This window comes from uncultured Parasphingorhabdus sp., from assembly GCF_963975555.1.
Taxonomy (GTDB): Bacteria; Pseudomonadota; Alphaproteobacteria; order Sphingomonadales; family Sphingomonadaceae; genus Parasphingorhabdus.
On record NZ_CAXBHH010000007.1, the window covers coordinates 1 to 115,343 of the forward strand.

At 55.1% G+C, this 115,343-nt stretch carries 115 protein-coding genes and 1 pseudogene (1 of these 116 running past the window's edge); 78 read left to right on the forward strand and 38 right to left on the reverse strand.

What is annotated here, in order from left to right:
* The first annotated feature begins 130 nt into the window (after positions 1-130).
* The 3 genes from AAC060_RS13110 to AAC060_RS13120 all read left to right on the forward strand — a co-directional run bounded on the left by AAC060_RS13110 (position 131) and on the right by AAC060_RS13120 (position 2,731).
* Positions 131-427, forward strand: coding sequence for a DUF1214 domain-containing protein (locus AAC060_RS13110; RefSeq protein ID WP_339826936.1), 297 nt, complete (start codon positions 131-133; stop codon positions 425-427).
* A gap of 76 nt (positions 428-503) precedes the next feature.
* The gene (locus AAC060_RS13115) at positions 504-1,685 is read left to right on the forward strand and encodes an acyl-CoA dehydrogenase family protein (protein WP_339826938.1); all 1,182 of its coding nucleotides are present in this window, start codon (positions 504-506) and stop codon (positions 1,683-1,685) included.
* A gap of 674 nt (positions 1,686-2,359) precedes the next feature.
* Entirely contained in the window at positions 2,360-2,731 is a 372-nt protein-coding gene (locus AAC060_RS13120; RefSeq protein ID WP_339826940.1) for a tRNA-binding protein, read from the forward strand.
* A gap of 38 nt (positions 2,732-2,769) precedes the next feature.
* Here the strand turns inward: AAC060_RS13120 and AAC060_RS13125 are convergent, their stop codons facing one another.
* The 4 genes from AAC060_RS13125 to AAC060_RS13140 form a co-directional block, all read right to left on the reverse strand.
* The gene (locus tag AAC060_RS13125) at positions 2,770-4,380 is read right to left on the reverse strand and encodes a BCCT family transporter (RefSeq protein ID WP_339826942.1); all 1,611 of its coding nucleotides are present in this window, start codon (positions 4,378-4,380) and stop codon (positions 2,770-2,772) included.
* Positions 4,377-6,374: a sulfotransferase gene (locus tag AAC060_RS13130; protein ID WP_339826944.1), complete on the reverse strand. Its 1,998-nt coding sequence runs from the start codon at positions 6,372-6,374 to the stop codon at positions 4,377-4,379. Before AAC060_RS13130 ends, AAC060_RS13125 begins: the two co-directional genes overlap by 4 nt.
* A gap of 75 nt (positions 6,375-6,449) precedes the next feature.
* On the reverse strand, positions 6,450-9,077 hold the full coding sequence (locus AAC060_RS13135; protein ID WP_339826946.1) for a TonB-dependent receptor: 2,628 nt from the start codon (positions 9,075-9,077) through the stop codon (positions 6,450-6,452).
* Between the two features lie 407 nt (positions 9,078-9,484).
* Positions 9,485-10,723: an MFS transporter gene (locus tag AAC060_RS13140; RefSeq protein ID WP_339826948.1), complete on the reverse strand. Its 1,239-nt coding sequence runs from the start codon at positions 10,721-10,723 to the stop codon at positions 9,485-9,487.
* A gap of 756 nt (positions 10,724-11,479) precedes the next feature.
* Here AAC060_RS13140 and AAC060_RS13145 point away from each other — a divergent pair.
* Entirely contained in the window at positions 11,480-11,884 is a 405-nt protein-coding gene (locus AAC060_RS13145) for a response regulator (protein ID WP_339826950.1), read from the forward strand.
* Positions 11,885-11,890: 6 nt separating this feature from the next.
* On the opposite strand, the gene AAC060_RS13150 is transcribed toward AAC060_RS13145, so the two are convergent.
* Positions 11,891-12,934 carry a PAS domain-containing protein gene (locus AAC060_RS13150; protein WP_339826952.1) on the reverse strand — a complete coding sequence of 348 codons (1,044 nt, stop codon included), beginning with the start codon at positions 12,932-12,934 and terminating at the stop codon, positions 11,891-11,893.
* A 395-nt stretch (positions 12,935-13,329) separates the two neighbouring features.
* Complete coding sequence (locus AAC060_RS13155) at positions 13,330-14,754, reverse strand: aldehyde dehydrogenase family protein (RefSeq protein WP_339826954.1); 1,425 nt, start codon at positions 14,752-14,754, stop codon at positions 13,330-13,332.
* 256 nt (positions 14,755-15,010) lie between these two features.
* On the opposite strand from AAC060_RS13155, the gene AAC060_RS13160 reads away from it, so the two are divergent.
* From AAC060_RS13160 to AAC060_RS13180, 5 genes are all read left to right on the forward strand, one after another.
* Positions 15,011-17,035: an NADPH-dependent 2,4-dienoyl-CoA reductase gene (locus tag AAC060_RS13160; RefSeq protein ID WP_339826956.1), complete on the forward strand. Its 2,025-nt coding sequence runs from the start codon at positions 15,011-15,013 to the stop codon at positions 17,033-17,035.
* Between the two features lie 188 nt (positions 17,036-17,223).
* Positions 17,224-18,174: an XdhC family protein gene (locus tag AAC060_RS13165; RefSeq protein WP_339826958.1), complete on the forward strand. Its 951-nt coding sequence runs from the start codon at positions 17,224-17,226 to the stop codon at positions 18,172-18,174.
* An 80-nt stretch (positions 18,175-18,254) separates the two neighbouring features.
* A complete protein-coding gene (locus AAC060_RS13170) occupies positions 18,255-21,464 on the forward strand; it encodes an amidohydrolase family protein (protein ID WP_339826960.1) in 3,210 nt (1,069 codons plus the stop codon).
* 253 nt (positions 21,465-21,717) lie between these two features.
* On the forward strand, positions 21,718-22,950 hold the full coding sequence (locus AAC060_RS13175; protein WP_339826962.1) for a hypothetical protein: 1,233 nt from the start codon (positions 21,718-21,720) through the stop codon (positions 22,948-22,950).
* A gap of 680 nt (positions 22,951-23,630) precedes the next feature.
* Entirely contained in the window at positions 23,631-23,897 is a 267-nt protein-coding gene (locus tag AAC060_RS13180) for a hypothetical protein (protein WP_339826964.1), read from the forward strand.
* Between the two features lie 66 nt (positions 23,898-23,963).
* Here the strand turns inward: AAC060_RS13180 and AAC060_RS13185 are convergent, their stop codons facing one another.
* The 3 genes from AAC060_RS13185 to recF form a co-directional block, all read right to left on the reverse strand.
* Positions 23,964-24,554, reverse strand: coding sequence for a molybdenum cofactor guanylyltransferase (locus AAC060_RS13185; RefSeq protein ID WP_339826966.1), 591 nt, complete (start codon positions 24,552-24,554; stop codon positions 23,964-23,966).
* Positions 24,555-24,594: 40 nt separating this feature from the next.
* Positions 24,595-25,275 carry a CHAP domain-containing protein gene (locus AAC060_RS13190; protein ID WP_339826968.1) on the reverse strand — a complete coding sequence of 227 codons (681 nt, stop codon included), beginning with the start codon at positions 25,273-25,275 and terminating at the stop codon, positions 24,595-24,597.
* An 86-nt stretch (positions 25,276-25,361) separates the two neighbouring features.
* On the reverse strand, positions 25,362-26,435 hold the full coding sequence (recF, locus tag AAC060_RS13195) for a DNA replication/repair protein RecF (protein ID WP_339826970.1): 1,074 nt from the start codon (positions 26,433-26,435) through the stop codon (positions 25,362-25,364).
* A gap of 610 nt (positions 26,436-27,045) precedes the next feature.
* On the opposite strand from recF, the gene AAC060_RS13200 reads away from it, so the two are divergent.
* The 5 genes from AAC060_RS13200 to AAC060_RS13220 all read left to right on the forward strand — a co-directional run bounded on the left by AAC060_RS13200 (position 27,046) and on the right by AAC060_RS13220 (position 30,529).
* A complete protein-coding gene (locus AAC060_RS13200; RefSeq protein ID WP_089132939.1) occupies positions 27,046-27,225 on the forward strand; it encodes a PspC domain-containing protein in 180 nt (59 codons plus the stop codon).
* A gap of 123 nt (positions 27,226-27,348) precedes the next feature.
* Entirely contained in the window at positions 27,349-28,308 is a 960-nt protein-coding gene (locus tag AAC060_RS13205; RefSeq protein ID WP_339826972.1) for a cation diffusion facilitator family transporter, read from the forward strand.
* A gap of 202 nt (positions 28,309-28,510) precedes the next feature.
* On the forward strand, positions 28,511-28,837 hold the full coding sequence (locus AAC060_RS13210) for a PilZ domain-containing protein (protein WP_339826974.1): 327 nt from the start codon (positions 28,511-28,513) through the stop codon (positions 28,835-28,837).
* Between the two features lie 256 nt (positions 28,838-29,093).
* A complete protein-coding gene (locus AAC060_RS13215; RefSeq protein ID WP_339826976.1) occupies positions 29,094-29,732 on the forward strand; it encodes a lysophospholipid acyltransferase family protein in 639 nt (212 codons plus the stop codon).
* Positions 29,729-30,529: a DUF1295 domain-containing protein gene (locus tag AAC060_RS13220; RefSeq protein WP_339826978.1), complete on the forward strand. Its 801-nt coding sequence runs from the start codon at positions 29,729-29,731 to the stop codon at positions 30,527-30,529. Before AAC060_RS13215 ends, AAC060_RS13220 begins: the two co-directional genes overlap by 4 nt.
* A 3-nt stretch (positions 30,530-30,532) precedes the next feature.
* Here AAC060_RS13220 and AAC060_RS13225 read toward each other — a convergent pair whose 3' ends face one another.
* The 3 genes from AAC060_RS13225 to AAC060_RS13235 form a co-directional block, all read right to left on the reverse strand.
* Positions 30,533-31,192 (reverse strand): DsbA family oxidoreductase, encoded by a 660-nt coding sequence (locus tag AAC060_RS13225; RefSeq protein WP_339826980.1) that lies wholly within the window; start codon positions 31,190-31,192, stop codon positions 30,533-30,535.
* A gap of 20 nt (positions 31,193-31,212) precedes the next feature.
* On the reverse strand, positions 31,213-31,551 hold the full coding sequence (clpS, locus tag AAC060_RS13230) for an ATP-dependent Clp protease adapter ClpS (protein ID WP_339827152.1): 339 nt from the start codon (positions 31,549-31,551) through the stop codon (positions 31,213-31,215).
* A gap of 220 nt (positions 31,552-31,771) precedes the next feature.
* Positions 31,772-32,608 carry a phasin family protein gene (locus AAC060_RS13235; protein ID WP_339826982.1) on the reverse strand — a complete coding sequence of 279 codons (837 nt, stop codon included), beginning with the start codon at positions 32,606-32,608 and terminating at the stop codon, positions 31,772-31,774.
* Positions 32,609-32,865: 257 nt separating this feature from the next.
* Between AAC060_RS13235 and AAC060_RS13240 the strand changes: the two genes are divergently transcribed.
* The 3 genes from AAC060_RS13240 to AAC060_RS13250 all read left to right on the forward strand — a co-directional run bounded on the left by AAC060_RS13240 (position 32,866) and on the right by AAC060_RS13250 (position 34,894).
* On the forward strand, positions 32,866-33,915 hold the full coding sequence (locus AAC060_RS13240; protein WP_339826984.1) for a type III polyketide synthase: 1,050 nt from the start codon (positions 32,866-32,868) through the stop codon (positions 33,913-33,915).
* Complete coding sequence (locus AAC060_RS13245) at positions 33,912-34,442, forward strand: isoprenylcysteine carboxylmethyltransferase family protein (protein WP_339826986.1); 531 nt, start codon at positions 33,912-33,914, stop codon at positions 34,440-34,442. The genes AAC060_RS13240 and AAC060_RS13245 overlap by 4 nt, the downstream gene beginning before the upstream one ends.
* A gap of 74 nt (positions 34,443-34,516) precedes the next feature.
* On the forward strand, positions 34,517-34,894 hold the full coding sequence (locus tag AAC060_RS13250) for a DUF1304 domain-containing protein (RefSeq protein WP_339826988.1): 378 nt from the start codon (positions 34,517-34,519) through the stop codon (positions 34,892-34,894).
* Here AAC060_RS13250 and AAC060_RS13255 read toward each other — a convergent pair.
* Complete coding sequence (locus tag AAC060_RS13255; RefSeq protein ID WP_339826990.1) at positions 34,891-35,319, reverse strand: MarR family transcriptional regulator; 429 nt, start codon at positions 35,317-35,319, stop codon at positions 34,891-34,893. The two genes, AAC060_RS13250 and AAC060_RS13255, sit on opposite strands and share 4 nt — an antisense overlap.
* 77 nt (positions 35,320-35,396) lie before the next feature.
* On the opposite strand from AAC060_RS13255, the gene AAC060_RS13260 reads away from it, so the two are divergent.
* On the forward strand, positions 35,397-36,209 hold the full coding sequence (locus AAC060_RS13260) for an amidohydrolase family protein (protein ID WP_339826992.1): 813 nt from the start codon (positions 35,397-35,399) through the stop codon (positions 36,207-36,209).
* Positions 36,210-36,292: 83 nt separating this feature from the next.
* Here the strand turns inward: AAC060_RS13260 and AAC060_RS13265 are convergent, their stop codons facing one another.
* Entirely contained in the window at positions 36,293-37,471 is a 1,179-nt protein-coding gene (locus tag AAC060_RS13265; protein ID WP_339826993.1) for a diguanylate cyclase, read from the reverse strand.
* A gap of 213 nt (positions 37,472-37,684) precedes the next feature.
* Between AAC060_RS13265 and AAC060_RS13270 the strand changes: the two genes are divergently transcribed.
* Positions 37,685-38,077 (forward strand): host attachment family protein, encoded by a 393-nt coding sequence (locus AAC060_RS13270; protein WP_339826994.1) that lies wholly within the window; start codon positions 37,685-37,687, stop codon positions 38,075-38,077.
* Positions 38,078-38,158: 81 nt separating this feature from the next.
* Here AAC060_RS13270 and AAC060_RS13275 read toward each other — a convergent pair whose 3' ends face one another.
* Positions 38,159-40,489, reverse strand: a complete 2,331-nt coding sequence (locus AAC060_RS13275) for a TonB-dependent receptor (RefSeq protein ID WP_339826996.1) — start codon at positions 40,487-40,489, stop codon at positions 38,159-38,161.
* Between the two features lie 525 nt (positions 40,490-41,014).
* Between AAC060_RS13275 and AAC060_RS13280 the strand changes: the two genes are divergently transcribed.
* From AAC060_RS13280 to rimK, 35 genes and pseudogenes are all read left to right on the forward strand, one after another.
* Positions 41,015-41,647: a hemolysin III family protein gene (locus tag AAC060_RS13280; RefSeq protein WP_339826998.1), complete on the forward strand. Its 633-nt coding sequence runs from the start codon at positions 41,015-41,017 to the stop codon at positions 41,645-41,647.
* Between the two features lie 141 nt (positions 41,648-41,788).
* Positions 41,789-42,082 (forward strand): type II toxin-antitoxin system RelE/ParE family toxin, encoded by a 294-nt coding sequence (locus AAC060_RS13285; protein ID WP_339827000.1) that lies wholly within the window; start codon positions 41,789-41,791, stop codon positions 42,080-42,082.
* A gap of 50 nt (positions 42,083-42,132) precedes the next feature.
* Positions 42,133-42,414: an addiction module antidote protein gene (locus AAC060_RS13290; RefSeq protein ID WP_339827002.1), complete on the forward strand. Its 282-nt coding sequence runs from the start codon at positions 42,133-42,135 to the stop codon at positions 42,412-42,414.
* Between the two features lie 163 nt (positions 42,415-42,577).
* Complete coding sequence (locus AAC060_RS13295) at positions 42,578-43,489, forward strand: GIY-YIG nuclease family protein (protein ID WP_339827004.1); 912 nt, start codon at positions 42,578-42,580, stop codon at positions 43,487-43,489.
* Positions 43,490-43,686: 197 nt separating this feature from the next.
* On the forward strand, positions 43,687-44,058 hold the full coding sequence (rpsL, locus tag AAC060_RS13300) for a 30S ribosomal protein S12 (protein ID WP_067198316.1): 372 nt from the start codon (positions 43,687-43,689) through the stop codon (positions 44,056-44,058).
* A 23-nt stretch (positions 44,059-44,081) separates the two neighbouring features.
* Complete coding sequence (gene rpsG, locus AAC060_RS13305) at positions 44,082-44,552, forward strand: 30S ribosomal protein S7 (RefSeq protein ID WP_335662699.1); 471 nt, start codon at positions 44,082-44,084, stop codon at positions 44,550-44,552.
* A 198-nt stretch (positions 44,553-44,750) separates the two neighbouring features.
* Positions 44,751-46,844, forward strand: coding sequence for an elongation factor G (gene fusA / locus AAC060_RS13310; RefSeq protein ID WP_339827006.1), 2,094 nt, complete (start codon positions 44,751-44,753; stop codon positions 46,842-46,844).
* Positions 46,845-46,996: 152 nt separating this feature from the next.
* A complete protein-coding gene (tuf, locus tag AAC060_RS13315; protein ID WP_339827008.1) occupies positions 46,997-48,187 on the forward strand; it encodes an elongation factor Tu in 1,191 nt (396 codons plus the stop codon).
* 123 nt (positions 48,188-48,310) lie between these two features.
* Positions 48,311-48,622, forward strand: coding sequence for a 30S ribosomal protein S10 (rpsJ, locus tag AAC060_RS13320; RefSeq protein ID WP_066744965.1), 312 nt, complete (start codon positions 48,311-48,313; stop codon positions 48,620-48,622).
* 195 nt (positions 48,623-48,817) lie between these two features.
* Positions 48,818-49,666: a 50S ribosomal protein L3 gene (rplC, locus tag AAC060_RS13325; protein WP_339827010.1), complete on the forward strand. Its 849-nt coding sequence runs from the start codon at positions 48,818-48,820 to the stop codon at positions 49,664-49,666.
* Positions 49,667-49,669: 3 nt separating this feature from the next.
* The gene (rplD, locus tag AAC060_RS13330) at positions 49,670-50,296 is read left to right on the forward strand and encodes a 50S ribosomal protein L4 (protein WP_339827012.1); all 627 of its coding nucleotides are present in this window, start codon (positions 49,670-49,672) and stop codon (positions 50,294-50,296) included.
* Positions 50,289-50,597, forward strand: coding sequence for a 50S ribosomal protein L23 (locus tag AAC060_RS13335; RefSeq protein WP_339691904.1), 309 nt, complete (start codon positions 50,289-50,291; stop codon positions 50,595-50,597). The genes rplD and AAC060_RS13335 overlap by 8 nt, the downstream gene beginning before the upstream one ends.
* Positions 50,598-50,603: 6 nt before the next feature.
* Entirely contained in the window at positions 50,604-51,440 is an 837-nt protein-coding gene (gene rplB / locus AAC060_RS13340; protein ID WP_339827014.1) for a 50S ribosomal protein L2, read from the forward strand.
* A 2-nt stretch (positions 51,441-51,442) separates the two neighbouring features.
* Entirely contained in the window at positions 51,443-51,718 is a 276-nt protein-coding gene (gene rpsS, locus AAC060_RS13345) for a 30S ribosomal protein S19 (protein ID WP_339691907.1), read from the forward strand.
* A complete protein-coding gene (gene rplV / locus AAC060_RS13350) occupies positions 51,718-52,101 on the forward strand; it encodes a 50S ribosomal protein L22 (RefSeq protein ID WP_176280099.1) in 384 nt (127 codons plus the stop codon). The genes rpsS and rplV overlap by 1 nt, the downstream gene beginning before the upstream one ends.
* A gap of 2 nt (positions 52,102-52,103) precedes the next feature.
* Positions 52,104-52,805 carry a 30S ribosomal protein S3 gene (rpsC, locus tag AAC060_RS13355; protein WP_339691911.1) on the forward strand — a complete coding sequence of 234 codons (702 nt, stop codon included), beginning with the start codon at positions 52,104-52,106 and terminating at the stop codon, positions 52,803-52,805.
* Between the two features lie 24 nt (positions 52,806-52,829).
* The gene (gene rplP / locus AAC060_RS13360; protein WP_067198333.1) at positions 52,830-53,261 is read left to right on the forward strand and encodes a 50S ribosomal protein L16; all 432 of its coding nucleotides are present in this window, start codon (positions 52,830-52,832) and stop codon (positions 53,259-53,261) included.
* Positions 53,262-53,266: 5 nt separating this feature from the next.
* Positions 53,267-53,485: a 50S ribosomal protein L29 gene (rpmC, locus tag AAC060_RS13365; RefSeq protein ID WP_339691913.1), complete on the forward strand. Its 219-nt coding sequence runs from the start codon at positions 53,267-53,269 to the stop codon at positions 53,483-53,485.
* Between the two features lie 9 nt (positions 53,486-53,494).
* Positions 53,495-53,725: pseudogene (gene rpsQ / locus AAC060_RS13370) on the forward strand (30S ribosomal protein S17); the annotation flags it as partial.
* A 196-nt stretch (positions 53,726-53,921) separates the two neighbouring features.
* Positions 53,922-54,290: a 50S ribosomal protein L14 gene (gene rplN, locus AAC060_RS13375; RefSeq protein WP_339827016.1), complete on the forward strand. Its 369-nt coding sequence runs from the start codon at positions 53,922-53,924 to the stop codon at positions 54,288-54,290.
* A gap of 2 nt (positions 54,291-54,292) precedes the next feature.
* Positions 54,293-54,616: a 50S ribosomal protein L24 gene (gene rplX, locus AAC060_RS13380; RefSeq protein ID WP_339691917.1), complete on the forward strand. Its 324-nt coding sequence runs from the start codon at positions 54,293-54,295 to the stop codon at positions 54,614-54,616.
* Positions 54,609-55,196 carry a 50S ribosomal protein L5 gene (rplE, locus tag AAC060_RS13385; protein WP_339827018.1) on the forward strand — a complete coding sequence of 196 codons (588 nt, stop codon included), beginning with the start codon at positions 54,609-54,611 and terminating at the stop codon, positions 55,194-55,196. Before rplX ends, rplE begins: the two co-directional genes overlap by 8 nt.
* A 35-nt stretch (positions 55,197-55,231) precedes the next feature.
* The gene (gene rpsN, locus AAC060_RS13390; protein WP_176280104.1) at positions 55,232-55,537 is read left to right on the forward strand and encodes a 30S ribosomal protein S14; all 306 of its coding nucleotides are present in this window, start codon (positions 55,232-55,234) and stop codon (positions 55,535-55,537) included.
* 12 nt (positions 55,538-55,549) lie between these two features.
* Entirely contained in the window at positions 55,550-55,945 is a 396-nt protein-coding gene (gene rpsH, locus AAC060_RS13395) for a 30S ribosomal protein S8 (protein WP_339691924.1), read from the forward strand.
* Positions 55,946-55,947: 2 nt separating this feature from the next.
* Positions 55,948-56,481 carry a 50S ribosomal protein L6 gene (gene rplF, locus AAC060_RS13400; RefSeq protein ID WP_339691927.1) on the forward strand — a complete coding sequence of 178 codons (534 nt, stop codon included), beginning with the start codon at positions 55,948-55,950 and terminating at the stop codon, positions 56,479-56,481.
* A gap of 3 nt (positions 56,482-56,484) precedes the next feature.
* A complete protein-coding gene (gene rplR, locus AAC060_RS13405; protein WP_339691930.1) occupies positions 56,485-56,838 on the forward strand; it encodes a 50S ribosomal protein L18 in 354 nt (117 codons plus the stop codon).
* Between the two features lies 1 nt (position 56,839).
* Positions 56,840-57,613, forward strand: a complete 774-nt coding sequence (gene rpsE, locus AAC060_RS13410) for a 30S ribosomal protein S5 (RefSeq protein ID WP_339827020.1) — start codon at positions 56,840-56,842, stop codon at positions 57,611-57,613.
* A 6-nt stretch (positions 57,614-57,619) separates the two neighbouring features.
* Positions 57,620-57,799: a 50S ribosomal protein L30 gene (gene rpmD / locus AAC060_RS13415; RefSeq protein ID WP_067198352.1), complete on the forward strand. Its 180-nt coding sequence runs from the start codon at positions 57,620-57,622 to the stop codon at positions 57,797-57,799.
* A gap of 45 nt (positions 57,800-57,844) precedes the next feature.
* On the forward strand, positions 57,845-58,399 hold the full coding sequence (gene rplO / locus AAC060_RS13420; protein WP_339691936.1) for a 50S ribosomal protein L15: 555 nt from the start codon (positions 57,845-57,847) through the stop codon (positions 58,397-58,399).
* A gap of 200 nt (positions 58,400-58,599) precedes the next feature.
* Complete coding sequence (secY, locus tag AAC060_RS13425) at positions 58,600-59,973, forward strand: preprotein translocase subunit SecY (protein WP_339827022.1); 1,374 nt, start codon at positions 58,600-58,602, stop codon at positions 59,971-59,973.
* Between the two features lie 44 nt (positions 59,974-60,017).
* Entirely contained in the window at positions 60,018-60,665 is a 648-nt protein-coding gene (locus AAC060_RS13430) for an adenylate kinase (RefSeq protein WP_339827024.1), read from the forward strand.
* Positions 60,666-60,688: 23 nt separating this feature from the next.
* Positions 60,689-61,333: an SRPBCC family protein gene (locus AAC060_RS13435; protein WP_339827026.1), complete on the forward strand. Its 645-nt coding sequence runs from the start codon at positions 60,689-60,691 to the stop codon at positions 61,331-61,333.
* Between the two features lie 132 nt (positions 61,334-61,465).
* Positions 61,466-62,821, forward strand: coding sequence for an NADP-specific glutamate dehydrogenase (gene gdhA / locus AAC060_RS13440; protein WP_339827028.1), 1,356 nt, complete (start codon positions 61,466-61,468; stop codon positions 62,819-62,821).
* A 48-nt stretch (positions 62,822-62,869) separates the two neighbouring features.
* Positions 62,870-63,349: a RimK/LysX family protein gene (locus tag AAC060_RS13445; protein ID WP_339827030.1), complete on the forward strand. Its 480-nt coding sequence runs from the start codon at positions 62,870-62,872 to the stop codon at positions 63,347-63,349.
* A 3-nt stretch (positions 63,350-63,352) separates the two neighbouring features.
* A complete protein-coding gene (rimK, locus tag AAC060_RS13450) occupies positions 63,353-64,258 on the forward strand; it encodes a 30S ribosomal protein S6--L-glutamate ligase (protein WP_339827032.1) in 906 nt (301 codons plus the stop codon).
* Positions 64,259-64,273: 15 nt separating this feature from the next.
* On the opposite strand, the gene AAC060_RS13455 is transcribed toward rimK, so the two are convergent.
* Positions 64,274-65,326: a succinylglutamate desuccinylase/aspartoacylase family protein gene (locus AAC060_RS13455; protein ID WP_339827034.1), complete on the reverse strand. Its 1,053-nt coding sequence runs from the start codon at positions 65,324-65,326 to the stop codon at positions 64,274-64,276.
* Positions 65,327-65,722: 396 nt separating this feature from the next.
* Here AAC060_RS13455 and rpsM point away from each other — a divergent pair, with 396 nt between their 5' ends.
* The 7 genes from rpsM to AAC060_RS13490 all read left to right on the forward strand — a co-directional run bounded on the left by rpsM (position 65,723) and on the right by AAC060_RS13490 (position 71,876).
* Entirely contained in the window at positions 65,723-66,091 is a 369-nt protein-coding gene (rpsM, locus tag AAC060_RS13460; RefSeq protein WP_339827036.1) for a 30S ribosomal protein S13, read from the forward strand.
* Between the two features lie 50 nt (positions 66,092-66,141).
* Complete coding sequence (gene rpsK / locus AAC060_RS13465; protein WP_067198370.1) at positions 66,142-66,531, forward strand: 30S ribosomal protein S11; 390 nt, start codon at positions 66,142-66,144, stop codon at positions 66,529-66,531.
* 103 nt (positions 66,532-66,634) lie between these two features.
* Positions 66,635-67,693 carry a DNA-directed RNA polymerase subunit alpha gene (locus AAC060_RS13470; RefSeq protein WP_339691958.1) on the forward strand — a complete coding sequence of 353 codons (1,059 nt, stop codon included), beginning with the start codon at positions 66,635-66,637 and terminating at the stop codon, positions 67,691-67,693.
* Positions 67,694-67,810: 117 nt separating this feature from the next.
* Positions 67,811-68,233 carry a 50S ribosomal protein L17 gene (gene rplQ / locus AAC060_RS13475; protein WP_339827038.1) on the forward strand — a complete coding sequence of 141 codons (423 nt, stop codon included), beginning with the start codon at positions 67,811-67,813 and terminating at the stop codon, positions 68,231-68,233.
* An 86-nt stretch (positions 68,234-68,319) separates the two neighbouring features.
* Positions 68,320-70,464 carry a prolyl oligopeptidase family serine peptidase gene (locus AAC060_RS13480; RefSeq protein WP_339827040.1) on the forward strand — a complete coding sequence of 715 codons (2,145 nt, stop codon included), beginning with the start codon at positions 68,320-68,322 and terminating at the stop codon, positions 70,462-70,464.
* 131 nt (positions 70,465-70,595) lie between these two features.
* Positions 70,596-71,123 (forward strand): hypothetical protein, encoded by a 528-nt coding sequence (locus tag AAC060_RS13485; RefSeq protein WP_339827042.1) that lies wholly within the window; start codon positions 70,596-70,598, stop codon positions 71,121-71,123.
* 120 nt (positions 71,124-71,243) lie between these two features.
* Positions 71,244-71,876 (forward strand): hypothetical protein, encoded by a 633-nt coding sequence (locus tag AAC060_RS13490; RefSeq protein WP_339827044.1) that lies wholly within the window; start codon positions 71,244-71,246, stop codon positions 71,874-71,876.
* Positions 71,877-71,889: 13 nt separating this feature from the next.
* Here the strand turns inward: AAC060_RS13490 and AAC060_RS13495 are convergent, their stop codons facing one another.
* The 6 genes from AAC060_RS13495 to AAC060_RS13520 form a co-directional block, all read right to left on the reverse strand.
* The gene (locus AAC060_RS13495; protein ID WP_339691966.1) at positions 71,890-72,681 is read right to left on the reverse strand and encodes an SDR family oxidoreductase; all 792 of its coding nucleotides are present in this window, start codon (positions 72,679-72,681) and stop codon (positions 71,890-71,892) included.
* 1 nt (position 72,682) lies between these two features.
* Positions 72,683-73,744 carry a phosphotransferase family protein gene (locus tag AAC060_RS13500; RefSeq protein WP_339827047.1) on the reverse strand — a complete coding sequence of 354 codons (1,062 nt, stop codon included), beginning with the start codon at positions 73,742-73,744 and terminating at the stop codon, positions 72,683-72,685.
* 16 nt (positions 73,745-73,760) lie between these two features.
* Positions 73,761-74,846, reverse strand: a complete 1,086-nt coding sequence (locus AAC060_RS13505; RefSeq protein WP_339827050.1) for a Zn-dependent alcohol dehydrogenase — start codon at positions 74,844-74,846, stop codon at positions 73,761-73,763.
* A gap of 9 nt (positions 74,847-74,855) precedes the next feature.
* Positions 74,856-76,157 carry an acyl-CoA dehydrogenase family protein gene (locus tag AAC060_RS13510; protein WP_339827052.1) on the reverse strand — a complete coding sequence of 434 codons (1,302 nt, stop codon included), beginning with the start codon at positions 76,155-76,157 and terminating at the stop codon, positions 74,856-74,858.
* Between the two features lie 104 nt (positions 76,158-76,261).
* Positions 76,262-77,692, reverse strand: a complete 1,431-nt coding sequence (locus AAC060_RS13515; protein ID WP_339827054.1) for an MFS transporter — start codon at positions 77,690-77,692, stop codon at positions 76,262-76,264.
* Positions 77,689-78,525, reverse strand: a complete 837-nt coding sequence (locus AAC060_RS13520; RefSeq protein WP_339827056.1) for a glucose 1-dehydrogenase — start codon at positions 78,523-78,525, stop codon at positions 77,689-77,691. The genes AAC060_RS13515 and AAC060_RS13520 overlap by 4 nt, the downstream gene beginning before the upstream one ends.
* A 232-nt stretch (positions 78,526-78,757) precedes the next feature.
* Between AAC060_RS13520 and AAC060_RS13525 the strand changes: the two genes are divergently transcribed.
* The 5 genes from AAC060_RS13525 (at position 78,758) to AAC060_RS13545 (ending at position 83,365) form a co-directional block, all read left to right on the forward strand.
* Positions 78,758-79,951: an acyl-CoA dehydrogenase family protein gene (locus tag AAC060_RS13525; RefSeq protein WP_339827058.1), complete on the forward strand. Its 1,194-nt coding sequence runs from the start codon at positions 78,758-78,760 to the stop codon at positions 79,949-79,951.
* Between the two features lie 71 nt (positions 79,952-80,022).
* Positions 80,023-81,159 carry an acyl-CoA dehydrogenase family protein gene (locus AAC060_RS13530; RefSeq protein WP_339827060.1) on the forward strand — a complete coding sequence of 379 codons (1,137 nt, stop codon included), beginning with the start codon at positions 80,023-80,025 and terminating at the stop codon, positions 81,157-81,159.
* A gap of 12 nt (positions 81,160-81,171) precedes the next feature.
* Positions 81,172-81,963, forward strand: coding sequence for an SDR family oxidoreductase (locus AAC060_RS13535; RefSeq protein ID WP_339827062.1), 792 nt, complete (start codon positions 81,172-81,174; stop codon positions 81,961-81,963).
* Positions 81,964-82,034: 71 nt separating this feature from the next.
* Entirely contained in the window at positions 82,035-82,562 is a 528-nt protein-coding gene (locus AAC060_RS13540) for a hypothetical protein (RefSeq protein ID WP_339827064.1), read from the forward strand.
* Between the two features lie 113 nt (positions 82,563-82,675).
* Complete coding sequence (locus AAC060_RS13545; protein ID WP_339827066.1) at positions 82,676-83,365, forward strand: DUF4197 domain-containing protein; 690 nt, start codon at positions 82,676-82,678, stop codon at positions 83,363-83,365.
* Positions 83,366-84,718: 1,353 nt separating this feature from the next.
* On the opposite strand, the gene AAC060_RS13550 is transcribed toward AAC060_RS13545, so the two are convergent.
* The gene (locus tag AAC060_RS13550) at positions 84,719-85,546 is read right to left on the reverse strand and encodes a MaoC family dehydratase N-terminal domain-containing protein (RefSeq protein ID WP_339827068.1); all 828 of its coding nucleotides are present in this window, start codon (positions 85,544-85,546) and stop codon (positions 84,719-84,721) included.
* Positions 85,546-86,697 (reverse strand): acyl-CoA dehydrogenase family protein, encoded by a 1,152-nt coding sequence (locus tag AAC060_RS13555; RefSeq protein ID WP_339827070.1) that lies wholly within the window; start codon positions 86,695-86,697, stop codon positions 85,546-85,548. Before AAC060_RS13555 ends, AAC060_RS13550 begins: the two co-directional genes overlap by 1 nt.
* A gap of 192 nt (positions 86,698-86,889) precedes the next feature.
* Here AAC060_RS13555 and AAC060_RS13560 point away from each other — a divergent pair, with 192 nt between their 5' ends.
* From AAC060_RS13560 to AAC060_RS13585, 6 genes are all read left to right on the forward strand, one after another.
* Positions 86,890-87,999, forward strand: a complete 1,110-nt coding sequence (locus tag AAC060_RS13560) for an S-(hydroxymethyl)glutathione dehydrogenase/class III alcohol dehydrogenase (RefSeq protein WP_339827073.1) — start codon at positions 86,890-86,892, stop codon at positions 87,997-87,999.
* The gene (gene fghA, locus AAC060_RS13565) at positions 87,999-88,835 is read left to right on the forward strand and encodes an S-formylglutathione hydrolase (protein WP_339827075.1); all 837 of its coding nucleotides are present in this window, start codon (positions 87,999-88,001) and stop codon (positions 88,833-88,835) included. Before AAC060_RS13560 ends, fghA begins: the two co-directional genes overlap by 1 nt.
* A gap of 46 nt (positions 88,836-88,881) precedes the next feature.
* The gene (locus AAC060_RS13570) at positions 88,882-90,033 is read left to right on the forward strand and encodes a serine hydrolase domain-containing protein (protein WP_339827077.1); all 1,152 of its coding nucleotides are present in this window, start codon (positions 88,882-88,884) and stop codon (positions 90,031-90,033) included.
* A gap of 74 nt (positions 90,034-90,107) precedes the next feature.
* The gene (locus AAC060_RS13575; protein WP_339827079.1) at positions 90,108-91,268 is read left to right on the forward strand and encodes a Xaa-Pro peptidase family protein; all 1,161 of its coding nucleotides are present in this window, start codon (positions 90,108-90,110) and stop codon (positions 91,266-91,268) included.
* A 75-nt stretch (positions 91,269-91,343) separates the two neighbouring features.
* A complete protein-coding gene (locus AAC060_RS13580; protein WP_339827081.1) occupies positions 91,344-92,189 on the forward strand; it encodes an SDR family oxidoreductase in 846 nt (281 codons plus the stop codon).
* 90 nt (positions 92,190-92,279) lie between these two features.
* The gene (locus AAC060_RS13585; RefSeq protein ID WP_339827083.1) at positions 92,280-92,726 is read left to right on the forward strand and encodes a hypothetical protein; all 447 of its coding nucleotides are present in this window, start codon (positions 92,280-92,282) and stop codon (positions 92,724-92,726) included.
* Between the two features lie 593 nt (positions 92,727-93,319).
* On the opposite strand, the gene AAC060_RS13590 is transcribed toward AAC060_RS13585, so the two are convergent.
* Both AAC060_RS13590 and AAC060_RS13595 read right to left on the reverse strand, forming a co-directional pair.
* Positions 93,320-93,715, reverse strand: coding sequence for a helix-turn-helix transcriptional regulator (locus AAC060_RS13590; RefSeq protein WP_339827085.1), 396 nt, complete (start codon positions 93,713-93,715; stop codon positions 93,320-93,322).
* A 522-nt stretch (positions 93,716-94,237) separates the two neighbouring features.
* The gene (locus tag AAC060_RS13595) at positions 94,238-94,834 is read right to left on the reverse strand and encodes a hypothetical protein (RefSeq protein WP_339827087.1); all 597 of its coding nucleotides are present in this window, start codon (positions 94,832-94,834) and stop codon (positions 94,238-94,240) included.
* Between the two features lie 63 nt (positions 94,835-94,897).
* Between AAC060_RS13595 and AAC060_RS13600 the strand changes: the two genes are divergently transcribed.
* Positions 94,898-96,412: a transporter gene (locus AAC060_RS13600; RefSeq protein ID WP_339827088.1), complete on the forward strand. Its 1,515-nt coding sequence runs from the start codon at positions 94,898-94,900 to the stop codon at positions 96,410-96,412.
* A 62-nt stretch (positions 96,413-96,474) separates the two neighbouring features.
* Here AAC060_RS13600 and AAC060_RS13605 read toward each other — a convergent pair whose 3' ends face one another.
* The 7 genes from AAC060_RS13605 to AAC060_RS13635 form a co-directional block, all read right to left on the reverse strand.
* Entirely contained in the window at positions 96,475-97,059 is a 585-nt protein-coding gene (locus AAC060_RS13605) for a hypothetical protein (RefSeq protein WP_339827089.1), read from the reverse strand.
* A gap of 10 nt (positions 97,060-97,069) precedes the next feature.
* Positions 97,070-97,801 carry a C39 family peptidase gene (locus AAC060_RS13610; RefSeq protein WP_339827090.1) on the reverse strand — a complete coding sequence of 244 codons (732 nt, stop codon included), beginning with the start codon at positions 97,799-97,801 and terminating at the stop codon, positions 97,070-97,072.
* A gap of 60 nt (positions 97,802-97,861) precedes the next feature.
* The gene (locus AAC060_RS13615; RefSeq protein ID WP_339827091.1) at positions 97,862-98,257 is read right to left on the reverse strand and encodes a hypothetical protein; all 396 of its coding nucleotides are present in this window, start codon (positions 98,255-98,257) and stop codon (positions 97,862-97,864) included.
* A gap of 74 nt (positions 98,258-98,331) precedes the next feature.
* Positions 98,332-98,832 (reverse strand): hypothetical protein, encoded by a 501-nt coding sequence (locus AAC060_RS13620; protein WP_339827093.1) that lies wholly within the window; start codon positions 98,830-98,832, stop codon positions 98,332-98,334.
* A 446-nt stretch (positions 98,833-99,278) separates the two neighbouring features.
* A complete protein-coding gene (glnA, locus tag AAC060_RS13625) occupies positions 99,279-100,691 on the reverse strand; it encodes a type I glutamate--ammonia ligase (protein ID WP_339827095.1) in 1,413 nt (470 codons plus the stop codon).
* A 47-nt stretch (positions 100,692-100,738) separates the two neighbouring features.
* Positions 100,739-101,077, reverse strand: a complete 339-nt coding sequence (locus tag AAC060_RS13630) for a P-II family nitrogen regulator (RefSeq protein ID WP_067198215.1) — start codon at positions 101,075-101,077, stop codon at positions 100,739-100,741.
* 253 nt (positions 101,078-101,330) lie between these two features.
* The gene (locus tag AAC060_RS13635) at positions 101,331-103,454 is read right to left on the reverse strand and encodes a PQQ-dependent dehydrogenase, methanol/ethanol family (RefSeq protein ID WP_339827099.1); all 2,124 of its coding nucleotides are present in this window, start codon (positions 103,452-103,454) and stop codon (positions 101,331-101,333) included.
* A 368-nt stretch (positions 103,455-103,822) separates the two neighbouring features.
* Here AAC060_RS13635 and AAC060_RS13640 point away from each other — a divergent pair, with 368 nt between their 5' ends.
* A complete protein-coding gene (locus AAC060_RS13640; RefSeq protein WP_339827101.1) occupies positions 103,823-106,066 on the forward strand; it encodes an EAL domain-containing protein in 2,244 nt (747 codons plus the stop codon).
* A gap of 349 nt (positions 106,067-106,415) precedes the next feature.
* A complete protein-coding gene (locus tag AAC060_RS13645; protein WP_339827155.1) occupies positions 106,416-107,309 on the forward strand; it encodes an OmpA family protein in 894 nt (297 codons plus the stop codon).
* A gap of 104 nt (positions 107,310-107,413) precedes the next feature.
* Here the strand turns inward: AAC060_RS13645 and AAC060_RS13650 are convergent, their stop codons facing one another.
* From AAC060_RS13650 to tatA, 4 genes are all read right to left on the reverse strand, one after another.
* Positions 107,414-107,830, reverse strand: a complete 417-nt coding sequence (locus AAC060_RS13650; protein WP_339827103.1) for an RcnB family protein — start codon at positions 107,828-107,830, stop codon at positions 107,414-107,416.
* 704 nt (positions 107,831-108,534) lie between these two features.
* Complete coding sequence (locus tag AAC060_RS13655; protein ID WP_339827105.1) at positions 108,535-108,873, reverse strand: hypothetical protein; 339 nt, start codon at positions 108,871-108,873, stop codon at positions 108,535-108,537.
* A gap of 116 nt (positions 108,874-108,989) precedes the next feature.
* Positions 108,990-109,937, reverse strand: a complete 948-nt coding sequence (locus AAC060_RS13660; RefSeq protein ID WP_339827107.1) for a CorA family divalent cation transporter — start codon at positions 109,935-109,937, stop codon at positions 108,990-108,992.
* Positions 109,938-109,962: 25 nt separating this feature from the next.
* Positions 109,963-110,193, reverse strand: coding sequence for a twin-arginine translocase TatA/TatE family subunit (gene tatA, locus AAC060_RS13665; protein ID WP_339827157.1), 231 nt, complete (start codon positions 110,191-110,193; stop codon positions 109,963-109,965).
* 645 nt (positions 110,194-110,838) lie between these two features.
* Between tatA and AAC060_RS13670 the strand changes: the two genes are divergently transcribed.
* Together AAC060_RS13670 and AAC060_RS13675 are read left to right on the forward strand one after the other, a co-directional pair.
* Complete coding sequence (locus AAC060_RS13670) at positions 110,839-111,354, forward strand: hypothetical protein (protein ID WP_339827109.1); 516 nt, start codon at positions 110,839-110,841, stop codon at positions 111,352-111,354.
* Positions 111,355-111,636: 282 nt separating this feature from the next.
* Positions 111,637-112,908 (forward strand): serine hydrolase, encoded by a 1,272-nt coding sequence (locus AAC060_RS13675; protein ID WP_339827112.1) that lies wholly within the window; start codon positions 111,637-111,639, stop codon positions 112,906-112,908.
* 130 nt (positions 112,909-113,038) lie between these two features.
* On the opposite strand, the gene map is transcribed toward AAC060_RS13675, so the two are convergent.
* Positions 113,039-113,863, reverse strand: a complete 825-nt coding sequence (map, locus tag AAC060_RS13680; RefSeq protein ID WP_339827115.1) for a type I methionyl aminopeptidase — start codon at positions 113,861-113,863, stop codon at positions 113,039-113,041.
* A 136-nt stretch (positions 113,864-113,999) separates the two neighbouring features.
* Between map and AAC060_RS13685 the strand changes: the two genes are divergently transcribed.
* Positions 114,000-115,343, forward strand: the 5' portion of a protein-coding gene (locus tag AAC060_RS13685) for a sulfatase-like hydrolase/transferase (RefSeq protein WP_339827118.1). The gene runs 381 nt beyond the window's last position; 1,344 of the gene's 1,725 nt are visible here — the first part of the coding sequence; it begins with the start codon at positions 114,000-114,002; its stop codon lies off the right edge, out of view.

The window sequence follows — 115,343 nt, forward strand, 5'->3', positions numbered from 1 at the left end:
GTTCGTTTGGCGAAAAGCTGCTTTAGCGTTCACGTTCGACGATCCTGAACCCGCTACTTTCTTGAAAACCCAGCGCGCAGAACCATCAATGTCAGTAGGTGCAAATCTGGTTTAAGACGCTGTTTACGGCGTGCCGCAGCTTGATGAAAATCTGAATCCATTACAGGGTCACAATGTCTACAAGATTCATTCTGAGCCGAATGATCTACCCCCAACATCTGCCTTTTGGTCTGTGACCAACTACGATGAGGAGGGTTATCTTGAAGCCAACGAGCAGAACCGCTATTCTCTGGGGAGCAATTGTGAACTGAATTATAATGCAGAGGGAAGCCTCGACTTCTACCTGTCGAACAGCAAGCCGGAAATTGCGAATGTCAACTGGGTGCCTGCGCCCAAGGGGAATTTCAAGACACTGCTCAGAATTTAATGGCCTGACGAGAAAATACTTAACGGCCAATGGTTCCTCCCGCCTTTGATCTAACTGAAAGATAGCCAATAGCCCGATGAAAAAAAACAGTGACATAACATTCGATGGTCTTCGTCCCCCTTGTCCCTGGATGGACGACAGTCATTCGTTGTGGCGTGATAGTGTCCGCAATTTTGTCGACCGGGAGATTATGCCCTACGTTGACGAATGGGAGCGCGCCGGTCGCATTCCGCGCGACCTTTACCCCAAGGCTGCCGAAGCCGGCTTGCTGGGGATGAATTATCCCGAAGCACTTGGCGGCGCGGGTGACGAAACGGATGCATTCCACGCGATCATTACCAGCGAGGAACTTTCTCGCGTTGGGGCCGGCGGTATCGCTGCGGCTTTGATGATCCACGGTATCGGATTGCCTCCAGTGATGAGACTGGGAAGCAAGACGATGCAGCAGGAAATCGTTCCGCGGGTTCTTTCAGGTGAGAAGCAGATTAGTCTAGGTATCACCGAACCATCTGGCGGCTCCGATGTGGCGAAGCTCAAAACCAAAGCGGTGCGTGATGGCAATGGCTGGCGGATCAACGGGTCCAAGACTTTCATTACTGGCGGGATGACCTCGAAATGGATGACAACGGCAGTGCGAACCGGCGCGGATGGAATGGCCGGCATTTCACTTATGCTCGTCGACCTCGAAAGCGAGGGCGTTAGCCGGACGGAATTGCCAAAAATGGGCTGGTGGAGCAGCGATACTGCAACGATCCACTTTGATGATGTATTTGTACCCGCTGACGCCTTGATCGGTCAAGAGAACCAAGGTTTCTACGGTATCATGGCGAACTTCAATAGTGAGCGGCTCGGCATGGCAGCGCAAGCGACCGCCTATGCCCGGGCCTGTATAGAAGATGCTGCAGCCTGGGCGCAAGAACGCCAGACGTTCGGCAAACGCCTGGCAGATCATCAAGTGATCCGCCACAAAATGGCCAGCATGGCTCAACGGGTGTGGGCTACCACTGCGTTTCTCGACAATTGCGCGTGGCGTGTCATGAGCGGCGAAAGTCCGATTGCGGAACTGGCGATGCTGAAAGTCCAGGCAACCGAAACGATGGAGTTTTGTGCGCGCGAGGCTATGCAAATTCTGGGCGGTGCTGGCTTCATCCGCGGTCACCGTGTTGAAAGGATTTATCGTGAAGTTAGAGTTATGGCGATTGGCGGCGGATCCGAAGAAATTATGCGAGATCTAGCTTCTCGTCAGATGGGTTTCTGATCGGAACTCCGCATAGGGTTCATGCCAGTTTTTGGAGGCTTTGCTGCTTCTAGACGACCATCTGCCATGAGGCCGGAAAGTGGACACAGTCTCAAACTACTGTGATTCTGCGCATATCGGGAATAAGGGGCCATAGCAGCGGCGCTACAATAGTGGTTCGGTATTGCAACTTTCGCAAAGAAGAGCGGCCGGTGTTGGGGCGTAGGCGGACGTTTCTCAAACGCGAGCCCCATGGTCCGCTTTGTCGGCGTTGCAGACTAAATGCAGACAGCCCGCAAACGGCCGAATTGCCGTCGGTCCGAAATGCGCCGAGTTTCGGGCGTAATTGCTGCCAGCCGCTGATCCTATAAGCGGACAATGTGCCTCTGACCGGGAGCATGTCATTATTACACGCTGTTTTTTCCTGCTCTGAACCAGCCGCTTGGTCAGTGGTTCAAGAGCGGGCTTGGGTCTCCCGTCATGAGTAGTAATATTTAAGCTTTTGAGGATGTCCACCGGGAAGGCGCTTGATGTCTGCAACGGGAGCAAAAGGAAATATTACTGGATGGAGGAAATATGTTTCCATCTTACCTTTTGGTCTGATGCAAATATGATAAGCACATCCCGTTTCGCGAAGAATTGCAACAAGCTTAAAAACTGCTGGCGTAGCGTAAGCATGGTGCTAAAAATACGGTATGCATGTAAACCACGACCCTGACGCGCCCGCCTGCGAGCAGATCAACTTCGACCAATTTCTTTATGTGGATATTCGCGTAGGACGGATTATCGAGGCGAAACCATTTCCAGAGGCCAGAAAGCCGGCTTATAAATTGTTGATTGATTTCGGCCCGGTCATTGGAACAAAGCGGTCATCTGCGCAAATCACGGAAAATTATCGGCTCGAGGAACTGCTGGATCGGCAAGTTGCTGCGGTCGTCAATTTTGCTCCTCGGCAGATCGGCAAATTCATGTCCGAGGTTCTCACACTGGGTTTCCCGGATTCGTCCGGTCATGTGGTCCTGTTCAAACCCGATATAGAGGTTCCGGTCGGCACCAGACTTTTCTGATTGCAGCGTTCTCTATGGACGAGTGGAAGTGTTTGTCATCAATCGGCGAGCTTGCCAGCCTGCAACAGCTGATATTCTGACATCAGGCCCTTGAACAGACTGTAACAACAAACGAGCAATACGACTGTGAACGGCAGGCCGCTTGCGATCGTTCCGGCCTGGAGCGTCCCTAGTGCAGCCGCACCGCCACCGACCAATAGTGCCGCTGCTACCAGACCTTGCAATACCGCCCAGAAAATACGTTGAGACACGGGTGCATCGGTTCTTCCACCAGCGGTAATCGCATCAATGACCAGCGAACCGGAATCCGATGAGGTCACAAAAAATACGATCAACAAAATAATCGCTAGGCACGACGCGATAAAGGGAAATGGCATATTCTCGAGCATCTGGAATAGCACAAGCGGTACTTCGTTTATACCGTCAGGCAATTGGCCTACGCCTTCCTTGACCTGCTCTATTGCCGTAACACCGAATGTCGTAAACCATATGATGGCAACGATCAGCGGCACTACAAGTACCACGGTTAAAAATTGACGGATTGTGCGGCCTTTGGAAATGCGCGCGATGAACATGCCGACAAAGGGCGACCAGCTTATCCACCACGCCCAGTAAAATATCGTCCAGCCGTGATACCAGATCTTGTCTGCCCGGTCGTTCCAGTCGCTCAGTGGAATAGCATATTCGACATAGCTTGTGACCGCCGTGCCAAAGCCTCTGAAAATCGCCATCGTCGGTCCTGCGATAAAAACAAATGCCAGAAGCAATGCGGCGAGAACCATATTTATGTTGCTCAGCAATTTTATGCCGCCGTCCATGCCTCGCATCACCGAAATGATAGCAAGGCCGGAAATGACGACGATCAGCAATAGCTGAGATGTCAAACTTGCCTCGACCCCGAATAGAAAGGAGATGCCTGTCGCTGCTTGCTGCGCGCCGAAACCCAATGATGTCGCCAAACCGAACAGAGTCGCAATCACGGCAAGAATGTCGATGAAATGTCCGGGCCATCCCCATATTCTTTCACCCAATATCGGATAGAAAGCGGAACGGATGGTAAGCGGCAGCCCTTTGTTGAAGGAGAAAAAGGCTAGCGCCAGACCGATTACGGCGTAGACTGCCCAGGGGGTCAGGCCCCAATGGAAAACCGTGGCACCAAGCGCCAGACGTTCGGCTTCAGGCGTCAGTGCTTCGACGTTCAACGGTGTTCCGCCCCAATCGGTATAATAGGCCATTGGCTCGGCGGCGCCATAGAACAGCATGCCAATTCCGACACCGGCCGAAAACAACATCGCAATCCAGGAAGCCATACCGAACTCCGGCTTGGCATCCGTCCCTCCCAGCCGAATTTTGCCCAAAGGCGAGATAGCGATGGCAACACAGAAAAACAAAACGAAGTTGGTCGCAATGACAAAGAACCAGTCAAAATATTGCAAAGTCCAGGCTTTGGTTGTCTCGAGCCCCTTTTGAGAGATGTGCGGGTATATCAAAGACAGGAGTACGAACGTGATAATCAGGAAGGCGCTGATAAAGAAGACCGGATTGTGCATCTCCAGCCCGAACGTATTCACATTGTCCTGACCCGCTTCATAATCGGTCTCATAATCATTATCGATTCCGTTCGTCGCTGCTGTCTCGGTTCCGCTCACTGTTGAGGCTCCATTGCTGTGTTTTCCAACGCATCTTTCAGCGGCTGTAAATGCGGTTGATAATGGCGCCATAGATCGACGCTCGCTTTGGTGATTGGTTGGCGTACCTGTTCAGAACTAGCCGTGCGAACGGCCCGTTCCGTCTGGTGAAAATCGATGCAGCCCTGTTCGAACGGAAGGCCCAGATAATCCAGCATCCGGTTGACCTGCCCTTCGAGGTCGTCGAGCACATCTTCATGCTGCACGCGCAGCACTGCGCCGGGTAACACCGTGTCCCAATGCGCCATCAACTGCACATAGTCGCGGTAATAGCGGCCTATTTCGTCCAGGCCGTAGGTGAATTCCTGCCCTTCGGCGAACAGCTGCTTGAAACCGGAAAAGCAGCAAGCCATCGGTTCTCGCCGTGCATCAATGATTTTCGCCTTGGGAAGTATGAGTTTGATCAGCCCTATATGCCGAAAATTATTTGGCATCTTATCGATGAAATACGGTGCGCCCTGCCGGTGGATGCGGGTGCTGTCGATGAAGTCCCGACCCATATCGCGCAATTGGCTGGCATCCAGATCATGCAGAACTTCAGGATATAGCGAGTCATTGCGCGCCTGCTTACCTCTCCGCAGCCGATGCGCCAGTGACAATATGTTTGGCAATTCCAGCGTCCCGTCAATCTGGCTATGCGATGCGAGTATCTGTTCCAGCAACGTCGAGCCGGCACGCGGCAGGCCCAAAATGAAAATCGGATCGGGTGCGTCATGGCCTTTACCCGCTTGCTTTTCAAACAAAGCCGGCGTGCAGACCGTTATCTGCGCCTGCAGTTCCACGGTCATCTGATCTGCATCGTAGCGCGACTGCACGCGCTTCAGTTCGTTGCCGCGATCATAATAGCCAAAGGACGTGTCATATTCCTTGCGGTCTTCATATGCCTTGCCGAGCGCAAAGCAGATATGGATCCGGTTTTGATAGCTGAGACGATTGCCCTGTGCCTGTAATTCCATCAGGGCGAGTTCTTCATCGCTGAAGCGGTAGGTCTTGAGATTTGCGAGGCCGTAATAGGCATCGCCATAGCCAGGATCTGATTGGAACGCTTTCTGGTAGGACCGGACAGCCTCGTCATGACGGCCACAAGTCTTCAGCGCGTGTCCTTTGGAGGTCAATGTGACCGGATCATCGGGAAGCTGTAGCAAGACCTTTTCAAACAGATCCAGTGCGCGATCATAGTCGCCTGTCTGCATGGATTCGATCGCGAATAATGATTGGAAAATCGCATTTTCGGGGTCGCGCTGATATAATATTTCGCTTTGTTTCAGGGCTTCGGAGAATTTCTGACGCTTGCGAAGTATCTGGATATAATCAATCCGGACCTGGATATTGTCCGGCTCGAATTCCAGCGCGCTTTCGAGCAGGAAATCGGCGTCTTCCAATATGCCCAGACGCGAGCCGATATCCGCCAGCAAACGCATCGCTTCGATATTATGGGGATTGTTTTGCAGGAAATGGCGGCAGGCATTCTCCGCTTTGACAAGTTTGCCTTCGTAAAGGAGGTGTGACACCGCGACCAATGGCTTTGGCATGGCAGCTATGCGCTGTGCTTGTCCACGGGCATCCCTTGCCGCATCGCGTTGGCCCCGGCGATCGAATATGTCGGCCTGTGCGTTCCAGCTAGCCTGTAGCGACGGATTGCACTGGCAAGCCCGACGATAGGCAGCCAGCGCGCTTTCATCGTCGCCCTTGGCTTTGAAAATATGGCCTTCTTCTTGATACGCACGGCCAAAATCAGGTGAAAGGCTTTTCAGCAACTCGACGCCCATGAGCGCGTTATCAGTATGCCCGAGATAACGTTCACAAACAGCTTTTATATACAGCCCGTCGATATTCTTTCCATCATGCTGCAAAATCGTCGCTGCACATTGCAACGCAGCGTCAAAACGCCCCTCATACATATGAGCGCGCGCCTGTTTTAGCTGTCCTTCTATATCAAGACCGGTTTCAGTCATGCGCGCGCGTCTTGCTATCCTTCAATGGAAGGGAAAGCCGACCCATTGGCCGGCTTTCCCTGGATTTTATTTTTCTCAATATGAGAACGAAACCCGCGCGCCGACAGTTAGCGGACGGTTGACCGTAATACGCTCGCGATCATAGACAAAATTGCCGCTGATTTCAGCGCGTTCGTCCGTCAAATTGTCACCGAATATCTCCAATGACCACGTGTCATCGCTGAGACCCGCGGACAAGCCGTATGTTGTCCAGCTATCCAATGTTATCCGGTTGATCTCGATAATATCGGTTGCCGAAGATGCCGAATAGGTGACCTGCGGCTGAACATGGGCTGTCCAATTGCCAAAGGCACTCCATTCGTAGCGCGCCCGTATATTGCCTTGAAAACTCGGCGCATAAGCGAGACTGCGTCCGGCAACCACATCATCCGTTGGCGTAAGAACGTCGGTAATCTCGGTATCGAGAATAGAGAATGCCGCGCTCACCGTTAAGCCACTCAGAGAATAAGGGGCGATTGTAAGATCTGCTTCAATGCCCTTTATTTCTGCATTGGCTGCATTGTCCGAGAAAAACAGATTGGTGATGCTCGTGTCAAAAATCGTGGTTTGCAAATTCTGCACATCCACAAAAAAGGCACTACCATTGAACCGCAACTGATTGTCAAAGAGCGAAGTTTTCCAGCCAAACTCGTAATTGGTTACGTCATCGGTTTCCAACGCGAAGGGAACGGTAAATCCACCCGGACTTTGCGCTCCGCCGGGCCGGTTCAACAGGCCCGGACGGAAACCTTCCGAATAGGTTGCATAGAACAGCAAGTCTTCGGTCGGTGTCCAGGTCAGATTGGCCTTGAAGATAAAGCCGTCGGTCTTTGCCTTGTCCGGTGCGCTCAGCGAGTTGAACACTTGCTGCGCTTGTGCCGGGCTCAATCCCGCGGCCTGAATTTCCGCTACCGTCTGGCCCTGAGTGAACGTCTGCCGCAATGCATCGTTGCAACTGCCTATAAAGGTAAAGCTGCCGTCGCCATCATAGAGATCGCTGATGTTCGTGCCGAAGGCATTTTCGTCAACGCCGCTTGAATTACAGAAAGACGAGTTCGCGCTGCCTTCCAGATCGACTTCCACATCATAATATCGAGCACCCAGGGTGATCGCGAATTGATCGGAGATATCATAGGTGGCCTCACCGAATATCCCGAATTGCGTGTCGGTACGACGCACATCATTGCGGAAGATTACGCCTGCCGGATAAGCACCGCTATCGGTGTTAAACACGCCGGGTTGTGAAAAATTGGCCGGAAAAGAACCGCCAAACAGATCAATCGCCGTGCTGCCGGGATAGGTGAAATCGTTACGTTCCGACAATTCCAGATCGCTGTAGAAACCGCCGGCGGTCAGGCGCAACGGATAGTCTTCCGGAGTATTGAAACGCAGTTCATGCGTCATCACTTCGGTTTCTGTGCGAGAATTGACCAGCAGATTTGGTGCCTGACATGTGCCCGATGGAGCACCTCCCGGATAGGAAACCGAGCCGTCACAGATATAATAAGGTAGATATTGTCCGACAAACAGATAGTCCGAATAATCTACCCGCTGGCTGGTTTCACGCTTGGTATAGGCACCGGTATAAACCAGTTCCAGTGCGCCAATCCGCCCTTCAAGAGTCCAGCTGGTGTTGCTGAAATCATCCTTGATCTCATCCTGTTCAAAACGTTCGATCTGCAAATCGCCAAGACTGGGGTCTTCAAAGAAGACACCATCGGAATCCAGTCCCTGGCGGGCATGGGCGACGGTCAGGCTCCAGTCGTTTGAAAACTCGTATTTACCGCTAACCCGGAACCCGAGATATTGCGTATCGTTAAAGTTCTTTTCCGCCAGCGCCGAGTTGTCAGCCAGAAGGAAATTGACACCGCTCAAATCGGCGCCCGATTGCAAACCGTCGCGAGATGCGCTCACAGGGACGCCATTGTCGCGCACGGTTCCGGCAGCGCGAAAACGCGCGCTGTCGACTGTGCTGCGTGTCCCGGCGACATTGTCGATATAGCCGCCCTTATTGTCAAAATAGCCAACGGCGCGAATGGCGAAGCGATCGGTAACCGGGAGGTTGATCATTGCTTCGATGTTGTAGCTCGGATCACCGCTTTTCGTGAAAGCGAGGCCAGACTTAACTTTCGCCTGCAACTGCCCCAGAACCGGCTTGTTTGTGATCAGGCGTACGGTACCCGCTTGCGAGCTGGCGCCGAACAATGTGCCTTGCGGACCGGACAATACTTCCACGCGCTCAAGATCGGCTGCGTAGACGTCCAGATTGCGGCCCGGCTGTGAAACCGGCTGCTCGTCAAGATAAAGTGCGACATTGGGTGCAAGACCGGCAACCCCGGCAGTTGTCAGATTGGGAGTGGTCGATGCAAGGCCGCGAATATAAATCGTGCTTTGTCCAGGCCCGCCGCCGCCAGCGGTTACGCCGGGTAATTGCTGCAGATAATCGTCAAAAACCGTGACGCCCAATTGGTCGAGCGTTTCAGAGCCCAGGGCCTGAACCGCGACCGGAACATCCTGCAAATCCGCAGTGCGTTTGGTAGCCGTAACGACTATTTCCTGCACGCCCCGTTTCGGTGTTGTATTTACTGTTTCCTGAGCTTGTGCCGATGCACAGCCCAGCGCCGCGATAACCGCGAGCGATGCGCCCGTTTTCAAATAGATCAAATAAACCTCTGGTGTTTTTTCGTTACAATTTAAGGGAAAAACACGTCCGACTGGTCAAACCTATCGAACCCATTGCAAAGCCAAAAAAATAAAGCCCCCTGCGATATTGGCCTTCAATATTGAAGCCTCCTATAGCGATTATTCGGGTTTTGTGAACCGTAGCATTAAATATGCACATGATGAAATCACCGGAGGCTGAATTTTGTTCCTCTTAAATGGCTGATTTAATTGATTCTTTGTGACGACGTAGGAAGTAGTATATTTTTTGGTCCCGGCAGGGCGCGGCCATCCATATCGGACGTAAAAGCCAGCTATTGCGGATAAATCGGGTAAAAATATCACACATTTAGAGCATGGGCATTCATCCGGCCCTTACCCTATTGTGGGGACCGTAGTCTTGTCGCAACTCAAACCTGATTCTGCCGATCAGCAAGCACCTCTGTTTCGGGCGTGGTATTTCGCGCCAACGGAACATTCTGAAAACTCGCTTTATCGTCTGCGTCGACTTGTGCCCGCTGCCCCATTCGCCAGAGGGAGAAAAGCGCCATCAACAAATGTGCGCCGAAAATGGTCCCGAACAAGCCCATTGGTCCAAAGAGCATGATAGCGAGGCCGCCAATAAACGGACCAATGATCGAGCCAATCCCGAACAACATCAAAAGCCCGCCACTGGTGCGGATATATTGGCCCGGAGCGGCGTGGTCGTTAGCATGCGCCACCACGATCGGATACATCGCAAAAATCGCAGCGCCGAGTGCAGAACCAATCAGGATATTCATCAATGCCGTATCCGGCTGCATGAAAAGAAAACTGCTATTCGCAGCGAGGGCAACCACAGCCAGAAGAACAAGGACTTTTCGGCGATCAAACCGATCCGACGCCTTGCCCACCGGAATTTGGGCAGCGGCCCCTGCGAGAATAGGCAAGCTGCTAAAAAGAACGATGGTCGTCAGGTCCAGGCCTATTCTGTCTGCGTAAACCGGCGCTAACGCCCCAAATGTACCATTGGAAATGCCGATCATCAGTACGGCAAACACAGCGACGGGCGAATTGCGCCACAGCTGCGGAATGTTGAGTTTGACCTCGAACAGCGGCGCAGGCGCGCGGTTGGAACTGATCGCTGTCGGGATCAGCGCCAGACAATAGAAAATGGCGGCCAGCATGAAGAACCACGGCGTGGAAACATCGGCGCCAATTAAAACCAATTGTCCACCGGTTGAACCCACCAGATTGATCATCGTATAAGTTCCGAAAACCTGACCGCGGATCGATGAATCGACTTCTTCGTTCAACCAGCTTTCAACGATCATTGCCGCCCCTGCAAAACAGAAGCCCGAGACAGCTCTTAACGGGATCCATGCCCATGGATTAGGGAACATCGACGATAATAATATGACAATCGCAGCGGTCGCAGCGAGCGTTCCGAACACTCGGATATGACCGACCCCGGCTACCAATAGCGGCGTGTAGATGCACCCGAGCACATATCCCGCCGCCCAACCGGTTCCAAGCAAGCCCAATGAAAACGCGCTAAAGCCCTCGTTCAACCCGCGTATCGGCAAAATCAGGCCGTTTATCCCGCCTGCAATCAGCAGAAACAGGGAGCCGAGCAAAAGGGCGCTGAGGGGGATAAGTCGGGCGGTCATGAATGAACTCTCACTGCTCGTTATCTTTGGAGCTGTCTAGCGTTGGATAAGTCACGGTGTCGGGGAATTGCGATATTTCACGATTTTCGTTGGAAGACGATATCGATGGATAGTGGATCGCAACTTTCAGAATATGGCAATCGTTCCTCTAATCCGGGCGAGACACCCCACATGTCCATCAACCTGGCCAACATCTAAATGGCAGCTTGTTTTTTCAAGGCGGCGAAACGCAGACAGTCCGCAAACGGCAAATCCGGTCATATATAAACGCCGCATTTGGCGAATTGTATACATAATGGTGAACGTCTCGAGCTATGCCGTCTAAGCTTATCTTGCTGTGATACGGGAAAATTGAAAAAGCTTCTGGTTTCCTGGCATCTCAAAGTTTTTGCGTTAGCAACCTAACACAAAGAACAACTGTTCCGCCTAAACTAGCGAGCTTGCTAACGCACTTTCTAGCACCTTATCCGGAATGTTGGATAAAAGCGTATAAATATAAGTGTTATAACTCTACAGCTATCCGTCTCATAACCTCAAGGTCTTCAGTTCAAATCCTACTTAGGCCACCAACTTGGCCCAAGATTTCCAAAGCATTCAAGCCTCGCTGATAACTGTGGGGCTTACTGGGGTTCAGACTGTATGCGTTACGCTTCACCGTCTTCCAGCTCCGGATATCGAAAATCTCAGCCTATTGGAGGGAACCAGTCGCAGGCTTGCTGCGTTAGGAAAGCAAACGGACTAAAACAGGCTATTTCAATGAACCATCAGATCATGATCGTCGAAGACGAATTTCTCATCGCCATGGAAATGGAACAGATTGTCGGCAATCTGGGATATGATTGTATCGGCGTAGCAGATGACACAGCTTCTGCGATCGAACTGGTCGCGAAAAAGCCTGAAATCGCGCTCGTCGACGTCAATCTGAGCGATGGTCCTACCGGTCCGGTCATCGGGTCGCGTCTGGCCAATGAATTCGGCGTGAAGGTGGTTTTTGTCACTGCCAATCCCAAGCAACTGGGAGACGGCATCGAGGGAACGCTTGGTGCGGTTACCAAGCCGGTCGAGATCGATGTGCTGAAAGATGTTCTGAATTATCTGGTAGATGTCTCGAACAATGGTGACGAAGTCGAGCCGCCACCGAGGATGAAGCGCTTCAATTAAGCCCGGCTAGCTTCCGGTCATGCGAGAGGCCTGAACTGCCATATTAATTTGCAATCCCGCCGACAACCAATGTCTTTCGATCGACCCGCCCAATTGCTGGGTAACCGACATTTCGACGAGTTTTGATCCAAATCCGGAATGGGCAGGCGGAGCCGGAATGGCAGGTCCGCCACTTTCCGACCATTTGAATGTGATCATCTCGCCATCGCGCGCGATCACCAGATCCACATGCCCCTCATCGGAAGAGAGCGCGCCATATTTCATCGAATTGGTAGCCAGCTCGTGAAAAACCAGCGCAACCGGCGTTGCGGCGCGGTCGGTCACCTCGATATCGCCGCCGGAAATCGACAGTCTGTCTTCGGAGAATGCCGGGTAAGATGCAAATATCTCGGACAGCAAATGCCGAATTGTGACTTTGCCGATCTTGACCTGCGTTTTATCATTATGCGGGCGGACATATTCATGGGCCCTGCCTAAGGCGGCAATGCGGCCCTTTAGCGTTTCCGCGGGCTCGCGGAAATTCTCGTCGCCGCGCGCAGTCATGCTGATCAAGCCGGAGATTATCGCGAAAATATTCTTGATTCGATGGCTGAGTTCCTGGCTCAGTATCTCGTTCTGGCTCGCAGCCTGTTTAGCATCTTCAATATCCGTGCAGGTGCCGATCCAGCGCTGAATTTTTTGATCGGGTCCGAGAATCGGGAGAGCGCGCCCCAGCACCCAGCGATATTGGCCGGTGTGATGACGGAGCCGATATTCGACCTCATAGGGTTCGCCGCTTGTCAGGCTGTGATTCCATCTTTTCCAGGCTTCTGACTGGTCCTCTGGATGGAACATGTCAGCCCATCCCTCACCATCGGTTGAACCGGCGGGCGCGCCGGTGAATTCATACCAGCGGGCATTATAATAGTCATGGTCACCGTCGGGCAAAGTCGACCAGACCATCTGCGGCATCGTGTCGGCCAGCGCGTGAAAAGCGTCGCCGCTCAGCTGCAATGCACCTCGCTCCTCCAGCCTGGCGTCGCTTAGCTGGCGATCTCTATATTCATTCAAGATGAAATTTCTGATTTGGCTACGGGTGGGCATAAACAGCTTTCACTGGCTTTTTGGAAATGGCGTTCAACAATCGTCAGATTATACGATATAATAACGCAGGGAACCAATTTAGTTCATTTCCAGCAAATTTAACCAAAGTTTTTCCGACTATCCGGAATCTTTTCGCCGTCTGAGAGCAAAGCCGGGCGAGCAGGATAATCTCCCGCCGGCATAAAACTGAAAGTCAGGTTAGAGGCGCTATGTCGCGGCCGTTGCCGGTTAGCCCGGAGATGGCTGTTTTGTGGAATGCGGCTTCCTACGCGGTTTTCAAACCGCAAGCACGCCCATGATCGATCGGAGACGCAGGCCCATCCGCTGCGATTTCCGACCGATCACTGGATCGCAGTATCGATTCAGCCGGGAATGCCGCTAATCGATTTCATTTCCATAAAGTCTTTAATTCCGTAGGCACCGCCTTCGCGACCATTGCCGGACTGTTTGTAGCCGCCGAAAGGAGCGCCCGGAGAGGGAGCCCAATTGTTGACCGCCACCATTCCGGCGCGCAACCGCGGGGCGACTTTTGCCGCTTCGGCTGGGTCGCCTGAAATAACCGCGGACAGGCCATATTCTGTATCATTCGCGGTTTTGACCGCAGCATCGATATCATCATAAGACATGACGGTGATAACAGGACCGAAAATCTCTTCTTTGGCAATCCGCATGCTAGAGTTCACGGCGCTAAATACGGTTGGTTTTATATAATAGCCGCGGTTTACATTGGTCGGCAGGCCGGTTCCGCCGGTTTCCAGCGTTGCGCCTTCATCGATCGCGGACTGGATCAGGTCCTGGATTTTGTCATATTGTGCCTTGTTCACAACAGGTCCAAGATGTCCGCCTTCCTGCAGCGGATCGCCGACTTCTTGCCCGGCGAATATGTCGCTGATCATTTTGGTCGCAGCGTCAGCCTGGCTGCTGTGGACCAGCACCTTGGTCGGTGCGATGCAGCTCTGTCCCGTGTTGATCAGAACGCCCGCGACCGTCGGTGGCAATACCGTAGCGAGGTCCGCTCCGGGTAAAACAAGATTGGGCGATTTGCCGCCCAGTTCCTGATGCACACGCTTGACGGTATCCGCTGCTGCCTTGGCGACCAATATGCCGGCGCGGGTTGAACCAGTGAAGCTTACCATATCGATATCGGGATGTGCTGCGATGCGCGCGCCGACGGTCGGGCCGTCACCCAGAACAAGATTGAAAACGCCAGCGGGCACGCCTGCTGCATCCATGATCTCGGCGAGAATAGCCGCATTGCCTGGACATTCTTCCGATGGTTTCAGCACCATGGTGCTGCCGCCAGCAAGGGCAGGGGCCACCTTCAATACAATCTGGTTCAGGGGCCAGTTCCATGGCGTGATCATGCCGATGACACCCATAGGTTCGTAGACGATGGTATTGTCGCCCTGTCGTTGGGAAAACTGGAATTCTTCCAGTGCCGCAATCGTTCCCATGAATCCACCGAGGCCAGCAGGCGCTTGTGCCGCTGCGCCGAGGCTAAGCGGAGCGCCCATTTCTTCTGCCAGCGAACGCGCGATATCCGGGATCCGCTTTTTATATTCTTCGACAATCCGGCCAAGCAGCGCGAGACGATCCTCGCGGCTTGTCTGGCTATAGGTTTCAAACGCGGTTCTCGCCGCCGCTACCGCCGCATCGACATCGGCTTCGGTGCCGAGTGTAATCTCTGTACAGGCTTCTTCGGTCGCCGGGTTGATGACCGAATGCAAAGTGCCGCCAATAGAATCAACCCATTGTCCGTTGATATAATGTTGTAGATATTTTTGCATGTCTCACTCTCCCGGGTCCGCACTGTAGCGTGTCGTTAAATTATCTGGTTAGATTGTCGCATTCTTACGGACCGTCACCTAGCATAATCCATAGCAGATATAAGAGAATTCTGGATGCCGGGCCGGGTTTTGGTGGCTGTGATGATCATCGGACTGAATATTGAGGGCTGCGTTATTGGCGACGCGGCAAGGATATCGAGCCTGGCTAGCATTTTTATATATTGGGACTTTTGCTTATTGACCCTAGGAGAGGGGTATGAACTATCCAAAGCTGTTAAAGCCGCTCGATCTGGGCTTCACCACCATTAAGAACCGCGCGATAATGGGTTCGATGCATACCGGTCTCGAGGAAATCGAGGGTGGTTTTGAACGGATGGCCGCTTATTTCGCGGAACGGGCTGCCAACGATATCGGTATGATCATTACCGGCGGGATTGCGCCCAATCGGGAATCGTCACACGGCGGTGCCACGATGTCCAGTGACGAGGAAGCGGGGAAGCACCGGTTGGTGACCGACGCTGTCCACCAAGCCAGTCCGGATGTTAAAATCTGTATGCAGATACTGCACTCCGGCCCGCTCGCGCATAATCCGGATTGCGTGGCACCTTCGGCGGTGAAATCGCGGATTGGCCGATATGTCCCGAATGAACTGGACAAGGCAGGAATCGAAAAGCAGATAGAAGATCATGTGCAATGCGCGGTGATGGCAAAAAAGGCAGGCTATGACGGGGTCGAAATCATCGGCTCAGCCGGCTATCTCATTTCCACCTTTCTGGTCGAGAAAACCAATTTGCGGGAAGATGAATATGGCGGAAGCTATGAAAACCGCATAAGATTTGCCGTCGAAATTGTAGAGCGGACCCGCGCGGCGGTCGGCGAGGATTTCATATTGATCTTCCGCATCGCGGCGATGGACATGCTGGAAGGCGGAATGAGCTGGGACGAGGTCGTCACTCTCGGCAAAGCATTGGAAAAGGCCGGTGTAAACATCGTCTCCACCCACTTCACCTGGCACGAAAGCGCCGTCCCGACGATTGCCACCATGGTTCCGCGCGCCGCATTCACTTCGGTTACCGGGCGGTTGCGCAAGCAACTCAATGTTCCGGTGATTACCTCCAACCGGATCAATATGCCGGATGTCGCAGAAGAAGTATTGGCACGCGGGGATGCCGATCTAGTGTCCATGGCCCGCCCGATGCTCGCCGACAGCGCCTTCATGCGCAAGGCGATTGAAGGGCGCGAGGATGAAATCAACACATGTATTGCCTGCAACCAGGCTTGTCTTGACCATACTTTCTCCGGGAAGCTGACGTCCTGTCTGGTCAATCCCAGAGCCTGTCACGAGACGATGCTCAACTATTTGCCTGCGTCAACACCGAAACGCATCGCTGTTATCGGCGCCGGACCTGCGGGTCTCGCATACGCGACAGTCGCTGCCGAACGCGGTCATAACGTTGTGTTGTTCGAAGCGTCTTCTGAAGTCGGCGGCCAGTTCAATCTGGCGAAAAAGATTCCGGGCAAAGAAGAATTTTATGAAACCCTGCGCTATTTTGCCCGGATGCTCGAGGTGCTGGGAGTCGATTTGCGGCTCAACACCTATGCCAGCCCGGCGCAGCTGCAGGCGGAAGCCTTTGATGATATTATCATCGCAACCGGCATCATACCCAGAACGCCGGAAATCGAGGGTATCGATCACGCCAAGGTGGTAAGCTATATCGATGTTATCACCGGAAAGAAGCCGGTTGGTGACAAGGTAGCCGTAATCGGCGCTGGCGGGATCGGTTTTGATATCTGTGCATTGATCAGCCACTCGGGGCCTTCGGCTGCAGTCGACCGCGATATCTTTGCCAAGGAATGGGGCGTCGATTTTGACAACCATCCCCGTGGCGGGGTGACTGGCGTTGAACCGGTCGTGGCCCGTTCCGCCCGCGAGATTACAATGATCCAGCGCAAGGATAGCAGAGTCGGCTCCGGACTCGGCAAGACGACGGGCTGGACCCATCGCCTGTCGCTGGCACGGCGTGGCATCAACATGATAAACGGCGCGCGCTACGACAGGGTCGATGATGCGGGTCTGCATATCACGGTGGACAACAATCCCATTCTTCTGGATGTGGATACTGTCATTCTCTGCGCCGGCCAGCTTCCGAAACGGGATCTATATGACGGTCTCGCCGCGCTTAATCTGACCGCCGATCTGATCGGTGGCGCGTTTGAAGCCCGCGAACTGGACGCCAAGGCGGCGATCAAACAGGCATCGGAAATGGCTGCTGTGATTTGACGCAGGGGCCGCTCGTCAATTGGTGAGAATATGTATCCGGGAGGCTATGGGAAGCTATGGTCGATCGCGTCGTTGCTTTGGCCAGCTGAAAAATATGCCTCTGTTCCCAAGGCGATTGCCCCGTTTGCCTGTTTAATGCATGGATAGGTCCGTTATCTGCATTGGGGTGACTGGCGGGACCATTATCTTTGAACAATATTCTACCGATCTTCCGTTTCCTGAAATCAGCCGCGGAAACCGGGCTGAAAACGGCTCTAGTTACGCTGACTGCTGTCACCGGCGCGTCGACGCGAAATCCCGGCGCGCATATGGCGGTTGCAGAAGACGGGTCATTCTCGGGCTCTTTCTCCGGAGGTTGCGTCGAGGCGGCGGTGGTTTCCGAAGCGCTCGATGTGATCAACAGCGGGAAGCCCCGGGAAATCAGACTTGGCGCAGGCTCTCCCTATCTCGATATCCGGTTGCCATGCGGCGGTGGTATCGACCTGCTTTTTACTCCGATTTTGAGTGACGCGGTTATCAGCGATATTTTTGACCGGATTGAAAGTCGCGAGCCGTTTACGATCATTCTCGATAGCGAAAGTACAGATATTCGCTGCATGGCGCAGATAGCAAACAAGGTTGCGGTGGAGCGCGCTGGTACGGAATTCCTGGTCCATCATCTTCCTGCCGCGAGGGTCGTCATATTGGGACACGGGCCATCGGTAGAAAGTCTCGTGCGGCTATCGGTCAGCTATGGCATAGATTGCGATGTCTTGTCGCCGGATCCGGGTGTGATCGATAACGTTCGCAATTTTGCCAGCACCGCCGAGCTGCTGAAGACGCCGGATGCGACGCCGCTGCTCGATCCTGATCCCTGGACCGCGTGTATATTCTATTTTCACGATCACGACTGGGAAGCGCGATTAATGAAACAGGCTTTATCCTCTCCCGCTTTTTATATCGGGGCGATGGGCAGCCATAAAACCCATGCGGTGCGACAAAAACATCTCGAGGACATTGGCGTTACAGGACAGGAATTTGCACGGATGGTCGCGCCGATCGGCCTAATCCCCTCATCTCGCGATCCCGCAACGTTGGCATTGTCTACTTTGGCCCAGGTGGTGGAATGCTATCACGGCCATTTTGGTCATCGCGCATAATCTTGTGCGATTGTTTCTTGTTCTTTCCGGCAGAAAATCGGAATAAGCTTTGGATACAATAATATGGTTCGGGGATTGTTATGAAATATCGTCTGGTTTCGGTCATCGCGGCGTTGCTTTTTTCGGGGGCGGCGCAAGCCCAAGAGGGCGCGGGAGAACCGGCAAAGGATAAATGGGACGTCAATGCCCCCAAAGGAGCAACGATCAAACAGGTCCCGATAAATGTAGATGAAGGCAGCTGGATTGATGTCGACGTCAGCCCGGACGGAAAAAGCATAGCTTTTGCTCTGCTCGGTGACATCTACACGATGCCGATTGCTGGCGGCAATCCTGTGCGAGTTGCGGAAGGTCTTGCCTGGGAAGTGCAGCCACGATTTTCGCCTGATGGAAAAAGAATTGCCTTCACCTCCGACCGTGGCGGCGGCGACAATATCTGGATCATGAACCGTGACGGAAGCGATAAAAGCCAGATCACGAAGGAAGAATTCCGCCTGCTCAACCAGCCTAGCTGGAGCCCCGATGGTCGCTATGTGGTAGCGAAAAAACATTTCACTACATCGCGCTCGCTCGGTACCGGCGCAATCTGGATATATCATGTTTCTGGCGGTGGCGGAGTCGAACTTGTCGAGAAACCTGGCGAGAAACATCAGAAGGAACTGGGTGAGCCGATATATGCGGCCGATGGCAAATCGATCTATTATACCAAGAATGTCACACCGGGCGGCACATTCATCTATGCGCAGGACAGCAATAGTGACCTGTTCAATATCGAAAAATATGACCTCGAAACCGGCGAAATAACCACTGCCGTTTCCGGCCTCGGCGGATCGGTTCGCCCGAACCCGTCGCCGGATGGCAAGAAGATTGCCTTTGTCCGCAGGGAGACGACCAAGTCCAAACTCTATGTGAAGGATCTGGAATCGGGGAATGAACGCAAAGTCTATGATGATCTCGATCAGGACGTTCAGGAAACCTGGGCGGTTACGGGGGTCTATCCGAACATGGACTGGACGCCCGACAGCAAGGAAATCGTCTTCTGGGCCCGCGGGAAGATCCGCCGGGTAGCCGCTGACGGCAGTGCGTCGTCCGTCATTCCGTTTCAGGTCAGTGACACCCGTGGCGTTGCCAACGCGCCGCATCCCAAAATTGCTGTTGCGCCGGACAGCTTTGCCGCCAAAATGCCGCGTTTCGCTGCAGTATCGCCCGATGGCCGGCAGGTCGTTTTTGAAAGCCTCGGCAAGCTTTATGTCAAGCCGATGGGTGGCGGTTCTGCCAAGCGGCTTACCAATGCCGGTGCCGAGCTGGAGCTGTTCCCGTCATGGTCGCGCGACGGTCGTTCGATCGTATTTGTTGGCTGGACCGATGCGCAGCTGGGGCAGATCAAGACGGTTGGTGCCGGTGGCGGATCTGCGCGTACGATCACCAATCGTCCCGGTCATTATACCCGGCCGCAATTTTCTCCCGATGGTAAAACCATCGCATTTGAAATGCAGGGCGGCGGTTATCTGACTTCGCCCAAATGGTCGGTAGAAGACGGAGTGTACCAGGTCTCTGCGTCAGGCGGAGCGCCGGTGCGGGTATTGAAGGGCGCAGCCCGCCCGCAATATGGTCAAGCAAGCGACCGTCTGTTCATGGTCGACAGAGACGGGGACAAGCGTGTCCTGATCAGCACCAACCTCAATGGCGAAGCGAAACGCACACACGCGTCTGGCGAGATGACCAACGATTATATCGTATCGCCCGACGGACAATATGTTGCCTTCCGCCAGAGCTATGAAGCCTATGTCATGCCGCTGATGCCTGGAACGCAGGCGGTTGACGTTAGCCCGACGAGCAAGTCGCTTCCGGTGACCCGTGTTAGTAGCAGCGGTGCCGACTATATCCATTGGTCCAACGGTGGCCGGCAGCTTCACTGGAGTGTCGGGCCGACGGTCTATTCGGAGCAAACCGACAGGCTGTTCTCCAACAAGCCAAAATCGAAGGACGCGCCAAAATATCAGGCGCAGACAAGCGGCGTGTCGCTCGAACGGCAAATCGCGGCAGAGAAGCCATCGCAGACCGTTGCCCTTGCCGGTGCACGGCTCGTCACGATGGTGGAGAGCAACGGCGGCATTATCGATGACGGTGTGGTCGTCATACGCGGCAACCGGATCGTTGCTGTCGGCCCGCGCGCAGAGGTAAGCATTCCGGCCGGCGCCATACTGGTCGACGTCACAGGCAAGACGATCATTCCCGGCCTGATTGACGCGCATGCGCACGGCCCGCAAGGCAGCGACGAGATCGTACCGCAGCAAAACTGGTCGTTGTTGCAGAATCTTGCCCTCGGCACGACCACTCTCCATGATCCATCTAGCCGTGCCAGCGAAATATTTGTGGCCAGCGAGATGCAGCGTGCAGGCATGATCCTGGGGCCCCGGATATTCTCGACCGGCGAGATCGTCTATGGCGCGAAGGCCGCCAACGTTTATGCAGAGATCAACAATCTCGATGATGCGCTGGCCCATGTCCGCAGGCTGAAGGCGCAGGGCGGCAGCAGCGTTAAAAACTACAACCAGCCCCGCCGCGAACAACGGCAGCAGGTGGTCGAGGCAGCACGGCAGGAAAATATGCTGGTGGTTGCCGAGGGCGGTTCGCTGTTCGGCATGGACATGACGCTTGTAGCCGACGGCAATTCGACTCTGGAACATAATATCCCGCTGGAGATATTCTACGACGATGTCGTGCAGATGTTTTCGCAGTCGCAGACCAATTATACTCCGACATTGGTGGTCAGCTATGGCGGTCTCGCCGGTGATCCCTATTGGCGGCAAGCGACGAATGTCTGGGAAAACCCGCTGTTGGTCCACACGCCACCGAAAATCCTCGCTGCTGATACGGTTCGCCGCACAAAAGCGCCGGAAAGCAACTTTGTCGATGATGACAATGCCCGCGAAGCGAAGAAGCTTGCGGATGCAGGGGTAAAAGTCTCGATCGGCGCGCATGGCCAACAGACCGGAATTGGCAGCCACTGGGAGCTCTGGTCTTTTGTCCGGGGTGGGATGAACCCGGTTGAGGCGCTTGCTGCGGGGACCATTGAATCCGCAAAGTCCCTCGGCATGGACGCCGATATCGGTTCGCTGGAAGTTGGCAAGCTGGCGGATATGCTGGTGCTCGATGCCGATCCTACGGCCGACATCCGCAACAGCGACAAGATCAACCGCGTGATGCTCAACGGTCGCATGTACGATCCGTTGACGATGAACGAGGTTGAGACAGGATCTAGAAAACGCGCTCCGCATTGGTGGGAGTGAATATGGCAAGGGTGCGGCGATTGCCGCACCCGTCGAGCGGCCTTCACTATCGACCGTGTAATAATCCACTCGTCAACTAAATCGACACTAATTGGATGAACCCCAGTTTAACGAGCGGGCCATTTCGCTGAATGCTATGTGAATAGAGCATTCATAAACTCCGTTCATCTCCGTTTTTACTCATATCGGCCCTGACAGGGGACCCTAAAGGCGCGGGCATTCGTTGATTGCTCGACACATTAGGAGAAATGAGATGACCAATAATATAAATGCACCCGTCGATAGCGGCTTTGCGGTTAAATCCGCTGGCCACCTGTCCATGATAAGCATGTTGGCGATTTCGGTCGGCTTGGCTGCCGCACCTGCCCATGCACAGAGCGTGGCAACACCGGATATGACGGCACCCGCGCCGGCCCCAACTGTCGCCACCCCGCAGCCTGCGCCTGCACCATCAGCAACGATGGCCCCGACCGTGGCACTGCCCCCGGCTGGCGGTTCTCCTGCGGCCAAGGTGGATGCGACTCCACCCGTGAATGCAGACCGGGCCGATGATCTTGCCCAAAAGGGGGGATTCGATGCGAAGACGGTGGCGCCCGAAGCGCTTGCGCAGATCCAGAGCGAGCAGCAGGCTCGCAAGGCTGCAGCAGCAGATGCGACAGCAGCGATTGCCAAGCCCGCGGTCAAGGCGTCGGCCAGCCCAACCAATCGCCCGGCAAATAGCGCTGCCACCAGCACCGCAGCGGCCCCTCCGGAACCAGCTACTGATCCGGTTGCCGGGTTTTCACCCGATCTGGCGATTGGCGCGGGTGCTCCGGTTGCGGCGATCCCGAATGTAGGAACTGCACCGCCGGAAGTCGCTGCATCACCCGACACGACCGCCGGTGCCGGTGAGAGCAATGCCGACTGGGGCTTGCTCGCCGCACTGGCTGCCTTGCTTGGTGTTGGTGGAGCCGGTGCTTATGCCGTTGGCCGCCGCCGTAAGAGCAAGGGGCAGGCAGCTGTCGAAATTAACGAAGTCGAAGTTCATGGCAGGGATCCCTTTCCTGCCGAGATGAACGAGGCGATCATGCCAGAGTTGCGCAGAGACCCGATCATGCCAAAGGTGGATAGTGAGCAGGTCACAGCGCAGACCGTCGAGAGCAACGTTAGTACTAAGGTCGCGTTCGCGAATTTTGTCGCGAACCTGCCGGAACTTGACGTGCCGCTTGGCAGAGACGGTAGCCCCATTGGCGAGCGGAGAGTTGCCGCAGCGCCTAGGCCTTATCTGGGCGAAGCAGACCTGTCCCGGCCGGAAGGATATTTTACGACAAATGTCGACGCTATGCCGACCCCGCAAAACCCGTTTTTAACTCGCGAGAAGCGCCAAAGGCGGGCACGTCTGCTTGATCGGAAGCTGACCGAAATGAAAGCCTCCGTAGGCGAGGCGCGCAGAAAGATGGATCGCGAAATGGAAGCCCCGCGTCCGTTGGAGCCGGCCTTTAGCTGAGCCTGTTGCATATAGTCGATATAAGAGGGTGCTCCGATGTTTCGGGGCATCCTTTTTATAGGCTGGCGAGTGACGGCGATCTTTCTGCCGCGCTGTCGCTCTGGATGTAGCGATTCCGATCGTAAATATGTCCGATCAACCCTTCGAAATGCCCTTTCCTACACCCATCCCAATCGCTTATCTTTGTCACCGGCCCCAAGAAAGTTAGGGGGCAGGCTCTTTGATAATCTGGATAGGCACAATATCATTTTGCTCGCGTGCACATTACTGGCGCGCCAATTTCCCGGGGCATTTGGAAGTTTACACTGTCCGTCGTACTCGCGACCCACAAATGCAGGAAACATGCGGACTTGGGGCAAAGGTTACGGAAAATATAAATGGGCTACCGTGTAAAGTTTCAGGCACCGTGCCGGACTATGATTCATCGGCTTTGAATGATGGCAGGAAGAGTCGGAAAGACGAAAGCCTGTTGATCATGGATCGATGGAATTTTGTCGGGCTAGTAAATTAGCTAAGGGATCGCCGGGTAACGGCCGGAAGACAATGTGTCCTCCTCCCTTTTTTCAGCGCTTTTATGGTCAATTGCAAAAAATGAATTCGCAAGTGCAACATTTCATATTGCAACTTATCTTGGGCGGGGCATAGTTTGATCATCATTCTCAAAAACATTGGAATAAACCATGCGTAAAATTTCTTCCCTGATCCTTGCAGCAACCGCGCTGTCCTTCACCGTTCCTGCTGCATCCGCTGCCGAAGCGGAACGCAACGACCGGCTTTATGACGCCACTGGGTCGAGCGTCGCCAAAGTGAACCGCGTTACCGATGCCGGTGATCTTCTGGTAATCTACAAAGGTAAAGTGCGGCGGATCGAAGCTTCGACGCTTTCGAACAACGAAGGCAAGCTGATGACCAGCCTGACCAAAACGGAAATCCGTCGTCTCGACTAATTGGCAATCGCTAACGGTCACGCTGAACAAGCCTGAGTGCCGAATTAAAGACAGCCGGTGCTTCCCTCAAGCGCCGGCTGTTTTGTCATGTTCCGCCGCCGCCAGATCCTCCGGGCGGTTGATATTCATGAACAGCGTCTCGTCGGACCAGGTCACAGATTGCGCTGCTGATTGCCGGGCCAGCCACTGTAAGGACGGTGCCCGCTCGCCGAGATCATGGGTGGCGCTGATGCGGTTGATGATATCGCAGCGCCAATAGGCAAAGGTCGGATGAATGCGTTGTCCATCCTGAGCCACCGCGCAGACTCCGCTGGCCGAGAGGCGTTCGACCAGATCGGCCGGTGCACGAGGCGCATCCACCGGAACGGTCGCAAACCCGGAAAGGCCGGGCTGTACCTCCGGCAACCTCTCCGCCAGCGAAAAAATGCCGCCGACCGGTCCGCCGGGGAAGTCCGGGTTGTCGCTGACCAGGGGAAGACCGGTGCCGTAATCTTGTGAAGCGGACAGAAAGAGATGATCGGCCTTGCCGGCAAATCTGTCGATTAGAATATCGACCATCCGTCGTCCGCGGAGTGTGATGACCGCCTTGTCGGTGCCCATCCGGGTCGACTGTCCGCCGGCGAGAATCACCAGACAGGTAGAGGGATCTGTGGTCATGCGAGAGGTTCCGGTCGAAGCATCATGCTTCAATCTGGCCTCAGCTTCCGACTCTGTCCAGCAATTCTCCGATCAAGTCGACCTGGCCGACATTATCGGGGCGTTCCGCTTCCGCGGACTGGGAAAGTTCTGCCTTCAGGCGACGGTCAAAAAGTGTTCGATTCGGCGCCTGGCTCCGGGGTGCCGGTTTAGCGGAGGCCCATTGCCGGCCATTTTGCTTGGCCGGATTCTTGGGATAAATGAACCCGTTGACCGGAAAGGCGGTAGTGCCAAGCTTGTCTATGGGGGCATACCAGATCCGGACCAGGCTCCAGTCATTGTTCGCCGACACGTCTCTAGCGGCGACACGACGTTCGATTTGCCCGCGCCGTCCGTCGATCGGGGACCAGTTGGCATGGCTGATCAATATATTGCGGCTATCGACAATTTTGTGAACCACCGCGACATGACCCAGCTGCATTGAGCCATAACCGGGCAGCGATAGCACCGCACCTTCGATCGGTTGTGAGCCCCGTTGATAAACGCCCGCCGCTTGGTCCCACCAACTGTGCGCGTCGCCGTAAATCTGGATACCGCTCAGTTCTCTGGCGAAAGGGACGCACTGCAGATAGTCGTTGGCCTTGACCGGGGTAGGCACTAAAATTGCCTGCAATACCAAAAGGATCGGAATGATCGCATTTCGAAGCAGAGTGGCAGAATTTGTCAGGGGCGTTGCGTTCATCCGGAGCAGCATAACCGCCGGTCGCAAAATCTACGCTAAAGAATATGGTTAATTATCGGTAAACGATGATGTAGCTGGTCAGCCATTTATCGCTCTTTAATGGCTCCGTTTGACACTTCAAAATGCGATGCACTGTCCGGAATGTCTTTGAACAACGCCGGTTCTGTACCGGTAAGCCAGACCTGCCCGCCTCTTTCCGCCAGTTTGTCAAATAGGGCTGCCCGGCGCTGTGGATCGAGATGGGCCGCCACTTCATCAAGCAGCAGGATGGGTCGGCTCTGACGTCGATCGGCAATCAAATCCGCGTGCGCCAGGATGATGGAGAACAGCAACGCTTTCTGTTCGCCGGTTGAGCATTTTTCGGCTGGCTGCTGCTTCGCTGCATGAAATACGGTGAGGTCGGCGCGATGTGGCCCGCGTAACGTCCGGCCCGCCGCCCGATCCGCAGATCGGTTCTGTTGCAGCATTTGATGGAGCTGCTGCTCCGTGTGCAGCTTATCATCTGCAATTTGCAAAATGGGTGTGGCAAATATCTGGCTGTCTGATTGTTCCAGCTTCTCATTGAGTGCCGACACCATTCGGTCGCGCGCTTCTGCGACGGCCGAACCGAATTGCGCGAGTTGCACGTCCAATCCTTCCAGCCAGTCCTTGTCTGCCCGATATCCATCCGCAAGCAGCCGGTTCCGTTCGCGCCGGGCAGCTTCGTAGCGGGCGCAATTCCGTGCGTGGGCGGGCTCTAGCGCCATGACCAGTCGATCAAGAAAATTTCGCCGTCCTGCGGCTCCTTCCGTGAACAGGCGATCCATTGCAGGGGTCAACCACAATATGGAAAGCCATTCTGCCAGATCATTGGTCGGGGCAGCGGCTTCATTAATCCGTGTTTTTCGACGTTCCGGCGCGTCTGAATCCGTGCCAGTCCCGATCTGGATGTCGCCCAATTGCGCAGCAACAGCGAAATTACCCGTTCCCGTCTGACAGGCCATGTCTCGAAGCGCGGCTCGTCTGAGTCCGCGGCCGGGTGCAAGCAAGGACAGGGCTTCCAGGATATTGGTTTTTCCGGCACCATTTTCGCCGCTGAAAACCATGAAGCCCGGTTTTGCCACCAGACGCAATTCCGGATAGTTGCGGAAGTTGTGCAAGGTAAGCTGGGACAGGTTCATGGCAGAGCATTGCACTAGCTTTCGTCGCATTTAAAGAGAAGTAAATTCGGAAGCCCCCAAGCTCCATTCATTTCTCATTCACGAAAACCAAAAAATGGGAAATATCACCAACTATAGGTTTTCTTTGTACCGGTGTCGGGTTGTCGGATTGATCAAATCATTGATATATATGGACATATATAATTTGGCACGGGCTGTGCAAAGTATTGGATATCTTCGCAATCACGCGAAACGCAGTTTCAAATCGAAAGGTATCACAATGTTCTCGAATATCTCCAACAGTCTGACCGCAGCCGTAGCCGCCTTGTTTTCAGCCGCTCTATTTGTTGGCGCAAGTGTTGGCCCGGCCGTCGGTCACGCAGCTTCAATCATTGTTTAACCCAGCTCAAGAAAAGAGAAGATAAATCATGTCCTATAATATTCAAAATTCGTTTCTCGCCGCTTTCGGTGCGATCGCAATGGCAAGCCTGTTCATCGGTGCCAGCGTAATGCCCGCCTTCCAGAACGCATCAGCATTGCTCGTATGATGGCGGGCAACAACAAAAGCAGCGAAACCCGCCCGAGCAATTGGCCGGAACCCATCTCATCAAACAAGGGAAGTAATCGTCCTATGAAAAACAAACTGAAACTCGACAAAGCGAACGGCAAGCTCATGGGCGTCTGTTCAGGTCTCGCAAACTGGAGCGGTATGGATGCAAATCTGTTGCGGATAATATTCGTTCTCGCAACGATCTTTGGCTTTGGTTCTGCAATCATCATCTATCTGGCGATTGGATTGATTGTCGATTGATCCCGGCATCAACTCATCACTAGATGATATAACATACGGAAAATATGGAAGGAAAATATAGACCGCTTGGACTAATCCGTGTAATTGCAGCTTAAAGTTTGCATTGTCATCGTCGGAGCGTGAATGTCCGCAGGTCATCAACATAGCCACGGGCATTCTTCCCATAGCCATCATGATCGTCATGGTCCGCATGGCCATATGCCGAAAAATTTCAGTCGCGCTTTCGCCTTGGGCATCGCGCTCAATGTAATTTACATCATCGTTGAAGTGACTTTTGGCTTGCTGGCTGGATCAATGGCGCTGCTAGCCGATGCGGGTCATAATCTATCGGATGTTCTGGGATTGGCCGTTGCGTGGGCAGGCGCAGAACTTGCGAAACGCCCACCAAGCAAACAATTTACTTACGGTCTGGGAGGATCGTCCATCCTGGCTGCTTTGCTGAATGGACTGTTTCTGCTCGTAGCCTGTGGCGCCATCGCCTGGGAAGCGATCGAGCGTTTCAGTGCTCCTAGTGCGGTCGCTTCGACCACCGTCATCATTGTCGCTTCACTTGGCATCATAATCAATTTCGGGACCGCGATGCTTTTCATTCGCGGGCAGAAGGATGACATCAATATTCGTGGAGCTTTTCTGCATATGATGGCTGATGCCGGCGTTTCTGCGGGCGTCGTGGTTGGTGGCATTGTCATCTATTTTACCGGAATAAACTGGATCGATCCTTTGCTCAGCTTGCTGATCGTCGGTCTGATATTCTGGAGTACATGGGGATTGCTGTCCGAAGCCGTTCGGATGTCGCTAGCGGGTGTGCCTCGAGATATTGATGTCGAAGAAGTGTTCGGATATCTTGCGTCGTTGCAAGGGGTCGAGGCGGTTCATGATCTCCATATATGGCCGATGAGCACGAGCGAGACCGCGATGACCGCCCATTTGGTTTTACCGCATGGCCACCCCGGAAAAGGTTTCCTGGCCGAGGTGCAACGGCAAATGAAAGCGCGATTCTCTATCCATCACATCACGATCCAGATTGAGCTCGAGGACGAAGAAGCAGATTTGTGCCAGGTCGATTGTGGTGACCGGGACTAAGAGAGCTCATATCATTCGGTAAATTTCCGTCATTTGCTAAAAAAACCGCGCTGGTTGTTAACGATTGAATAAACATCTCTTGTTAATCTTTGCTTGCAGGCATTCGGTTGCTGGTCATGGAAGTGACGATACCGGAATATACCATCGGGGGTCTGCATTTTATTCGGAAATTGGGGGGCAATATGAACGGTAAGGCGGTCCAATGAACAATATATCCAATCGGCGCGATCCCCGCGCCTCACTACGAACCGATGTCGAAATATCCGCTTCCGTCCGCGAGCCAGGACTGGGCAGCGTTGATGCGATGATTCTGGATCTGTCCATCACCGGCTTCCGGATGCGCTGTCTGACACGCTTGACCGGTGAAAAGGTGATTTTTCTGAAACTGCCGTCATTCGCTGCGCTGGAGAGCAAGGTGTGTTGGCGCGATGGCGACTATTTCGGTTGTGAATTCGCACAATCACTCCATCCGGCCGTCTATAACCATATCATCGCAAAATATCCTTCTTTACAAATAGCCGCCGAATAGGCCGCTTGGTCTTATTCGCCGGTACATGAGGCGCTAAGGCATGCGCGCAGTCGTAAACCCGTTCACCCCGTTCAAGAAGCTGATGTAAAGTAGGGGCTGCAACGGCTCTTCGCGAGGCAGCAAAACCGCTTTATAGAAGGATTGCGTTATAGCGTCCGGATTAATGCGCTGCGGATATCTGTCGTTGCGCAGTTTGAAAATAGATTTATGGTTGCTCCAATCATTGCGGCGTCTGATCCCGCGAGAGGGAGGATGCGTGCACGACGAGATTGAACCGAGCTGGTTGTCGGAAATTGTCCGCCGCTTTTCCGTATTCATGTTTACGATCAACGGCTGGACTGCGGTTCAGGAAAACCCTCCACCCAGAAAAGCCGTTATCATTGCGGCTCCCCACACCAGTAACTGGGATTTCCTTTATTATTTCGGGTTGCTCAACAAGCTCAAGATTTCCTCCTATTGGATAGGCAAAGATACTTTATTCAAATGGCCCTGGGGCGACATGATGCGGCGCTTGGGCGGCGTTCCGGTAGACCGGTTCAAATCCCACAATATGGTTGATGCGATGGTCCGGGAATTCGAGCGGCGGGATGATTTCCTGTTGACGATTCCGCCCGAAGGCACGCGCGGTGCCGGCAAGCAATGGCGGACCGGTTTCTATTATATTGCGCTGCAGGCGAAAGTCCCGTTGATCATCGGTCTGATGGACTATCAGAAGAAGACAGGAGGTTTGGGCCCATCGTTCATGCCCTCGGGGGATTATAAAGCCGACATGAAGATACTCAGCGATTTTTATCACAGCGTGACCCCGAAATATCCGGAGAAAGCAATGCGTGATATTGTCTCGACCGATCCGGGAAGTGCGAGCGGCAAGCCAAAGGCAGGAGAGCCAAAGTGAATATACTGATAGCCTTGGGCCTGAATTTTGTTCTGCTGGTCGCTATCATGCTGTGCTTGTGGCTGATATCCATTCGCATCCGGGACGTGTCATTCATTGATGCTTTCTGGGCTTATGGCATGGCGATCATGGCGAGTGCATCTTTCCTGCAAACGGAAAATCCGGGGGCGTTAGCCTATATAATCTGGGCGCTGACGGCATTGTGGGGGATCCGGCTGGGAACCCACTTGTTCTTGCGCTGGCGCAAGGAAGGGGTCGACCCGCGGTACAAAAAAATAATGGGCCGGGCGATGGAAAAGCAGGGAATGAGTTTCGCGAAAGCGGCGCTGTTGAAAGCATGGGTGACGCAAATCCCCCTGCTTTTTATCGTCTGTCTGCCCGCCCAACTTGGTATTTTGCTAGCTGGCGCTGATTCAGTTGGTCCTGTCGCCATTATCGGCGTTGTCATCGCGGTGGTTGGTATCGCCTTTGAAACGATCGGCGACATGCAACTCAAAGCGTTCCGATCGAACCCTGCCAGCAAAGGCAAAGTGCTTGATAGCGGGCTTTGGAAATATACCCGTCACCCCAATTATTTCGGCGATTTTTGTGCCTGGTGGGGGATTTGGCTGGTGGCTTCGCAAACCGGCTGGCCAGTCTGGGTCGCCATTGTCGGCCCGCTGTTCCTGAGCTTCACTCTGATGAAGTGGAGCGGAGCACCTTTGCTGGAAAAAAGCCTTAAAAAGAACCGTCCTGACTATGTCGACTATATCGAACAGACGTCCGGCTTCTTTCCGATGCCGCCCAGGAAAAAGTGAGGCTCAGGCAGCTTCTTTGAGCAACTTGTTCTCGATAATATTGGCAAAGACATCTGCTTCCTGAGCACCCGGTACCATGAATTTCTTGTTGAAGATGAAGGCCGGTACGCCGGTAATGAACCTGTCTTGCCACTCGGCTTCCGTCGCCCTCACTTCTTCCGCAAACAGGTTGGTGCTTAGCAGATCACGGGCGCGCTTCTCGTCCAGACCGACTGACGCTGCGACAGAAATCAAGGTTTCATGATCGTTTACATTTTTGCCGTCGGTAAAATGCGCTTTGAACAAAGCCAGTTTCAAGGCCGTTTGCTTTCCGGTTTCGCCAGCCCAGTGGAGCAGACGATGCGCATCAAATGTGTTCACCATCCGCATATTGTCACCATAGCTGAATTCGAAATCCAGTTCGCTCCCTGCATTGCGCAGACGCTCTCTATTGGCTTTGCTTTGTTCGGGCGTGGCACCATATTTTTGGGCCATATGCTCGCTGATGTCCTGGCCTTCCGGCGGCATGGAAGGGTTTAGCTCAAAGGCGTGCCAAGCCAGTTCAAAACGGGCTTTGCCTTCGAATCGCTGCATGGCTTTTTCAAGCTTCTTATATCCGATGATACACCATGGGCAGACTACATCGGAGACGATGTCCACAGTGATGACAGGTATATCGGACATGGGAATTTCCTTGATTATTATCAGGCTTTCTCGAGCGTGCACTGCAGTGGATGCTCGTTTTTACGGGCAAAATCCATCACTTGCGTGACTTTGGTTTCTGCGACTTCATAGCTGAACGTGCCGCATACCCCGACGCCTTTCTGGTGAACATGGAGCATGACGCGCGTTGCTTCGTCGATGTCCATGTTGAAGAACCGCTTCAACACGAGGACAACAAATTCCATTGGCGTATAATCGTCGTTGAGGATCAGGACCTTATAGGGGCTGGGCTTCTTGGTCTTGGCCCGGGTCTTGGTTGCGATGCCGAGATTTGTGTTATCACCATCGTCGCCTGATCCTTTGTCCGGATCGTCGCTCATGACCGGCTGGTCGCTGGCGCGGCTTGGCCGGTCAGGTTTTTGTTCGGGTGAAAGAATCTGCTGGTTCATCATTAGTCTCAAGATATGGTATTTTTACCCCCGAGGGCAAGTGGGGGATTGATAGTTTCCACAGCTTTTGCCGTTGCGGATGTTTACAAAGGGCAAATAAAAAGGACCGCTCCAACGGAACGGTCCTTTTTTAATCTCTAGAAAAAGCGGTTTATGCAGCTGCTTTCAGTTCCTTGCGGATTTCGCTGACGCGATCAGCAATCGGTTGATAAGCTTTGCCAGCGAGCTTGACGACGGCGTCGGCGTTGTTCGAAGTCTGGTCCATCACCCGGTCCAGGCCGCTGCGGACATAGTCAGCTTGCTTTGCAAACATGTCTTTTGGCGTCGCTACGCTAAACAAACCTTGCAGGGCACGGCTGGCTTCAACAAAATTCTCGCGGGTATATTTCACGTTTGTCTTGCCGAGTTCCTGAGCGCCCTTTGCAGCAATCTTGCCACTTTCAAGCAGGGTTTCAACATTTTCGCGGTTGAATTCAACAGCATTTTTCGAAAGCGCAACGGCACGGTCGGCAGCTGCTTTAGCGCGTGTCTGCGCGTCGGCAGTCAGCTTTTCGAAGCGGGAGCCGAGCTTGTCAGCAGTTTTCTTGGCAGTGTTGGCAGCTTTGGTGTTGGCCGCTTTGGTGTTCTTCACAACGCGCTTGGTTGTGGTGGTTTTGGTTGTAGCCATCTTCTTGGTTCCTTTGGTCGTTTTTTTCAATGTGGTTTTGGCAACGGGCTTTGCAGCGGCTTTACGCTTTGGAGCAGCCTTCTTTGTTACCGGCTTGGTTGCTGCGGTTGTTTTGGCAGCAGGCTGTGCCGCTGTTGCCGGTTTAGCAGCTGTAGCCACCGGCTTCGGGGTTTCGGTCTTCTCGGCAATCGCAGCTTCTGAAGCTGGTTTGTCGGACATACTGGTCGCGGAGGCTGCTGCAGCATAAGCCGCGTCAGCAGAGAGCGAGCCGGTTACTTTCGCCGCCGGAGCAGGGGATGTTTCGTTTTTCGTGTCAGCCATCGGTTATCTCACTTCTATGTTGCAGTGCACAAATAAGGGATGGGATCGCCGATGTCAAGAAAAATGGTGCAGTGCACAATAAACGGTAAATCCAGATAGAGGTCACTGTAATACAGCTATTTTTTTGCGTGTAATATTTTCCTGCCTCGGCATTTCACGGGCATCGGACATACATGCTATGGTGCAATGCACCAGATTTCAGTGTTTCGAGGCGGTATCTGCTGTAACAGGGGCAATATGATCACTGAAAGTTCTCTATGTCTGCATTGAAATCCATCGCCACTGCCGTTCCCGATCACCGGATTACCCAGGCCGAGGTGCTGGCCGTGCTGGCCAAGGCGCGAGGAGCGGCGCTACCCGCACGGCTGGAGCAGATTTTGGGCAATAGCGGGATCGAGCAACGCTATCTTGCTTGCGAGGCCGATCATTATCTGGAGCCGCGCAGCTGGACAGGGCGAGCGGCTATTTACGGGCAGGTTGGCACGCGGCTAGCGCACAAGGCGGCCGGGGAAGCGCTGGACAATGCTGCGTTGCGGCCCTCCGATATCGACGCCATCATCATGATTTCCACTACGGGGATGATGACGCCTTCAATACCCAGCCGGATGATCGAGGCGATGGGTTTCGATCCGTCGACCCAGACGATTCCGGTTTTCGGCTATGGCTGCGCCGGCAGCGTGCTCGGGTTGCGGCTGGCCAATGACCTTGCTGCGGCGGGCGGCGGGCAGAATGTCTTGATGATCTCGCTGGAACTGTGCAGCCTGTCTTATGACTATAGTCAGTTCGACAAGAAGAATATGATTGCAACGGCCCTGTTCGCCGACGGCTGTGCTGCTGCGGTGATCAGTGGCAAGGCAGGACCGGCCGGCGCGCCCCGCTTCGGTGCCTTTGACCAGAAGACCTGGCCCGACACCCGCGACATGATGGGCTGGGATATCGGAACCACCGGCTTCGATCTGGTGCTGGCCCGCGATATCCCCAGCTTCGTGACAAAGGATTTTGCGCCTTTCTGCGACGGGTTTCTGGAAACACAGGGGCTCGAAAAATCCGATCTTGCCGAACCCGCCTGCCATCCCGGCGGCGGCAGGGTGGTTGAAGCGCTGGAAGCCTATTTCGCGCCCGAAATTGTAGGCATCCCCGCAACCCGGGAGGTCCTCCGCCAGCATGGCAATATGTCCTCGCCTACTGTCCTGTTCGTGCTCGAAAAGCTACTGGCGGAGAAGCCGGACAAGCCGATATTGCTCACTGCGCTGGGTCCGGGTTTCACCGCGGCGGTCGGCATCCTTGATCCGCAAGGCGTAACATGACCGACCAACTGGGAGCGATTTTTACGACCAGTCCGACACCGGTGACTTGGATGCTGGTCTACATCGTCGTCCAGCGGTTGGGCGAGCTGGTCCACGCCAATCGCAATACCAAGCGTCTGCTCGGCGAAGGCGGACAGGAACATGGCGCGGACCATTATCATTATTTCATCTTTCTCCACAGCGCCTGGATCGCGGTCATCGCGCTGCTCGTCGACCCGCAGCATGTCATCCATCCCGCGATGCTGGTGCTGTTCGTCGTCACACAGGTCCTGCGCGTGTGGACGCTGGCGAGCATTGGCCGCTGGTGGACGACAAGGATCATCTCGGCGCCGCATTTCGATCGCGTGAAGCGCGGGCCGTATAAATATATCAGCCATCCCAATTATCTGGTCGTGGTCCTCGAGATCGCGATTGTCCCGTTAATGCTCGGCCTGCCTTGGGTGGCCCTGGTCTTTTCCATCCTCAATGCCGTACTGCTGCGCCACCGGATCGGTGTCGAGAACCAGGTGCTCGGTGAGCGCGGCTAGCCCAGATTGCGCTTGCCGTTTTACCACCTGGAATTCTACAATCTATACGAGGGCAAGCTTGGGGGAGTCGCAACATGTCGAGACTGGCAAAGATCATGATTGTTCTGGTCGCTCTCTTGCATCTCTATATAGCCTGGTTCGGGATATTTGCGTGGCAAGGGCAGGGGCCAGCGACTTTTCCCGACCTCCCGGCCAGCCTGTTCGAACCGACAACCGCTATGGCCGCCAATCAGGGCGTCTATAATCTCTGTCTCGCGGCTGGCTTGTTCTGGTCGCTATTCATCCGCAACGTCGAATGGCAGCGCAAGGTCGCGACTGCTTTTCTGTTGTTCGTGGCCGCTGCGGGCCTATTGGGGGCGTGGCGGGTATCCTTGGATATCGCGCTGGTGCAGGCTGGCCCCGCGATAATTGGACTGTTGCTGATTTGGTTGCCCCTAGGAAAGAGGCGTTAATTTTCCAGTTTGTCGAGTAGCGTTCGCAACGCCCCGGCCAATCTCTTCATATCTTCACCCTTAAAGCTGTCATCCAGAACCGCATTGATATGGTCAAACGGTTCGCGCATCCGCTCCAAAGCCTCGCGTCCTTCCTCTGTGGCTTCCAGCTCCCAGATGCGAGCATCGTCGGTTGAACGGGTTTTCTTGATGTAACCGGCCTTGAGCAGCCTTGCCGCCATTGCGGTAATGGCGCTTTCCCGTTGAGATAGAGCTTCGGCGATCAAGCGCTGAGGAACTGGGCCCTCGCTCGCAATGATCGCCATCGTTGCGGCCTGAGCAGTTGTCAGGCCACCAGCGTGCGTCATTGCACTGTCGGCTTCGATCTTAAGCCGATGGGCAGTACGTTGTAACAGCGAATAGAGTCGTAGTTCGCGTGCCGACATATTGGCGTCCCCCTTGACAACCAAAGCTTTCCGATATTACTACACTAGTGAAGCATTATCAGAAAGCAGGAGTGGATATGAGTGCAATAGACGTCTGGTCACAAATGACAACGGAACGGATGGCAGCCGCGCCATGGTTAGCCACATTACTCCGCTGGACGGGGCAAACCGATGAGCCTTTGGTGCCTTCGGTCGCGTCGACGCTGGCTGCAATGGATGCTGCCGATGTTGAGATCAGCCTGCTTTCCGCTTGGCATGGGCCGACGGGTTCCCTGATCAGCAATGAAGAGGTGAGCGCACAAATTGATGCCGCGCCGGACCGGTTTCGCGGTCTGGCCACTGTAGACCTGACTAACCCCATGCAGGCGGTTCGCGAGATTCGCCGCTGGGTTGATCGCAAGAAATTTGTTGGCGTTCGCGTGGTACCCTGGTTGTGGGACTTGCCGCCCAATGACCGGCGCTATTACCCGATCTATGCCGCCTGTGTCGATCTCGGTGTACCATTTTGCACCCAGATCGGCCATACCGGGCCGTTGCTGCGTTCAGAAACCGGACGTCCCATTCCGTATCTGGAGGACGTTCTGCTGGACTTCCCCGAGCTTGTTGTTATCGGCGGTCATGTCGGCTTTCCATGGATTGACGAGTTGATATCCCTGACCATCAAGTTCCCCAATTTCTATGTCGATACATCGGCTTATGCGGTTCATCGTTTGCCGGCCGATTTCGTTACCTTCATGAAGGGTATGGGGCAAAGCCGGGTGATGTTTGGTTCAAACTGGCCGATGCTGTCGCCGTCCATGTGCCTGAAGCATCTGGACGCCCTCGCACTATCCGAAAGCCAGAAAGATGCGTTCCTGTCGGGAAATGCGCGGCGCGTGTTCAAGCTGTGAAGTCAGAGACATTTATCGCTAGCCAGTCGGGCGGCAACCGGATGGCTTCTCTTATAAGGCCCTGATCCGATAGTTTCGCGCCTTCAGCCAATATGGCGGATCGGCGGGGCCGCCAATTTGCCCGCGCCTTTACCCGCACGCTTCATTTCATAGAGCGCGCTATCGGCAGCCTTGAGCAGTTGTTCGGCGCCTTTGCCGTCAAGCGACTGGACAGCGATGCCGACGCTGGCCGACGGGGTCAGGACGTGGCCATTGATGTGGGCGGGTCTGGCAAAGCCGGAGAGATAGGCCGTTGCCCTCGCCAGAGCGTGATCATGGCCGGTCACGTCGGGTATGAAGATCAGAAATTCATCTCCGCCCAGACGACCGACAATCTCTTCTGCCATACTGCTCTGGTTCAGTCTGTCGGCAACTTCGACCAGCAGGCGATCACCGACATCATGGCCCAGATTGTCATTCACCTGCTTGAACTGGTTGAGGTCGATCAGAGCGAGTGCAAAGCCGTTACCATCTTTCGCGAAGCTCTGTTCGGCGAGGCGAAGATAGTTCATCATCGCGCGGCGATTGGCTAGCCCGGTCAGGGGATCGCTATGCGCCTGTTTCCAGATCGTATGCCGCATGATCAGGCCGGAGATGATCTGGTTGTAACTATCGATGATGAACCGGATCATCAGCAGCGCGATCGTAATCATGCTAGCCCCCATGATCACATCATCAAAACTGCCAATCAATATCATCGCAACGGCAGAGGGGATGACGCCGACAATCAGAACCGTAACGGCTGCCTTTTTCAAACAGGCCAGACAATGGGCGATACAGGTCGAACCGAATACCAGTGACATCGGAACGAACATCTTGTTGGCGAAGATACCGGTCGCAATTATATATACCGACCAGATGCTGAGAAACGAGACGATACCAACCGCAAGGATGGACAGATTTCTGAGTATTTTGTGCGTTTGCTCTGCTGATTCGGGATTTTTCGGATAGCGTATCCAAATGATCATCCGCCCCAGACCGCCTACCGCTAACAGCCCCATCCAGGCGTAATAGATTGTCTCGACCCCTTCATGGGCAGACAGGATCATCACCGCCACGAGATTGAAAATACCGACAAGATAGATCATCGGCACGTGGGTCAGCGCCCGCTGCAGCTGCATTTCCTCGACAGATGGCCGGATCGCTTCGGGGATCTTTGGCGACCGCCATGGGGTTTGCCAGGATGTCCGCCAGTTTTTTTCGGTTTGTGGCGTTAACACCATGTCTTCAGAGCACCCCATAATGGCTGATCGAATTTACGCCATTTTACTAGGCTTCGCTTGTAAATATAGGGTTAACGAATTGCTCGCAGGATATGTTTAATTGCCCCGCCGCAGCCGCGTCACACGGGTCTTGCTCGCCTTGCCGCTGACCGCGAAAAGCAACCTTTCGCCCCGCCACGCGTTGATTGTCTGAACCTAGAAAAGGACATGAATATGGGCACACTTAATTTTCCGGAAGAAACATTTGTAGTGGTTGCGACGGGCAGGGAGGCAAAGACCTTTTTTGTAAGAAGCGGTTCGCTGGAACATGACGGCGACTGGACACCCGGCGATCTCGCCGATCAGGGCCCCTCCGGCAAGTCGCCGTCCGAGCAATCTCCGCGCGAGAGCATGGAGGCGACATTCTCCAAGATCATCGCGGAAAAATTATACGAGCGTTCGCACAAAGGCGGATATGAACGGCTGATTTTGGTAGCAGACCCCGACACGCTGGGCGAAATCCGCCCGTTGCTGCATCAGGAAGTGAGTGACAAGATTGTGCTGGAACAAGCCAAGACGCTGACCAATTCGCCGGTGGCGGACATCGAGAAGTCCTTGGCCGGATAGGCCCGAAGCCAGACAGCCCATCGCCTCTTTCCGTACCCGAATTTAGAGGAGATGGGCCGTCGGCAACGGACTATTAATATTCTAGAATTTCGCGCTGGCCTGGATGCCATAAAAGCGCGGTTCGGCCGGGATGAACGTGGGGTAACCGAAAGCACCACCGGTGTTTCCGGCATCAAGCAGATAGTTCTTGTCTGTCAGGTTGCGGGCAAATACCGCCAATTCGTACCGATCGTCGGCAAAACTGATACCGCCCTTGACGTTGACCAATGTTACCGGCGCTTGCGCGATATCCGGGTTGTTGGTGGTTTCGAAGAAAATCCGGCTACGGTGGGTGACGCTCGGGGTTACGAACAGTCGCATGCCGTTGCCCATTGGGGCGTTGACGGTGAAGCCTGCTGCTGCCTGCCACTCGGGCTGCAAGCGAAAGCGGTTGCCCGCATAGACGCCGTTTTCCGGCTTGTCGTCGATGCCGCCGTCGATCCAGCCGACATTGCCGAAGATGGTCAGCCAGTTGGTCGGCTTTACCTGAAGCTCGGCTTCGACGCCGAGATTGCTCGCCGAGCCGGCGCTCTCGATGACCGTCGAACCGATCGGTTGGCCGGAAGGGTCATTGGCATCGGAAACGATACGTGACACCTGGAAGTTGTCATATTTCTGGTAATAGACGCCCAGTGAACCCGAGAAGATGCCGGACGAACCTTTGATACCGCCTTCATAATTCCAGACGGTTTCTTCCGGGATCAGGCTGGTCGAGGTCGCTGTCTGGTTGACGGTGGGTGAGCGCCGACCCTTTGAAATGGTGGCGTAGATGTTGACATCATCGGACAGGCGATAAAGCGCATTGAGGCGCGGCAGGACTGCTGCAAAGCTGTCCTCCGACCACAAGGTTCCGTTCGTGGTCGACTGACTGGGGATCATCGGCCCACCGGTGAGCACGCTATTCGGCGCGACAGAATAATAGCCCGACTTGCGCTTCTCGATCAAACCGCGAACACCGGCTGTCAGCTCCAGCCTTGGCGTCACCGTCCAGCGCACGTCGCCGAACACCGAATAGCTGTCGTTTACGCCAAGATTCTGGAACACCGAACTATAGGGCAGCACGGTCGCCAGACCCTGTGTCAGGATCGCCGTTGCGCCTGCGGCAGAAACACTGCCATCCGCCGCGATGCAGCCCATGCCGGGGATCAGATTTGCGGTGCACTGCAGGAAGGTGCCTTCTTCGGTCGAAAAGGGCACGCTCTGGAAATTATCCTCGTGAAAATAGTTCCAGCCGAATGACGCGCGGACATTGTCGTCCTGATAGGCGAAGCGCGATTCATGGCTGACCTGCCAGCCCTGCGAATCTTCCTCAAATTCCAGATACCAGGCGGCGGAGCCATCGGCGTCGAAGACTTCCTGGCTGTCGAACTTGCGATAGCCGTTGACGGTGGTGAAGTTCCAGCCGTCGGCGAAATCATAGCTGACCGTCAGATTGCCGTCATAGACCTCGCGGCGCAGACCCAGTTCGTCATTGCCCAGTACCGTTGCGGAGATCCCGGCGGGCGCACCCGACAGATTAGCGGGCCCGAAAATATTTGCGGGACCGGCTGAAGTCGGGAAATTGCCAGAGATAAACGGCGTGCCGCTGTTGCGTTGCTGGTCATAGGTGCCGATCAGGTCGATGGTCAGCGCGTCACTTGGCGTGAAGCGCAGCGAACCACGCAGGCCGAGCTGATCCTGAGCGTAGAGATCGCCCTGCCGATCCGAGAGATTTTCGATATAGCCGTCGCGCTGCTTCCATTCGCCGGCGATACGGGCAGCGATCACGTCGTTGCCGAGATTGATGTGGCCGCTGACAAGGCGCGAGTCATAATTGCCCAGCCTTGCGGTCAGTGCCCCCGAAAAGCCGGCTTCCGGCTTGGCCGAAATGATGCTGATCGCGCCGACCGCGGAAGCCGTGCCGAACAGGGTTGCCTGCGGGCCTTTCACCACTTCAATCCGCTCTACGTCGTAGATTGCCTGGTAGGACCCGCGGGAACGGGAAATGTCGACACCGTTATAATAAAGCGTGACGCGTGCTGCCTGCTGCGAAGATCCGCTGTCGGAGGTGATGCCGCGGATGACGATGCCGGGGTTATTCGCGCTCTGCTCCTGGATATTCAGGCCGGGCACATAGTTGGACAATTCGTCGAGATCCGACACGCCGAGCCGCTCCATCTGCTCGCTGGAAATGGCCGAGATGGTGATCGGAACATCGGTCGATTTTTGCTCGAATTTCTGGGCCGTGACGATGATGACATCGCCGTCTGACTCTTCGGCGACATCATCGGTGCCGGTCTGGGCCAGGGCGGGGGTGGTGCTGACGGCCAGTAGCGCGGCGGCAAGGGCGATCAGCGAGGGACGGGAGAGAGCGTTGGAAGACAATTTTGTCATGAAGGAATCAGCCTTTTATATGCGACACTGGAATGGATGGTGCAGTGCAGCAAAGCCGTGACAGGCTGACGCTGGTTGAATGACGTTTCGGCGACTGCTGCACGACGGAATTGTGACGGCGGAGCCCGCGCTGGCCTCGACCCGCCCGCGACGCCATCGCAACCATCCCGCAAGATTTTAAATCTGTATCCGGGATACCGGATTGGAAGATTTGGAGGCTCATTTCTGGCTAATTTACCGGCGACTCGGGGATACGACGCGATGATTGTCTTTGTCGTGCGTGGTGTCGAAATAGCGGTCGGGCGAAATTGTGCAAAAATGCAGCGAAAAGCGGGAAAAGCGTAACGCAATTATGCCCGAAATGGCGAAATATATGTTGGGAAGCGGCAATTTCCGCCGGTTTGGAGGGGAAGTCTTCGATCCCGCCACCCGGTTGCGGCTGTTGGTTAATGGGTGACTGTTGGCGATAAATATGCTGTCACCTTTATCCCGTCTCCAATGCCCCCTTCCAAAGATTGTGATCTGATGTACCCCACGCCCGATAGACAGGAACGCCGCGCCGATTTTATTGTCCACGGCATAGGATTGATTTTTATTCTGGCGGCCGGTCTGGCCTTGCTTTTACAGGCTGCTGTCGGCCACGGTCTGGCTGTGGTCGCGGCGGTCGCAACCTATGTGGCCTGCGTGGCATTTTCTCACGTCATGTCCATGTTCTACCATTTGTCGCCTTTTCATGACCGGCGGCTGATGCTGCGCCGGATAGACCATGCGGCGATCTATCTGACGATCGCCGGAACTTTTACCCCGATTTTTGTCCTCGCGGGTACGGAGTTCAGCCTCTTCCTGCTGACGACCGTCTGGGCGCTCGCTATTCCCGCGATGCTGTACAAGATATTCGGCAAGAACCTGGATTCGCGCTGGTCGCTGGCTTCCTATCTCGGTCTGGGATGGATGGGCCTTATCGGCGTGCCCGAGATGATGGAGCAGTTGCCGCCATTATCATTATGGGCGATGTTGGCGGGCGGAGCCTTTTATTCGCTCGGCACGATTTTCTATGTCCGCAAGGGGCGGCCCTTTCGCTATTCCATCTGGCACAGTTTTGTCATGATGGGCGGGGCGAGTTTCTTTGTGGCGATTTGGGTGGCTTTGACGGTTTGAAGCACTGTGACAGTTTCGGCCAACTCGTCATTCCGGACTTGATCCAGAATTCAGAGCGGATTTACCAAAGCGCATGCAGTTCCGAAGGCGCATGTCATCTAAAGTTGACAAATTAGCTATTGTCATCTACAGTTTACGCTCATGAACATTCGGCAGACCGACGCCTTTGCGAAATGGCTCAAGAAGCTGAAGGATCATGAGGCACGGGCGCGGATAATTATGCGCGTCAATCGTTTTAGCTTCGGCAATCTTGGTGATGTGAAAGCGGTGGGTGACGGGGTTCGTGAGGCACGTATTGATTATGGTCCCGGCTATCGACTTTATTTTGTCGAGCGTAGAGGCGAATTGATCATATTGCTTTGCGGGGGATCGAAGAAAACGCAGCAAAGCGATATCGCAATGGCAAAAACATTGAAGAGAGACGTTGACATATAGCCCTTAAGGCTAAGCCCCCATAAGGGGCGTTTATGGAAAGGCATATTTAAATGGCGATCACGACAACAGAATTTGACGCTGCGGAATATCTCGACAGCCCGGAAATGATCGCGACCTATCTGAAAGTCGCCTTTGAAGAAAATGACGCCGCGCTGATCCGCACCGCGCTGAGCGATGTCGCGCGTGCCAAGGGCATGACGGCGGTGGCAGCGGAGAGCAAAATCACGCGGCAGGCGCTCTACAAGGCGCTGGGGCCGAATGGTAATATGACGCTGGAGACTTTGCTGGGGGTGCTGCGGGCTATGGGGGTGCGGTTGTCGGTTAGTGGGTGAGGGTGGAGAATTAAGGTGCACTTTATCCGCAGTTGAAATCCGCTGTTCGCGATAGTCTAAGCCAATACGTAACTCCTGACTTGATCCGAGCGATCGAGGGGCATAGCAGGAGAAAAATATTGAATGCATAGTTTACTACCGTCAGCTGTGGGGAAAAGATTTGATGGAGAAATCCAAAGGTCGGTCGATAGAATTGTTTTTTGTAGATGGGCATCCCCAAGGGATGAAAACTGCGACGATTCCTTTTCAATGGACTGGGCACGTATTGGTTATAAATCGTACCCAGTTACCCAAGGCTATGGTGCGTCCAGAAATTGAGCGGCCGGGCGTTTATCTCCTAGTAGGGGAGAAAGATGATCGCCCGTTTTTATACATTGGCGAGACCGATGATGTAAAAAAGCGACTGAAAAACCATGCTGCTCAAAAAGATTGGTGGTCAGAAGCTATTTGCATTACATCCAATGGAGAGCCTCTAAATAAAGCTCATGCTCGATATCTTGAAAGCAAGCTGATAAGCCACGCGCTCAGGTTACGAAAAATAAAATTGGATAACGAACAGTCGCCACCTGAACGGACCTTAAGCGAAGCCGCTCGTGCACACATGGATGATTTCTTAGAAAATATCTATCTGGTGTTACCTGCTTTGCGATATGACTTTTTTTCGGAGAACAGGAAGTTCCCGGCGCTTGAGTTGCCTAAAGAGACTTTAAGGCCTGAGGTTAGGTTCGTGACAATGGTTCCAGAACTAAGAATCCCCGCTCATGCGGTATTGATGGATGAGCAATTTGTAGTGCAGGCTGGCTCAGGCGCCCGACTGGACTGGATAGGCACTGATGGCGGACATGCTGGATATCAGGCACTGTTTAACGAGCTAGTCGATCAAGGTGTTTTGGTTGAAAATGGTGACCATCGAGTTTTTTCAGATAGCTATGGGTTTAGTAGTACGAGTGCAGCAGGTGCTATCATCAAGGGGCGTGCGACTGCAGGCCCGACTACTTGGAAAGTAGAAAACACTAATCAAACCTATCGGGAATGGGAAGCAGATCAATTGAACGCGCTTCCAGAAGACGAATAACCCAATTTTCTAATCCTCATCCCGCCGAGCCAGTATTGACGAACCGACGAATCCCGTCTAAGGGCCGCGCTTCCGCTTCTTCGGGCTCCGCTCGACGCCGCAGAAAACTTACATAGGCAAAACACTTGCCGCTATTTTGAGCGGTGAGAGTAACCCCTGCATTTTGCAGGACAATTCTACTATAAGGTGAAGACTTTATGCCAACGATTAACCAGCTCGTCCGTAAAGGGCGGGTGCCCCAGAAGACGAAGTCCAAGGTGCCAGCCATGGAAGCCAACCCACAGAAACGTGGCGTTTGCACCCGTGTCTACACAACGACTCCAAAGAAACCAAACTCCGCTCTGCGTAAAGTTGCCAAGGTTCGCCTGACCAACCAGCGCGAGGTCATCAGCTACATTCCAGGTGAAGGTCATAACCTTCAGGAACATAGTGTTGTCCTGATCCGCGGCGGCCGTGTTCGCGATCTTCCCGGTGTGCGTTATCACGTACTGCGCGGCGTTCTCGATACCCAGGGTGTCAAGGACCGTAAGCAGAGCCGTTCGAAATATGGCGCCAAGCGTCCTAAATAGTTTCAGTTTCGGAGTTATAATATATGTCACGTCGTCGTCGTCCCGAAAAACGGGTCATTTTACCCGATCCAAAATTCAAGGATCTTATCCTTTCGAAATTCATGAACAACCTGATGATGGATGGTAAGAAATCCACCGCAGAGCGCATCGTATATGGTGCCTTTGACAGCGTTGAAGCCAAAGCGAAGAAAGATCCTTTGCAATTGTTTCATGATGCTCTGAACAATATCAAGCCGGGCATCGAAGTTCGCAGCCGCCGTGTTGGTGGTGCGACCTATCAGGTTCCCGTCGAAGTGCGTCCCGAACGTGCGCAGGCTCTGGCAATCCGCTGGATGATCTCTGCCGCTCGCGGTCGCAGCGAAACCACAATGGCTGCACGCCTGTCGGGTGAAATCCTCGACGCGTCGAACAACCGTGGCAACGCCGTGAAAAAACGGGAAGATGCGCATAAAATGGCTGAAGCCAACCGCGCATTTGCCCACTACCGCTGGTAGTAAGAAATATAGACCGTTCGTCCCGGACCTGTTGAAGGGCATATCTCGCCAGAGAATTATTCTCGATCGAGGCGCTTCGACAAGCCGGGCACGGACGGACTTTATATCAAGATTTCGATTTAATCGGGGCTGGCATTGTTCAGCCCATTTCACTATAGGGCGGCCTGATTTGGTTCCCCACATACTGGAGTACAGACTATGGCACGCAGCCATCCGCTCGAACGATATCGCAATATCGGCATTATGGCCCATATTGACGCTGGTAAGACAACAACGACCGAACGTATTCTTTTCTATACGGGCAAGTCCTATAAAATCGGCGAAGTGCATGATGGCGCGGCGACGATGGACTGGATGGAGCAAGAGCAAGAGCGTGGTATTACCATTACCTCTGCTGCGACCACCTGTTTCTGGCAGGCTGAAGACCGCAAGGGTCCAGAGCACCGGATCAATATCATTGATACGCCAGGCCACGTTGACTTCACCATTGAAGTTGAACGTTCGCTGCGTGTGCTCGATGGCGCGGTAGCCTGTTTCGACGGCGTTGCCGGCGTTGAGCCACAGTCTGAAACCGTATGGCGTCAGGCTGATAAATATAAAGTGCCACGGATGTGCTTCATCAACAAGCTCGACCGCACCGGCGCCAACTTCAAATTCTGCGTCGATTCGATCGTAGAGCGTCTGGGCGCAACGCCTGCTGTTCTGTATCTTCCTATCGGTATCGAAGCCGATCTGGTCGGTCTCGTCGATCTGGTGAACGAGCGTTCGATCACCTGGAAGAACGAAGATCTCGGTGCTGAATATACTTATGGTGAAATTCCTGCGGATATGGTCGACGAAGCGGCTGAATATCGCGAGAAGCTGATCGAGCTTGCTGTCGACCAGGATGATGACATCATGGAAGCCTATCTCGAAGGCAACCTGCCTGATGCTGCGACGCTCAAGGCGCTGATCCGCAAGGGTACGCTGAACCAGAGCTTCGTGCCTGTGCTTTGCGGCTCCGCGTTCAAGAACAAGGGCGTTCAGCCTTTGCTCGACGCGATTGTCGATTATATGCCAAGCCCGCTCGACGTTCCTGCCATTAAGGGCGTCAAGCTCGACGGCGAAACCGAAGACAGCCGCGCATCATCGGATGAGGCGCCATTCTCCGCGCTTGCCTTCAAGGTCATGAACGATCCGTTCGTGGGTACGCTGACCTTCTGCCGTATCTATTCCGGCAAGCTGGAAAAAGGCACCGTGCTGAACTCGGTCAAGGACAAGAAAGAAAAAGTCGGACGTATCCTCGAAATGCACTCCAATGACCGTAAGGACATTGACGAGGCATTCGCAGGCGACATCGTTGCTCTGGCGGGTATGAAAACAACCACCACCGGCGATACGCTTTGTGATTCCGACAAGCCGATCATCCTGGAACGCATGGAATTCCCCGAGCCGGTTATCGAGCTTTCGGTGGAACCAAAGACCAAGGCTGACCAAGAGAAGATGGGCGTTGCCCTGAATCGCCTGGCTGCTGAAGATCCAAGCTTCCGTGTTTCGACCGATCACGAATCGGGCCAGACGATCATCAAGGGCATGGGCGAGCTTCACCTCGACATTCTCGTCGACCGTATGCGCCGCGAATTTAAAGTGGAAGCCAATGTCGGTGCGCCGCAGGTGGCCTATCGCGAATCCCTCGGCAAGGCTGTCGACATTGACTACACGCATAAAAAGCAGTCCGGCGGTTCCGGTCAGTTTGCGCGTATCAAGTTCGAAGTCACTCCGGGCGAGCGTGGATCGGGCATTACCTTCAGCGATGAAGTCAAGGGCGGTAATATTCCGAAGGAATATATCCCGTCGGTTGAAAAAGGCATGCGCGAAACGGCTGAAACCGGTTCTTTGATCGGCTTCCCGATCATCGATTTCGACATCCGTGTCTATGACGGTGCCTATCATGACGTCGATAGTTCGGCGCTGGCATTTGAAATCGCCGGTCGTGCAGCAATGCGCGAAGCGGCTCAGAAATCCGGCATCAAATTGCTTGAACCGATCATGAAAGTTGAAGTGATCACTCCGGAAGACTATCTTGGTGATGTGATCGGCGATCTTAACTCTCGCCGTGGTCAAATCCAGGGTACGGATACACGCGGTATCGCCCAGGCTGTGGACGCCATGGTGCCGCTTGCCAACATGTTCGGTTATGTGAACGAGCTGCGTTCCTTCAGTCAGGGACGTGCGCAATATTCGATGCAATTCTCTCACTATGAGGAAGTGCCGAGCAACGTGGCAGAAGAGATCAAGGAGAAAATGGCTTAACCGCCACTCCTTTTCGAGGTAACGCGCTTTCCTTTTGTGCAGGCCCGACGGGAAATCCCCCGGACCGGTAAAAGGGTGTTGACAGAATTAGAGAGTCTCGCCAAAGCGCGGCGCAGACTATCAAGATGATAGAAAATCAGAGGTAAAATAAAATGGCTAAAGAGAAGTTTGAGCGGAACAAGCCGCACTGCAACATCGGAACCATCGGTCATGTTGATCATGGTAAAACGACGTTGACCGCGGCGATCACTAAAGTGCTTGCTGAATCAACCGGCGGTGTTGCCGTTGACTTCGCAAATATCGACAAAGCGCCTGAAGAGCGTGAGCGCGGCATCACCATTTCAACGGCTCACGTTGAATATGAAACCGAAGCTCGCCACTATGCGCACGTCGATTGCCCAGGCCACGCTGACTATGTGAAGAACATGATCACCGGTGCTGCCCAGATGGATGGTGCTATTCTCGTGGTTAACGCTGCAGACGGCCCGATGCCACAGACCCGTGAGCACATCCTGCTCGCTCGTCAGGTTGGCGTTCCTGCTCTCGTTGTCTTCATGAACAAAGTCGACCAGGTCGATGATGAAGAGCTTCTTGAGCTGGTCGAAATGGAAATCCGCGAACTGCTTTCCTATTATGACTTTGATGGCGATGCCATTCCTGTGATCTCCGGTTCTGCGCTGGCTGCACTTGAAGGTCGCGACGACGAAATCGGTAAGAACAAGATTCTTGAACTGATGAAAGCTGTCGACGAAGCCATTCCACAGCCAGAGCGTCCAGTTGACCAGGCATTCCTGATGCCAATCGAAGACGTGTTCTCGATTTCGGGTCGCGGTACGGTTGTTACCGGCCGTGTTGAAACCGGTATCGTGAATGTTGGTGACGAATGTGAAATCGTCGGTATCAAGGATACCACGAAGACCACCGTTACCGGCGTTGAAATGTTCCGCAAGCTGCTCGACTCCGGTCAAGCTGGCGACAACATTGGTGCTTTGATCCGTGGCGTTGACCGTGAATCGGTTGAACGTGGCCAAGTTCTTTGCAAGCCAGGCTCGATTACGCCGCACACAGAATTCTCGGCTGAAGTTTACGTGTTGTCGAAAGACGAAGGTGGTCGTCATACGCCATTCTTCGCCAACTATCGTCCACAGTTCTACTTCCGTACGACGGACGTAACCGGCGAAGTGATCCTTCCTGAGGGCACCGAAATGGTTATGCCAGGTGATAACGTTACGATCGGTGTTAAACTGATTGCTCCAATCGCTATGGATCCAGGTCTTCGCTTCGCTATTCGCGAAGGCGGACGTACTGTTGGATCAGGGGTTGTCAGCAGCGTAACAAAGTAATATAGGAACGCCTCGCTGCCCGGATCGGTGATTCGGGCAGCTAGTTTTTTTCGCCGCTCCGGCCTTTTTCGTTAGAAAATCGGGGCGGTTTATTTTTGGCTCTTTGACATTGGTAACAGGTACATGGAAACGCAGAATATCCGCATTCGCTTGAAGGCATTCGACCATCGAGTTCTTGATCAAGCAACCGGCGATATCGCTGATACAGCTCGCCGCACTGGCGCTCTAATCCGTGGGCCGATACCTTTGCCAACGCACATAGAAAAATTTACCGTAAACCGCGGACCGCACGTGGACAAAAAGTCCCGCGAGCAGTTCGAGGTACGGACCTATAAAAGGTTGCTCGATATCGTGCAGCCAACGCCGCAGACGGTTGATGCTTTGATGAAGCTTGACCTTGCTGCCGGTGTAAATGTCGAGATCAAACTGGCCTGAGCCAATTGATTAGCGATGCCCGCCCAGGCGGGGATCCAGACGAACGACAGGATACCGCCGGTTTCAACCGGGCAGCGTCCTCCGTCTCGTTCCGAAATTTTCGGAACAATACAGCCCGGACGGGGTGACGCATGACAATTTGGGCTGGCAAGCCGGACGAAATGGTTCGTTCGGCCTCTGTGAAGGAGATTGATCGTGCGTACAGGCGTGATCGCGAAGAAAATGGGGATGACCCGCTTGTTTCAGGAAGATGGTCGGCATGTGCCGGTTACCGTTCTTTCCCTGGAAGAATGTCAGGTTGTTGGAGCCCGCAATCAAGAACGTGATGGCTATTTTGCTGTCCAGCTTGGTGCAGGTGCCCGTAAAGCGAAAAATGTTAATAAGCCGCAGCGTGAAGCTTTTGCCAAGGCAGAAGTTGAACCAAAAGCGCGTGTTGCCGAATTCCGGGTCGATAGCGAAGATGCTTTGCTCCCCATCGGTGCTACCGTAACTGCAGACCACTTCATTGCCGGTCAGATGGTCGATATCCAGGGTGTTACCCAGGGTAAAGGCTTCGCCGGTGCGATGAAACGCTGGGGTTTCGGCGGTATGCGCGCAACTCACGGTGTTTCTATCTCTCACCGTGCCCACGGTTCTACTGGTCAAAACCAGGATCCGGGCAAGGTGTTCAAGGGCAAGAAGATGGCCGGTCACATGGGTTCGAAAAATCGCACCCAGCAAAATCTGGAAATCGTCCGTACAGACGCCGCTCGCGGTTTGATCTTTGTACGCGGCAGCGTTCCCGGTTCCAAGGGCGGCTGGCTTCTCGTTAAAGATGCAGTGAAAGTTGCTCTTCCTGAAGGTGTTCCATTTCCGGGTGCTATGCGCCGTAACGCGGATGAAACGGCAACAGAAGAAGCGCCGGCAGGCATGATCGAAGCGGACGCAGCGATCGAAACGCCGGTTGGTCCAACCCATGCAGAAGTAGCGGAGGCGGCGGCAAAGCCAGCTGGTGAAGTTGCAGAGAAATCTGATGCTGCAGATGACGCAGGGAAGGAGGGCTAAGCCATGAAATTGAAAGTGATAACCCTCGACGCGAAAGCCAAAGGCGACATCGAATTGAATGATGACGTGTTCGGTATCGAAGCGCGCGCAGATATTCTTCACCGTGTTGTTAACTGGCAGCGTGAAAAAGCTCGCGGAACGGCCCGTCCGACCCGCGAACGTTCAGACGTTGCTCGCACCGGTAAGAAATTCGGCAATCAAAAGGGCGGCGGTACAGCTCGTCATGGCGATCGTCGTGCTCCGATCTTCATCGGTGGTGGTAAAGCCCACGGTGCCCGCAAGCGTGATTTCAATCCATCGCTGAACAAGAAAGTTCGTGCTTTGGGTCTGAAAATGGCGCTGAGCGACAAGGTCAAAAATGAAAACCTGATCGTGCTTGAAAATATTGATCTGAAGGAAGCCAAAACACAGGCGCTTCTGGCCAATATCGCGAAGCTCGGTTTTGGCAAGTCAGCACTGATCATGGACGGTGATGTTGTGAACGAGGCTTTTTCGAAAGCTTCCAACAACATTCCACGTGTCAACGTGATGTCAGCTGCCGGCGCCAATGTTTATGACATTTTGAACCATGAAACCCTGGTGCTGACGCGCGCAGCGGTAGAAAAGCTGGAGGCGCGCTTCAATGGCTAAAAAAGAAGCTGTCGATATCCGTCATTATGACGTGATTGTTGGCCCGCACATCACCGAGAAATCAACCTTGCTCAGCGAACATAACGCTGTGGTTTTCAAAGTTGCCAAGACTGCAACCAAGCCACAGATCAAGGCAGCCATCGAGGCGTTGTTTGATGTCAAAGTCAAAAACGTCAACACGCTGGTGCAAAAGGGCAAGACCAAAAAGTGGAAGGGTCGTCCCTACACTCGCAATGACATCAAGAAGGCTGTTGTCACCTTGGCCGAAGGCCAGACCATTGACATCACCACGGGAGTTTAAGGGCACATGGCATTAAAATCCTATAAACCGACAAGCCCCGCCCGGCGTGGTCTTATCCTGGTCGACAAGAGCGGCCTCTGGAAAGGCAAGCCTGTCAAAAAGCTTGTCGAAGGCAAGAACAAGACCGGTGGCCGGAACAACAAGGGCCATGTCACATCGCGCGGCATCGCCGGTGGTCATAAGCAACGCTATCGTCTGATCGATTTCAAGCGTCGCAAATGGGATATGGCTGCTACGGTCGAGCGGATCGAATATGATCCCAACCGCACCGCCTTTATCGCGCTGCTGAAATATGAAGACGGCGAACTGGCCTATATCATTGCACCACAGCGTCTCGACGTTGGCGACAGCGTGATCGCTGGTCAGAAGACCGACGTGAAGCCTGGCAATGCGATGCTTTTGTCGCAAATGCCGGTCGGCACGATCGTCCACAATGTCGAAATGAAGCCAGGCAAGGGCGGCCAGATCGCTCGTTCCGCCGGTGCTTATGTCCAGATTGTTGGCCGTGATCGCGGTATGGTTATTGTTCGCCTCAAGAGCGGCGAGCAACGCTACCTTCGCTCTGATTGCATGGCGACTGTTGGTGCGGTTTCAAACCCGGACAATTCGAACCAGAACTTCGGCAAGGCAGGCCGTACCCGTTGGAAAGGACGTCGTCCTCTTACCCGCGGTGTTGCGAAAAACCCAGTCGATCACCCGCATGGTGGTGGTGAAGGCCGGACTTCCGGTGGTCGTCATCCGGTTACCCCATGGGGCAAGCCAACCAAGGGTGCTCGTACCCGTAGCAATAAATCGACTGACAAGATGATCATCCGGTCGCGTCACGCGAAGAAGAAGAGGTAAGCATGGCTCGTTCCATCAAAAAAGGTCCATTTGTTGACCTCCACCTGCTGAAAAAAGCGCAAACCGCGCAGGAAAACAGTGTTCGTACACCGATCAAGACTTGGTCGCGCCGTTCTACTGTATTGCCTGACTTTGTGGGCCTGACTTTCAGCGTTTATAACGGCATGAAATTCATCCCGGTTTCGGTGAACGAAGACATGGTCGGCCACAAGCTTGGTGAATTCGCTCCGACCCGTAACTATTACGGTCATGGCGCTGACAAAAAAGGCAAGAAATAATGGGTAAGGCATCATCACCCCGCCGCGTTGGCGATAATGAAGCTTTGGCTGTCGGCAATTCCATTCGTGGTTCTGCCCAGAAGCTGAACTTGGTTGCTCAGTTGATCCGCGGCCACAAGGCTGGCGACGCGCTGAACATATTGTCCTTTTCGAAAAAGGCGATGGCCAAGGACGTTAGCAAGGTTTTGGCTTCTGCCATCGCCAATGCCGAGAATAATCACAATCTGGATGTTGACGCACTGATCGTTCACGAAGCGAGCGTCGGCAAGTCAATCACGATGAAACGCTGGAAAGCGCGTGCTCGTGGTCGTTCAGCCAAGATTATCAAGCCATTTAGCCGCGTTCGCATCGTCGTGCGTGAGCATGAAGAGGAAGAGGCGTAACCATGGGTCAAAAAAGTAATCCTATCGGGCTTCGCCTGCAGATCAACCGGACCTGGGACAGTCGCTGGTATGCGGAAGGTTCCAATTACGGCGATCTCTTGATGGAAGACATCAAGATGCGCAAATATATCTTCAAGGAACTGCCACAGGCAGCGATTTCGAAGGTTGTGATTGAACGTCCGGCCAAGAACTGCCGGATCTCTATCTACGCTGCCCGTCCTGGTGTTATCATCGGCAAAAAAGGCGCGGATATCGAGAAACTACGTCGCAAATTGAGCGACATGTCTTCCAGCGACGTTTCCTTGAACATCGTCGAAATCCGCAAGCCGGAAGTTGACGCGAAACTGGTAGCACAGGGCATTGGCGATCAGCTGATCCGCCGCGTTGCTTTCCGTCGCGCCATGAAGCGCGCTGTGCAATCTGCGCTGCGTCTCGGTGCCGAAGGTATTAAAATTGTTTGTGGTGGCCGTTTGGGCGGCGCGGAAATCGCGCGCGTTGAATGGTACCGTGAAGGCCGCGTGCCGCTTCATACGCTGCGCGCCAATATCGATTATGCTGAATATGAAGCGCTGACCGCTTATGGTATTATTGGTATCAAGGTCTGGATTTTCAAAGGCGAGATATTGGGTCACGACCCGATGGCTCAGGATCGGTTGAATGTGGAAGCGCAAACTTCCGGCGTCCGTCCGCAGCACCAACGTTGATTTTTGAGGAATAGGTAGAGCATCATGCTGCAACCCAAGAAACATAAGTTCCGCAAGGCTTTTAAAGGCCGGATTAAAGGAAAAGCGCCAGGTGGCTCTAGCCTGAATTTCGGTAGCTATGGCCTCAAAGCCATGGAGCCTGACCGGATTACCGCGCGCCAGATCGAAGCGGCTCGCCGTGCGATCACGCGTCACATCAAACGTCAGGGACGTTTGTGGATCCGGATATTCCCGGATGTGCCAGTATCCAAGAAACCTGCCGAAGTTCGTCAGGGTAAGGGTAAGGGCTCGGTAGAATATTGGGCCGCTCGGGTTAAACCAGGCCGCATTTTGTTCGAACTGGACGGTGTTCCTGGACCGATTGCAGCGATCGCTTTCGAGCGGGCAGCTATGAAGCTCCCGATCAAGACAAAGGTTGTGGCCCGCCTCGGCGATACGTCACATCTGGAAGGTTAAGGTAGATGAGCATTAAGACAGAAGATTTGCGGACCAAAACCGACGATCAACTCGGGACGGAACTGGGCGAACTGAAGCGCGAGGCATTTAACCTGCGTTTCCAGGCTGCGACCAACCAGCTCGAAAAACCAAGCCGGACGCGGGAAGTGCGTCGCACGATCGCCCGGATTAAAACTTTGCAGGCCGAGCGTGCGAACGCGGCGACCACAGAAGCTAAGGCGTAAGGAACCGATATGCCAAAACGTATTCTCACCGGCACGGTTGTGTCAGACAAGGGCGACAAAACAGTTGTCGTCAATGTCGAACGCAAGGTGAAGCACCCGCTTTACGGAAAAATTATCCGGCGCTCGAAAAAATATCATGCGCATGATGAAAACAACGAAATCAGCATGGGTGAAACCGTGCGCATCGAAGAAACGCGGCCGATTTCCAAGTTGAAGACCTGGAAAGTTCTGGAGCGGGTCGGTGCAGCAGCCGGTGTCGCAACGCCGACGGTCAGCGAGATTACGGCAAGTGATCCGAAAGACGAAAAGGTCAAGGCGCCGGTCAAGCCAGCAGCTGAACCAGCGGCCGAGTAATTTTAGAATATCCCGGATTTGTTCGGGATGACGAAGTAGGAAACGCCCGGTTCGCCGGGTTTATGAAGAAGGAATTGGATCCATGATCCAGATGCAATCGAACCTGGAGGTCGCTGACAATAGCGGAGCCAAACGCGTGCAGTGCATCAAGGTGCTGGGCGGCTCGAAGCGTCGCTTTGCCGGCGTTGGCGACATCATTGTTGTGTCGATCAAGGAAGCTGCGCCACGTGGCAAGGTCAAGAAGGGCGACGTTCACCGGGCGGTGATCGTTCGTACCAAGAAGGACATCCGTCGCGCGGACGGATCGGTTATCCGGTTCGACAGCAATGCAGCGGTTCTGGTGAACAACAACCAGGAGCCTATTGGCACCCGTATTTTTGGCCCCGTGGTTCGTGAACTGCGTGCGAAAAAGCATATGAAAATCATCAGCCTTGCGCCGGAGGTAATTTAATCATGGCCAACGCAAAAATCAAAAAAGGCGACACCGTTGTTGTTCTGTCCGGCAAGGACAAGGGCAAGTCTGGTGAAGTCAGCAAAGTAATGCCGAAAGATGGCAAGTGCATCGTTTCGGGCATCAACATTGCTATTCGCCACCGCAAACCGACCCAGGCAAACCCTCAGGGTGGCCTGGAACGACGTGAAGCGGCAATGCACATCAGCAAGGTGGCCTTGGCTGACCCGAAAGACGGCAAGCCGACGCGGGTCCGATTTGAAAAGACAGAAGACGGAAAGATGCAGCGTATCGCTGTAAAGTCCGGGGAGAAGGTCGATGGCTGATAAAAAATATATCCCGCGCATGCGCACGAAATATGACGAGGAAATCGTCAAAGCGATGCAGGAGAAGTTTAACTATTCCAACCACATGGAAGTGCCTCGTATCTCGATGGTCACGATCAACATGGGTGTGGGCGAAGGCAGTCAGGACAAGAAAAAAGTCGCGACTGCTGCCAATGAAATGCAGTTGATTGCCGGTCAGAAGGCCGTCATCACCAAGGCGAAAAACTCGATCGCGACGTTCAAGTTGCGTGAAGGCATGCCGATCGGTTGCAAAGTGAATTTGCGCCGGGAACGTATGTACGAGTTTATCGATCGTCTGGTGACTGTCGCAATGCCTCGTATCCGGGATTTCAGAGGTCTGAATCCGAAAAGCTTTGACGGTCGTGGTAACTTTGCCATGGGTCTGAAAGAGCAGATTATTTTCCCTGAAATCGCCTATGACAATATCGACGTTGTCCGCGGCATGGATGTGATTGTAACGACAACCGCAAAAACTGACGACGAGGCGCGTGCGCTTCTGGCATTATTTGGTTTCCCGTTCCCTAAAGAGGAACAATCGGAAGAAAAAGAAGCCGCATGAGCGCTTCATTATACGGAAGGACGAGAACTTAAGTCATGGCGAAACTGAGTTCCATTAACAGAAACGAAAAACGCAAACGGATGGTGAAGAAATACGCCGGCCGTTATGCGAAACTGAAGGCTATGGCAGCAGACCAGTCTCTCGACGAGACCGAACGTCTGATGGCGCGCCTCAAAATGGCGGAAATACCGCGCAATGCGAATCCAACCCGCGTGCGCAACCGCTGTGAAACCACAGGACGGCCCCGCGGTTACTACCGCAAGTTCCGCCTGTGCCGTATCGAGCTGCGAGACATGGCCAATAAAGGTCTGATTCCCGGCGTAACGAAATCAAGCTGGTAAGGGAGAGATAATATGGCTTTTACCGATCCCTTGGGTGACATGCTCACCCGTATCCGTAACGGACAACAGGCACGCAAAGACAGCGTCGTAACACCTGCGTCCAAATTGCGTGGTGCCGTCCTCGAAGTGTTGCAGCGCGAAGGTTATATTCGTGGCTACAGCGAAGAAGAGGTCAACAAGCACCCCGGTTTGCGGATCGAACTGAAATATTTTGAAGGCGAGCCGGCTATCCGCCACGTGGCCCGCGTTTCAAAGCCTGGTCGTCGTGTCTATAGCGGATCTGAAGATCTGCCACGGGTGCGTAATGGTCTGGGCATAACAATCGTATCGACGCCAAAAGGTGTTTTGTCTGACGCGGAAGCGCGCCAGGCGAAAGTCGGCGGCGAAGTACTGGCTGAGGTATTCTAATCATGTCCCGTATCGGCAAAAAATCAGTAACTATTCCGGACGGCGTCACTGCCGTGATGGAAGATGGCCTGGTCAAGGTCAAAGGACCAAAGGGCGAGCTTTCGACCCCTATGTCTGACGACCTGACTTATGAACTGGGCGACGGTGGTTTGCTGGTGAAGCCAGCAAATAAATCGAAGACCGCACGCGCGTTCTGGGGAATGCAGCGTACATTGGTTCAGAATTTGGTCGACGGCGTTACCAGCGGCTTCACCAAGGTGCTGGAAATCAACGGCGTTGGTTATCGTGCGGCAGCTCAGGGGAAAAACCTGAACCTGCAGCTCGGTTACAGTCATGATGTCAACTTCGCGATCCCTGATGGTATCGAGATCAAGACACCGGACCAGACCACGATCGAAATCACCGGCATGGACAAACAGCAAGTTGGCCAGGTCGCTGCTGAAATCCGGCGCTGGCGCAAGCCCGAGCCGTATAAAGGCAAGGGTATTAAATATCGCGGCGAATATATTTTCCGCAAAGAAGGGAAGAAGAAATAAGCCATGGCGAATATTTCTCAGTTCAAACGGCGCCAGCAACGCGTACGCAGCAAATTGCGGAAGCGCGGGCTCTCAAAGCCTCGTTTGTCCGTCCATCGTACGAGCCGGCATATCTATGCTCAGGTTATCGACGATGCCGAGGGCAAAACGCTGGCTTCCGCTTCGACCATCGACAAAGCGTCATCTGTCAAAACCGGTGCGGATAGCAAAGCTGCAGCCGATGTCGGCAAACGCGTTGCCGAAGCAGCCAAGAAGGCAGGCGTTAAAGAAGTAATTTTTGACCGTGGCGGGTTCCTGTTTCACGGACGTGTGAAGGCTCTGGCCGACGCAGCACGTGAAGGCGGATTGGAGTTTTAATATGGCTGATGACAAAACAACACCAGAAGGCGCGGCACAGCCGGGCACCACTGGCGAAGGCAATCAGCCGGTAGCAGCTGTAGCAGCTGAAGCGAAAACCGGTGGCGCTCCCGATCGTCCAGCACGCGGTGGAAACCGTGGCGGCGGCGGTGGCAACCGTGATAACCGTGGCGGCGGTCGCGACAATCGTGGCGGCGGACGCAACAACAATCGTGGTGGTCGTGGCAACAATGACGGCGGCGAAGAGCTGGTCGAGAAATTGGTCCACATCAACCGCGTTTCCAAGACTGTTAAGGGCGGTAAGCGCTTTGGTTTTGCTGCACTGGTTGTGGTTGGCGACGGCAAGGGCCGGGCTGGCTTCGGTAAGGGCAAGGCACGCGAAGTGCCGGAAGCCATTACCAAGGCAACCGCTGCTGCAAAAAAGAATATGGTTCGCGTACCCCTTCGTGAAGGCCGGACCCTGCACCATGATGGCACTGGCCAGTTTGGCGCGGGCAACGTGACCGTCCGTTCGGCACCAGCTGGTACCGGTATTATTGCCGGTGGCCCAATGCGTGCTGTTTTCGAAAGTCTCGGCGTTTCCGACGTTGTGACCAAGTCAAACGGTACGGCCAATCCTTATAACATGATCCGCGCAACTTTTGCCGCACTGGCAGATCAGTCGAGCCCGAAATCCGTGTCCCAGCGACGCGGCAAGAAAGTGACCGACCTGCTTGCACGTGCTGGCGGTTCGGCTGCTGAAGTGGCAGCAGATGCCGCGGCAGTTACGGAGTAATTTTTGATGGCCAAAATTAAAATCAAGCAGATTGGATCTCCGATCCGTCGTCCGGAATCCCAGCGCAAGACGCTGATCGGTCTCGGTCTCAACAAGATGCACCGTGTTTCCGAACTGGAAGATACCGCCGAAGTCCGCGGTATGATCGGCAAAGTACATCATCTGGTGGAAGTTCTCGAAGGGTAACACCCGAGACTTCCGTGCGCATAAAAGCGAAAGCGAGTACAAGACATGAAATTAAACGAACTTAGAGACAATGACGGCGCACGCAAATCACGCATGCGCGTCGGTCGGGGCATCGGCTCGGGCAAAGGCAAAACCGCTGGACGTGGCCAAAAAGGTCAGAAATCCCGTTCCGGTGTAGCAATCAAGGGCTTCGAAGGCGGCCAGATGCCACTTCACATGCGTCTTCCAAAGCGTGGTTTCAACAACCCGTTCGGAACCGACTATGCGGAAGTGAACCTGGGCATGATCCAGAAATTCATCGACAGCAAAAGCCTCGACGGCAAAGGCACGATCGATCACGCAACTTTGAAAGCTGCTGGTCTGGCTCGTGGCGGCAAGGACGGCGTACGTCTGCTCGCCAAAGGCGAATTGAAAGCGAAAATCACGATCACCGTTGCAGGCGCTTCCAAAGCTGCTGTTGCTGCGGTTGAAAAGGCCGGCGGCAAAGTCGAAATTCTTCCAGCGGGTGGCGAACGTCGTCCCAAAGGCGAGAAAAAGGCAGTTGCTTCCAAGCCAGCTCGCGAGAAAAAAGCCGCGAACCGCGCGAAAAAGAAAGATTGATCTTCGAGAGGCGCTGATTTCAGCGCCTCTTTTTCTGGCCCCTTGTTTTTGATGGATTAACATCCGATATGGGGCGGGTTGCATAGTTGCAAAGGCAGCTATTCATCTCCGGAGATTGCACCAATACGCAATAGTTGGAGATGGGCCTCTGCCTAAGCAGAAGCGCGTTGCAAACTAACTTTGGGGCAGGGAAGTCAAGCATGGCATCAAGAGCCGATCAGGTCGCAGCCAATCTAAGTCTATCGAAATTCGGACAAGCTACCGAATTGCGCAAACGCATTTGGTTTACGCTCGGAGCGCTGGTCATTTTCCGGATGCTCAGCTTCGTTCCGCTCCCCGGTGTTGATCCGGTCGTTCTGGCTGATCTCTATGATCAGACCCGTGGCGGCGTTCTCGATATCTTCAATACATTTTCCGGCGGTTCGCTCGAGCGGATGAGCCTGATCGCGTTGGGCGTCATGCCCTATATTACCGCTTCGATTGTCGTCCAGTTGGCGGCAGCTTTGTCACCGACGCTGGCCGCAGTCAAAAAGGACGGCGAAGCAGGGCGCAAGAAACTCAATCAATATACTCGCTACGGTACGGTCGGCCTGACCGCCGTCCAGGGCTATTTCATCGCTGTTGGCCTCGAAAGCTTTGCGTCCCAATCGGGTCTGCAGGCGGTCGTTGAACCGGGCTATATGTTCCGCGTTGGCGCGGTTATCAGCCTCGTCGGCGGTACCTTATTCCTGATGTGGCTGGGTGAACAGATCACCAGCCGCGGTATCGGTAACGGTATTTCGCTGATCATCATGGCCGGTATTGTCGCCCAGATGCCTACGTTCGTCGGCAACCTCATGGAAGGCAGCCGCACCGGCTCGATCAACGCGCTGACGATTGTCGGTCTGATTGTGATGGTTGCGGGCCTGGTATTGTTCATCAGTTTCATGGAGCGCGCGCAGCGACGGGTGCTGATCCAATATCCGAAACGCGCCACGCAACATGGCGTGATGCAGGCCGATCGCAGCCATTTGCCGCTGAAGGTCAATACGGCAGGTGTCATCCCGCCAATTTTCGCTTCTTCGCTATTGCTGATGCCGCTGACGGTTAGCCAGTTTGCCGGTAATGCCACTGCCGGGGAAACAATGTTTGGTGACTTCGTCATCATGCTGAACCAGTATCTGGCGCATGGCCAGCCGCTCTATATGGCGCTCTATGCGTCCGGCATTATCTTCTTCTGTTTCTTCTACACGGCGGTTGTCTTCAACCCCGAGGAAACAGCCGAAAATCTCAAGAAAAACGGTGGCTTTGTTCCAGGCATCCGTCCGGGCAAGAATACCGCAGACTATCTCGATTATGTGCTTACCCGGATTACCGTGGTCGGTGCAGCCTATCTGGCGCTGGTGTGCGTTCTGCCGGAATATGTCATGGCGCAAACCAATCTTCCGATTTTCTTCCTTGGCGGAACAAGCCTGTTAATCGTCGTCAATGTGACGGTCGACACCGTGACCCAAATCCAGAGCCATTTGCTGGCGCTGCAATATGGCGATCTGCTCAAGAAAGCGAAACTCAAAGGCGGTCGGCGTAAACGCTAAGTTGCCCGGCTGATCAGACTCATAATAATTTTCAGGGGATAATCATGGACATTATTTTGTTGGGGCCTCCGGGCGCCGGAAAAGGCACCCAGGCTGGTCGCCTCGAAAACGAACATGGCATGGTCCAGTTGTCCACCGGTGACATGCTCCGGGCAGCGGTTAAGGCCGGTACCGAGGTCGGTTTGAAGGCCAAGGCTCTGATGGATGCCGGCGAACTGGTCCCTGATGAGGTGGTTTCCGGTATTATCGGTGACAAGCTGGATGAACTCGGTCCTGACAAGGGCGTTATCTTTGACGGCTATCCCCGGACAGCAGCGCAAGCGGAATCTCTCGACGAAATTTTGGCGGCGAGAAACCGTAAGCTCTCCCATGTGATTGAGCTTGCCGTCGACGAGGACGCGCTGGTCGAGCGCATCGTTGGCCGCTTCACCTGCGGAAGTTGCGGTGAAGGCTATCATGATACGTTCAAACAGCCCGCCAAAGAAGGCGTCTGTGATGTCTGCGGCAAAGGCGAATTCAAGCGTCGTCCCGATGACAATGAAGAAACCGTGCGCACGCGCATGAAAGAATATCGCGCGAAGACCGCACCGATCCTGCCAATCTATGAAGCGCGCGGTATCGTGCACAAGGTGAACGGCATGGGCAGCATGACGGAAGTCAATGATGCGATAGAGGCTGCTCTGTCGCTCTGAGAAACCCCATTGGAGACATGGTCATGGCAAAGCTGGCATTTCACGCAATTTTCGGAATGGCAGCACTTTGCAGCGTAACGTCCGCTCAGGCGGAAGTGACCAACGCAGCGGACAATGGCTTCACGGTACAGCATCAAGTCGAGATAGCGGGAAATAGCGAGGAGGTCTGGAAAGCCCTGATCGCGCCGTCGCGTTACTGGAATGCCGATCATAGCTGGACCGGAGACGCGGAAAATTTCTATCTTGTTCCGCAGGCTGGCGGCTGTTTTTGCGAGCTGATCCGGACGACATCTGACGACAATATCAAATCATCGGACGGCAGCGTCCAGCACATGCGGGTTATCTATGCGCATAATGGCAAGATGCTCCGCATGTCCGGTGCGCTGGGCCCGTTGCAGAGCGAAGCTGTGATCGGCACGCTGACCATGCAATTGCAGCCGCAAGGGGACGCTACCGTTGTCCGGTTCACCTATAAAGTCGGTGGCTACATGGAATTCCCGGTGGATCAGATCGCTCCTGCTGTGGATGGCGTGATCGGAGAGCAACTGGCGCGTCTGTCGGCGTTGTTCGGTGACCCGGATGCGACCGATACCGGTTTGCAGGATGATGCAGTCGAGCAATTTGACACCGACGCCAGCGCTGTAGGCGAAACCGACGATCCGAGCTGAATCCGGCTCGATCTCAACACTTTACGCCGGTGGTTTAATAGTTCTATGATGGTTTCATACTTGTTGGTGGCTTGAGGAGGCTGGCGGCGAATAACGGGTCGTGCAGACATTCAATATTTGAGGGGTAAGACGATGGCCGTTTCCGATCATGTAGATTTTCCGACATTCATGGAGGGCGTCAAGAAACGCAATCCGGGGCAACCTGAATTTGTTCAGGCGGTGCACGAAGTCGCGATGGATATTTTCGATTTTATCGAGGACAAAGAAGCTTATCATACAGCACAGATCTTGCGCCGGATGGCGGAACCCGACCGGGTGATATCATTCCGGGTTTGCTGGGAAGACGACAATCACAATGTCCGTGTCCAGCGCGGCTACCGCATCCAGAATAACAATGCGATCGGCCCGTATAAGGGCGGTATCCGTTTCCACCCGAGCGTTACCGAAAGCGTGCTGAAATTCCTCGCGTTCGAGCAGACTTTCAAAAACTCGTTGACCGGACTGCCGATGGGCGGCGGCAAGGGCGGCGCGAACTTTAATCCCAAGGGCAAGTCGGACGCCGAAGTCATGCGCTTCTGCCAGTCCTTCATGACCGAATTATACCGCCATATTGGCCCGGACACGGATGTTCCTGCCGGTGATATCGGTGTGGGCGGACGCGAGATCGGCTATATGTTTGGCCAGTACAAGCGCATTACCAACCGCTGGGAAGGCGTGCTGACCGGCAAAGGCATCGAATATGGCGGATCGCAGATGCGCCCCGAAGCGACCGGCTATGGCGCGGTCTATTTCATGGAAAATATGCTCAAGCATCGTAATGACGCGATCGCCGGCAAGACTGCGGTTATCTCCGGGTCCGGCAATGTCGCAACCCATGCGGCCGAGCAGATTACCAAGCAGGGCGGCAAGGTTCTGACGCTATCGGACAGCGGTGGCTTCATCTACGATCCCGAGGGTATTGATCAGGAAAAGATCGACTGGGTCAAACACCATAAAACCCACACGCGTGGCCGGATCAGCGAATATGCCGATCATTTTACCGGTGCTTCCTATCACGAAGGCGCGCGTCCCTGGAGCGTGCAGTGTGATCTGGCATTGCCCTGCGCGACCCAGAATGAGCTGAACGAGGCGGAAGCCAAGGAACTGGTTGCCAATGGCGTGATCGCTGTATCGGAAGGCGCGAACATGCCGACCACGCTGGAAGGGGTCCATGCCTTCCACGATGCCAAGATCATGTACGGTCCCGGCAAGGCGGCCAATGCCGGCGGTGTTGCGGTCTCCGGTCTTGAAATGAGCCAGAATGCAGAGCGGATCAGCTGGAACCACGAACGGCTCGGCGAAATGCTCACCGATCTGATGAAAGGTATTCACGGCAAATGTGTCGAATATGGCGATCAGGGCGATGGCTATGTCGACTATGTGAAGGGCGCCAATATCGCAGGCTTCAAAAAAGTCGCCGACGCCATGCTTGCATATGGTGTCACCTGATACAAAATTTTCTTGCGCAAATAGGCGCCATCGGCCAGATCATGGTCGATGGCGCATACAATAACTCCAAAGGTGAAGCGGCTTCGCACCAAGCTTAAAGAACCTTGTGAAATAGGCTGGTGCGAACTTATTGATTTACCTGGATTTGGCGTAAAAAACCTCCACGCAAAGGTCGATACCGGGGCAGCGACGTCCTCGCTCCACGCCACCCGGATCAAGCCGTTTGACAAAAATGGCCAACAATTTGTGAAATTTACGATACCGATGGGATCGGGCGTTCCGGACTATCATTGTGAAGCGCTGGTCTACGGACAGCGCAGAATAAAGAGTAGCAATGGTGTCATGCAAACCCGTTATGTGGTAGAGACAGTCATGAAGCTCGGGCCACTGGAGTGGGTCGGGCATATGACACTTGCCAACAGGCAATCAATGATATTCCCGGTCCTGATAGGACGGCGAGCGCTGAAACGGGGCTTTCTCGTCAACAGCGCCCGGCGCTGGATGCTGGGCCGGCACGAAGAAAGATAATTTATGAAAATTGCAATGCTTGCGCGCAATCCGAAGCTCTACTCGCACCAACGCCTTGTCGAGGCAGCAGAGCAACGCGGCCACGAATTGAGAATCCTCAACACGTTGCGCTGTACGATGAACATCACGTCTCATCGTCCCAGCATATTATATAACGGGGAAACCCTGACCGGTTTTGACGCCGTGATCCCGCGTATCGGCGCGTCGATCACCCATTATGGTCTGGCCGTGCTGCGCCAGTTCGAAATGATGGGCGTATGGCCGCTGAACGAAAGCGTTGCTGTCGGCCGTTCGCGCGACAAACTGCGCTCGATGCAGATTTTTGCCAAACATGGCTTGGGCCTGCCGGTTACGGCTTTCGCGCATGACCCGAAACAGACCGACGAGGTGCTGAAGATTGTCGGCGGCGCCCCCGCAGTTATCAAACTGCTCGAAGGAACGCAGGGCATTGGCGTGGTATTGGGTGAAACCAACAACAGCGCCAAGTCGGTGATCGAGGCGTTTCGCGGCCTGAACGTCAATATTCTCGTGCAGGAATTCATCAAGGAAGCCGGGTCTAGCGATATCCGGATATTTGTGGTCGGCGGCAAGGTTGTTGCAGCGATGATGCGGACCGGCGCGGAAGGCGATTTCCGGTCCAACCTGCACCGCGGTGGCTCGGCCAAAATGGTCAAAATTACACCGGAAGAGCGCTCGACCGCTATCCGCGCGGCAAAGGTCATGGGCCTGAACGTCGCTGGCGTTGACATATTGCGCGCCAATCACGGTCCGGTGATCATGGAGGTGAACAGCTCACCCGGACTTGAAGGTATCGAAGCGGCGACCGGCAAGGATGTCGCCGGCCAGATCATCGAATTTATCGAGGCAAAGGCGAAAGCCGGCAATACCAAGACCAAGGGCAAGGGGTAGCTCGCCGGAGGCGGGTTAAATAACCTCGTCCTCGTCGAGCAGCTGGTTGCTGGTGATCGCGCCCTCGATCTGCTCCAGCCGTTCGCCCACCGTGTGGAATATTCTGACTTCGGCGATGTGGAGCAGTGCGTCACCCTGATTGACGACTGGAAGATTGCTGTGGCCGATGACTATGCCGTCGACCGGGGAAAGGATCGCTTCTTCGCCATCGCCGAAAATATCGCTGATACAGGCGACGGTATCGCCCTTGTGGACTTTACTGCCGGAGGGTGAGATCAGCCGGCAAATCCCGCCTCTGGTCGAGCGCAACCAGACCGTGCGGGTTGCCTGGGCGGGTGGAACACCGCGCTTTCCGAGCCGCTTGGTGTCGATCATCTCGAGTTTCTTGAGCACCCGCAAGATGCCGTTGACTCCGGTCAGTACGGAGAACTCGTCGAACCGCAGCGCTTCGCCGGCTTCCATCAGCAACATGTCTACGCCGGCTTCCCGTGCCAGCGCGCGCAAGGAACCGGGGCGCAATTCGGCCTCAATGACAACCGGCGGCCCGAATTCGAGCGCCAGTTCCTTGAGTTCGGGATTGCCTGCAGCAATCCGGATCTGCGGCAGATTATAGCGGTGCTGGGCGGCGCTGTGGATATCGATGCCCAGAGAGCAATGATCGATGATCTCGGTCGAGAAAATATTGGCGAGTTGCGATGCCAGCGAGCCTTTTTCGGTTCCGGGGAAAGACCGGTTGAGATCGCGGCGGTCGGGCAGGTAGCGGCTGTGGGTGATGAACCCGAACATATTGACCACGGGAACGAATATCACGGTCCCGGACATGCGGCTCGGGTGGAGCTTTTTCATTACCCTGCGGATGATCTCGGTGCCGATGATTTCATCGCCGTGGATCGCGGCGCTGACAAAGATCTTCGGCCCGGCGCGCTTTCCGTGAAATACGCGGACTTGCATATTGGCCTGCATCCCGGCGGAGAGGTCGCTGATCGGGATCGCAATATCGCCGATTTTTCCGGGAGCGACCGTCTGTCCTGCTATTTCGAACAGATCATATTTATTTCTATTGGTCAAAAAAACGCCCCCCATTGATTTGCAGGAAACGCTACTGCATTTTGGCGTTAAAGCGAAGCGTGAACGAAGCCGCGGTGCTTGGCGGGGAAGGGTGTATTGGTTTTGATCAAGCGGCTCAGGTCATCCAATCCGGGATATGTAGTTGGTTTTTTAATGCTATTGTCTTTCATGCAATCGGGGTAGGGGCTTGAACAGGCACGGAATAGCTGGTTTTCAGGCGATTCCACAGTTGACAGCGACACCGACTCGCCCTACTTCACATCTATTCGAAATCCAACACAACCGGCAGCGCCCTTCGTGCGTCCGCTGGTTTTGTGCGTTTCGGGTGTGTTTTTAACGACTTGGCGATGAGATAGGGTCCGGCGAATCGGTCCTTGTGGAGCATGGAGAAATATATTGGCACGTATTGCTGGGGTAAATATCCCCACTAACAAGCGCGTAATCATTGCGCTTACCTACATTCACGGTATCGGACGCACGGCTGCGGCTGAAATTGTTGAAAAATTGAAGATCGATCCGGCCCGTCGGGTTCAGGACCTTACCGATCAGGAAATCTTGCACATTCGTGAAACGATTGATGCCGATCATACGGTTGAAGGCGATTTGCGGCGTGAAGTTGCAATGAACATCAAACGTTTGATGGATCTGGCCTGCTATCGCGGCCTGCGTCACCGTAAAGGCCTGCCAGTTCGCGGACAGCGTACGCATACCAATGCGCGCACCCGTAAAGGCAAGCCCAAGGCGATTGCTGGCAAAAAGAAATAAGACTTGTCTCTGGATAAGTATTTTCAAGATATTAGGTAGGAATTGATCACATGGCACGCGAACCGCAGCGCATAAAGAAGAGCGCGCGCAAAAACATTTCGGCAGGCGTAGCGCACGTCAACGCCACTTTTAACAACACGATGGTCACCATCACCGATGCACAGGGCAATGCGATAAGCTGGTCTTCTGCTGGCATGATGGGCTTTAAGGGCTCTCGTAAATCGACACCTTATGCAGCTCAGGTTGCAGCGGAAGACGCGGGCAAAAAAGCGGCTGACCACGGTGTCCGTACGCTTGAAGTCGAAGTGAAAGGCCCCGGCTCCGGTCGTGAATCGGCTCTTCGTGCGCTTCAGGCTGTTGGCTTTACGATCACATCGATCCGTGACGTCACACCGATACCGCATAATGGCGTTCGTCCATCGAAAAGACGCCGCGTCTAATACCGCTCGAGCTTTTGAGGCAGGCATCTGGCCGGTCTCACATTTTACCATTCAGAGCGGAAACGACGTCCAAATTCGCTCTTCGAACCATTAGGGGAAGTCCATGACTGTCAATATGAAGAACTGGCAAGAACTGAAGAAGCCCAACGTCCTCGACATCAAGCCCGGCGGTGACCCGAAGCGTAAGGCAACTTTTGTTGCTGAACCTCTGGAACGCGGCTTTGGTCTGACCATGGGCAACGCGCTACGCCGCGTGCTTCTGTCCTCGCTTCAGGGCGCAGCGGTAACGTCGATCAAGATCGAAAATGCTCTGCATGAATTTTCCTCGCTTCCCGGCGTGCGCGAAGATGTGACCGACATTGTTCTGAACGTCAAGCAGATCGCTCTGAAGATGGAGAGTGAAGAAGCCAAGCGCTTGCAGCTTTCCGCAACCGGTCCTGGTGAAGTCAAGGCTGGCGACATCGCTGTCTCCGGCGATATAGAAATCATGAACCCTGAAATGATCATCTGCCATCTCGACGAAGGCGCTACGCTGAACATGGAACTGACCGTCAACGTCGGTAAGGGCTATGTTCCTGCAATTGCCAACCGTCCGGCAGATGCACCAATCGGCTTGATCCCGATTGATTCGCTCTATTCGCCGGTCCGTCAGGTTTCGTACAAAGTCGACAATGCCCGCGTTGGTCAGGAATTGGATTTTGACAAGCTGAACCTCACCATCGAAACCGATGGCACGGTTAGCCCTGAAGATGCGATTGCTTATGCAGCCCGCATTTTGCAGGACCAGCTGCAGCTTTTCGTGCATTTCGAAGAAGCTCTGGAACAGGTGTCTTCGCCGATCGGCATGGCCGCTCAGCAGAGCCAGGCAGAAAGCGATGCCAACCAGCTCAACCGCTATCTTCTCAAGAAGGTCGACGAACTGGAACTCAGCGTTCGCTCCGCGAACTGCCTCAAGAACGACAATATCATCTATATTGGCGATCTCGTGCAGAAGACCGAAGCCGAAATGCTGCGTACGCCAAACTTTGGCCGCAAGTCGTTGAACGAAATCAAGGAAGTTCTTTCCAGCATGGGTCTGCGTCTCGGCATGGACATTCCTGGATGGCCGCCTGAAAATATCGAAGAAATGGCCAAGAAGCTTGAACAAGAGCTGCTCGGTTAATTTTACGCTCATTCCGGCGCAGGCCGGAATGACAACAGGGCCTGTTGGTGATGCCCGATTAAAATCACCTGCTGCGGGGTACCTCATACGGCCCCATAACGAACGAAGGATTTAACTATGCGTCATAGAATGAAGGGCCGCCGGATGCAGCGGACCGGTGCTCACCGTCAGGCTCTGCTCAAGAACCTCGCGGCTGCACTGATCAAGCATGAGCAGATCATGACGACTGTACCAAAGGCGAAAGAATTGCGCCCTGTAGTCGAAAAACTGATCACGCTCGGCAAAAGAGGTGGCCTGTCCAACCGTCGTCTCGCGCATGCGCGTTTGATGGATGAAACCCAGGAAAAGAAACTTTTCGAAGTTCTTGCTGACCGTTATGCCGAACGTAGCGGTGGTTATACCCGCATCATTCGCGCCGGTTTCCGTGGTTCCGATGCTGCGCCTATGGCGATCATCGAGCTGGTCGACCGCGATGTAGACGCGAAGGGCAAGGACAGCGGTCCGGACCAGAGCGTTCAGGATGAATACGAAGACGCTTAAGTCCTTCATCCAGGATACAGTTTCAATTGATATGAGAGGCCGTGAGCGATAAGCTTGCGGCCTCTTTTCTTTTGCCCGGGGTAAATATGCGCAGTCTGACCATTTTGACATTGGCCATTGGTTTGGCCGCTACATCTCCCGTGCTTGCCGCGGATCAAGAAAATAAGGAAACCCCGCTGACCTACCCGGAAACAAAGACTGTTGACGTCATTGACGAGCAATTTGGCGAATATATCTCCGATCCCTATCGCTGGCTCGAGAATGACGTTCGCGAGGATCCCGAGGTTGCGGACTGGGTGAAGGCACAAAATGCGGTAACCGATGCCTATCTCGAAACGCTGCCGGGCCGTGAAAGTCTCGCGCAGTCGATGAAAGAATTATTCGATTACGACGATCTCGGCATTCCGGTCGAAGCTGGCGGCAAATATTTCTACGAACGCAAGAGCGGGGGCCAGAATCAGGCGGTGCTCTATGTCCGTGACGGCGTGGATGGCGAAGAACGGGTGCTGATCGATCCTGCAACATGGTCGGACGACGGGGCTACTGCGTTGGCCGGTTGGAAACCGTCCGGTGACGGCAGCCTGCTCGCTTATGCGGTTCAGGATGGCGGTTCGGACTGGCGGACGCTGAAGGTCCTTGATGTGGAATCGGGCGAGGTCAAGGCGGATACGGTCGAGTGGGCCAAGTTTACCGATATCGTATGGATGCCCAAAAATATCGGCTTTCTCTATTCCCGCTATCCGGAACCAAACGAAGGCGAGGCGTTCCAGTCGACTAACCTGAATCATGCCATCTATCTGCACCCGGTCGGTAATGATCAGGCCAAGGATATCAAAGTCTTTGCAACGCCGGATCAGCCGGAACTCAACCATTTCGCAGAACTGACATCGGACAAGGAATGGGTGATGATTGCGTCCGCTTCCGGCACCGATGAGCGCGTCGAGGTTACGATGATCAAGGTGGATGCGCCGGAACTGGAGACGCGCAAGCTGGTCAGCGGCTTCGACTATGACTGGCGGCTGATTGATGGCGTTGGCGACACACTCTATTTCACGACCAACAAGGATGCCCCGCGTCTACGCGTGGTAAAAATCGATCTGGGCGCGGACGAGCCTGAGTTTACCGAAGTGATCGCGGAAAGCGATGCTGTGATCAACGGGACGATGATCGTCGGTGACCGGCTGGTCGTCAGCTATCTCGTCGATGCTAAAAGCCAGCTTTCGACATTCGATCTAGACGGTAAAGCGCTTGGCACCCTCAACCTTCCAGGACCGGGGCAGGTTACTAGTCTCAGCGGTTCGATGAAGAGCGAAGAAGGCTTCTTCAGCTTCCAGAGCTTCAACCGCCCGACCACTGTGTTCCGTTACGAGCCATCGTCGGAACCGACGGTCTGGGCCGCGCCGTCACTGCCATTTGATCCGGATACGGTCGAAGTGACCCAGCGCTTTTACGAGAGCAAAGATGGCACCAAGATCCCGATGTTCCTTGTGCATATGAAGGGACAGGATCTGTCGGCAGGCGCGCCGACCATGCTCTACGGCTATGGCGGGTTTAATATTTCGGTGCTGCCGCAATATAAGCCGGCCTGGATGGCGTGGATCAAGGCCGGCGGCGTGTTCGCCTCGGCCAATCTTCGCGGCGGCGGCGAATATGGCAAGGAGTGGCACGATGCTGGCCGCTTGCAGAACAAGCAGAATGTCTTTGACGATTTCATCGCGGCCGGAGAATATCTGCTCACGACCGGCATTGCCTCGCAAAACGGGCTGGCCATTGAAGGCCGGTCCAATGGCGGATTGCTGATCGGCGCTGTCATGAACCAGCGGCCCGATCTGTTCACCGCCGGCCATGCCGCGGTCGGCGTTATGGACATGCTGCGCTTCGACCGCTTTACAGCCGGACGTTATTGGGTCGATGATTACGGCTATCCGGACAAGGAACAGGATTTCAGAACCCAGCTCGCCTACTCGCCTTATCACAATATCAAAGGCGGGATCGACTATCCGGCTTTGATTGTTTCTACCGCCGATACCGATGACCGGGTCGTTCCCGGTCACAGCTTCAAATATATCGCACGGTTGCAGGCGCTCGATACAGGCGACAAGCCGCATCTCATCCGCATCGAGACCCGCGCGGGTCACGGCAGCGGCAAGCCGACCGACAAGGTGATCGAGGAATATTCGGACATCTACGCCTTTCTGGCGCACGCGACCGGACTTGAACTCGATAAATAGCTGTTCATAAAAATAGCCATTAATATGAACGTTTCCTGTCGAGGCAGTTCAGCCTTTACTCAAGCCGAATCACCTAAAAGGGCTTTGCAAGCTCGGGAAAAGGTTTCGGGCAGTGTGAAAGGAAAGTCGACATGAACAAGTTAAACAAGGCTCTTGTCGGAACCGCTACTGCTGCTGCAATGGCCGTTTCTGCAACCCCCGCAATGGCCAAGGACAGCCGCAATGGCGGACCGAGTGCTGGCGAGGTAATCGCCGGTGTAGCGATCATCGGCGCGATTGCCGCAATCGCGAGCTCGAGCAACAAGAACCGGGGCTATAGCGATGCGAATTATCGCGGTGATCGCTATGATAACGGGCGTTATGCGGAAACCCGCTATGGCAATAATTATCGCCATATCGACCAGCGCGAAGCGGTGAATCGCTGCGTACGCGCTGCCGAAAATGAAGCGACGCGCCGTGGCCGGGCCAATGTTACCGACATCCGCGACGTCGACCGCACCCGTAATGGCTATCGGGTGAAGGGCAAGATTCAGGTCGACCAGAACCGTGGCCGCTATCAGCGGAACAGCTATTCGGACAAGGGCAAGTTTACTTGCTATATCGAAGGCAACCGCGTCAGCAACGTCCAGTTCAGTGGCCTCAAATATGCCGGCCGTTAACGGCTTGATGCATTATTGACCGAGATAAAATGGTTCAGCCTGGCGACAGGCTGAGCCAACTATGTTCATGGCAACGGCAGGTTTTGGACTATGGAATCTGCATTAAACGGGGTATTTCATATGACCAGAATGGCAAAATTTTCTGCTCTTGCAGCTTCCACAGCGTTGGTTTTTACCGGTCTTTCACCGGCCATGGCTGCGCCGATCCACCCAGCAGCCACCATTGCTACGCCGATTGAGGCGGGGGCGCTCGGCTGGAGTGCCGACAATGAAAACGCCCAGGGCTGGCGCGGCTATCGCGGCAATCGGGGTTATCGCGGACATCGTGGCCACCATCGCGGTGGAATAGACGGCGGCGATGTGTTGGCGGGCATATTGGTGATCGGCGGCATAGCCGCTATCGCCAGCGCCGCGTCCAATAATAGCCGTGATCGCCGCTATGAAGATCGCGACTATCGCAGTGAGAACCAGCGTTATGATGACCGGAGCGCCGATAGGCGGGACGACAGCAGATATGACCGGGGAACCGGTGATATGGAATCGGCTATCAATGCCTGTTCCAGCGCTGCCGAACGGCAAGCCGGCCGCGATGCGCGCGTGTCTGGTATCGAATCCGTGGTTCGCGACGGTGACGGCTGGCGCGTAGAAGGCGAATTGTCGAACAGCGAAGAGCGTTCATTCCTCTGCGGCGCGACCGAAGGCCGCGTCGACTTCGTGCAGATCGGGAATGGCAATCTCGCTTTCGCCTATTAAGCCGCTTTACGAATTAAACTGCAGTCCGGCCAAATTCCTGACGGGTGACCGGGTGCGACGCGCTCAGACCACCGTCAACCGCAATCGCTTGTCCATTGACATAGGACGAGCGGTCGGACGCCAGAAACAGCGCAACTTCCGCCATTTCGCTAGGGGAGGCGCCGCGGCGTAGCGGATTGAGATAGCCGAGCCGGTCTTCCTTGCCCTTTTCGCGGGCCTTGTCGTAGATGAACTGGGTCATGCCGGTCTCGGTGATACCGGGACAGATGGCATTGCAACGGACGTTGGATGTTGCAAATTGCTGAGACGCAACCTTCACCAGATTGATGACACCGGCCTTGGAGGCCGAATAAGCGGGGCCACCGGCGCCGGACCGGATGCCGGCCACGCTGGCGGTACAGATGATCGAGCCGCCATGTTTGCTTTCTGCAATCACCTTGCCGGCGTATTTGCAGGCCAGAAACGGTCCGATCAGATTGACCCGCAAAACTTCCTGCCATTCGGCGACACTGCTGTCGAAAATGCCTTCAAAGCCGCCGCCGATACCGGCGTTGGCGAAGAAGACATGCAGGTCGCCAAAGCGTTGTTCCGCAGCTTCGACGAGCATCTCTACATCGCCTTCGGATCCGGCATCGGCCTTGATCGCAATGATATTGCCTTCGGAGCCCTTGGCGGTGTCTTCGACCGCATCGGTAACGTCGCTGGCGATAACCTTGGCGCCATGTTGAGCGAAGAGCAAAGCCGCAGCGCGGCCAATCCCGCTACCGGCACCGGTGATGATCGCGACTTTGTCCTTGAGATCCATTTTATGCTCCTGCGCGTTTTGCGACTTCCCATCCGGCTTGTGCCAAGGGTGTTACCCGGTCCGACATTTCGGCCGCTGCTGCACTATTGGCGGTGCCATCGGCAACCCGCTTCTGAATGCCCTGCAGAATAGCAGCAATCCGGAACAAATTATAGGCGAGATACCAATCCATCGGCGGCAGCTCGGCCATGCCCGATTTTTCGCAATAGCGGGCAATGGCTTCTTCGCGGGAAGGGATGCCGAGAGGTACAAGGTCCACGCCCTTCAGGCCGCTGCGGCCTTCCGGCTCCATTTCATAGGCCATCAGCCAATAAGCGAAATCCGCTATCGGGTCGCCGAGGGTCGAAAGTTCCCAATCGAGAACCGCAATGACCTTGGGTTCGTCATGGGCGAAAATCATATTGTCGAGCCGGTAGTCGCCATGGACAATGCCGAAACTTTTCTGCTCGGGTATGGTTTTCGTGAGCCACTCTATCAGCCGGTCCATCTCCGGGATTTCCTGGAGTTCGGATAGCCGATATTGCTGTGTCCAGCGGGAAATCTGGCGCTCGCAATAATTGCCGGGCTTGCCGTGCTTCTCGAGCCCCAGTTCTACCGGATCATAGCTGTGCAGCAAAGCCAGGGTATCGATCATCTCGAAATAGATGGCTCTGCGCTCTTCGGGATTGCTGTCCGGCAAGGTGCCGTCCCAGAACGTCCGTCCGTCGGCCATTCCCATGACGTAGAACATCGTGCCGAGCACGCTATCATCTTCGCACAGGCCATAAGGCTTGGCGACCGGGAAGCCGGTAGGATCGAGACCGGCTATGACCCGGAATTCCCGATCAACCGCATGCGCGGAAGGCAGCAGTTTGCCGAACGGTTTCTTGCGCAACACATAGGAGGTGGTCGGTGTGTCGATCTTGTATGTCGGGTTGGATTGACCGCCCTTGAATTTGCTAAGGCTCAACGGGCCGACATAACCTTCGACATTGGACTCCATCCAGCGCGCAAGACTTGCTTCGTCGAGCTTGTCCTTTTCCGGTACTTCCATCGTGCCGGACATATCTTCCTGTGGGTTCATGGAGGTTCCTATTCCTTTAGCTAAAAGTGATGACGGAACGGGCCGCATCACCTTTTTTCATTTTCTCAAAGCCTTCGTTGATCTGCTCTAGCGGAATGGTTTCCGCGACAATGCTGTCTAAATCGAGAAGTCCACGCATGTAGAAGTCCACCAGACGGGGGATATCGACGGGGAAGCGGTTCTCTCCCATCAGCACGCCTTGCAGTTTTTTGCCGGAAAGCAAATCCATCGCACTCAGACCGACTTTGTGATCAAGCGGCATCATGCCGAGGATGGTCGCGGTGCCGCCCCGTTTAAGCGAACCGACTGCCAGATCTCCGGATGCTGGCCGTCCGACGGCTTCAATCGCATGATCGACGCCGCCCTTGGTCATTTCGACAATCTGTTGCGCGGCATCATCAGCCATCGCGTCGATAACATCTGTTGCACCCAGCTTGATCGCCAGATCACGTTTTTCCTTGATCGGGTCCGCAGCAATGATCCGCCCGGCGCCCGCAATCTTGGCGGCATTGATTGTTGCCAATCCGACTCCACCGCAGCCGACGACGGCAACAGTTTCACCCGGCGTCAACTTGCAGGCGTTGAAGATCGTACCAGCGCCGGTGGTCACCGCACAGCCGATAACGGCAGCGCGATCGAGCGGCATGTCCGGATCGATCCGCACACAGGCATGTTCGTGGATCAGCATCTGTTCGGCAAAGGCCGAGAGATTGAGCATCTGCCCGACGGGTGACCCATCGGGGCGGGTGATCCGCGGTGCTTCGTCTGCACCGCGCCGCGTGTCTGCGCCGAGGCACAATGACATCCGGCCGGACACACAAAACTCGCAATGCCCGCAATAGGCCGACAGGCAGGAAACCACGGCATCGCCGACGGCAACGGTGCGAACTTCGCTACCGATCGCCTCGACAATACCCGCTGCCTCGTGCCCCGGAATAGCGGGCAGAGGGTGCGGATAGGTGCCATCGATAAAATGGAGATCCGAATGGCACAATCCGCAGGCCGCCGTCCGGATCAACACTTCATGCGGTCCCGGCTTGGAGATTACGACATCCTCGATGACGAGCGGTTTTCCCGCTTCGACTAATACTGCTGCTTTCATTATCTGCTCCTAGCGCGTGACAGCCAGATCACCTGAAGAAAACTCTTCCTTCATCTTGCTGCCGTCGGCGGTTTCGGCATATTTGCCATATTCCATCTTGGCGATCGTGCGATTGTGCACTTCGTCCGGACCATCGGCAAGCCGCAGGGTCCGTTGATGGGCATAAGCGCTGGCAAGGCCGTAATCGTCCGACACGCCGCCGCCGCCATGGGCCTGAATCGCATCATCAATGATTTTCAGCGCCATGGTAGGGGCCTGAACCTTGATCATGGCAATTTCAGCCTTGGCATATTTATTGCCGACCTTGTCCATCATGTCTGCCGCTTTCAGGCAGAGCAAACGGCTCATGTCGATATCGATCCGGGCACGGGCAACGCGTTCGTCCCAAACGCTGAATTCGGAAATGCGCTTGCCGAAAGCGATACGCGATTGCAGACGCTTGACCATTTTTTCGAGCGCTTCTTCGGCGACACCGATGGTGCGCATGCAGTGATGGATGCGGCCAGGTCCGAGGCGACCCTGCGCTATTTCAAAACCGCGCCCTTCGCCAAGCAGGATACTGTCAGCCGGTACCCGAACGTCCTTCATCTCGACTTCCATATGACCATGCGGCGCATCGTCGTAGCCAAAGACGGGAAGATGCCGGAGGATGTTCACGCCCGGTGCGTCGGTTGGCATAAGGATCTGGGACTGCTGCGTGTAGCGGCTGCCCTCGAAGGTCGTCTTGCCCATGACGATCGCGATTTTACAGCGCGGATCGCCGAGGCCGGAGGACCACCATTTGCGTCCGTTGATCACATATTCATCGCCGTCGCGGACGATCGCTGTCTCGATATTGGTCGCGTCAGAAGATGCAACGGCTGGCTCGGTCATCAGGAAGGCAGAGCGGATTTCGCCGTTCATCAATGGCCGCAGATATTGTTCTTTCTGCTCCAGGGTGCCGTAGCGATGGAAAACTTCCATATTGCCAGTGTCGGGAGCGGAGCAGTTGAACACTTCGGAAGAAAAGCCGACGCGGCCCATTTCTTCGGCGCACAGGGCATATTCCATATTGGTCAGGCCCGGGCCTTCGAATTCAAACACATCGTCAATATGCGTAAGATTGGGATTCGCTGGCGGCATGAACAAGTTCCAGATGCCGGCTTCTTTGGCCTTTTTCTTCTCTTCTTCAATCACTTGCAGGACCTTCCAGCGCTCGCCGGTTGATTCTTCCTTGTGAAAGTCCGCCATGCGGGGTCGGAGGTGAGTCTCGATATGATCACGCACCCGGTTGCGCCAATATTCCTGCTTTTCAGTGAGATCAAAATCCATACCCAAGCCCTTTTCTTTTTTTAACTATGCGATTAACTTATCAGACGCCGTCTGGCTTTGCCACCGCGAAAACGTCTCGCCGGATGATTTTCATTCTCGGATTTTCATTTTACCCGCGGCATGGACGCGGCCAGCTTCGATATGCGTTCGCCATGATCCTGTTCACTAAGGGGAAACAGAGTGTAGGCCCATGTTCCGGCAATTCCGATCACGGTCACCAGCGACACAAAAATGAGCGCCAGATTGTCGACAATCGCGGGATCAACCGTCCCGGGAACCGCTTGCGCCGGTAACCGGATGAACGAAATGATGAGGCCAGCCAGCAGAATTCCCATGCCGCCGACCATTTTCTGCATGAACCACATACCCGAAGAGAACAGGCCTTCCGCACGTTTGCCCGCATCATATTCATAGGCATCTGTGACATCGGCCATCATCGAATAGGTCAATATCATGGCAGAGATGCTAGCCGCAATGCTGATGACGACCAGGGTGAAGAGGATTGGTATGAGATAGGGGGAGCCGGGTCCGGGGAAAAGATCCATCATGCGCAGCCAATATGGCACAGTACCAAAGATCACCGCCAGCAACGTAAAATAAGCGGCGCCCTTGGGTTTTCCGGTCTGCTTGGAAACCGGAGTGACGAGCAAAAATGCGAATATGACTCCGATGAACAGAACGGCAGAATAGAGAGTCATTTCCGCAGAGCCGAATTCCCAGACATGCGTAAGTAGATAGGGTGTCATCGAAAATAACAGGCCCTGGTTGGTAAAGGCGAAAACGCCAGCAAGCATCAGCAATAGAAAGGGTGAAAAACGGAATGCCGAGAGCATTTCCGAAAAGCCTTCTGCTGTTTTCGGTGGCTCGCGTTCGGCCTTATATCGCGCGACCGTCCTTTTGTGAGTGCTGAGCGCCGACACCAGGACGGCAAAAGCCATGATGCAGGCACCAATGATGGCAAAAGTTGAATAACCATCCACGTTCAGTAGACCCACGGGATATTTTTCGCTGGGTACCAGCAGAATGCCATAAGCAAGAACCATGATACCGAGACCACTCGCCCAGCCGAACAGGCTGCGATAGCGCAAAATGCTGGTGCGATCATGATAATCGCGGCTGAGTTCCGGTAGCAACGCCAGTGAGGGCACTTCATAAGCGGACAGGGATATCCGCACGAGCATCGCCATCGTCAGCAGATAGAAAAATTGCACCGTGGCGCTGGCCTCGGGCGGATGCCATAATAACAGCCACGCCGCCGCAATCGGAAGCGCCGCCCCGTATAACCATGGGTGGCGCCGTCCGATCGGCGTTCTGGTCCGGTCGGTCATCTGGCCGATCAGCGGGTCGATAAAAGCGTCGACGAACAGGGCAATGGCAATCGCCAGACTGACGACGTCAGCCCGCATCCCGATCACCTGATTATAATAAAACAGCAGAAAGACGGAGAATCCGTTATCCTTGATACCGTAAGCGGCGGAACCGAAGCCATATAGGATTTTGGTTTTGAGCGGGAGCTTTTCCGATGCCTCTGTCAACGCAGATGCTCCGGCAAGATCGCATCGAGCATGCCGGGTATTTCCGGATTCCAGCTACCCTGAGTACCGACCAGCATGCCGCCGTCGACCAGCAAATGTGTGCCGGTGACAAAACCCGCTGCATCGGATGCCAGATAGGCGGCCGCCTCTGCGATATCGCTCGGCACTCCCGGACGGGCGACTGGCTGGGCGTTCGCTGCTGCCTGACCCAGAATCGCATTTATCTCGTTCGTTTCTTCCGTATTGGCGCCGACACTCGCCGCGAAAATATTGGTCTGGATGAAGCCGGGGCATATCGCGTTTACGCGAATCCCGTATCGGGCCAGCTCGGCTGCGGCGACTTTTGTCAGATGCAATGCGCCGGCCTTGGCGGTGGAATAGGCCACCGGGCCATAGCCGGCCTGAAACGCGCAAATGGATGCTGTGTTGACGATCGCTCCGCCGCCGCGTTTTTTCAGATGCGGTGCGGCGTGGCGGATACCCATGGCCACGGATTTCAGCAACAATGCCATGGCAAAGTCCCATTCATCGCCACTGATCTCGTCTATCGGAGCCCGCGGGCCGCCGGCGCCCGCATTGTTGAAAACGATATCAATGCCGCCGGTTTGTTCCGCAGCATAGTCCATCAGTGCCTTGATATCGCTTTCCTGGGTGACATCGCATTTCTTGAACAGAAAGCCATCGCCCATCGCCGACATCATCGCGGTGCCTTCCGCTTCATCGATGTCGCCCATTACTACCTTGGCGCCTTCGCGGAGAAAAAGTTCAACGCTGCTGCGTCCGATACCTGATGACCCGCCTGTTATCACGGCGGTCTTGCCTTTAAATCTCATCCTCTTGCGCTCCCTTTTTTTTCTTCATTAAAGCGCTGATGCCTGTGAGCGTCAATCGCTTGTGCTGACCATGTTCGTTTCCGTTACGGAAATCTGACGGCTGGCCAGTCGTGGTAAAAATTTTGCGGCGGACTCTCCGATTCTTTTTGACTTCGGGCCAAGGGAATCGTTGAATCACTCCACGAAATTATGATAGTCCAACTTTAATTGATCAATTAAAAGGAAATTCGTGATGTCCGATCTGGAAACATTCCGCGCGGAGACCGCTAAATGGCTCGAGGCCAACTGCCCGCCAGAGATGCGCGAGCCGATGACAGGTGAAGAAGATGCCGTATGGGGCGGACGCAATGCGACGTTCAAGCCGGGCCAGAAAGAATGGCTGGATATCATGGCGGCCAAAGGCTGGACGGTACCGGACTGGCCGAAGGAATATGGTGGCGGCGGATTGTCACGCGAAGAGGCGAAAGTTCTGGGTCAGGAAATGGCGCGGCTCAAATGCCGGTCACCGCTGTCGAGCTTCGGCATCTGGATGCTCGGCCCCGCGCTGCTGCATTTCGGAACAGAAGCGCAGAAGAAACATTTTCTGCCGCCAATCGCGCGCGGCGAAATCCGCTGGTGTCAGGGATATTCCGAACCGGGCTCCGGTTCCGACCTCGCGTCGTTGCAAACCAGCGCCATCGACAAGGGCGATCATTTTGTCGTCAATGGCCAGAAAATCTGGACCAGCTATGCCGACAAGGCCGACTGGATCTTCTGCCTGACGCGGACCGACAAGAATGAAAAGCATAAGGGCATTACCTTCATGCTGTTCGATATGGCGAGCGAAGGCGTGACGACCAAGCCGATCGTTCTGATCTCGGGCCAGTCGGCATTTTGCGAAACATTTTTCGACGATGTGAAAGTACCCAAGGAATATGGCGAGGGTGTCTCGTCGGTAGTCTATGAAGTGAACAAGGGCTGGGATGTTGCCAAATATCTGCTCGGTCACGAACGCAGCATGATTTCCGATCAGGGTGGCTCTACGGGCGGTTCGCTGGGCGCGAAATTTGCTGACCAGATTGGCCGCGATGCCATGGGCCGACTCGATGACCCGATGCTCCGTGCTGAACTGGCGGATATGGACATCGAACTGCTGGCCTTCCGCGCGATGGCCGAACGGTTTGGCGATACGTTCAAGGCCGGCCTCTGCCATCCGGCCCAGCCCAATATGATGAAATATGTTGGCACCGAGATCAACAAGAGCAGGCACGAGCTGATCATGGCGGCCGGCGGCAGCGAAGTGCTGGAGTGGGAAAGCGATGCCAGCAATGGCGGCATGACCGCTCGCAACTGGTTGCGTACCAAGGCGAACAGTATCGAAGGCGGCACCAGCGAAGTCATGCTGAACGTCATATCCAAACAGATATTGCGACTGCCCGGCGCCTAGCGGAGCTGATTTCGAACAGTATGGCCTGGCGAGCGAGCTTGCCGCGAACAGAATTAGATAAGGACTAGAACATGCCGCTATATTTGAACGACGATCAACAGATGCTGCACGACAGCGCCGCCGAATTCATGAAAGGCGAGGCGCCGGTTTCGCATCTGCGCGAATTTCGCGACAAGCAGTGCAAGGACGGTTTCTCGCACGCATTGTGGAAGCAGTTCGCCGAAATGGGCTTTACCGGCATATTGATCGGCGAAGAAGAGGGCGGCCTCGGTCTCGGTCATGTCGAAGCGGGCGTTGTGCTGGAAGAAATCGGTCGCAATCTCACGCCTTCGCCATTTCTGACCACGGCGGTTGCCGGTGTCGAAGCGCTCAACGCGGGCGGCAAGGCTCTGCGCGACAGATATTTCCCGGGCATAATCGCCGGAGATACGGTTCTGGCGCTGGCGATTGACGAAGGCGCGAAGCATCGCCCGGACCAGATCAGCATGGCCGCTACCCGCGAAGGCAATGGTTTCAAGCTCGATGGCAAGAAACAATTTGTGGTGCAGGGCGGTTCGGCCGATACATTGATCGTTGCTGCTCGAACCAGCGGATCTGCGGGTGACGACAAGGGGCTCACGCTGTTCGCTGTCGATGCGAATGCTGCTGGCTTGTCTAAAAACAGCGCGCGGCTGGTCGACAGTGCGATGGCGGCGCATCTCCAGTTTGACGGTGTGCTGGTCGACGCCGACGCGGTGATTGGCGAGGTTGACGAAGGCGATGCGGTCCTGCGTCGATTGTTGAACGCCGGACGTTCCGGTGCCGCTGCGGAAACATTGGGTGTCGGCGCGGGCTCCATGGATATCACGGTCGAATATATCAAAGGGCGCAGCCAGTTTGGCGAGTTGATCGGTTCGTTCCAGGCATTGCAGCACCGCATCTCCCATCTCTACAGCGAGATGGAAGTCGCGCGGGCCACCGTGTTGAAAGCGCAACAATTGCTCGATGAAGGCTCTGCTAACGCAGAGCTGATGGTATCGGTTGCCAAGGCCAAGGCTGGCAAGGCGACAGCGCTTTCGGTCAAGGAAGGCGTCCAGATGCACGGCGGCGTCGGCATGACCGACGAATATGATATCGGCCTCTATATGAAGCGCGACCGCGCGTTGCAGGAATTCATGGGTGATGTGAATTACCACACCAATCTCGTTGCCGAAATGCACGGTTATTAAAGGATATTGACGATGGATTTTAACAAACTTTTCTCGCTCGAAGGGCGTGTAGCTCTCGTCACCGGCGGCCAGCGCGGCATTGGCGCGATGATCACCGAAGGATTTCTGGCGCAGGGCGCTAAAGTCTATATCTCCGGTCGCAAGGCCGATCAGGGCGAAGCGGCTGCTGCCGAATTCGGCGACAATTGCATGTATATTCAGGGCGATATTTCGACCTATGAAGGCTGCAAGGCCCTCGCTGCCGAGATCGCATCGCGCGAAGAAAAGCTCGACATATTGGTGAATAACGCCGGCGTCGCATGGGGCGAGGAATATACGTCTTTCTCCGAAGGCGGCTGGGACAAGGTCATGGATACCAATGTCAAAGGCCTGTTCTTCCTGACTCAGGCGCTGCACCCGCAATTGAAAGCGGCGGCCAGTTTCGAGCGTCCGGCAAAGGTCATCAACATCGCGTCGGTTGACGGCTTCAAGGTCAATCCGTGGGAGACCTACAGCTATCAGGCGTCGAAGGCGGCGGTCATTCACTTGACCCGCAAAATGGCTTCGAAGCTGGTCCAGGAAGATATCATCATGACCGGAATCGCGCCCGGTGCCTTTGCTTCGACGATGAACAAGGCCGCTCGTGACCATGAAGCTGCGGTGGAAAAAGGCATTCCGGCGAAACGCATCGGCCGGCCAGAGGACATGGCGTCAGCGGCGGTGTTCCTTGCCAGTTCGGCCGGAGACTATGTTGTCGGTACGACCATCCCTGTCGATGGCGGAATCGTCAATGCTTCCAACCCGGGCGCGTCGATAGAAGGCTGATCCAGGTTTGTGTCTTGACGAATTAGGCTCCAGACTGTATTAATATAGCAATACAGTCTGGAGAAATACGCATGTCCACGAAATATCTGATCTTACTGGCGGCACTGCCGCTGGCCCTGTCGGCTTGCAGCAAGGCTGAAGACGAATCCGGCGACGGCTCTGGTCTGTCGATCGATTTCAGCGATGACAGCAAGTCCGATGACGAGAAAATCAAAATCGGCGGCGACGGTAAAGACAGCAAATTCTCGATCAAGGCGGATGGTTTCTCGATGGAAGTTGATCTGCCTTCGATCACGCTCGACAGCGACGATTTCGACATGAACGATGTCGATCTTTATCCCGGCAGCCATGTCACCAGCTTTGATATCAAGGACGTTGACGGGGAAGGGGGCAAGGTCCGGATCGGTTTCACGGCGCCAGTGGGTGCCGACAAGCTGGCCGACTGGTATGAAACGCAGCTGACCGGCAATGATTTCAAGGTTGTGCGCGACGGCACGAACCTTTCCGGTAAAACCGCTGAAGATGATCCGTTTTCGCTGGTGTTGACGGAATCATCCGGGGATGAAACCAAAGGCGTTCTGGAATTTTCCGAACATTAGTCATCTCCGCAAAATCTCGAATTTGCACAATTTTACCGATATTTTTTGGCAGGTTCAGGCGTTGACCAGTGAAATATGCTATGACCCTCTGACATAGTTCAGGAGAAATGGTCATGCGTCACGGAAAAACCTCTGGTAGAATATTCGCCACGATCGCTCTGGCGACGGCACCGCTGGCGCTCGTGACTCTCGCGGCGACACCCGCGGCAGCGCAAAGTTCGGGTGTGAAAGGTATCTTGGGCGATGCCTCCGATAATGCACTCGACAAGCTTTCGGAACCGGGTGCTTTCTATGCCGACAAGGCGGTGCGGATCTTGCTGCCCGGTCCGCTGCAGAAGGCGACGAGTATATTGCGTTTCACCAGCAAGGCCGGCCTGACCACGGACATTACCAAGACATTGAATGATGCTGCGGGCAAGGCGGCGCTCGAAGCCAAGCCGGTGTTCCGCTCGGCAATCGACGGTCTCACGTTGCAGGACGGTGTCGGTATTGTAACCGGTGGCGAAGCGGCCGGTTCCGACTATCTCCGGCGTACGTCGGGCGAAGAACTGGCGGTTAAAGTCCGCCCGCTGGTAGAAAAGGCGCTTCTGGAACTGGGGGCATATGAGCAGGTCGAAAGACTCGGCTCGCTCTCTTCGATAGCCCGGCTGGGCGGGACCGATCTTTCGCGCGACGGCCTGACCGACAGCGTCACGGATCAGGCGATGGAAGGCATTTTTACCTATATTGGCAAGGAAGAGGCCAATTTCAGAAGCAACCCGCTCGACAAGGGCAAGAAGCTGTTCAAGGGCATTTTCAAGTAAAGCTGAAGCCCGCGCGATATTCTCCGGCTTTTGATCCGGGGGCAGTTGCATAACATGCAACAGGTCGGGCTGCGTTCTCAATTGAAACTTACTTGCGATGCGACCATCTGCGCCGCGTAAGTTACGCAGGAAAAGAGATGTTTGATCGGCGTTTGTAAAAAGGAGAAAATCCATGAGAACGCTTTTCAATATTATCGCAGCAATTTCCGTCAGCAGCATTGTGCTGTTTTCGACGGTCCAGGGCTAAGATAAACAGTTACAATCCCGGTTGCCTCCTTCTCCTCCCGATCGAGGCGCCGGGATTGGTCCAAAGGTCCGGCCCTTCCCCCATCCCCTCCCAAATGAAGGTCCGGACCAGCGGACAATATTTTCAGAAATTCACCCGACAGCACGAAGTGCAGTTTTTATCCACCAGATCGGCAGGGGTTTTCCACCGCTAACTGATCTGCCTGTGGATAACTTGCTATTTTCCCCTAGGCGCGACTCGGCATGAGGAGTCATATATTGGTCATCGGAAGGCAAACGGACGAACCAGCGACCAGTCAGCAATGACCCGCAGGACAGCCCGGGACCCCGAAGATGGTCGAGATGACCAGTTTGTTTTTCGCAAGAAAAGGAAAATGATCTCTCGGTCGGTGATCGGAGAAGGACCGAAAAGGGAAGGCGCAAGCCGGAACGGATCAGCCTGACGAAGATCATCAGGTGACTGGACCAAATGCGGGTTGGAAACCGAAGCGAAGAAGCGCAAGCGGAAACGTGGACAACCACCAACCATTAACGCGTTCGATCTGGAATCCGGACGCCGAACAAGCGGCTGCTGGAATCGCAAGAGGACATCAGCCCCAACAGAGGCGCAGCGGGAGCTTATCTTCGGGTAAGCTCCCGTTTTTTTTGCAGCCGTGCCCGTTGCCGGATTTGTGTCGCTGCAAGAGCGTGGCCGGTACAGCGACAAATGAAATGCAGCCATCACAGCGGCGAACCCGAGTGATTGCAGTCACAACGAGAGGCGCGCAAATCCGCTAGTCCGCTTTGGCGAAGTCGCTACTCGTCACGCAGGCGGCTTCGCACCAATCCCCCCAACAATCCCATATGATCAAGGCACTCGGCACAAGGCGACCGGCGGACATTATTGTCCGCGATCGTCCTTTTTATTTTACCAGTGATCGGGATCACAGCCCCCAGAAAAAGACTCGGTTAACAAGATCTTGCGGCAACGATGTGACGGAGCAGTTTATTTCGTTTTATCCCCGTGCCGCACCAAACCCATTTTGGGTATCCATGGGAAGCTCGGCGGTTTATGCGACCCTACCGCCGAGCTTCTTTGCTGTGTCCAGTGGATTGGTCACCGCAGTTCTAGATCGCCGCTTCGGCGGACATGATTTCTCTGCCGTCATTGCCCAGCACAGCCAGCGTGATGCTCGCGTCCTCGCGTTTTCCGACCAAATATAAGGCCGTATTGGCGAAGGCCGGAGCCTGTCCCCGGAATGAAAAACGCGATAGCTTGTTTGCGCCCAGGTGGCTTGTGGCGAGATCCAGCAATAATGTTGCCATGAGCGGTCCCTGCACGACGAGGCCGGGATAGGCTTCTTCCTGCATCGCATAGGGGCGATCATAATGGATGCGGTGACTGTTGAACGTCAGGGCGGAATAGCGGAATAGCAAGGTTTCGGAAGGGCTGATTTCCTGCTGCCAGTCCCAGGCCTGAATATCTGGTGGATCGCTGCTGACTAAAGCGGCGGGTGCTGCGGTCGTCGCTGGCTCGCGATAGACGATATTCTGCCGCTCCCTGATCGCCACCCGTTCACCGACCCGCGTTTCATGATCGACAGCGACAAAGACCAGATCACCCGACTTGCCCGATTTCTCGTCTATGCTGGCCACGGTCGACACGCGCGTTATCTCGTCACCCAGCTGTAGCGGATGATTAAAAGAAACATCGCTCGACGCCCACATACGGCGGGGCAGGGGGACGGGCGGTAGAAACCCGCCTTTTGCGGGATGGCCATCTTCTGCCAGTTCCGCAGTCGGCGCATCGGGCAGGCACAGGCACCAGTGCAATCCCTGTGGAATGTCGTCGGTGACCGGCCGGTCGATTGTCGCGCAAAAGCGTTGCAGCAGGCCCGGCGTTATCACGTCATGACGTGTCTCGCTCTTGCCGATCCAGTCCGACCAGTCGCCCATCAATAGCTCCGTGGCAGGCCCAGCACATGTTCGGCGACATAGGACAGGATCATATTGGTGCTGATCGGGGCCACCTGATAGAGCCGCGTCTCGCGGAATTTGCGCTCGACATCATATTCCGCGGCAAAGCCGAAGCCGCCGTGGGTCTGGACGCAGGCTTCTCCAGCAGCCCAGCTGGCATCGGCGGCGAGCATCTTCGCCATATTGGCTTCCTCGCCGCAATTCTCGCCCGCTTCATATTTGCGCAGGCCTTCATGGACCAGCAGTTCGGCGGCGCGCATCTGCGCATAGGCGCGGGCGATCGGGAACTGGACGCCCTGATTCTGGCCGATCGGGCGTCCGAACAGCACGCGTTCCTTGGCGTAGGCGGTTGCTTTTTCGATGAACCATTTGGCATCGCCGATACATTCTGCTGCAATCAGCAGCCGCTCGGCATTCATGCCGGAGAGTATGTAGCGAAAGCCATTGCCTTCCTCGCCGATCAGATTGGCGGCGGGGACGCGCATATTGTCGAAGAACAGCTCTGTAGTGCTGTGGTTCATCATCGTCTCGATCGGCCGAATCGTCAGGCCGTTGCCCAGTGCCGCATTCATGTCGACGAGAAAGACCGACAGGCCGTCAGTGCGCTTGGCCACCTGATCCCGCGGCGTGGTCCGGGCGAGCAACAGCATCAGGTCGCTATGTTCGGCGCGGCTGGTCCATAATTTCTGGCCGTTGATGACATAATCGTCGCCGTCACGCTTGGCGACGGTCTTCAGCGCCAGCGTATCTGTGCCGCTGGTCGGTTCGGTCACGCCGAATGCCTGAAGGCGCAGTTCGCCAGTAGCAATTTTCGGCAGATATTGCGATTTCTGCTCTTCCGACCCGTGGCGCAACATCGTGCCCATGATATACATTTGCGCGTGTACCGCGCCAGCATTGCAACCCTGTGCCTGAATTTCCTCTAGGATTGCCGCCGCTGCGGAAATCGGCAATCCGGCGCCGCCAAATTCTTCGGGGATCAGCGCCGCCAGATATCCTGCTTCGCCGAGCGCGGTGACAAAATCGCTGGGATATTCGCGTGCCTTGTCGCGTGCGCGCCAATATTCTCCCGGAAATTTCTGGCATAGTTTCGCGACTTCCTCGCGGATGGACGTGCAATCTTGCGTCAATTCCGGTACTCCCCTGTGAACCTGCCTTTGAACCGAACTCGGTAGGAAGATCAACTGCCAATCATGACAAATAGACCGAGCAAAGCCGTGTGGCAGAAGGAAACACGGGACGAAATGCCCCGGTCACGCTTGCGGACACCTATATGTCTGACTTACAAGGCCGGAAACCATAGAATAGAGGACTAGCCCCTTATGAAGACCCGAGCAGCCGTCGCATTTGAAGCCAAAAAGCCGCTGGAGATTGTCGAGCTTGATCTGGAAGGTCCCAAAGCGGGCGAAGTGCTGGTCGAGATCATGGCGACCGGTATCTGCCATACCGATGCTTACACGCTTGATGGCCTCGACAGCGAAGGCAAGTTCCCGAGCGTATTGGGTCATGAAGGCGCCGGTATCGTGCGCGAAGTCGGCGCTGGTGTGACCTCGGTGGCGCCCGACGACCATGTGATCCCGCTCTACACGCCGGAATGCCGCCAGTGCAAAAGCTGCCTGTCGGGCAAGACCAATCTGTGCACCGCGATCCGCGCGACCCAGGGGCAGGGGCTGATGCCCGACGGGACCAGCCGGATGTCCTACAAGGGCGAAGCCATCTATCATTATATGGGCTGCTCGACTTTCTCGAACTTCATTGTCGTGCCCGAAATCGCGGTCGCGAAAATCCGCACCGACGCGCCGTTTAACACCAGCTGCTACATCGGCTGCGGTGTCACCACCGGTGTCGGCGCCGTGGTCAATACGGCGAAGGTCGAACCCGGTGCCAATGTCATCGTCTTCGGTCTTGGCGGGATCGGACTGAACGTGCTGCAAGGCGCGCGCATGGTCGGCGCTGACAAGATCATCGGTGTCGACATCAACGACGACCGTGAGGAGTGGGGCAAAAGATTCGGCATGACCCATTTCGTCAATCCGAAAAAGATCAAAGGCGATATCGTCGAGCATCTGGTGGCGCTGACCGATGGCGGCGCGGACTATACATTTGATTGCACCGGGAACACCGACGTGATGCGTCAGGCACTGGAGGCCTGCCACCGCGGTTGGGGTGAAAGCATCATCATCGGTGTCGCCGAAGCCGGCAAGGAAATCTCGACGCGCCCGTTCCAGCTGGTCACCGGACGCGTCTGGAAAGGTACGGCATTCGGCGGCGCGCGCGGCCGGACCGATGTTCCGAAGATCGTCGACTGGTATGTCAATGGGAAGATCGAAATCGATCCGATGATCACCCACACGCTGTCGCTGGACGAGATCAACAAGGGCTTCGACCTGATGCATGCCGGTGAAAGCATCCGCAGTGTGGTGGTCTTTTAATGGAGACCGTCTCCACCAACAGAAGTTTCGCCGGAACGCAGGGGGTCTATTCCCATGCGTCCACCGAAACGGGCACAGAGATGACCTTTGCTGTCTATGTTCCTGATCATGAAAAGGGCGTAAAACTGCCGGTCGTCTGGTATCTGTCGGGCCTGACCTGCACCCATGCCAATGTCATGGAAAAGGGCGAATATCGTCGGGCAGCCAGCGAACTGGGCCTGATCATCGTCGCGCCGGATACTTCGCCGCGCGGCGAAGGGGTGGCCGATGACGAGGCCTATGACATGGGGCAGGGCGCCGGTTTCTACGTCGATGCCACCGAAGACCCATGGGCGAAGCATTTCCGGATGCGCAGCTATATCGAAAAAGAATTGCCCGCTCTGATCGCCAGGGAATTTCCGGCGGACATGGAGCGCCAGGCCATATTCGGGCACAGCATGGGCGGCCATGGCGCGCTGACTATCGCGCTGCGCAATCCCGACCGTTACAAAAGCGTGTCGGCCTTTGCGCCGATTGTTTCGCCGATCAATTGCCCCTGGGGCGAAAAGGCGCTGGGCGGCTATATCGGCAGCGATAAAGCGGCGTGGCGGGAATATGATTCCTGCGCCCTGATCGAGGATGGCGCGCGCGTTGTCGACATCCTGGTCGATCAGGGAACGGGCGACAATTTCCTCGAGGAACAGCTGAAGCCGCAACTCTTGGCGGAAGCCTGCGACAAGGCGGGCATAAAGCTCAGCCTGAATATGCGCGAAGGATATGACCACAGCTATTATTTCATTTCCACCTATATGGCGGATCATTTGCGCTGGCACGCCGATCGGCTGGGCGCGCGATAGCCGAAGCCGTGGATTTTGAAAATATTGTCATAAAAGGATGAATGGATTGCTGCAGCTGGATTTACAAAAAACCCTGGATCAGGCGCTGGCCGACCGGCTGGTGGCCGGCGCGGTTGCCATGATTGGCAATGCCGATGCGGTGCTCGCGTCGGCGCAAGCGGGTCTCGCCGATCCTGAAACTGGCAAGCCTATGGCGCTGGATGGTATATTCCAGATCGCGTCGATGACCAAGGCGATAACGTCGGTGGCGGCGATGCAACTGGTCGAACGGGGCCTGCTGTCTCTGGACGATCCGATTGATCCCATCCTGCCCGAACTGGCCAATCCCGATGTACTGACCGGCTTTGACGGGGACGGCAAGGCGATAGTGGAGCCCGCCAAAAAGGCGATCACGCTCCGGCATCTGCTCACCCACACATCCGGTCTCGGCTATGCGTTTACCAAAGCGGATATGGCCAAAGCCCAGGGGAAGGTCGCTCCCGCCAGCATCGCCAGCATTACGACGCCGCTGATGTTCGAACCGGGAACGGACTGGCTGTACGGCGTGAGTACCGACTGGCTTGGTCGCGCGGTCGAGGCCGCCAGCGGCCAGACGCTCGGCGCCTATATGGAGGACCATATTTTTGCGCCTCTGGCCATGCAGGACACGGGCTTTGCGGTCGCGCCGGACAAGGTTGAGCGGCGGGTTCCGCTGCTCTCCCGCCAGGCGGATGCTCTGGTTCCCTTTCCCATCGAAATTGGCGGCGGTGATGCGGCGGAATATCAGTCCGGCGGCGGCGGGCTCTATTCGACGGCGGCGGACTATATGCGTTTCATGCGGATGATCCTGAACCGCGGCTCGCTCGACGGTGTCCGGATCATCAGCGCCGAGACCGTCGCTGCCATGTCGAAAAACCAGATCGGCGGGCTGAAAGCGGGGCAGATGGAGAGTGTGGTGCCGCTACTCGCCAACTCGTTTGAAGCCTTTCCCGGCATGCATTGCGGGTGGGGCCTCGGCTTTCTGATCAATCCGGAAACAGGACCCGATGGCCGCGCGGCCGGGAGCCTGTCCTGGGCCGGGCTGACCAACTGCTATTACTGGATCGATCCCGCCAGCAACATCGCGGGCCTGGTGCTGATGCAATTCCTGCCCTTTGCAGACACAGACGCCCTGCGTGTTCTGGCAGCGGTGGAATCGGCGGCCTATCAGCGGACATAATCTGTGCCGCAATATATTGAAGGAACGCCAATCCAGCTACAGCTGAGGCGCTCGCCCCATTTGGAGATTTGACCATGACCATAGCATCGCGACCACCACGGATAAGCAACGCCGAACGCGAACAGCGGCTGGACAATTTGCGCACAGCCATGTCCGCAAATGGCCTTGATGCGATCCTGATCACGCCGGGCAGCAATATGCGCTACTTCTTCGCCGAGGCTTTCTACGAAAGCGAGCGCTTCGTCGGGATATTGCTGACGGCGGATCGTACGATCTTCATCTGCCCGAAATTCGAGGAATCCGCGATCCGTGCCAAATTCCCGATGGCCGCGGACATGGCCTTCTGGGAGGAGCATGAAAGTCCCTTCGCGCTGATCGCGTCTCTATTGGCGGAAGCGGGCTGCCAGCGGTGCGCGCTCGATCCTGAATGTTCCTACGGCCATGCCGCGCGCCTGTTCGATGCGCTGGCACAGCTGGAAAAACCGGTCCACCAAAGCTCTGCTGCGTCGGTCATAGCACCGCTGCGCGCGATAAAATCCCAGGCCGAGATCGATCTGATGATCGCGGCGATGCAGCTGACGCTGTCGGTCCATCAGACCATTTTCGAGTGGATCAAGCCGGGTATGAAAGCCAGCGCCGTGATCGCCGAAATCGATCGCCTGCACCGCGCTGGTAGTGCCGATGGCGGCAACAGTTTCTGTGCCGTCCAGTTCGGCGAAGCGACCTCCCACCCGCATGGCGTACCGGGCGACCCGGCGCTGCAGGAGGGCGAACTGATCCTGATCGATACCGGCTGCACGATCGACGGCTATAATAGCGACATCACCCGCACCTACGCCCTGTCGAAACTGGACAGCGAGATCGAAAGACTCTGGCACGCGGAGAAAGAAGCCCAGCAAGCCGCCTTTGACCGCGCCGCCATCGGCACGCCCTGCGAAGACGTCGACAAGGCCGCCCGCGATATGCTGGTCAGCCACGGCCTCGGCCCCGACTATGACCTGCCAGGCCTCCCGCACCGCACCGGCCACGGCATCGGTCTGGACATCCACGAAGGCCCCTATCTGGTCAAAGGCGATGCGACGCCACTGGCAGCGGGCATGTGCTTTTCCAACGAACCGATGATCGTCGTGCCCGGCCAATATGGCATCCGGCTGGAAGACCATTTCTATATGACCGCGGCGGGGCCGGAATGGTTTACCCGGCCGCAAGAGGATCTTTACCGGCCCTTTGGCTAGAGCAATTGTGACAGTGCGTTCCAATTGGTGCGCCGGCACCATAATCTCTCTCGACAAGACTCAGGAGATATCACCATGACCATCGCCGTTACTGCCGTCACCGGTCAGCTCGGAACGGAAATTGCGAATAGTCTTTCCGGAATGAACACGGGCGAACCGGTCATCGGTCTCGCGCGCACGCCCGAAAAGGCAAAAGGCATGGATATTGAAGTTCGCGCCGGTGACTATAACAACCGGGACCAGCTGGAGCAGTCACTGTCGGGTGTCGATACGGTGCTGCTTGTGTCGGGGATGGCAGCGCCTGACGATCGTATCGAGCAACATCGCAATGTCATAAGTGCCGCCGGCGCTGCGGGCGTAAAAAAGATTGTCTACACCAGCATTCAGGGTGCCGAAAAAGACACCGCCTTTTCTCCCATCGTACAAAGCAATCGTCAGACCGAGGCTGACATAAGGGCGAGCGGGCTTGTCTGGGCGATTGGCCGCAACGGGATCTATATCGAGCCCGATGTGGAATATATCGAGACGTACAAGGCAAGGGGCGAAATCGCCAACTGCGCTGGTGACGGAAAATGCGGATATACGAACCGGCCAGAACTGGCTTACGCTTATGCCTGCATGCTGACCGGCTCAAAGCATGATGGCCAAACCTACAATCTCCATGGCGAACTACTCACCCAGGCGCAGCTTGCGCAATATCTCAACCGGACGTTCGGAACACAGCTTCAATATCGTTCGATGTCAGTCGCTGAATATTGCGAGGAACGGATAGCGGAACTGGGCGAATTCATCGGAACCGTGATAGCCGGTATCTATGAAGGCATCCGCAACGGCGCGCTCGACAGGGCCAGCGATTATCAGGAAGCGACAGGAAGGCCGCATCAAAGCTGGGACGGTTATTTCCGGTCGCTGGAGACCTGATCGCGACCGAAATTCCGGGCATGAGTGTCTTTGTTACCAAAATCGGTGAATGAAGCGTAACAAGGGCTGAGACCACGGGGAGCCTCAACGATGCGTTATTTTCTTGATACTGAATTTAACGGCTTTGGCGGTGAACTGATTTCGATCGCTCTGGTTCCCGAAGATGACGGCCTTGCTCCCTTCTACGGTGCGGTTGCATGTCAAAGCCCCACGGCATGGGTCGTCGAGCATATCATTCCGGTGCTGGATGTGGAGCCAGTGACGCGCAGCCGTCTCGCCGACCAGTTCGCGGACTATCTGAGCGACGACCCCGAACCGGTGCTGGTTGCAGACTGGCCCGAAGACATCGCCCACGCGGCGCGATTGCTGGTTATCGGCCCGGGCCTTATGAAACCGGTGCGCAATATTCGTTTTGATCTGGTTGATGCCGAGCTCGTTAGCTTGGGCGAGGGCAGCGCTGTTCCGCATAATGCCTATCACGATGCGCTCCGGCTGCGTGCCGACGTGCTTGCCTATGAAAAACGAATGGCGGCGTAGATGGCACGGCAGACAACCAGCGGAACGCCCTCATCCAACTGTATCTAGCCGCCTGCGCCAAGGCTTCGGTGGCAAGATTTTCGTATCTTTGTCCCTCAGGGGAGAAGATGTAAAAGTCGCTGTCCTACATCCGGCTCAATCGCTTATTGTCTCCACCGCTCCCGCAACCGGCTGGGGAACGGCTCTTTGACAATCTGGATATGGCAACGGCACTGTCTGCTGTCTGCTGTCCGCATGATTCTACTGGACCGTTGGGAGGCGCAATCTGGAAGGTTACACTAGGTGCCAGGCTTGCGGTATATAAAGACCGGAAATCTGAGGCTTTCCGGCAAAGGTTACAGAAAATAAAACAACCATTTTGTGTCTAGTTTGCCCGGAGAGACAAAAACGGTTGGACTCGCAGGAAGGCCGGAAGAGCGCGCGCAATCGCTTTCGCCTCTTGGTGACAGACAAATTTGTCTGCTCTTCACAAATTTTGAAATAGATGCGCCACAATCACGGCGCGTGCACTTGGGGGGGCTTTGCTCACGCTCGAACATCCCAGAAATCAGCTGTGATACTCGTTTCAACGTCACCGTAATATCAAAGGGAAATCACTCTTTGGACGGATTGAATGGTGCAGGAATCTCGTTCCCAGAGGGTTCTTCCCTTTCATCTTCCTCAACCTCCAGAAGCCCTTCGACAACCGCACAAGCGATCATGTGGGTGCGGTTTTTGGCGCGGAGTTTCAGACGGATATTCTCGACATGTTTGTCGACTGTTCTCGGAGCAATGCCCACGTGTTGTGCGACTTCTTTTGTGGATAAGCCCTGAGCAATATATTCCAGGATTTCATGCTCGCGAGCCGTCAAAACAGGAGCGTTTTCAAAACTTTCATGATGTAGCATCTCACTATGGGCCTTGTTCTTCCTTGCTTGGCAAAGCTGCCAGCATTCAATCGCCCCCTGTTTATTCAGCTGCTTTTCGAGTCGAGCCGTATAGATATACAATAGACCGGTTCTCTTATGAAAAACAGTGGCTTACCAATATTAAGTCGTTGGCTCCCTCGACCAACAACAAAAATAGGTTACTGATACAACTGATCGACGCTATCCGTGCCGCGTCGATGTTAGTGGTTTAAACTTTTCGACCTCCGATAGAATAGTATAAATCGGACTTATATAACTATCTGATTTTATGGTATTTTACAAACTCTACTGTTAAACCTAGGTAAATCCACGTGGTAAATATACTTAGTGGTTTATAGCTAGGGAAATGACCTGTCATTCTCCCTAGGGCAATTGCTGGATAGACCGGACTCAGGGAATTAGCCTAGGTAACACAGCGGAAAGCAAGCAAATATAAGATTGGTATCTGAGGCTACGTGAGCTTGTGCTCTATCGATCACGTAGAAAACTGGGTCGTGTAAAAAGCCTTAAAGGGAGGCAGCACGAATGCTAACCGCAATACCAGCACCCGATGTATCACATGGGTTAAACTCGCATATTCGCTCCACCGCATTGCGGTTCCGTTCAGGGCAGTTGATTTTCGACGAGGGCCAAAAGGCAACGCGTTGGTACGAAGTTGTCCGCGGCACCGTCAGGACCTGTCGGTTTCACATAGACGGGCAAAGGCATCTGACCGGCTTCTATTTTGCCGGTGACGTGTTTGGTGCGGATCACGGCTATTACAGTACGGCCGCGGAAGCCGTCACCGACGTCCTGATAGAATGTTACCGTGTTGGTGACATAACGAGAGAATCCAGCCCCCAGCCGCAACTTGAAGGAGCCGTCTCCATGCTGTTTCGCGCGATGTCCAGTGCCCAGCGATATCAGTTTATCATGTGTCACCGGACCGCGCCAGAAAGGCTGGCAGCTTTCCTGCTCTGCCTCCACCAACAGGGAGACAATAATCCCAAGATAAGGCTTCCCATGTCCAGAAGCGATATCGCCGATTTCCTCGGCTTGACGGTCCATACGGTCAGCCGGACTTTCACCGATCTCGCGCGACGTGGTCTTATCAAGGTGGATGGCAGGCATTCCGTCATCCTTATCGATAAAGCCCAGCTCTTCCGGTTTGCCGGAGAATATCATGACAATCTGCTGCCGCAAAACGGAGCCGGAATTCATCCGGCGGCCGAACTCTGCCTAGGTGACCGGTCCGCAGCGTAAAATATATCGGGGAGAAACAATATGACACGCCCTTCACACCAAATTTCCTATGCCGCCGCCGTGCCCGTTGTTGCCTTTGCATTCGGATTGATTGATCCGCCGCAATCCGCTGCGATGGCCGAAAGCGCTACCGGCATTTCCGATAAAACAATCGACGCCCCTTCGCTGGAATATCAATGGGTGGAGGCAAACCACGCCGTTGCTACATTTCTCGGGTCAGAAATAAAATCAGACGCAGAGAGCGGCGACCTGTCGATCTCCCCGGACGAAGCCCCGGATGGCGATGACAGGAAAGTCGAGGCCGACCAATCCAATGCGGATATGACAGATGTCGCTTCTGCGTTGGAATATATGCAATCGCAACTGATCGATCAGAAGCGGCTGCTGACCGAACAAAGCCGGTTGATTGCGGCCCAGAATGAAAAGATTAGACAGCTGGAGTTGCATAACCAGCTGGTGATCGCCGGCCAGCCACAAACAGCCTATTCTCTGTCCCAACTGCGCGGAGCCGGGATACAGGCACAACAGGTTGTTCAGCCTGCCGGTGGCGGAGACCCGTCAGCGGATAGTTTCGGCCTGCCTGACGCGCCGGTCGGGGAAGCGCCGCCGGAATCACAAAATATTGAACAGAAAGTCGAAGCGGTTCCGGAAGGTCAGGGCGTGCTGACCCCGAAAGGGCAATTCGTACTCGACCCGTCTATAGAATATACACTTTCATCGACCAATCGGCTCGTATTCCGGGGCATCGAGCTTATCCCCGGTATCCAGATAGGCGCGATCGAAGCCAGTGATGCTGATCGAGAAACGGTCATCGGAACATTCGCCATGCGCTACGGTTTGACCAATCGGCTGGAAATCGAAGGCCGGATGCCGGCATTATACCGTCGTGACCGGATCCAGGTCGTCCAGCAACGCCAGGATCAAATCGTTCGGGAAGTGAGTCTCAAGGAAACCGACATCGGTGATGCGGAGTTTTCATTGCGCTATCAGCTGAACAAACCAAAGGGGCAGAATCCAATCTGGGTGGCTGGCCTGCGAGTCAAAACTGACACCGGCAGAAGTCCCTATGAAATACCCTTTGATGAATTTGGCGTTGCCACCGGGCTTGCAACTGGTTCGGGATTTTGGGGCATCCAGCCCAGTATGAGTTTTCTGCTGCCCTCCGACCCCGTTGTATTATATGGCGGCGTCGGATATTTGTGGAATATCGAACGCAATATCGATCGTCTGGTCGGCGACGTTCTGGTCGGAAAGGTTGATCCGGGTGATGCGATCAACGCCAGCGTCGGTTTTGGATTTGCGCTGAACCCGCGTTTTTCATTCTCGATGGGCTATCGGCACAATTATATTTTTGCGACGAGTACAGAACTTGGCGACACCGTGCAGAAAAACACCGACATTCAGGTCGGTTCGCTCAATTTCGGAATGTCCTACGGCCTTAGCGAGCGCCAGTCGCTCAATCTGGGATTCCAGTTTGGCGTTACTGCAGATGCTCCGGATCTCAGCATGACATTGCGCATGCCGTTCCGGTTCTGATTGTCGTCCGAACTGTCTGGCTTGAAACGATCCGGCGACAGCTGTGGTTTTCTAACCGGAGGCTAGCCGCCGAGAGCCCCGATCGACGCCTGACCAACGAGATCGTTGACATTATTGGTGATGCGATCACGAAGCAGGTCGGAGCGGAAATCCTGATATCCGCCCAGGTCGATCGTCGCATTGACGTCCTGTACACTTTCAAGACCTAGGGCGGTATTGATCAGCATATTTTGCACGCCGTTGGCTGTTTCATGGCCGATAAGGGTCCGGCCACCATTGAGCAGATAGGCTGGTGAATCACCCAGTTTCATCCTGATGCTGCCGTTCGAGAATATACCGTCCTGGAGCCCAGACGCATCGACCGGACTGAGACCCGCTGATGCTGTCTGGATGACTTCTGCGCCATTGTCGGTCCAGTTCAATATGGTTTGCAGCATCAGTTCGCCATTGACATAGGTCCGGATATCGGCGCCGAAATTTATGTCGAGGCCGGACCAGACAAACCCGCCGCGTAGCTTGTCGAGATCTTGATCTTCGACAAGTACGGGCAGATCGACCGCCTGGGGTTGGGGGGCTGCGTTAGCGGTCTGGGGGCAAGCCAGTGCGATCATAGCGACGCTGGTCAGGGCTTTTGCAATTTGGGTCATATCTTTTCTCTTATGGTACGGTACCAACGCGCACATCGAGCATGAACTCGGGCGTGAGTTGATATAGCGGGGGAAGATGTGTGGTAAGATTTCCGATATCGGTGGTAACGGAAACCTGATCTGTTGGTGCTGTCGCCCAACGATTCCAGTCTCCGGCAAAATTATAAACAGGCCGTTTCTTTATCGGACCGTCGACAATGGCGAGGATTACGCCGTTCCAGTATTTCTGGAATTCTTCAGTAGAATATTTGTTCAAGCCAAGTACGGAATCGCCGACAAGAATCTGGTCTTTCGTCTGGCCTTTCACGACAACAAAATGTTTGAAGCCGTTGATATCCAGCAGAACGATTACCGGGCGCTTCAGCTCGATGAGCTGCTCTGGTTTCAGTTTAAATCCTTCGGCACGGTAGCCCAGTGATTGCAGGTAATTTCTCATATCGAGCATGGAGAATCCGACCTTTCGAATTGTCGGCTTGTCTCCGAGATCCCACATCGCGCGAAAAGGCACACGTTCTGCAGTCGGTCGATCATAATGATATGTGAGCAATGTGGCGACGGCAGCGGAGCCGCAGCTAAAATCAAAGCGCTGGCGCACGACTGATCGGAATGGAATATCCCACCAGGTCATCACCCCGACCGAAAAATCTCCTCCGGCAACCTCGCGTCCCAGACGCACCTCGGCATTGACCGTGGGGCCGCAAAATAGCGCGGCACCCACAAAAACCAATACCCCGCCCTTCAAGCTGTGCCGAAGGGACGGTAGTATCTGGGTCAAGATGAGTCCCGGTTTCATCAACCAGACCTAGTTTTCTACATTTATTGTTATGCTCATCCCCGCTTGCAGCGAAGATTGTGCACCGGTGTTGAACACGAAATTACCCAGACCGCTAAAATTGGAAAAGGCATTGTCAGCCAGACTGACATCACCGGCGGTAAAGTCACCATTAATGGTGTTACCGGTATTTTCGGCATTGAGCAGTTGGTTGTTGATCGCGATTTGAGTGCCTCCCCGCATTTCATCCAGCTCATTCATCGAAAGCATTGGCGTTTTAGATTGCCCTTCTGCTGCGAGTGGAGGGGCTTTGGAGGTAGATGTTGCGGGTGCCATATTTTCTTCGCCACCGGTTTGTTGTGCAGCGACAGGTGCCGCTGCTAATGAAAACGGCATTATCGCGAGGGCCAGATGATGTTTGTTCATTGTCATTACTCCCGGTCAACAAGGATGTGATGGGCCGATCTCATCAGATGAAATCGGCCCAACCTGATGGTCGATCAGTCGCCGCCACCACCGGCTGCGGGAGCAGCGCCGCCGTCACCAAAATTAATCGTGCCTTGTGCAGCGATGTTCGATGCTGCCTGGGCATTGGAGTTAATTCCGGTGTTCCATGCCTGGTTCAGGATACCGGCATAGGCTGCGAATGCACTGCCGTTGATGTGGTTTTCACCGCTATTATATCCGACCGGCGCAGGGTTTCCATCTTCGCCATCCATATCGACCACTTCGTCGAGATTCTGGTTGGTGTTGACGGCATTGAGCAATTGATATGCCGAGACGGTATTGTTGCGGCTGCCAATATCGCCGACAGTGAGCGTGTCATTGTCCTGCGAGTTATTTTGTGCCTGAAGATACACATCGAGCAGATCATTGACTACGACAGCCCCGTTATCGATGTCGGTGACGTCATTGTCCTGTGTTTGCTGGGCAAGGGCGGGTGCGCCGATTGCCAGAGCGCCTGCTGCAGCGGAAGCCGCAAAAAGTTTACTCATTTTCATCGTCATTCTCCTATTGGGTCAAAGGCATCCATTATTCCCTGATCAAAGAAGGAATGGATTAAGAGGCCCTGTTGTTTACCGCATCTTGCGGTCCGATCCTGATAGGATGAGTCGCAAAGGAGGTTGTTGCGAAATGGCAATATGTAGAAACTTTATTCATTTCGAGATTATGATGATACTGAAGTTGAAAACTTTAAAGCTGTATCAGAACGTCCCGTGTGTATCATTGCCTCGGGCAACCCAAATGTCCGCTTTCGATATGTAGCAGTCCATAATATTGCTCGCCTCAACGTCCGCTTCCCACCCACTTCCCGCCTTCCAGAACGTTCAAAACGAACGTCCGCATTCAGGGTGAAGCGGTTGACCCCACCCGCATCCACCAGCCACAAAAAAGCCCGGAGCAATCGCTTGCCCCGGGCTTGTTGTTTTCAATCTGACCTGAAGGATCAGCTCGAATAATACATTTCATATTCGACCGGGCTCGGTGTGGTTTCGAGACGGCTGACTTCTTCCCATTTCAATGCGGCATAGGCATCGATCTGGTCTTTCGAGAACACATCGCCCTTGAGCAGGAACTCGTGATCGGCTTCGAGAGCTTCCAGCGCTTCGCGGAGCGAGCCACATACGGTCGGCACTTCGGCCAGCTCTGCCGGTGGCAGATCATAGAGATTCTTGTCCATGGCTTCGCCCGGGTGAATCTTGTTTTCGATCCCGTCGAGACCCGCCATCAGCAAGGCTGCTGCCGAGAGATAGGGGTTGGCGAGTGGATCGGGGAAGCGGAATTCTACGCGCTTCGCCTTGTCACCGGCACCATAAGGAATACGGCAGGATGCGGAACGGTTGCGGCTCGAATAAGCGAGCAGCACCGGTGCTTCAAAACCCGGGACCAGACGTTTGTAGCTGTTGGTGGTCGGGTTGGAGAAGGCGTTGACAGCCTTGGCATGTTTGATCACGCCGCCGATATAGTGGAGGCACATTTCCGAGAGGCCCGCATATTCATTACCGGCGAACAGTGGCTTGCCGTCTTTCCAGATCGACATATGGGTGTGCATGCCGCTGCCGTTATCGTCCTTGATCGGCTTCGGCATGAAGGTTGCGGTCTTGCCATAGGCATGGGCAACCTGCTGCACGACATATTTGTAGACCTGCACGCGGTCGGCGGTTTCGGTCAGCGTGCCGAAGGTAATTCCCAGCTCGTGCTGGCAAGCGGCGACTTCATGATGGTGCTTGTCCATTGGCAGGCCCATTTCGATCATCGTCGCGACCATTTCGCCGCGGATGTCGACGGCGCTGTCTACCGGAGCAACCGGGAAATAGCCGCCCTTGATGCCGGGACGGTGACCCATGTTGCCGACGTCATAATCGCGGCCGCTGTTGGTTGGCAGCTCGACATCGTCGATCTTGAAGCCCGAACGATCATAGCCGGTTTCGAATTTCACATCGTCGAACATGAAGAATTCGGGTTCTGTCCCGACATAGACGGTGTCACCGATACCGGTGGACTTGAGGTAGGATTCAGCGCGGACAGCGGTCGAACGCGGATCGCGGCGATAGAGAGATCCGTCGCCTGGCTCGACAATGTTGCAGATCAGGATCATCATCGGGGTTGCCGAGAACGGGTCCATATACATGGCATCCAGGTCGGGGCGCAGGATCATGTCGGATTCATTGATCACTTTCCAGCCGCCGATCGACGAGCCGTCGAACATGAAGCCTTCTTCAAGCATATCTTCATCGATGATATGGCCGCACATCGACAGATGATGCCATTTGCCGCGTGGATCGGTGAACCGGACATCGACCCATTCGATCTCGTGTTCCTTGATCATTTTAACAATATCGGATGCTGTATTGCCCATTTTTTAGTCCCTTGATTTTGTTGTGTTTGGGTTGTGTGCGATAAAAATCAGATGGCGTCGTTGTCGCGCTCGCCGGTGCGGATGCGCAGTGCGGATTCAACCGGAATGACAAAGATCTTGCCGTCGCCGATGCGGCCGGTCTGGGCGGCTGCGGCAATCGCTTCGACCGTGCGGTCGGCAAGGCTGTCCTCGACCACCACTTCCAGCTTCACCTTGGGCAGGAAGTCGACAACATATTCAGCGCCGCGATAGAGTTCGGTATGGCCTTTCTGCCGGCCAAAGCCTTTGGCCTCGGTCACGGTGATCCCGGAAACGCCGACTTCATGCAGCGCTTCTTTGACTTCATCCAGTTTGAACGGTTTGATTATGGCTTCAATCTTTTTCATTTCATACGTCCCCGTGTACCAACTCTTCGGCGCTTGCTCCCGGACAGGAACAAGGCACCTTGGCCGGGCACAATTGCCCGATACTATTCAATTACCATGCCAGAATCGATTCGTCTGCAGAATCACCGGAATGCTTGACTCTATAGCTAATGCCTAATGTGACCACTGACAATGCCGCCCAAAAAACGGGCATTTATGGGCGGGCGTGACTGTTTTTTAGGCAGGGGTTTCGCGCTGATATGCAGCGCGAAACCTAACGTTGTGTCGGAGCCGTCATTTCCGGCAGATTGGCCTTGGTCCAGTTCGACCGGTTCACCACATAATGGCGGATATTTTCCACCTGAGTGGCGCTGAGCTGCTTTCCGAAGCTGACCATGCCGGCATGTTTCAACGCGCCGCCGGTGACCACTGAAGCCCATGCGTCGGTATCCGGCAGCACGCCGCTGACCCGGAGGTCAGGCGTGAAGCCGTTGCCGATGGCGCTGTCGCCGTGGCAGACCAGACAATTGCGACCGAAGAGCGCCTTGCCGGCAGCAATCTGTTCCGGCGTTCCGGTCTGGACCGGTGGATCCCAGACGACTTCGCCCTTTTCGGGCAGCGCCGGCAGTTTCACCTTGCCGCCAAGCTTCATCACCACCAGCCGGGGGATGTTGGGTAGCTGGCGGGTGACGCCGCCAGCAACGCCGGCAACCAGCGGGAAGGCACCGCCCTTGCTAGTCAGGAAGGCGACATATTGTTCGCCGTCGATCATATAGGTGGAAGGGGCGCTGACGATGCCGGACTGCATCTCCATGCTCAGCAATTCCTTGCCCTTGTCGGCGGAATAAGCCTTGAACAGGCCGGTGCTGGTGCCCTGGAATACCAGATTACCGGCAGTGGTCATCGTGCCGCCATTCCATGCCGCTGGATAATCCTTGCTCCATGCGACCTTGCCGGTTTTCGGATCGAACGCGACCAGCCTGCCGGTCGTTGCGGCAATCGCAGCCTTGTAGAATTCCTTGTCGTCGGGCAGCTGGCCGATCGACCAGCCGATACCGACGTTGAAGCCGAGCCGTTCGCGCTTCTTGTCGATCTCGCTGACCGGCACATCATAGCCCTGCGGGATTTGCTGGGCAGGGATGTAGACGAGGCCCGTCTTCGGATTATAGCTCATCGGATGCCAGTTATGCGCGCCGAGTGCGCCCGGGATCGCAATGAAAGGTTTTCCGGTCTTGTAGAAGCGGGATTCCGGATTCTCGATCGGGCGACCGGTGTCGAGATCATAGCCGGTGGCCCAGTTGATACCGTCAACATAAGGTTCGGCGCTGATCAAAGTGCCGTCGATCCGGTCGATGACAAAGAAGAAACCGTTTTTCGGCGCGTGATACAGTACCTTGCGCATCTTGCCGTCGATTTCGAGCTCGGCCTGAATGATATGCTGGGTCGCGGTATAGTCCCAGGTTTCCGCTGGTGTTTCCTGATAATGCCAGAGATATTTGCCGGTATCCGGATTGACCGCGACGACCGAGGAGAGGAACAGATTGTCGCCTTCGCCGCCGGAGCGCAGGCCGTGATTCCACGGATTGCCATTGCCGACGCCAAAGTAGAGCTGGTCGAGATCCTCGTCATAGACAATGCTGTCCCAAACCGTGCCGCCGCCGCCGGAAACTTTCCATTCGCCGTCGCTCCAGGTCTGGGCCGCCGCTTTTGCGAAAATCTCGTCACTGGCCGCGCCGTCCGGCTTTCCTTCCGGATTGGGAACGGTGTAGAAACGCCATTTCATCGTGCCGTCGCGGACATCATAAGCGGACAGATAGCCGCGCACGCCGAATTCCGCGCCGCCGTTGCCGATGATCACCATATTCTTGACCACACGCGGAGCGCCGGTGATGGTGTAAGGCTTGCTGTTATCGGTGGTCTGGGTTTCCCACAGCCGTGCACCGCTGATCGCATCAAGCGCGATCAAGCGACCGTCGATGGTGCCGAAATACAGTTTGCCGCGATTGACCGCGACCCCGCGGTTGACGACATCACAGCAGGCGTCGACCGCTTTCTCGCCGGAGACTTCCGGATCATAAGACCAAAGTTCCTTGCCGGTCTTTGCGTCATAGGCAAAAACCTTCGACCATGCGGTGGAGATATAGAGTTTGCCGTCGACAACAACCGGCGTCGCTTCCTGGCCCCGCGCATCGGGCAGGTCCTTGAACCAGGCTATGCCCAGTTTGTCGACGTTGCTTTCGTTGATCTGGTCAAGCGGGCTGTGGCGCTGTTCCTTGGCGTCAAAGCCGATATTGTTCCAGTCCGCATTGGTGACCCCATCGGTCGCCGCCGGTTCACTGGTCTGGTTCTGGCAAGCCACCAGCATCAGAGGAGCCAATAACAATCCCAGCCTGCGCATCACCCGTCTCCTAAAATTGCCGGACGCTCAACCATCCATGCGATTTAACTGACTAGCTAAAAGCGGGGCGGTTGGTCAAGGACTATAGGGCGGTGGGGGCAGCCTCTCGGTTTGAATCTGGGGTTTACGGGTCTCCCGTGTCACCGGTAGCTGCGGAATGTGCAGGTTCCGGCCCTCGTGCCTGCGCTGTTCCGAAAGGGGCGTGCGCATGCTTCCGGTCATCAGCCGGGTGGCAAATAAAGGCGGCAACTATATTTGCAACATCATGTAAATTGTTGAGATATACGATTTTTATCTATCCTCATTTTATCATTCGCTAACTTTTGCCCTTTATCGGTGTGCGTTAGAAATAGAGGCCAGTCTGTAGAATGAAAATGGAACAGTTCAACATTGAGAAGAGCCAGGAACTTGGCTTCTCGGACAATGAATCGCAAAGTTTCTTTGACCGCATCAGCGCGCGCATCTTTAGCCAGAACAGGGCTGCGGATAGCGCGACTGGTATGTCCAGCCTGAGAACAACGGAGGCACTGCTGCTTCTTCAAAATTATGAAGAAACGAGGCAGGGCTGGTTCTGGTCAACGGACAAGGCTGGCAATATAACCTATATTACCGAGACCCTGGCGGAGGTGATGAACAAGTCTCAGGCAGAATTGCTGGGAACGCCGTTTTTCGAACTATTTGCAAAGCCCGAGGACGGTGTGCCCAACCAGAGGACGTTGCCGTTCATGCTGGCAAAGCAATGCCTGTTCAGCGATCTGAAGCTGAAAGCCGTGATCGGGGAGGACGACCGCTGGTGGTCGATCTCGGGGAAGCCGCAACTGGACAAGTCCGGTGAATTTGTCGGCTATCGGGGCAATGGCAAGGACATAACGGCGCAGCAACGGTCCGAGGAAGAATCCTCCCGTTTGGCAATGTTCGATTCGTTGACCGGTCTGGCAAACCGCACGTCAGCGACGAACACACTCGTATCCACGCTTGCCGCTTTCAAGCAACAAAAGCGGACCTGCGGCCTATTGCTGGTCGATCTGGACCGTTTCAAGCAGGTCAACGATACTATGGGTCATCTTGCCGGAGATGAAATGCTGAAGCAGGTCGCAAAACGGCTGTTAAAAGCGGTTGGCAATCGCGGTGAAGTATGCCGTATTGGCGGCGATGAGTTTCAAATCCTGCTTCCGGACATGGAAGACCGTGGTGAACTTGGCAAACTTTCGAACAATATTATTTCGAGCCTGACCGAACCTTATACGGTGGATGGATCGCGATGCATTATCGGGGCCTCAATCGGTATCGCGATCAGTCCGTTTGACGGGATGACGAGCGAGGAACTGATCCACAGTGCCGATCTCGCTCTCTATGCTGCAAAAGGCAGCGGTCGCGGGCGTTTCCATTTTTTCTCGGAAGATCTGCAACAGTCTGCAAAGGATCGGAGAATCCTCGAAGACGATTTGCGTGACGCTTTATCCAACGATCAATTGTCTCTGGCCTATCAGCCGATCGTCAATGCGAAAAATGATGTTGTACGTGGTGTGGAAGCGCTGATGCGCTGGAACCATCCTGAACGGGGCCCGATCTCCCCCGTGCTCTTCATTCCCATCGCCGAAGAGGCGAATCTCATCAAATCTCTGGGCGAATGGGCCCTGAACCGGGCCTGCCAGGATGCCGTGAAATGGCCCAGCAAATTCATCGTCGCGGTCAACGTTTCGCCCATCCAGTTCGCCGATGAAAAGCTGCCGGCCATTGTGACCAGCGCCCTGAAAAAATCGGGTCTGCCGGCAGGACGGCTGGAACTGGAAATCACCGAAAGCGTGTTTCTGGAAGGATCGGAAAAGACAGAAAAGATGTTCGCCGATCTGAAGAATATCGGGGTTCGGCTGGCGCTTGATGATTTCGGCACCGGATATTCGTCTTTGGCCTATCTGCAAACAGCGCCGTTTGACAAAATCAAGATCGACCAGAGCTTTGTTCGCGGGGCTACTATTCCAGGATCGCGCAATGGCGCTATTATTTCTGCCATTGTTGCGCTTGCCGAGGCGCTGGATATGGAAACGACGGCCGAGGGCATTGAGGCGATGGACGAGCTCGCGTGGATACGCGGCCTCAATGTCAGTCACGTTCAAGGCTTTGTCTATAGCAAGGCGGTTGAGGCCGACGAGCTGGTCCGCCTGGTAGAAAAAGGTGACTGGATTGTCACGCCGAACGGCCCGGCGAAGTTTCGCCATGACCGAATATCCATGTATCGCAAGGTCCGCGCGGTCCACGAGAACCACTGCTATTCACTCATGATACGCAATATCTCGGAGACCGGCGCGTTGCTGGAAGGGTTGTGGGACGTCCCTGTCGGCACCAAATTTGTCATTGATTTCGGTGAGGGTCAGCTGGCTGTCGCGGTGGTGCGCCGTTCCGACAAGCGCCAGCAAGGCATCGAGTTCGAGCGGCGACTGGTGAGCGACGGCAACGGCGGTCTGTGCACCAGCCGCAGGGTTTCTCCCTATCTGATCGCCGAGGCCGGGATGCAAATTCCCAATGTACCAGCCGATTTCTATCCGAAGCCGAGCTATGCAACTTCGGTCGACGCCATACCCAGCTTCTACACGTCTAACGACAAGAAATAGATTTCGCCGACCTTGGCAGGTCGCCGTTCATCGCTGCCCGATCACAGAAGCTGGATTAGCCGTGCGCTTGGCCATGATCGCGCCGTCTTGCGCCGCCGCCGCTAACGGCTCGCCGCAGGACCCTCTCGGGTTGTCCGCAGAATCGGTACTATTACCCCACATGTTCATCCGGCAGACAGGGTCACCTGACCAATCGGGCTATTCACATGTCCACATGCGGCTTTTGTGCCGCTCCATATTGTGCCGAGAACCGAAGGGGAGCCCGACAGACGGCACAGCATCGCGAGCCCGGCCGGACCAACCCCTCCGGACCGGCTGAACCAAATATATCGATTGAAGGAGAATAATGATGAACAACATTTCCGGAAATACCAGAATAAGCGCCTTGCTCGCCACGGTTGCCATTTTGGCATCGGGCAGCGCATCCGCGCAGTCGGCAGCCGACAGAGAAGATATCATCGTCACCGGCCAGCAGGAAGCGCAAACAGCCAATATAGCCATGGACTTGTCCGAAGCCCCCGAGGGTCCGGAGATCGAAGGCATTATCTCCGCCCGCAGTGCCGACAGATTGCAGGTCACTGGCAGTGACGGCACGCAGACGATCATCGCCTTCACCGATGCCACCGAGATAAAGGCCAGCAAGGGCCTGCTTGGTCTGGGACGCAAGGCGCTCGGCGCTGATGCGCTGCTCAACGGCCTCCCGGTCAGCGTCGACACGGTGCAGGTTGGCAGCGATCTGGTCGCCAGCAAGATCAATCTCCGCAATAGCGATCTCAAGACCGCCAATATGATCCACAATGGCACCGCTCAGGGTTTTGCCGAACAGACCGCCGCAACCGAAGCGCTGCGCAGCCGCGTCGGCGATATCGACCAGTATAATGTCAAGGGTACGACCAATGTCCACTTCGACACCGGCAAAGCAACACTGTCCGCTCGCGGCAAAGCCGATCTATGCGCCACCACACAGGCGGCCGACGAAATGGACAACGCCCTGATCCTGGTCGTTGGCTATACCGACTCAACCGGCGATTATGAATATAACCAGCAGCTCAGCGAAAAACGGGCGAGCCGCGTGGTCAATTATATCCAGCAGAATTGCGGCTGGAAACCCTATCGCATGCTGACCCCGACCGGCATGTCCGAAGCCGATCCGCTCGGCAACAACGACACTGCCAGCGGCAAGGCGCAGAACCGCCGCGTTGCGGTGAATATTCTGGTCAGCAAGGGTTTGGACGGCCTTTAAGCCACCGGACCACTCAAGCAAGCGGGGCGGGTACGCCCGCCCCGTTATTTTCCGGCAGGGTGTGGTCCCAACGACCCGCACCCTGCCAGATGCTTTATCGCGCTTTAGTAAATGCTGGCCACGATCTGGATGATAAGATTGTTGCTCAACCGGACCAGCAAGGCGTCGTTGCCGGAACGCACCCAGACATAGCCGCGCGGCGGTGCCGAAAGCTGGCGATGTTCGCGATAATCTACCCGGCGGTAATTGGAGGCTTTGGCCCGCTCAAACCGCTGTCCCTTGGCAAATTTATGTCCCGAATTGCTGGCCTTCTGCGGGGTGGCAGCCGGCTTGTTGTTGTTGGCGTTGTTGTTGGATTTCGTGTTGGTCTGCTTCGTCGGTGTGTTCTTGCTGTTGTTCTTTTGCGTGCTTTGGCTGTGCGTGTTTTCGTTGCGATCATTGCGGTCGTCGTGGCTCTGGGCAAAAGCGCTGACGGGGACCATAAGGGCGAGGGCGCATAAGGTGGATATGGTTTTTTTCATGATTATTTCCTTGTGTTGGTATCGAATAGAATAGCGTCACGACGTCTGTCAGTCGCATGATAAACTGTCTTAAATTGTCGCAGAAAACTGGGGTGCACACGGCTTCAGGGCTGCGCGACCGACGCAAAAATATCCCGTCGATCCGTAGCGGGCCGGGGTCTGAAATCCATCGTCCACAATCCATTTGCTGTGTGGCCCCCGATATTCTCGCTAGCCGTTTATTGTGGAGGGATTATGGATGCCGCGATCAAGGCGCAACGGTTCAGCGCAGGCAAGGGCCGTAACCTTCGCGCTGCGGAAATGCCCGCCCGTATGGCGACAGCATTGGCCGGGTGAATTGTCACCCTATGTTATTGTGATAGCCTTCGCCAGTTCGCGAAAGCGGATACCGGGTTCAGCTGCTTTGTCGTTCCTCGCTTCTGCGATCCCCTTTTCGCCGTTCCCCCTTGCGTCGCTCCGGTCCCCGGTAATCGGGATCGTCATGTACGCGGCGGTCTGCTTTGCGAGGGTCAGAAGATGAGTCCCCGTCCGGATTATTACTAGACATATCGTTTGCTCTCCCCGAACAAATTCTAGCGCCCTTTCAGAAAGTTACTTTATCTAGTCTTGTCTGTAAACCATATTTTCAAAGCCTGTATATGGTCCCCGTTCAACTATATTCTTTGTCCGGCCCGGTTCGGCAAAAAAAGCAGCGCACCGCCCGATCAGCGCTGCTTTCTGGTCGTCGCGGCATTGAAGTCGGGGTCCTTTTTCGCCACCCAGTTCACAAATTTTCGGATCACCGGATCGGCGAGCAGCGCGTCGACATCCATTGCGTGGCGCTGCAATTCGCTATTGGTAAAATGGGTGATGATGGTTTGCTGGCAAATCGGATGCATCGGCACAGTATCGCGTCCGCCCCGGCTTTTCGGCACCGGATGATGCCAGACAATGGTCTTGCCGGTCGGCCGCCCGCAGAGCCAGCAAGCAGGCACTTCCGCCGGATCTTCCTGCTCGGCTTCGCTATCCTGATAGCCACCATTTTTCGAATGTTTGCGGGCCATATGCCTCTACCTATTTTGTCTGAACTCGGTTTGCCCGCCTAGGCGGACGCAACCGGGATGGCTACCGAAAGCTGGTTATCGCCTTGGCATTGCCCCTTCGGCGTGTCGTCACCGCCTCAGCCAGTGCCGCATGCCGAACCACCCAGAACACCGAGCCCCAGAACGACGCAGAAACCGACCACGCCCCAGAAGGCCCATTGCTGATGCGCAAACGGAATGCCGGCCACGTTCATGCCGAGCAAGCCGGTCACAAAGGTGAGCGGCAGAAAGATGAAGGCGACAATGGCGATCATCAGACTCCGCCGGTCGACCAGTTCTGCCCGCAGGTCGGTAAGCTGTTCGTGCAGCAGCGCGGCGCGCTCGCGGATCGCCTCCAGTTCCTCCGCCATTCTTGCGAACAGGTCGGCGGCCTCCCGAATGTGAAGGCGATCCTCCTCGGCCAACCATTCGACCTTGAGTCCGACCAGGACAAGCAGCGCATCCCGATTGGGCGCGATGAACCGCCGGAAGGCGATTGCCTGCGAGCGGATGGTCGCGATTCGGCGGCGCAGCTGGTAGATATTTCCCGCATCCAGCTCGCTCTCGCATTCGTCGACCTCGTCGCCAAGACTGACGACTTCGGGGTTCATACTGCTGCTGATCGCCTTGGAGAATGCGGCGACCAGATCACCGGAATCGGAAATCTCGCCGCTGCGCATCGCGGTCTCGACCTGGCTGATTGCGGCAAGGCTGCGGCGGCTGACCGATATCACCCGGTTGCCATGCACCCAGGCGCGGATGGAGACGAGCCGGTCACCATTGTCTGCCGTTTCCATCGCCGGTCCGCGCAGGTTGATCAGCGCTCCGTCATCGATCTGGTCGCATCGGGGCCGTGTTTCCGAGGCGACGAGGGCGCCCATCACCACGTCCGGAATGTCCGCATGATTGATCGCCGAAGAGAGATCCACGCTGTCGGCTTGCTCAAAATGCGCCCACTGGAAATCGGCATCCTCCAGCGCACAGGATTGCCCGTCGGAAAGCTCCGTGACCGCATGGTCATGGAAAATGAGCGTGAAGCTTCTCATGACGCCGGAGCGTCGAATGTGGCGATCATTCGGCTTCGCTCTGGTTGCCGTTGGGCTCTGATTGGACCGGCGTAGACATGCTATTGCCATGCGGGATCACTGGGTCATCAAAACCCTCGCCACCGGTCAGTTCCTTGCGAAAACTGCCGAGACCTTTGCCCAGGTCTCCCATGATATCCGAAATCCGCCCCGGTCCGAAAAGCAGAAACACGACCAACAATACGATAATCCAGTGACTGACCGACAACATTCCCATGTTCATCTCCGCCAGCACCCCGGTCCCCGCCATTGATCAACAGAAACCCGGGCTTTCGCCAGCCCAAAAATTAGAAAGCAAAACCGCGACACCGCCCGGTTCGGAACGACAGCCGGAGCGTCACAAGACGGCGCATCCAGCCGGCCGGGATCATAAGTCACGGGGAAGGTTGCAACAAGCGGATAATTGCGGGTGCTGGACGGGCCGGTGCCGATCGGCCGCCCGCAGAGCCAGCAAGCAGGCGTCTCCGTCGGAGCTTGTTCCTGCCCGTGCGGCATGTCCTGATAGCCACCATCTTTCGGATGTCTCCGGGCGATATATGACTGCCTATATTGCTGGAATATCCGCTGCGCTCACCGCCAGCATTTCGTTATTATCCTGTGTCATTAATATTACGTTCAAGAAAATAGCTTCTGTTTTCCAGTCAACATATCACGAAAATAAAACAAAACCGGGATAAAATGATATTTCCTGTCGATGAACAGATTATTAGATATTATTTATGGAACACATCGATATCTCGAGAATTTTTATATTATCCATCCGGAAAAAACAACTTTCCGGTGATGAATATAGGCAAATAATTGTCTTATAACACAATCTGTTCATGGCTTTTGCTTTGGACTATAATAAAGGAGATTAAATATGTTACGTATTTTGACAGCAGTAAGCGCAATTGCATTGGCTTCTCCCACTCTGGCGCAAGAGGCACAACCATCGATGACCCCTGAAGGCTCCGTGACCGGAACCGAGATTCCGGCCAGTGATATGCCAGGGTCGAGCACGGTCAACGATCCTGCTTCATCCACGCCGGAGTCCGCCCCGGACGGGATCGTCGAAGACATGGAAGCCGACAACCAGATTGCGGAAGCAGCGCCCACAACCGAGACCGCGCCGACCAATAGCGCGGAAGCCGTACAAAACCTGGTTGATCAGGAGTTCGCAAATTATGACGCCGATGGAAGCGGTGACTTGGACAAGGCCGAATTTGCGGCATGGATGACAAAGCTGCGTGCCGATACAATGGCTGCGCAGGGTCAGGCAGGCGAAGTCTCTTCGGTCGAGATGGAAAAGTGGACCGAGACCGCCTTTGCGGCGGCCGACAGTGACCAGAGCAGTACGGTCAGCAAGCCCGAAATCTCTGATTTCCTGATGGGCTGATGCGAAGCGGCTACCCGTAAGTTGTCTCACGCCCCCCGATAAGACAACCGCACTGGATAACCGTGAAAGAGCGGCTGCTGGAAACGGCAGTCGCTCTTTTTGCAGTCGGCATTTTGACGTGGGGAATTGCTGGTCCGCAAACGCCCCAAAAGTGGTGGTTCGCGTTGGTCGTATTTAACGTCTGTGTGTGGGTGCAAAAGCGGACATTACAATGAACGCAACATCAGCTATGAATGTGGTACCACAGGGCGCTTTCTTCGGTGTGGAAAAAGGGGAATTACAATGACAACAGGCCTTTCAAAAAACCCTTCTAACATAATGCGTTTGTTGACAGCCTGTGCCTTGGCGGCTTTGACGGTGGGGTGCAGCACCCCCCAAAACGACGGGGTTAACTCTGTCAGCGCTTCCGAAAACGCACCAGATATTTCATGGCCGCAAGAAGAATGGGACTATTCGACGCTTGAGGCGGAAGGCTTTGATCCCGAGCCGGTCAATCGTTTCATCGAGGATCTGGCCGCTGAAAAATACGGTCGCGTTGATCATTTTCTACTCATTCGACACGGTCGCATCGTCGCCGAAAAGCACATCAAGCGGGACTATGCAGCGCTGGCCGCGACGCTGGCCAAGGATGACCGATTAACGCCGAACTTCAGCAATCCCATGTATAATTACGACAATGCTGATTTGCATCCTTATTATCAGGGGACGGATTTGCATACGGTGCAGTCCGTCACGAAAAGCATCAATTCCGCTGCCCTGGGTATCGCGATTGACGAGGGACATATCGAAGGAATCGACGCGCCGATACTGCCCTTCTTTGACGCATATGACGTCGATAAATCGGACCCGCGCAAGGGGCGAATAACGATCGGCGATCTCCTGACCATGCGAACCGGCATCGCGTGGGATGATGAGGGTGGTTTCGGGTCTGAAACCGACAGCACTTACGCACTTGAAAACTCCGAGACGTGGATTCAGTTCATCCTTGACCAGCCGATGTATGCCGAGCCTGGCACAGTCTTCAAATATAATGACGGCGCGAGCGTACTTCTCGGTAAAATCCTGTACGAGGCGACCGGCAAACGCGTCGATGCGTGGGCGCGAGAAAAGCTGTTCAGCCCCATCGGTATTGACGAGTTTTACTGGAAAATCACGCCCGATGGCGAAGCGGATACAGAAGGCGGGCTTTACCTTTCAGCTCATGATCTGGCGCGGATCGGGTATCTGTTCCTGCGAGACGGGCTATGGGACGGCAAGCGCGTCATTTCAAAAAACTGGGTCCGCCGTTCCGTGGCCTCCATCGTTCCGCCTGGCGCAACCGGGGATAATTCCTCCCCTTATGGCTATGGCTATCAATGGTGGGTACCTGAGGACGGGAAGGGGTCCGCACTCGGTTTCGGGGGATTTGGACTTGGGGGACAGCGGATCATAGTGTTCCCGGACGATGATGTCGTTGTCGTGCTCCAGGGTTGGGACCCTGTCGGCGAGTATTGGAAAGCCAGCAATGCTTTCCAGACGACCGTACTGCCCGCGTCACTGGCAAAGCCGGAATAGAGGGGTAACGACCGCTTTCGACCCAATTTCGGTCATTCGCAAGCGCCTTGAACCGTCGATACAACCTGAATGCAGTCCGCAACTGCCTCAACTCCAGCCCTCTAGCAGCGAATGCTCAATCCACACCCCCTCAATAAGGCGGGCAATCCAGTCCGGTCGGGCTCTTCGTAAATATCTCGTTCCCGTCCTCGGTAATCCCGATACTATGTTCAAACTGCGCGGTCAGTGACCGGTCGCGGGTGACCGCTGTCCAGCCGTCGTCGAGCATTTTGCAGGCATATTTGCCGATATTGATCATCGGTTCGATGGTGAAGAACATGCCGGGGCGCAGTTCGGGGCCGGTGCCGGGGCGGCCCGCGTGGACGACTTCGGGGGCGTCGTGGAACATCTGGCCGAGACCATGGCCGCAGAAATCGCGGACCACCGAATAGCGGTGAGCCTCGGCGTGGCTCTGGATTGCGTGCGCGACATCGCCCATCCGGTTGCCCGGCTTTGCCTGTTCGATGCCCAGCATCATGCATTCATAGGTGATCTGGACCAGCTTGCTCGCCTTGATCGGGGTTTTGCCGACCAGATACATGCGGCTGGTGTCACCGTGCCAGCCGTCGACAATCGGGGTCACGTCGATATTGACGATATCACCCTCGACCAGTTTCTTGTCGCCGGGAATGCCGTGGCAGACGACATGGTTGATCGATGTGCAGCAGCTGTGGGTGAAGCCGCGATAGCCAAGCGTGGCGGGGACCCCGCCAGCGGCAAAAGTCTGATGACGCACGAAATCGTCCAGTTCGCCGGTGGTCACGCCCGGGACGACAAGCGGGGCCAGCGAGTCGAGTATCTCGGCGGCCAGCCGGCCAGCCTTGCGCATGCCTTCGAAACCCTCGGGGCCGTGCAATTTGATCGCGCCGGTGCGGGAGGACGGGGTGGTGTCTTCTACGGTCATATAGTCTGTCATGGGGTCTATATAAGCATTGCAACCCGATTTGGCGATACCCCAAAATATCAGGGATTTTCGTCTGATATTAACCAGAGTCCCTTATCGCGGCGCCTAGAAATGACGACGGTGAAATGACGATGATTCCAGAGGCCTGATGCAATATCGCGTGAAATATCTATTGATCGGGCTGAGCCTGCTGCTCGGCGGGGTGGAGATATGGCAGCGGCTGGCGATGCTGGTGACGCCGCAGGTACAGCCGGCGGGACTGGTCGCCTTCGCCGGATTGTTCGCGCTGTGCGCGCTCAGTCTGGTCGGCTTTGCCTTGGTCAAAAGCGGCTGGCTGCGCTGGCCGCTGGCGCTGCTGCTGGCGGCTGCCTCGATGCTGGTCGACGGTTATCAATGGGCGGTCGGTGATTTCATGAATTATGAGAGCTTCGTCACCATGGTGCAAAGCGCCGGTGATCTGGGCAGCGCCATGGCGCAGCAGGGCATGGCGCTGCTGCTGGCGGCGGGCAAGGCGATGCTGGTCCTGGCCATTGGTTTGAAGCCGCCTGCCGGTGGCGGGCTATGGGTGCGGGGCGCGAAAATATTGGCTCTACCGATCCTGCTCGGCCTGTCGGTGCTGCTTTTCTTTCGCGGCGGCGAGGGTACAAGCGGCCTGCCGTCTTCGCACAGCGGCGCCAGTCTCGCTCTGCTCTACGCTTATGATGTGGCGACCACCGACCGCAGCCCGCGCCAGAAAGTGACGCTGAAAGCAAATGGTCCCAGACCCGCATCCGACATCGTGCTGATCATCGACGAGAGCATTGCCGGCGCCTATCTTGATATCAACAGCCCGGCCGGCGTCTATTCCGGTCTCGGTCCCGACGGGGCAGGGGGGCAGGTGCCAGTCCACAATTTCGGCCTCGCCACCTCGATCAACCATTGCAGCGTCGGCAGCAATGTAACCTTGCGCTTTGGCGGGACCCGCGACAATTATCGCGAGACGGTCCGCTCCGGCCCATCGATCTGGGCTTATGCCCACTCCGCTGGTCTCGGCACCGTCTATCTTGATGCCCAGCGTACCGGCGGCCGTTATCAGAACCAGATGAATGACGCGGAGCGCGCGCTGATCGATGTCTGGGACCAGTTTGCCGATGTGCCGGTGGTCGATCGCGACCATGCGGTGGCCGACAGGCTGGCCTCATATCTCAATGACGGCAAGCCGCAGCTGATCCTGGTCAACAAGGTCGGCGGCCATTTTCCGGTCAGCGACAAATTCCCGATGAGCCACGCACAATATCAGCCGATGCTCAAGCGCGGAAAATTTGCCGATGTCATCGACATGGCGACCCGCGACGGGCTCGACGGCAGCACCAACAACTGGAGGCTCTACCGCAACAGCTATCGCAACACGCTGATCTGGAGCGTCGGCGGCTTTTTCGATCGGCTGTTCGCCAGCGCCGATATTGGCGACGCGACGATCCTCTATACCTCCGACCATGGCCAGAGTTTCCAC

Bases quoted from the DNA above. Each gene is read 5' to 3' on its own strand.
- AAC060_RS13115 (WP_339826938.1), top strand. From the start codon at position 504: ATGAAAAAAAACAGTGACATAACATTCGATGGTCTTCGTCCCCCTTGT.
- AAC060_RS13120 (WP_339826940.1), top strand. From the start codon at position 2,360: ATGCATGTAAACCACGACCCTGACGCGCCCGCCTGCGAGCAGATCAAC.
- AAC060_RS13130 (WP_339826944.1), bottom strand. From the start codon at position 6,374: ATGACTGAAACCGGTCTTGATATAGAAGGACAGCTAAAACAGGCGCGC.
- AAC060_RS13140 (WP_339826948.1), bottom strand. From the start codon at position 10,723: ATGACCGCCCGACTTATCCCCCTCAGCGCCCTTTTGCTCGGCTCCCTG.
- AAC060_RS13145 (WP_339826950.1), top strand. From the start codon at position 11,480: ATGAACCATCAGATCATGATCGTCGAAGACGAATTTCTCATCGCCATG.
- AAC060_RS13155 (WP_339826954.1), bottom strand. From the start codon at position 14,754: ATGCAAAAATATCTACAACATTATATCAACGGACAATGGGTTGATTCT.
- AAC060_RS13160 (WP_339826956.1), top strand. From the start codon at position 15,011: ATGAACTATCCAAAGCTGTTAAAGCCGCTCGATCTGGGCTTCACCACC.
- AAC060_RS13170 (WP_339826960.1), top strand. From the start codon at position 18,255: ATGAAATATCGTCTGGTTTCGGTCATCGCGGCGTTGCTTTTTTCGGGG.
- AAC060_RS13175 (WP_339826962.1), top strand. From the start codon at position 21,718: ATGACCAATAATATAAATGCACCCGTCGATAGCGGCTTTGCGGTTAAA.
- AAC060_RS13180 (WP_339826964.1), top strand. From the start codon at position 23,631: ATGCGTAAAATTTCTTCCCTGATCCTTGCAGCAACCGCGCTGTCCTTC.
- AAC060_RS13185 (WP_339826966.1), bottom strand. From the start codon at position 24,554: ATGACCACAGATCCCTCTACCTGTCTGGTGATTCTCGCCGGCGGACAG.
- AAC060_RS13190 (WP_339826968.1), bottom strand. From the start codon at position 25,275: ATGAACGCAACGCCCCTGACAAATTCTGCCACTCTGCTTCGAAATGCG.
- recF (WP_339826970.1), bottom strand. From the start codon at position 26,435: ATGAACCTGTCCCAGCTTACCTTGCACAACTTCCGCAACTATCCGGAA.
- AAC060_RS13200 (WP_089132939.1), top strand. From the start codon at position 27,046: ATGAAAAACAAACTGAAACTCGACAAAGCGAACGGCAAGCTCATGGGC.
- AAC060_RS13205 (WP_339826972.1), top strand. From the start codon at position 27,349: ATGTCCGCAGGTCATCAACATAGCCACGGGCATTCTTCCCATAGCCAT.
- AAC060_RS13210 (WP_339826974.1), top strand. From the start codon at position 28,511: ATGAACAATATATCCAATCGGCGCGATCCCCGCGCCTCACTACGAACC.
- AAC060_RS13225 (WP_339826980.1), bottom strand. From the start codon at position 31,192: ATGTCCGATATACCTGTCATCACTGTGGACATCGTCTCCGATGTAGTC.
- clpS (WP_339827152.1), bottom strand. From the start codon at position 31,551: ATGAGCGACGATCCGGACAAAGGATCAGGCGACGATGGTGATAACACA.
- AAC060_RS13235 (WP_339826982.1), bottom strand. From the start codon at position 32,608: ATGGCTGACACGAAAAACGAAACATCCCCTGCTCCGGCGGCGAAAGTA.
- AAC060_RS13240 (WP_339826984.1), top strand. From the start codon at position 32,866: ATGTCTGCATTGAAATCCATCGCCACTGCCGTTCCCGATCACCGGATT.
- AAC060_RS13245 (WP_339826986.1), top strand. From the start codon at position 33,912: ATGACCGACCAACTGGGAGCGATTTTTACGACCAGTCCGACACCGGTG.
- AAC060_RS13250 (WP_339826988.1), top strand. From the start codon at position 34,517: ATGTCGAGACTGGCAAAGATCATGATTGTTCTGGTCGCTCTCTTGCAT.
- AAC060_RS13255 (WP_339826990.1), bottom strand. From the start codon at position 35,319: ATGTCGGCACGCGAACTACGACTCTATTCGCTGTTACAACGTACTGCC.
- AAC060_RS13260 (WP_339826992.1), top strand. From the start codon at position 35,397: ATGAGTGCAATAGACGTCTGGTCACAAATGACAACGGAACGGATGGCA.
- AAC060_RS13265 (WP_339826993.1), bottom strand. From the start codon at position 37,471: ATGGTGTTAACGCCACAAACCGAAAAAAACTGGCGGACATCCTGGCAA.
- AAC060_RS13270 (WP_339826994.1), top strand. From the start codon at position 37,685: ATGGGCACACTTAATTTTCCGGAAGAAACATTTGTAGTGGTTGCGACG.
- AAC060_RS13275 (WP_339826996.1), bottom strand. From the start codon at position 40,489: ATGACAAAATTGTCTTCCAACGCTCTCTCCCGTCCCTCGCTGATCGCC.
- AAC060_RS13280 (WP_339826998.1), top strand. From the start codon at position 41,015: ATGTACCCCACGCCCGATAGACAGGAACGCCGCGCCGATTTTATTGTC.
- AAC060_RS13285 (WP_339827000.1), top strand. From the start codon at position 41,789: ATGAACATTCGGCAGACCGACGCCTTTGCGAAATGGCTCAAGAAGCTG.
- AAC060_RS13290 (WP_339827002.1), top strand. From the start codon at position 42,133: ATGGCGATCACGACAACAGAATTTGACGCTGCGGAATATCTCGACAGC.
- AAC060_RS13295 (WP_339827004.1), top strand. From the start codon at position 42,578: ATGGAGAAATCCAAAGGTCGGTCGATAGAATTGTTTTTTGTAGATGGG.
- rpsL (WP_067198316.1), top strand. From the start codon at position 43,687: ATGCCAACGATTAACCAGCTCGTCCGTAAAGGGCGGGTGCCCCAGAAG.
- rpsG (WP_335662699.1), top strand. From the start codon at position 44,082: ATGTCACGTCGTCGTCGTCCCGAAAAACGGGTCATTTTACCCGATCCA.
- fusA (WP_339827006.1), top strand. From the start codon at position 44,751: ATGGCACGCAGCCATCCGCTCGAACGATATCGCAATATCGGCATTATG.
- tuf (WP_339827008.1), top strand. From the start codon at position 46,997: ATGGCTAAAGAGAAGTTTGAGCGGAACAAGCCGCACTGCAACATCGGA.
- rpsJ (WP_066744965.1), top strand. From the start codon at position 48,311: ATGGAAACGCAGAATATCCGCATTCGCTTGAAGGCATTCGACCATCGA.
- rplD (WP_339827012.1), top strand. From the start codon at position 49,670: ATGAAATTGAAAGTGATAACCCTCGACGCGAAAGCCAAAGGCGACATC.
- AAC060_RS13335 (WP_339691904.1), top strand. From the start codon at position 50,289: ATGGCTAAAAAAGAAGCTGTCGATATCCGTCATTATGACGTGATTGTT.
- rplB (WP_339827014.1), top strand. From the start codon at position 50,604: ATGGCATTAAAATCCTATAAACCGACAAGCCCCGCCCGGCGTGGTCTT.
- rpsS (WP_339691907.1), top strand. From the start codon at position 51,443: ATGGCTCGTTCCATCAAAAAAGGTCCATTTGTTGACCTCCACCTGCTG.
- rplV (WP_176280099.1), top strand. From the start codon at position 51,718: ATGGGTAAGGCATCATCACCCCGCCGCGTTGGCGATAATGAAGCTTTG.
- rpsC (WP_339691911.1), top strand. From the start codon at position 52,104: ATGGGTCAAAAAAGTAATCCTATCGGGCTTCGCCTGCAGATCAACCGG.
- rplP (WP_067198333.1), top strand. From the start codon at position 52,830: ATGCTGCAACCCAAGAAACATAAGTTCCGCAAGGCTTTTAAAGGCCGG.
- rpmC (WP_339691913.1), top strand. From the start codon at position 53,267: ATGAGCATTAAGACAGAAGATTTGCGGACCAAAACCGACGATCAACTC.
- rplN (WP_339827016.1), top strand. From the start codon at position 53,922: ATGATCCAGATGCAATCGAACCTGGAGGTCGCTGACAATAGCGGAGCC.
- rplX (WP_339691917.1), top strand. From the start codon at position 54,293: ATGGCCAACGCAAAAATCAAAAAAGGCGACACCGTTGTTGTTCTGTCC.
- rplE (WP_339827018.1), top strand. From the start codon at position 54,609: ATGGCTGATAAAAAATATATCCCGCGCATGCGCACGAAATATGACGAG.
- rpsN (WP_176280104.1), top strand. From the start codon at position 55,232: ATGGCGAAACTGAGTTCCATTAACAGAAACGAAAAACGCAAACGGATG.
- rpsH (WP_339691924.1), top strand. From the start codon at position 55,550: ATGGCTTTTACCGATCCCTTGGGTGACATGCTCACCCGTATCCGTAAC.
- rplF (WP_339691927.1), top strand. From the start codon at position 55,948: ATGTCCCGTATCGGCAAAAAATCAGTAACTATTCCGGACGGCGTCACT.
- rplR (WP_339691930.1), top strand. From the start codon at position 56,485: ATGGCGAATATTTCTCAGTTCAAACGGCGCCAGCAACGCGTACGCAGC.
- rpsE (WP_339827020.1), top strand. From the start codon at position 56,840: ATGGCTGATGACAAAACAACACCAGAAGGCGCGGCACAGCCGGGCACC.
- rpmD (WP_067198352.1), top strand. From the start codon at position 57,620: ATGGCCAAAATTAAAATCAAGCAGATTGGATCTCCGATCCGTCGTCCG.
- rplO (WP_339691936.1), top strand. From the start codon at position 57,845: ATGAAATTAAACGAACTTAGAGACAATGACGGCGCACGCAAATCACGC.
- secY (WP_339827022.1), top strand. From the start codon at position 58,600: ATGGCATCAAGAGCCGATCAGGTCGCAGCCAATCTAAGTCTATCGAAA.
- AAC060_RS13430 (WP_339827024.1), top strand. From the start codon at position 60,018: ATGGACATTATTTTGTTGGGGCCTCCGGGCGCCGGAAAAGGCACCCAG.
- AAC060_RS13435 (WP_339827026.1), top strand. From the start codon at position 60,689: ATGGCAAAGCTGGCATTTCACGCAATTTTCGGAATGGCAGCACTTTGC.
- gdhA (WP_339827028.1), top strand. From the start codon at position 61,466: ATGGCCGTTTCCGATCATGTAGATTTTCCGACATTCATGGAGGGCGTC.
- AAC060_RS13445 (WP_339827030.1), top strand. From the start codon at position 62,870: ATGGCGCATACAATAACTCCAAAGGTGAAGCGGCTTCGCACCAAGCTT.
- rimK (WP_339827032.1), top strand. From the start codon at position 63,353: ATGAAAATTGCAATGCTTGCGCGCAATCCGAAGCTCTACTCGCACCAA.
- rpsK (WP_067198370.1), top strand. From the start codon at position 66,142: ATGGCACGCGAACCGCAGCGCATAAAGAAGAGCGCGCGCAAAAACATT.
- AAC060_RS13470 (WP_339691958.1), top strand. From the start codon at position 66,635: ATGACTGTCAATATGAAGAACTGGCAAGAACTGAAGAAGCCCAACGTC.
- rplQ (WP_339827038.1), top strand. From the start codon at position 67,811: ATGCGTCATAGAATGAAGGGCCGCCGGATGCAGCGGACCGGTGCTCAC.
- AAC060_RS13480 (WP_339827040.1), top strand. From the start codon at position 68,320: ATGCGCAGTCTGACCATTTTGACATTGGCCATTGGTTTGGCCGCTACA.
- AAC060_RS13485 (WP_339827042.1), top strand. From the start codon at position 70,596: ATGAACAAGTTAAACAAGGCTCTTGTCGGAACCGCTACTGCTGCTGCA.
- AAC060_RS13490 (WP_339827044.1), top strand. From the start codon at position 71,244: ATGACCAGAATGGCAAAATTTTCTGCTCTTGCAGCTTCCACAGCGTTG.
- AAC060_RS13495 (WP_339691966.1), bottom strand. From the start codon at position 72,681: ATGGATCTCAAGGACAAAGTCGCGATCATCACCGGTGCCGGTAGCGGG.
- AAC060_RS13500 (WP_339827047.1), bottom strand. From the start codon at position 73,744: ATGAACCCACAGGAAGATATGTCCGGCACGATGGAAGTACCGGAAAAG.
- AAC060_RS13505 (WP_339827050.1), bottom strand. From the start codon at position 74,846: ATGAAAGCAGCAGTATTAGTCGAAGCGGGAAAACCGCTCGTCATCGAG.
- AAC060_RS13510 (WP_339827052.1), bottom strand. From the start codon at position 76,157: ATGGATTTTGATCTCACTGAAAAGCAGGAATATTGGCGCAACCGGGTG.
- AAC060_RS13520 (WP_339827056.1), bottom strand. From the start codon at position 78,525: ATGAGATTTAAAGGCAAGACCGCCGTGATAACAGGCGGGTCATCAGGT.
- AAC060_RS13525 (WP_339827058.1), top strand. From the start codon at position 78,758: ATGTCCGATCTGGAAACATTCCGCGCGGAGACCGCTAAATGGCTCGAG.
- AAC060_RS13530 (WP_339827060.1), top strand. From the start codon at position 80,023: ATGCCGCTATATTTGAACGACGATCAACAGATGCTGCACGACAGCGCC.
- AAC060_RS13535 (WP_339827062.1), top strand. From the start codon at position 81,172: ATGGATTTTAACAAACTTTTCTCGCTCGAAGGGCGTGTAGCTCTCGTC.
- AAC060_RS13540 (WP_339827064.1), top strand. From the start codon at position 82,035: ATGTCCACGAAATATCTGATCTTACTGGCGGCACTGCCGCTGGCCCTG.
- AAC060_RS13545 (WP_339827066.1), top strand. From the start codon at position 82,676: ATGCGTCACGGAAAAACCTCTGGTAGAATATTCGCCACGATCGCTCTG.
- AAC060_RS13550 (WP_339827068.1), bottom strand. From the start codon at position 85,546: ATGGGCGACTGGTCGGACTGGATCGGCAAGAGCGAGACACGTCATGAC.
- AAC060_RS13560 (WP_339827073.1), top strand. From the start codon at position 86,890: ATGAAGACCCGAGCAGCCGTCGCATTTGAAGCCAAAAAGCCGCTGGAG.
- fghA (WP_339827075.1), top strand. From the start codon at position 87,999: ATGGAGACCGTCTCCACCAACAGAAGTTTCGCCGGAACGCAGGGGGTC.
- AAC060_RS13575 (WP_339827079.1), top strand. From the start codon at position 90,108: ATGACCATAGCATCGCGACCACCACGGATAAGCAACGCCGAACGCGAA.
- AAC060_RS13580 (WP_339827081.1), top strand. From the start codon at position 91,344: ATGACCATCGCCGTTACTGCCGTCACCGGTCAGCTCGGAACGGAAATT.
- AAC060_RS13585 (WP_339827083.1), top strand. From the start codon at position 92,280: ATGCGTTATTTTCTTGATACTGAATTTAACGGCTTTGGCGGTGAACTG.
- AAC060_RS13595 (WP_339827087.1), bottom strand. From the start codon at position 94,834: ATGAATTCCGGCTCCGTTTTGCGGCAGCAGATTGTCATGATATTCTCC.
- AAC060_RS13600 (WP_339827088.1), top strand. From the start codon at position 94,898: ATGACACGCCCTTCACACCAAATTTCCTATGCCGCCGCCGTGCCCGTT.
- AAC060_RS13605 (WP_339827089.1), bottom strand. From the start codon at position 97,059: ATGACCCAAATTGCAAAAGCCCTGACCAGCGTCGCTATGATCGCACTG.
- AAC060_RS13615 (WP_339827091.1), bottom strand. From the start codon at position 98,257: ATGAACAAACATCATCTGGCCCTCGCGATAATGCCGTTTTCATTAGCA.
- AAC060_RS13620 (WP_339827093.1), bottom strand. From the start codon at position 98,832: ATGAAAATGAGTAAACTTTTTGCGGCTTCCGCTGCAGCAGGCGCTCTG.
- glnA (WP_339827095.1), bottom strand. From the start codon at position 100,691: ATGGGCAATACAGCATCCGATATTGTTAAAATGATCAAGGAACACGAG.
- AAC060_RS13630 (WP_067198215.1), bottom strand. From the start codon at position 101,077: ATGAAAAAGATTGAAGCCATAATCAAACCGTTCAAACTGGATGAAGTC.
- AAC060_RS13635 (WP_339827099.1), bottom strand. From the start codon at position 103,454: ATGCGCAGGCTGGGATTGTTATTGGCTCCTCTGATGCTGGTGGCTTGC.
- AAC060_RS13640 (WP_339827101.1), top strand. From the start codon at position 103,823: ATGAAAATGGAACAGTTCAACATTGAGAAGAGCCAGGAACTTGGCTTC.
- AAC060_RS13645 (WP_339827155.1), top strand. From the start codon at position 106,416: ATGAACAACATTTCCGGAAATACCAGAATAAGCGCCTTGCTCGCCACG.
- AAC060_RS13650 (WP_339827103.1), bottom strand. From the start codon at position 107,830: ATGAAAAAAACCATATCCACCTTATGCGCCCTCGCCCTTATGGTCCCC.
- AAC060_RS13655 (WP_339827105.1), bottom strand. From the start codon at position 108,873: ATGGCCCGCAAACATTCGAAAAATGGTGGCTATCAGGATAGCGAAGCC.
- AAC060_RS13660 (WP_339827107.1), bottom strand. From the start codon at position 109,937: ATGAGAAGCTTCACGCTCATTTTCCATGACCATGCGGTCACGGAGCTT.
- tatA (WP_339827157.1), bottom strand. From the start codon at position 110,193: ATGGGAATGTTGTCGGTCAGTCACTGGATTATCGTATTGTTGGTCGTG.
- AAC060_RS13670 (WP_339827109.1), top strand. From the start codon at position 110,839: ATGTTACGTATTTTGACAGCAGTAAGCGCAATTGCATTGGCTTCTCCC.
- AAC060_RS13675 (WP_339827112.1), top strand. From the start codon at position 111,637: ATGACAACAGGCCTTTCAAAAAACCCTTCTAACATAATGCGTTTGTTG.
- map (WP_339827115.1), bottom strand. From the start codon at position 113,863: ATGACAGACTATATGACCGTAGAAGACACCACCCCGTCCTCCCGCACC.